95 protein-coding genes, 2 tRNA genes, 3 rRNA genes and 3 pseudogenes (2 of these 103 only partly in view) are annotated in these 115,343 nt (G+C 72.4%); 80 read left to right on the forward strand and 23 right to left on the reverse strand.

What is annotated here, in order from left to right:
* The 11 genes from AXF14_RS09305 to rplT all read left to right on the forward strand — a co-directional run.
* On the forward strand, window positions 1–833 hold the 3' end of the coding sequence (locus AXF14_RS09305) for a cation:proton antiporter (RefSeq protein ID WP_067942753.1). It extends 1,156 nt beyond the left edge of the window; the window shows 833 of its 1,989 coding nt (coding positions 1,157–1,989); its start codon lies beyond the left edge, outside the window; it ends in the stop codon at window positions 831–833.
* 42 nt (window positions 834–875) lie between these two features.
* A complete protein-coding gene (locus AXF14_RS09310) occupies window positions 876–2,867 on the forward strand; it encodes a cation:proton antiporter (RefSeq protein ID WP_067942755.1) in 1,992 nt (663 codons plus the stop codon).
* A 134-nt stretch (window positions 2,868–3,001) separates the two neighbouring features.
* On the forward strand, window positions 3,002–4,147 hold the full coding sequence (locus tag AXF14_RS09315) for a histidinol-phosphate transaminase (RefSeq protein WP_067942757.1): 1,146 nt from the start codon (window positions 3,002–3,004) through the stop codon (window positions 4,145–4,147).
* Window positions 4,144–4,743 (forward strand): imidazoleglycerol-phosphate dehydratase HisB, encoded by a 600-nt coding sequence (gene hisB / locus AXF14_RS09320; RefSeq protein ID WP_067942759.1) that lies wholly within the window; start codon window positions 4,144–4,146, stop codon window positions 4,741–4,743. The genes AXF14_RS09315 and hisB overlap by 4 nt, the downstream gene beginning before the upstream one ends.
* Complete coding sequence (locus tag AXF14_RS09325; protein WP_067944277.1) at window positions 4,743–5,717, forward strand: hypothetical protein; 975 nt, start codon at window positions 4,743–4,745, stop codon at window positions 5,715–5,717. Before hisB ends, AXF14_RS09325 begins: the two co-directional genes overlap by 1 nt.
* Window positions 5,718–5,896: 179 nt before the next feature.
* Complete coding sequence (hisH, locus tag AXF14_RS09330) at window positions 5,897–6,565, forward strand: imidazole glycerol phosphate synthase subunit HisH (protein ID WP_067942761.1); 669 nt, start codon at window positions 5,897–5,899, stop codon at window positions 6,563–6,565.
* 66 nt (window positions 6,566–6,631) lie between these two features.
* Entirely contained in the window at window positions 6,632–7,384 is a 753-nt protein-coding gene (gene priA, locus AXF14_RS09335; RefSeq protein WP_067942763.1) for a bifunctional 1-(5-phosphoribosyl)-5-((5-phosphoribosylamino)methylideneamino)imidazole-4-carboxamide isomerase/phosphoribosylanthranilate isomerase PriA, read from the forward strand.
* Window positions 7,385–7,500: 116 nt separating this feature from the next.
* Entirely contained in the window at window positions 7,501–8,259 is a 759-nt protein-coding gene (locus AXF14_RS09340; protein WP_067944280.1) for an SseB family protein, read from the forward strand.
* 347 nt (window positions 8,260–8,606) lie between these two features.
* Window positions 8,607–9,233: a translation initiation factor IF-3 gene (gene infC / locus AXF14_RS09345; RefSeq protein ID WP_257721794.1), complete on the forward strand. Its 627-nt coding sequence runs from the start codon at window positions 8,607–8,609 to the stop codon at window positions 9,231–9,233.
* 87 nt (window positions 9,234–9,320) lie between these two features.
* Window positions 9,321–9,515, forward strand: coding sequence for a 50S ribosomal protein L35 (rpmI, locus tag AXF14_RS09350; RefSeq protein ID WP_067942767.1), 195 nt, complete (start codon window positions 9,321–9,323; stop codon window positions 9,513–9,515).
* A 28-nt stretch (window positions 9,516–9,543) separates the two neighbouring features.
* The gene (rplT, locus tag AXF14_RS09355; protein ID WP_067942770.1) at window positions 9,544–9,924 is read left to right on the forward strand and encodes a 50S ribosomal protein L20; all 381 of its coding nucleotides are present in this window, start codon (window positions 9,544–9,546) and stop codon (window positions 9,922–9,924) included.
* 114 nt (window positions 9,925–10,038) lie between these two features.
* Here the strand turns inward: rplT and AXF14_RS09360 are convergent, their stop codons facing one another.
* Window positions 10,039–11,166 (reverse strand): PD-(D/E)XK nuclease family protein, encoded by a 1,128-nt coding sequence (locus AXF14_RS09360; protein ID WP_150118465.1) that lies wholly within the window; start codon window positions 11,164–11,166, stop codon window positions 10,039–10,041.
* Between the two features lie 236 nt (window positions 11,167–11,402).
* On the opposite strand from AXF14_RS09360, the gene AXF14_RS09365 reads away from it, so the two are divergent.
* From AXF14_RS09365 to AXF14_RS09385, 5 genes are all read left to right on the forward strand, one after another.
* Entirely contained in the window at window positions 11,403–12,236 is an 834-nt protein-coding gene (locus AXF14_RS09365; protein ID WP_067944282.1) for a TrmH family RNA methyltransferase, read from the forward strand.
* A 304-nt stretch (window positions 12,237–12,540) separates the two neighbouring features.
* Window positions 12,541–13,473, forward strand: coding sequence for a carbohydrate ABC transporter permease (locus AXF14_RS09370; protein ID WP_236755475.1), 933 nt, complete (start codon window positions 12,541–12,543; stop codon window positions 13,471–13,473).
* On the forward strand, window positions 13,460–14,350 hold the full coding sequence (locus AXF14_RS09375) for a carbohydrate ABC transporter permease (protein ID WP_067942776.1): 891 nt from the start codon (window positions 13,460–13,462) through the stop codon (window positions 14,348–14,350). The genes AXF14_RS09370 and AXF14_RS09375 overlap by 14 nt, the downstream gene beginning before the upstream one ends.
* A gap of 47 nt (window positions 14,351–14,397) precedes the next feature.
* Entirely contained in the window at window positions 14,398–15,768 is a 1,371-nt protein-coding gene (locus AXF14_RS09380) for an ABC transporter substrate-binding protein (protein WP_084355489.1), read from the forward strand.
* 100 nt (window positions 15,769–15,868) lie between these two features.
* Window positions 15,869–16,657, forward strand: a complete 789-nt coding sequence (locus AXF14_RS09385) for a PIG-L deacetylase family protein (protein WP_067942778.1) — start codon at window positions 15,869–15,871, stop codon at window positions 16,655–16,657.
* A 67-nt stretch (window positions 16,658–16,724) separates the two neighbouring features.
* Here AXF14_RS09385 and AXF14_RS09390 read toward each other — a convergent pair whose 3' ends face one another.
* The gene (locus AXF14_RS09390; RefSeq protein ID WP_067942780.1) at window positions 16,725–17,705 is read right to left on the reverse strand and encodes a carbohydrate kinase family protein; all 981 of its coding nucleotides are present in this window, start codon (window positions 17,703–17,705) and stop codon (window positions 16,725–16,727) included.
* A 116-nt stretch (window positions 17,706–17,821) separates the two neighbouring features.
* Between AXF14_RS09390 and AXF14_RS09395 the strand changes: the two genes are divergently transcribed.
* From AXF14_RS09395 to pheT, 7 genes are all read left to right on the forward strand, one after another.
* Window positions 17,822–19,246, forward strand: a complete 1,425-nt coding sequence (locus tag AXF14_RS09395) for a family 4 glycosyl hydrolase (RefSeq protein ID WP_067942782.1) — start codon at window positions 17,822–17,824, stop codon at window positions 19,244–19,246.
* Window positions 19,247–19,501: 255 nt separating this feature from the next.
* Window positions 19,502–20,281 carry an amino acid ABC transporter ATP-binding protein gene (locus tag AXF14_RS09400; RefSeq protein ID WP_067942784.1) on the forward strand — a complete coding sequence of 260 codons (780 nt, stop codon included), beginning with the start codon at window positions 19,502–19,504 and terminating at the stop codon, window positions 20,279–20,281.
* An 82-nt stretch (window positions 20,282–20,363) separates the two neighbouring features.
* Complete coding sequence (locus AXF14_RS09405) at window positions 20,364–21,362, forward strand: glutamate ABC transporter substrate-binding protein (protein ID WP_067942786.1); 999 nt, start codon at window positions 20,364–20,366, stop codon at window positions 21,360–21,362.
* A 99-nt stretch (window positions 21,363–21,461) separates the two neighbouring features.
* Window positions 21,462–22,118 carry an amino acid ABC transporter permease gene (locus AXF14_RS09410; protein WP_067942788.1) on the forward strand — a complete coding sequence of 219 codons (657 nt, stop codon included), beginning with the start codon at window positions 21,462–21,464 and terminating at the stop codon, window positions 22,116–22,118.
* Window positions 22,115–23,008 (forward strand): amino acid ABC transporter permease, encoded by an 894-nt coding sequence (locus AXF14_RS09415; protein WP_067942789.1) that lies wholly within the window; start codon window positions 22,115–22,117, stop codon window positions 23,006–23,008. The genes AXF14_RS09410 and AXF14_RS09415 overlap by 4 nt, the downstream gene beginning before the upstream one ends.
* Before the next feature lie 92 nt (window positions 23,009–23,100).
* Complete coding sequence (gene pheS / locus AXF14_RS09420; RefSeq protein WP_067942791.1) at window positions 23,101–24,186, forward strand: phenylalanine--tRNA ligase subunit alpha; 1,086 nt, start codon at window positions 23,101–23,103, stop codon at window positions 24,184–24,186.
* A 1-nt stretch (window position 24,187) separates the two neighbouring features.
* Window positions 24,188–26,851 carry a phenylalanine--tRNA ligase subunit beta gene (pheT, locus tag AXF14_RS09425; RefSeq protein WP_067942793.1) on the forward strand — a complete coding sequence of 888 codons (2,664 nt, stop codon included), beginning with the start codon at window positions 24,188–24,190 and terminating at the stop codon, window positions 26,849–26,851.
* Between the two features lie 174 nt (window positions 26,852–27,025).
* On the opposite strand, the gene AXF14_RS09430 is transcribed toward pheT, so the two are convergent.
* Window positions 27,026–27,913, reverse strand: coding sequence for an aldo/keto reductase (locus AXF14_RS09430; RefSeq protein ID WP_211260077.1), 888 nt, complete (start codon window positions 27,911–27,913; stop codon window positions 27,026–27,028).
* A 200-nt stretch (window positions 27,914–28,113) separates the two neighbouring features.
* Between AXF14_RS09430 and AXF14_RS09435 the strand changes: the two genes are divergently transcribed.
* From AXF14_RS09435 to AXF14_RS09635, 43 genes and pseudogenes are all read left to right on the forward strand, one after another.
* Window positions 28,114–28,608, forward strand: a complete 495-nt coding sequence (locus AXF14_RS09435) for a flavodoxin domain-containing protein (protein WP_067942795.1) — start codon at window positions 28,114–28,116, stop codon at window positions 28,606–28,608.
* A 191-nt stretch (window positions 28,609–28,799) separates the two neighbouring features.
* On the forward strand, window positions 28,800–29,918 hold the full coding sequence (argC, locus tag AXF14_RS09440; protein WP_067942796.1) for an N-acetyl-gamma-glutamyl-phosphate reductase: 1,119 nt from the start codon (window positions 28,800–28,802) through the stop codon (window positions 29,916–29,918).
* Window positions 29,915–31,114: a bifunctional glutamate N-acetyltransferase/amino-acid acetyltransferase ArgJ gene (argJ, locus tag AXF14_RS09445; protein WP_067942797.1), complete on the forward strand. Its 1,200-nt coding sequence runs from the start codon at window positions 29,915–29,917 to the stop codon at window positions 31,112–31,114. Before argC ends, argJ begins: the two co-directional genes overlap by 4 nt.
* On the forward strand, window positions 31,111–32,058 hold the full coding sequence (argB, locus tag AXF14_RS09450; RefSeq protein ID WP_067942798.1) for an acetylglutamate kinase: 948 nt from the start codon (window positions 31,111–31,113) through the stop codon (window positions 32,056–32,058). Before argJ ends, argB begins: the two co-directional genes overlap by 4 nt.
* Window positions 32,055–33,323, forward strand: a complete 1,269-nt coding sequence (locus tag AXF14_RS09455; RefSeq protein WP_067942799.1) for an acetylornithine transaminase — start codon at window positions 32,055–32,057, stop codon at window positions 33,321–33,323. The genes argB and AXF14_RS09455 overlap by 4 nt, the downstream gene beginning before the upstream one ends.
* Complete coding sequence (locus tag AXF14_RS09460; protein WP_067942800.1) at window positions 33,320–33,895, forward strand: arginine repressor; 576 nt, start codon at window positions 33,320–33,322, stop codon at window positions 33,893–33,895. Before AXF14_RS09455 ends, AXF14_RS09460 begins: the two co-directional genes overlap by 4 nt.
* A 162-nt stretch (window positions 33,896–34,057) precedes the next feature.
* The gene (locus AXF14_RS09465) at window positions 34,058–35,281 is read left to right on the forward strand and encodes an argininosuccinate synthase (protein ID WP_067942801.1); all 1,224 of its coding nucleotides are present in this window, start codon (window positions 34,058–34,060) and stop codon (window positions 35,279–35,281) included.
* A gap of 173 nt (window positions 35,282–35,454) precedes the next feature.
* Window positions 35,455–36,945: pseudogene (argH, locus tag AXF14_RS09470) on the forward strand (argininosuccinate lyase); the annotation flags it as partial.
* Window positions 36,946–36,975: 30 nt separating this feature from the next.
* Window positions 36,976–37,704: a DNA-3-methyladenine glycosylase gene (locus AXF14_RS13995; protein WP_169798285.1), complete on the forward strand. Its 729-nt coding sequence runs from the start codon at window positions 36,976–36,978 to the stop codon at window positions 37,702–37,704.
* Window positions 37,701–38,321: a class I SAM-dependent methyltransferase gene (locus AXF14_RS09475; protein ID WP_335338913.1), complete on the forward strand. Its 621-nt coding sequence runs from the start codon at window positions 37,701–37,703 to the stop codon at window positions 38,319–38,321. The genes AXF14_RS13995 and AXF14_RS09475 overlap by 4 nt, the downstream gene beginning before the upstream one ends.
* A gap of 2 nt (window positions 38,322–38,323) precedes the next feature.
* Window positions 38,324–38,983: an endonuclease III domain-containing protein gene (locus AXF14_RS09480; protein ID WP_236755477.1), complete on the forward strand. Its 660-nt coding sequence runs from the start codon at window positions 38,324–38,326 to the stop codon at window positions 38,981–38,983.
* Between the two features lie 222 nt (window positions 38,984–39,205).
* Window positions 39,206–40,468, forward strand: coding sequence for a tyrosine--tRNA ligase (gene tyrS, locus AXF14_RS09485; RefSeq protein WP_067942802.1), 1,263 nt, complete (start codon window positions 39,206–39,208; stop codon window positions 40,466–40,468).
* A gap of 565 nt (window positions 40,469–41,033) precedes the next feature.
* A 16S ribosomal RNA gene (locus AXF14_RS09490) occupies window positions 41,034–42,570 on the forward strand.
* Window positions 42,571–42,976: 406 nt separating this feature from the next.
* A 23S ribosomal RNA gene (locus AXF14_RS09495) occupies window positions 42,977–46,120 on the forward strand.
* A gap of 202 nt (window positions 46,121–46,322) precedes the next feature.
* Window positions 46,323–46,440: ribosomal RNA gene (gene rrf / locus AXF14_RS09500) — 5S ribosomal RNA — on the forward strand.
* Together the 16S, 23S and 5S rRNA genes form the textbook arrangement of a ribosomal RNA operon.
* A gap of 310 nt (window positions 46,441–46,750) precedes the next feature.
* Window positions 46,751–48,265: a tetratricopeptide repeat protein gene (locus AXF14_RS14785; protein ID WP_335338914.1), complete on the forward strand. Its 1,515-nt coding sequence runs from the start codon at window positions 46,751–46,753 to the stop codon at window positions 48,263–48,265.
* 1 nt (window position 48,266) lies between these two features.
* Complete coding sequence (locus AXF14_RS09510) at window positions 48,267–49,361, forward strand: HAD-IIA family hydrolase (RefSeq protein WP_067942803.1); 1,095 nt, start codon at window positions 48,267–48,269, stop codon at window positions 49,359–49,361.
* Window positions 49,362–49,368: 7 nt separating this feature from the next.
* The gene (locus AXF14_RS13730; RefSeq protein ID WP_067942804.1) at window positions 49,369–49,611 is read left to right on the forward strand and encodes a hypothetical protein; all 243 of its coding nucleotides are present in this window, start codon (window positions 49,369–49,371) and stop codon (window positions 49,609–49,611) included.
* A 104-nt stretch (window positions 49,612–49,715) separates the two neighbouring features.
* Window positions 49,716–50,579, forward strand: a complete 864-nt coding sequence (locus tag AXF14_RS09520; RefSeq protein WP_067942805.1) for a TlyA family RNA methyltransferase — start codon at window positions 49,716–49,718, stop codon at window positions 50,577–50,579.
* Window positions 50,576–51,577 (forward strand): NAD kinase, encoded by a 1,002-nt coding sequence (locus tag AXF14_RS09525; protein ID WP_417861914.1) that lies wholly within the window; start codon window positions 50,576–50,578, stop codon window positions 51,575–51,577. Before AXF14_RS09520 ends, AXF14_RS09525 begins: the two co-directional genes overlap by 4 nt.
* Window positions 51,574–53,391: a DNA repair protein RecN gene (recN, locus tag AXF14_RS09530; protein ID WP_067942806.1), complete on the forward strand. Its 1,818-nt coding sequence runs from the start codon at window positions 51,574–51,576 to the stop codon at window positions 53,389–53,391. Before AXF14_RS09525 ends, recN begins: the two co-directional genes overlap by 4 nt.
* A complete protein-coding gene (gene steA, locus AXF14_RS09535) occupies window positions 53,388–54,614 on the forward strand; it encodes a putative cytokinetic ring protein SteA (protein ID WP_067942807.1) in 1,227 nt (408 codons plus the stop codon). The genes recN and steA overlap by 4 nt, the downstream gene beginning before the upstream one ends.
* Window positions 54,615–54,701: 87 nt before the next feature.
* A complete protein-coding gene (locus AXF14_RS09540; protein WP_067942808.1) occupies window positions 54,702–55,640 on the forward strand; it encodes a copper transporter in 939 nt (312 codons plus the stop codon).
* A gap of 5 nt (window positions 55,641–55,645) precedes the next feature.
* Window positions 55,646–56,554: a hypothetical protein gene (locus AXF14_RS09545; protein ID WP_150118539.1), complete on the forward strand. Its 909-nt coding sequence runs from the start codon at window positions 55,646–55,648 to the stop codon at window positions 56,552–56,554.
* On the forward strand, window positions 56,555–58,207 hold the full coding sequence (gene murJ / locus AXF14_RS09550; protein WP_067942810.1) for a murein biosynthesis integral membrane protein MurJ: 1,653 nt from the start codon (window positions 56,555–56,557) through the stop codon (window positions 58,205–58,207). It abuts the gene before it with no gap.
* Entirely contained in the window at window positions 58,204–59,322 is a 1,119-nt protein-coding gene (locus AXF14_RS09555; protein ID WP_067942811.1) for a glycosyltransferase family 4 protein, read from the forward strand. The genes murJ and AXF14_RS09555 overlap by 4 nt, the downstream gene beginning before the upstream one ends.
* Window positions 59,323–59,447: 125 nt before the next feature.
* Complete coding sequence (locus tag AXF14_RS09560; RefSeq protein ID WP_084355491.1) at window positions 59,448–61,193, forward strand: CTP synthase; 1,746 nt, start codon at window positions 59,448–59,450, stop codon at window positions 61,191–61,193.
* A 92-nt stretch (window positions 61,194–61,285) separates the two neighbouring features.
* A pseudogene (locus AXF14_RS09565) lies at window positions 61,286–61,890 on the forward strand (NUDIX domain-containing protein).
* Between the two features lie 261 nt (window positions 61,891–62,151).
* On the forward strand, window positions 62,152–63,156 hold the full coding sequence (locus AXF14_RS09570) for a LacI family DNA-binding transcriptional regulator (RefSeq protein ID WP_067942813.1): 1,005 nt from the start codon (window positions 62,152–62,154) through the stop codon (window positions 63,154–63,156).
* Window positions 63,157–63,242: 86 nt separating this feature from the next.
* On the forward strand, window positions 63,243–64,547 hold the full coding sequence (locus AXF14_RS09575) for an ABC transporter substrate-binding protein (protein ID WP_067942814.1): 1,305 nt from the start codon (window positions 63,243–63,245) through the stop codon (window positions 64,545–64,547).
* Window positions 64,548–64,693: 146 nt separating this feature from the next.
* A complete protein-coding gene (locus AXF14_RS09580) occupies window positions 64,694–65,611 on the forward strand; it encodes a carbohydrate ABC transporter permease (RefSeq protein WP_067942815.1) in 918 nt (305 codons plus the stop codon).
* 1 nt (window position 65,612) lies between these two features.
* Window positions 65,613–66,572, forward strand: coding sequence for a carbohydrate ABC transporter permease (locus tag AXF14_RS09585; RefSeq protein WP_067942816.1), 960 nt, complete (start codon window positions 65,613–65,615; stop codon window positions 66,570–66,572).
* 10 nt (window positions 66,573–66,582) lie between these two features.
* Complete coding sequence (locus AXF14_RS09590) at window positions 66,583–67,500, forward strand: glycoside hydrolase family protein (RefSeq protein WP_067942817.1); 918 nt, start codon at window positions 66,583–66,585, stop codon at window positions 67,498–67,500.
* A 161-nt stretch (window positions 67,501–67,661) separates the two neighbouring features.
* On the forward strand, window positions 67,662–68,657 hold the full coding sequence (locus tag AXF14_RS09595) for a LacI family DNA-binding transcriptional regulator (RefSeq protein ID WP_067942818.1): 996 nt from the start codon (window positions 67,662–67,664) through the stop codon (window positions 68,655–68,657).
* Between the two features lie 284 nt (window positions 68,658–68,941).
* On the forward strand, window positions 68,942–69,676 hold the full coding sequence (locus AXF14_RS09600; protein ID WP_067942819.1) for a helix-turn-helix transcriptional regulator: 735 nt from the start codon (window positions 68,942–68,944) through the stop codon (window positions 69,674–69,676).
* 20 nt (window positions 69,677–69,696) lie between these two features.
* Window positions 69,697–71,124 (forward strand): Fe-S cluster assembly protein SufB, encoded by a 1,428-nt coding sequence (gene sufB / locus AXF14_RS09605; protein ID WP_462675706.1) that lies wholly within the window; start codon window positions 69,697–69,699, stop codon window positions 71,122–71,124.
* Between the two features lie 112 nt (window positions 71,125–71,236).
* Window positions 71,237–72,484, forward strand: coding sequence for a SufB/SufD family protein (locus AXF14_RS09610; RefSeq protein WP_067942821.1), 1,248 nt, complete (start codon window positions 71,237–71,239; stop codon window positions 72,482–72,484).
* Between the two features lie 50 nt (window positions 72,485–72,534).
* Window positions 72,535–73,287 carry a Fe-S cluster assembly ATPase SufC gene (sufC, locus tag AXF14_RS09615; RefSeq protein WP_067942822.1) on the forward strand — a complete coding sequence of 251 codons (753 nt, stop codon included), beginning with the start codon at window positions 72,535–72,537 and terminating at the stop codon, window positions 73,285–73,287.
* A gap of 128 nt (window positions 73,288–73,415) precedes the next feature.
* A complete protein-coding gene (locus tag AXF14_RS09620; RefSeq protein WP_067942823.1) occupies window positions 73,416–74,744 on the forward strand; it encodes an aminotransferase class V-fold PLP-dependent enzyme in 1,329 nt (442 codons plus the stop codon).
* A 2-nt stretch (window positions 74,745–74,746) separates the two neighbouring features.
* On the forward strand, window positions 74,747–75,229 hold the full coding sequence (gene sufU / locus AXF14_RS09625; protein WP_067942824.1) for a Fe-S cluster assembly sulfur transfer protein SufU: 483 nt from the start codon (window positions 74,747–74,749) through the stop codon (window positions 75,227–75,229).
* A 41-nt stretch (window positions 75,230–75,270) separates the two neighbouring features.
* Complete coding sequence (locus AXF14_RS09630; RefSeq protein ID WP_067942825.1) at window positions 75,271–75,666, forward strand: metal-sulfur cluster assembly factor; 396 nt, start codon at window positions 75,271–75,273, stop codon at window positions 75,664–75,666.
* 190 nt (window positions 75,667–75,856) lie between these two features.
* Window positions 75,857–75,973 carry a MerR family DNA-binding transcriptional regulator gene (locus tag AXF14_RS14790; RefSeq protein WP_335338915.1) on the forward strand — a complete coding sequence of 39 codons (117 nt, stop codon included), beginning with the start codon at window positions 75,857–75,859 and terminating at the stop codon, window positions 75,971–75,973.
* Between the two features lie 78 nt (window positions 75,974–76,051).
* On the forward strand, window positions 76,052–76,741 hold the full coding sequence (locus AXF14_RS09635) for a GyrI-like domain-containing protein (protein WP_211260078.1): 690 nt from the start codon (window positions 76,052–76,054) through the stop codon (window positions 76,739–76,741).
* 108 nt (window positions 76,742–76,849) lie between these two features.
* On the opposite strand, the gene AXF14_RS14175 is transcribed toward AXF14_RS09635, so the two are convergent.
* The 3 genes from AXF14_RS14175 to ypfJ all read right to left on the reverse strand — a co-directional run bounded on the left by AXF14_RS14175 (window position 76,850) and on the right by ypfJ (window position 79,242).
* Window positions 76,850–77,851, reverse strand: coding sequence for a GNAT family N-acetyltransferase (locus AXF14_RS14175; protein ID WP_084355492.1), 1,002 nt, complete (start codon window positions 77,849–77,851; stop codon window positions 76,850–76,852).
* A complete protein-coding gene (locus AXF14_RS09650; protein ID WP_067942826.1) occupies window positions 77,852–78,232 on the reverse strand; it encodes a DUF488 domain-containing protein in 381 nt (126 codons plus the stop codon).
* 74 nt (window positions 78,233–78,306) lie between these two features.
* Window positions 78,307–79,242 (reverse strand): KPN_02809 family neutral zinc metallopeptidase, encoded by a 936-nt coding sequence (gene ypfJ / locus AXF14_RS09655; protein ID WP_067942827.1) that lies wholly within the window; start codon window positions 79,240–79,242, stop codon window positions 78,307–78,309.
* Between the two features lie 122 nt (window positions 79,243–79,364).
* Here ypfJ and AXF14_RS09660 point away from each other — a divergent pair, with 122 nt between their 5' ends.
* The 3 genes from AXF14_RS09660 to AXF14_RS09670 all read left to right on the forward strand — a co-directional run bounded on the left by AXF14_RS09660 (window position 79,365) and on the right by AXF14_RS09670 (window position 83,181).
* A complete protein-coding gene (locus AXF14_RS09660) occupies window positions 79,365–80,411 on the forward strand; it encodes a quinone-dependent dihydroorotate dehydrogenase (RefSeq protein ID WP_067942828.1) in 1,047 nt (348 codons plus the stop codon).
* Between the two features lie 101 nt (window positions 80,412–80,512).
* Window positions 80,513–81,805 carry an MFS transporter gene (locus AXF14_RS09665; protein ID WP_335338926.1) on the forward strand — a complete coding sequence of 431 codons (1,293 nt, stop codon included), beginning with the start codon at window positions 80,513–80,515 and terminating at the stop codon, window positions 81,803–81,805.
* Window positions 81,806–81,924: 119 nt separating this feature from the next.
* The gene (locus tag AXF14_RS09670) at window positions 81,925–83,181 is read left to right on the forward strand and encodes an MFS transporter (RefSeq protein ID WP_236755478.1); all 1,257 of its coding nucleotides are present in this window, start codon (window positions 81,925–81,927) and stop codon (window positions 83,179–83,181) included.
* 104 nt (window positions 83,182–83,285) lie between these two features.
* On the opposite strand, the gene AXF14_RS09675 is transcribed toward AXF14_RS09670, so the two are convergent.
* On the reverse strand, window positions 83,286–84,293 hold the full coding sequence (locus AXF14_RS09675) for an aldo/keto reductase family protein (RefSeq protein WP_067942832.1): 1,008 nt from the start codon (window positions 84,291–84,293) through the stop codon (window positions 83,286–83,288).
* 142 nt (window positions 84,294–84,435) lie between these two features.
* Entirely contained in the window at window positions 84,436–85,056 is a 621-nt protein-coding gene (locus tag AXF14_RS09680) for a DUF3043 domain-containing protein (protein ID WP_067942833.1), read from the reverse strand.
* 40 nt (window positions 85,057–85,096) lie between these two features.
* Between AXF14_RS09680 and AXF14_RS09685 the strand changes: the two genes are divergently transcribed.
* Both AXF14_RS09685 and AXF14_RS09690 read left to right on the forward strand, forming a co-directional pair.
* Window positions 85,097–86,485: a dipeptidase gene (locus AXF14_RS09685; RefSeq protein ID WP_067942837.1), complete on the forward strand. Its 1,389-nt coding sequence runs from the start codon at window positions 85,097–85,099 to the stop codon at window positions 86,483–86,485.
* Between the two features lie 16 nt (window positions 86,486–86,501).
* A complete protein-coding gene (locus tag AXF14_RS09690) occupies window positions 86,502–87,701 on the forward strand; it encodes a glycerate kinase (RefSeq protein ID WP_067942839.1) in 1,200 nt (399 codons plus the stop codon).
* Between the two features lie 117 nt (window positions 87,702–87,818).
* On the opposite strand, the gene AXF14_RS09695 is transcribed toward AXF14_RS09690, so the two are convergent.
* The 6 genes from AXF14_RS09695 to AXF14_RS09720 all read right to left on the reverse strand — a co-directional run bounded on the left by AXF14_RS09695 (window position 87,819) and on the right by AXF14_RS09720 (window position 96,483).
* A complete protein-coding gene (locus AXF14_RS09695) occupies window positions 87,819–88,853 on the reverse strand; it encodes a LacI family DNA-binding transcriptional regulator (RefSeq protein WP_067942845.1) in 1,035 nt (344 codons plus the stop codon).
* Window positions 88,854–88,910: 57 nt separating this feature from the next.
* Window positions 88,911–90,899 (reverse strand): alpha-amylase family glycosyl hydrolase, encoded by a 1,989-nt coding sequence (locus tag AXF14_RS09700; RefSeq protein WP_211260079.1) that lies wholly within the window; start codon window positions 90,897–90,899, stop codon window positions 88,911–88,913.
* Window positions 90,900–91,064: 165 nt separating this feature from the next.
* A complete protein-coding gene (locus AXF14_RS09705; protein WP_084355495.1) occupies window positions 91,065–92,021 on the reverse strand; it encodes a sugar ABC transporter permease in 957 nt (318 codons plus the stop codon).
* 21 nt (window positions 92,022–92,042) lie between these two features.
* Window positions 92,043–93,626 carry an ABC transporter permease subunit gene (locus AXF14_RS09710; RefSeq protein WP_067942846.1) on the reverse strand — a complete coding sequence of 528 codons (1,584 nt, stop codon included), beginning with the start codon at window positions 93,624–93,626 and terminating at the stop codon, window positions 92,043–92,045.
* A gap of 160 nt (window positions 93,627–93,786) precedes the next feature.
* Window positions 93,787–95,076 carry a sugar ABC transporter substrate-binding protein gene (locus AXF14_RS09715; protein WP_067942848.1) on the reverse strand — a complete coding sequence of 430 codons (1,290 nt, stop codon included), beginning with the start codon at window positions 95,074–95,076 and terminating at the stop codon, window positions 93,787–93,789.
* Window positions 95,077–95,256: 180 nt separating this feature from the next.
* Window positions 95,257–96,483 (reverse strand): alpha-amylase family protein, encoded by a 1,227-nt coding sequence (locus tag AXF14_RS09720; RefSeq protein WP_067942850.1) that lies wholly within the window; start codon window positions 96,481–96,483, stop codon window positions 95,257–95,259.
* A 128-nt stretch (window positions 96,484–96,611) separates the two neighbouring features.
* On the opposite strand from AXF14_RS09720, the gene AXF14_RS09725 reads away from it, so the two are divergent.
* Entirely contained in the window at window positions 96,612–97,979 is a 1,368-nt protein-coding gene (locus AXF14_RS09725) for a deoxyguanosinetriphosphate triphosphohydrolase (protein WP_084355496.1), read from the forward strand.
* 87 nt (window positions 97,980–98,066) lie between these two features.
* Entirely contained in the window at window positions 98,067–100,097 is a 2,031-nt protein-coding gene (dnaG, locus tag AXF14_RS09730) for a DNA primase (RefSeq protein WP_067942852.1), read from the forward strand.
* Window positions 100,098–100,298: 201 nt separating this feature from the next.
* Here the strand turns inward: dnaG and AXF14_RS09735 are convergent.
* Together AXF14_RS09735 and AXF14_RS09740 are read right to left on the reverse strand one after the other, a co-directional pair.
* Window positions 100,299–100,373, reverse strand: a tRNA-Asn gene (locus tag AXF14_RS09735).
* A 92-nt stretch (window positions 100,374–100,465) separates the two neighbouring features.
* Window positions 100,466–101,098, reverse strand: coding sequence for a hypothetical protein (locus tag AXF14_RS09740; protein ID WP_067942854.1), 633 nt, complete (start codon window positions 101,096–101,098; stop codon window positions 100,466–100,468).
* Between the two features lie 60 nt (window positions 101,099–101,158).
* On the opposite strand from AXF14_RS09740, the gene AXF14_RS09745 reads away from it, so the two are divergent.
* From AXF14_RS09745 to AXF14_RS09755, 3 genes are all read left to right on the forward strand, one after another.
* A complete protein-coding gene (locus AXF14_RS09745) occupies window positions 101,159–101,650 on the forward strand; it encodes a peptide deformylase (RefSeq protein ID WP_067942856.1) in 492 nt (163 codons plus the stop codon).
* Window positions 101,651–101,898: 248 nt separating this feature from the next.
* Complete coding sequence (locus AXF14_RS09750) at window positions 101,899–102,399, forward strand: DUF3145 domain-containing protein (RefSeq protein ID WP_067942857.1); 501 nt, start codon at window positions 101,899–101,901, stop codon at window positions 102,397–102,399.
* Between the two features lie 161 nt (window positions 102,400–102,560).
* Window positions 102,561–103,109, forward strand: a complete 549-nt coding sequence (locus AXF14_RS09755; RefSeq protein WP_067942859.1) for a type 1 glutamine amidotransferase domain-containing protein — start codon at window positions 102,561–102,563, stop codon at window positions 103,107–103,109.
* Window positions 103,110–103,232: 123 nt separating this feature from the next.
* On the opposite strand, the gene AXF14_RS09760 is transcribed toward AXF14_RS09755, so the two are convergent.
* From AXF14_RS09760 to AXF14_RS09775, 4 genes are all read right to left on the reverse strand, one after another.
* Complete coding sequence (locus tag AXF14_RS09760; protein ID WP_067942861.1) at window positions 103,233–104,492, reverse strand: beta-ketoacyl-[acyl-carrier-protein] synthase family protein; 1,260 nt, start codon at window positions 104,490–104,492, stop codon at window positions 103,233–103,235.
* Window position 104,493: 1 nt separating this feature from the next.
* Window positions 104,494–104,745, reverse strand: a complete 252-nt coding sequence (locus AXF14_RS09765) for an acyl carrier protein (protein WP_067942863.1) — start codon at window positions 104,743–104,745, stop codon at window positions 104,494–104,496.
* 126 nt (window positions 104,746–104,871) lie between these two features.
* The gene (locus tag AXF14_RS09770; protein WP_067942867.1) at window positions 104,872–105,804 is read right to left on the reverse strand and encodes an ACP S-malonyltransferase; all 933 of its coding nucleotides are present in this window, start codon (window positions 105,802–105,804) and stop codon (window positions 104,872–104,874) included.
* A gap of 1 nt (window position 105,805) precedes the next feature.
* Complete coding sequence (locus AXF14_RS09775) at window positions 105,806–106,978, reverse strand: PucR family transcriptional regulator (RefSeq protein ID WP_067942869.1); 1,173 nt, start codon at window positions 106,976–106,978, stop codon at window positions 105,806–105,808.
* A gap of 239 nt (window positions 106,979–107,217) precedes the next feature.
* On the opposite strand from AXF14_RS09775, the gene aspA reads away from it, so the two are divergent.
* A complete protein-coding gene (gene aspA / locus AXF14_RS09780; protein WP_084355497.1) occupies window positions 107,218–108,726 on the forward strand; it encodes an aspartate ammonia-lyase in 1,509 nt (502 codons plus the stop codon).
* Window positions 108,727–108,808: 82 nt separating this feature from the next.
* Here the strand turns inward: aspA and AXF14_RS14795 are convergent.
* Both AXF14_RS14795 and aceE read right to left on the reverse strand, forming a co-directional pair.
* Window positions 108,809–110,056: pseudogene (locus AXF14_RS14795) on the reverse strand (MFS transporter).
* A gap of 411 nt (window positions 110,057–110,467) precedes the next feature.
* On the reverse strand, window positions 110,468–113,218 hold the full coding sequence (gene aceE / locus AXF14_RS09790) for a pyruvate dehydrogenase (acetyl-transferring), homodimeric type (protein ID WP_067942871.1): 2,751 nt from the start codon (window positions 113,216–113,218) through the stop codon (window positions 110,468–110,470).
* Between the two features lie 369 nt (window positions 113,219–113,587).
* Between aceE and AXF14_RS09795 the strand changes: the two genes are divergently transcribed.
* Both AXF14_RS09795 and AXF14_RS09800 read left to right on the forward strand, forming a co-directional pair.
* On the forward strand, window positions 113,588–113,992 hold the full coding sequence (locus tag AXF14_RS09795; RefSeq protein WP_067942873.1) for a DUF3052 domain-containing protein: 405 nt from the start codon (window positions 113,588–113,590) through the stop codon (window positions 113,990–113,992).
* Window positions 113,993–114,031: 39 nt separating this feature from the next.
* Window positions 114,032–114,107 (forward strand) — tRNA-Val (locus tag AXF14_RS09800).
* 57 nt (window positions 114,108–114,164) lie between these two features.
* Here the strand turns inward: AXF14_RS09800 and AXF14_RS09805 are convergent.
* Complete coding sequence (locus AXF14_RS09805) at window positions 114,165–115,079, reverse strand: PhzF family phenazine biosynthesis protein (RefSeq protein ID WP_067942874.1); 915 nt, start codon at window positions 115,077–115,079, stop codon at window positions 114,165–114,167.
* Between the two features lie 240 nt (window positions 115,080–115,319).
* On the opposite strand from AXF14_RS09805, the gene AXF14_RS09810 reads away from it, so the two are divergent.
* A protein-coding gene (locus AXF14_RS09810; protein ID WP_236755480.1) for a vitamin K epoxide reductase family protein crosses the window boundary here: on the forward strand, window positions 115,320–115,343 show its 5' end (the start). 621 nt of this gene lie beyond the right edge of the window; only the first 24 of its 645 coding nucleotides appear in the window; it begins with the start codon at window positions 115,320–115,322; its stop codon lies beyond the right edge, outside the window.

The following is a 115,343-nucleotide window of genomic DNA, read 5'->3' on the forward strand; positions in this document are numbered from 1 at the left end:
ACCGCCTCGACCGCAGCCACCGCAAGCACGCCCGCGTCTCCAACGACCTCGCCTACTGGACCCAGACCCCGCTCGGCCCCCGCGAGGGCGCGGTCATCGTCTGGGCCGGGATGCGCGGAGCCGTGACCCTCGCCGCCGCCCAGACCCTCCCGCTCACGGCGCCGATGCGGCCCCTCCTCCTGCTCGTCGCCCTGCTCGTGGCCGGCGGCTCCCTCGTCATCCAGGGCCTCACGCTCATCCCGCTCATCGCCCGGGTGAAGCCGCAGACCGCCGACCCGGCCGAGGAGGTCGCGGAGCAGAAGCGCCTCCTCAAGCTCCTCGGCCACGCCGTCAAGGACACCGCGCTGGCCCGCGCGATGCAGGAGCAGTACGAGGCCGGCAACACCGCCACGCGCGACGCCGGCCGCTCCCTCTCGCTCATCGGCCGCACCGGCATGGCGCAGCAGCGGGCGCGGCGCAGCGGGGCCGACGACGCCGCCGTCCAGGAGCCGCTCGCCCTGACGGCCGGTCCCATCAGAACGGCCCCGGTCGACGACCGTCCTGCCGTCGCCGCCGGGGACGCCTCAGGCGCCGATGCCGCCCCTGCCCCGGTCCTCTCCGCCGACCCGTCGGTCGAGGACGACCGCGTCATCGGCGCCGACGAGCTCGAGCAGGCCGAGCAGTCCATCGAGCCCCTGACCCGTGAGCAGGTCCGCGACCTCGCCATCGAGGCGATCCACACGCAGCGCGACGCCCTCGTCGAGGCCCGCGACGAGGGACTCTTCCACTCCTCGACCCTCGAGCTCGCCCTCGAGCGCCTCGACGCCGAGGAGATCATGCTGTCGGGGCACTGAGCCCACCTCGCGCCCCGGCACCGGCGCGCCTAGGGTGAGCGGGTGCAGACCCTCGTCTTCGCGGTCGCCGGGATCCTGGCCGTCGTCGCCTCGAACCAGCTCGCGCCGTGCGTCGGCGTCGCCTCGCCGCTCCTCCTCCTGGCCCTCGGGATCGCCGCCGGCCTCACCCCGTGGGGGAGCGGTCTCACGGTCGACCCCGAGGTCATCCTCGAGGTCGTCCTTCCGGCGCTCCTCTTCTCCACCGCAGCCTCGCTGCCCGTCATGGACTTCCGGCGGGAGGTCGTCGCCGTATCAGGGCTCGCGATCGGCCTCGTCCTGGCCACCGCCGTCCTCCTCGGCCTCGTCCTCGACGCCCTCGTCCCCGCCCTCACCCTGCCGTGGGCGATCGCGCTCGCGGCCGTCATCAGCCCCACCGACGCCGTCGCGGTCTCGATCGCGCGGGGCTCGGGCGTCGGCCGCCGCGTCATCACGGTCCTCGAGGGCGAGGGCCTGTTCAACGACGCCACCGCGCTCGTGCTCCTCTCCAGCGCGACGACGGCGGGCCTCGCCCACGACGCCGGCGAGCTCAGCCCCGCGAGCCTCCTGCCCGACTTCCTCCTCGCGCTGCTCGTCGCCGTCGTCATCGGCTGGGCCGTCGGGGAGCTCGCCGTCCGCGCCCGCTCCCGCGTCCTGCGCGCCCCGATGGACACGGCCCTGACCTTCACCGTCCCCTTCCTCGCCTCCGTGCCCGCCGAGCACCTCGGCGGATCGGGGCTCGTGGCCGCGGTCGTCGCAGGCCTCGTCATGTCCTACCGGGGGCCGCGGCTCCTCCCGCCCTCCTACCGGCAGGCCGGGGACCGCAACTGGCAGACGATCGAGCTCCTGCTGGAGGGCCTCGTCTTCCTCACCATGGGCGTCCAGGCCCACGGGATCCTCATCGAGGTCGAGCACGAAGGGCTCGGGGCGGGCACGGCCGCGCTCGTCGCCGTGGTCGCCGCCGTCGTCACCATCGCCGTGCGGGCGGTCTTCGTCGCGGGCCTCATCCCCGGGCTCCGCCTCGTCGGCCGCGGACGCCGGCGCCGTCACGCGGTCCACGCCGACTCCGTCGCCCGGATGGAGGAGCGGCTGGCGGCGCTCTCCTCCGACGCCCCGGAGGACGCCGAGGGCGCTGAGGGCGCCGACGGCGGCGAGGCTCCCGAGGAACCCGCCGCCCCGACAGACGGGGAGGAGCCCGCGCCCGCGCACGCCGCCACGGAGCCGGCCGGTGCGACCGGCACGGATCCGCTGGGACGGGACCTGCGCCGCGAGCGGCGCCGCAAGCGCAGGCTGGGCGCCGACCTGGAGTACTTCCGCAACGAGCCGCTGCGGTGGCGCGAGGGCACCGTCATCGTCTGGGCGGGCATGAGGGGCGCCATCACCCTGGCCGCCGCGCAGACCCTCCCGACCGCGACGCCGGAGCGCCCCTTCCTCATGCTGGTCGCCCTCGTCGTCGCCGCGGGCTCGCTCACCCTCCAGGGGCTCACGCTCCCGTGGGTCATCGCCCGCGTGCGCCCCGCCATGGCGTCGTCGGAGACGGACCGCGAGGAGCGCGACCGGCTCGTGCGCCTGCTCGCCTCCGCCGCCAAGTCGACGGCGCTGTCCGACGCCATCGCCGAGCACGCCTCCGACGAGGACGGCCCGCAGCGCGTCACGGGCGTCATGACCGGCTGGTCCACCGTCGGGCGCGTCCTGCACCACCACCACGGGGTCGGGGACCCCGCCGAGGCGGCTGAGGCGACCCTCGCGGAACCGGGATCCTCGGGCCACGACGCCGCCGCCGAGCAGACGGTCGACGAGGAGCTGGAGGCCGATCGCGAGGCCGCGCGCTCCGGGTCCGGGAAGGCGGCCGGAGCCCTCGACGCCGCACACGTGCGCGAGCTCGCGATCGACGCGATCCGGGAGCAGCGCGACGCGATCCTCGACGCCCGCGACGAGGGCGTGTTCTCCTCGGACACGCTCGCCTACGCCCTGGCGCGCCTCGACGCCGAGCAGATCATGCTCGAGACGCACCGCTGAGCGGGGCGGCCGCCGGCACCCGGAACGGCGCCCCTGGCCGGCGTGGCGTCCCGGCGGCTCGACGGGCCACGGACGGGCCGCCAGCACCCGGACCGGCGCCCGCCGCGTGCACCGCCGCCCGTAGACTCCCGGCCGTGAGCACCCTTCCTCTGCGACCCGGGCTCGAGGGCGAGACGCCCTACGGCGCCCCCGAGCTCGACGTCCCCGTCCGCCTCAACGTCAACGAGAACCCCTACGCGCCCTCCGAGGCCGTCGTCGCCTCGATCCGCGACGCCGTCGCCCAGGCCGCCACCGGCCTCAACCGCTACCCGGACCGCGACTTCCCGGCCCTGCGGGCCGCGCTCGCGGACTACCTCGACGTCGAGTCCGGCGTGCGCGTCGCCCCCGAGCAGGTCTGGGCCGCCAACGGCTCCAACGAGGTCATGCTCCACGTGCTCCAGGCCTTCGGCGGCCCCGGGCGCACCTGCCTCACCTTCACGCCCACGTACTCGATGTATTCCGAGTACGCGCGCGACACCCTCACCGAGTACGTCACCGAGCGGCGCGCCGTCGACTTCACCCTCGACCTCGACGTCGTCCGCGAGGCCATCGCCCGCACCCGCCCCGCCGTCATCATCCTCGCCAGCCCCAACAACCCCACGGGCACGGCGCTCCCGCTCGACGACGTCCGCGCCGTCCTCGACGCCGCCCGCGGCACCGGCCCGCTCGCGGCCGACGGCGCCCGCACCGACGCCGTCGTCGTGATAGACGAGGCCTACGGGGAGTTCCGCCGCCCCGGCGTCCCCAGCGCCCTCGAGCTCCTCTCCGACAACCCCCACCTGGCCGTCTCGCGCACGATGAGCAAGGCCTTCGGCATGGCCGGCCTGCGGCTGGGCTACCTGGCGGCGTCGCGCGAGCTCGTCGACTGCCTGCGCGTCGTCCGCCTGCCCTACCACCTCTCCGCCGTCACCCAGGCCGCGGCCCTGGCGGCTCTCTCGCATCGCGAGGAGCTCATGAGCCAGGTCGCCTCCCTGCGCGGCGAGCGCGACGACCTCGTCACCTGGCTGCGCGAGCAGGGCTGGAACGCCCACGAGTCCGACTCCAACTTCGTCCTCTTCGGACCCTTCGAGGACCGCGACGCCGTCTTCAAGGCACTCCTCGAGCGCGGCGTCCTCATCCGCGTCGTGGGCCCGGACGGGTACCTTCGGGTCTGCATCGGCACGCCCGAGGAGATGGGGGCCTTCCGCACCGCCCTCACGGCCGTCGCCGGCGCCCCCAGCAGCGAGGAGAGGAACGCATGAGCCGCACCGCCCGCATCGAGCGGACCACGAGCGAGTCCAGCGTCGTCGTCGAGATCGACCTCGACGGCACCGGCAGGACGGACATCGAGACGACCGTCCCCTTCTACAACCACATGCTCACGGCCCTGGGCAAGCACTCGCTCATCGACCTCACCGTGCGTGCCAGCGGTGACACGGACATCGACGTCCACCACACCGTGGAGGACACCGCCATCTGCATCGGCGAGGCCCTCAAGGAGGCCCTGGGGGACAAGCGCGGCATCCGCCGCTTCGGCGACGCCACCGTCCCGCTCGACGAGGCCCTCGCGCAGGCGGTCGTCGACGTCTCCGGCCGCCCGTACCTGGTCCACGACGGCGAGTCCGAGGCCTTCGTCCACCACCTCATCGGCGGGCACTTCACCGGCTCGATGGTGCGCCACGTCCTCGAGGCCATCGCCTACCACGCCGGCATCTGCCTCCACGTCCGCGTCATCTCCGGCCGGGACCCGCACCACGTTGCCGAGGCCGAGTTCAAGGCCCTCGCCCGCGCCCTGCGCGCCGCCGTCGAGCCCGACCCGCGCGTCGACGGCATCCCGTCCACGAAGGGATCCCTGTGATGCACGACGGGAACGGAGCGGGACCCACGGGCGCCGACGGCGCGGAGGAGCCCGAGGAGAACCAGGGCGGCCACGACATCGACGCCGAGTTCGCCGCCATGATGGAGGGCCTCGAGCTCCCCGCTGAGATGCAGGCCGACCTCGCCGCGCTCGACGAGGCGCAGCCCTCCGACGGCGCCGACCGCGACCGCGCGGACGAGGGCGCCGAGGACACGGACGCCGCGGACGACCCCGAGCCCAAGGAGACCGGCGGCGCCGTCCACACGGTCTCCGCCGACGACGTCCCGCACAACACCTACCGCGCGCCGGGGGAGGAGCGCGGCTCCGGCCTGAGCGCCGAGCAGGAGGCCGAGATCGCGGCCCTCGCGGCCGCCCTCGACGCCGCGCCCACCGCGAGCGAGGACGCCGACGGCGAGTCCGGCACGGCGACCGACCCGACGGCCGGCGCCAAGGCCGTCAAGGTCGCCGTCGTCCTCACCCCGCTCGCCTCCGCCGACGCCCTGGCGGCCCTGTGCGCGATGAGCGAGCTCGAGTGCGTCGTCGTCCCCGCCCGTTCGGGCGCCTTCGCCGTCAAGGAGTTCGTCTCCGCCCACGCCGAGTGGGACGTCACCGAGCTCCTCGGCGGCGAGGACTCCGAGCCGGCCGAGGCCGCCGAGCTCGCGAGCTCCCTGTCCCGCCTCTCACGGGCCGGCGTCGTGCTCCTCACCGCGGACCTCGCCACCGACGTCGGCATCGAGTCCGGCCTGTCCGGCACGATCACGGCCCGCCGCTACCAGAACACCGAGGCGGGGGAGGAGGCCTCCGCCGGCCTCATCCTCGCCGCGGTCGACCAGGTCGTCGAGGACGTCCTCCTCGGCGTCACCCGTGCCGAGGAGGCCCCCGGCGCCATCCGCACGCAGGACGTCAAGCCCGGTCGCGCCATGCGCCTGTTCGGGCGCGGCCTGCGCCGCCCCAAGGGCGGTTCCGAGGACTGACGCCCGAGCGCCGCCCTGTCCTCCGCCGCCGAACGCGTCCCTTCCGACTCCAGGTCCGTGGTGCGGGCGCCGCGCTCGACGCGAAAGGCACGCGCTCGGCGCGCACGTGCGCCGCAGGGGCGCGCCCGGGTCGCGGACCGTCACGGTTCCGTGTCGCACCCCGGCGGTAGGCTGCCCGCATGAGTCAGCCACGCGTCGTCGTCCTGGGCTACGGATCCGGCAACGTCCGCTCGGCGGTGCGCGCCCTCGAGCGCGTCGGCGCCGAGGTCGAGCTCACGGCAGACGCCGCCGCCGTCGAGGCCGCCGACGGCCTCGTCGTCCCCGGCGTCGGCGCCTTCGGAGCCGTCATGGACCAGCTCCGCGCCGTCGACGCCCCCCGCCTCATCGAGCGCCGCCTCGCCGGTGGCCGACCGGTCCTCGGCATCTGCGTCGGCATGCAGGTCATGTTCGAGGACTCCACCGAGTACGCCGAGGACTCGGGCGCCGAGGCGGCCGAGGGCTCCCGCGTCCCGGGCCTCGGCGAGTGGGCCGGCACCGTCTCCCGCCTCGAGGCCGACGTCGTCCCGCACATGGGCTGGTCCGAGGTCCGTCCGCCGGCCGGCTCCGCCCTGTTCGACGGCGTCGAGTCCGAGCGCTTCTACTTCGTCCACTCCTACGCCGCCAAGACGGACCCGGCCGCGGGCCTGGCCCAGTCCGCCACCCGCCTGCCCCAGGCCACGTGGGCCACGCACGGCGAGGACTTCGTCGCCGCCGTCGAGAACGGCCCGCTCTCGGCCACGCAGTTCCACCCGGAGAAGTCCGGCGACGCCGGCGCGCAGCTCCTTCGCAACTGGCTCGCCACCCTCTGAGCCAGCGCCGTCCCCCCCCAGCCCATCGCGCCCGGCGCCCGCCGGGAACCGACCGAAGGACACCCCATGCTCACGCTTTTGCCCGCCGTCGACGTCGCCGACGGCAAGGCCGTCCGCCTCCTCCAGGGCGAGGCCGGCTCCGAGACGGACTACGGCAGCCCCGTCGACGCCGCCCGCGACTGGGTGGAGGCGGGCGCCGAGTGGATCCACCTCGTCGACCTCGACGCCGCCTTCGGCCGCGGCTCCAACGCCGCCCTGCTGTCACGGATCGTCGGCGAGGTCGGCATCAAGGTCGAGCTCTCCGGCGGCATCCGCGACGACGCCTCCCTCGAGCGGGCCCTCGCCGCCGGCGCGGCGCGCGTCAACATCGGCACCGCCGCCCTGGAGGACCCCGACTGGACCGAGCGCGTCATCCGCGAGCACGGGGACAGGGTCGCCGTCGGCCTCGACGTGCGCGGCACGACGCTCGCCGCCCGCGGCTGGACCAAGGAGGGCGGCGACCTCTGGGAGACCCTCGACCGCCTCAACGCGGCCGGCTGCTCCCGTTACGTCGTCACCGACGTCACCAAGGACGGCACCCTCGCCGGCCCCAACACCGAGCTGCTCCGCCAGGTCGCCTCACGCACCGACGCCCCGGTCGTCGCCTCCGGCGGCATCGCCCACCTCGCGGACATCGCGGCTCTCGCCGCGCTCGTGGACGAGGGCGTCGACTCCGCGATCGTCGGCAAGGCGCTCTACAACGGCAACTTCACGCTCCAGGACGCGCTGCGCGTCGCCCGCGGTGAGGAGCACCTGGCCGCCGACGGGCTGGCGCGCTGATGGTCGGGCAGGACGCACCCGTCCCCGGCGGGCTCGGGGCTGTGGCGGCCGACGCCGGCGCTGCGAACGCCGACGCCGACCCGCAGGTCCAGGCGGTCCTCGCCGCGCGCGCCAAGATGGCGCGGCTCCTCGCCGCCCCGACGCCCTTCGCCTCCGACGACGGCTCCGCCGACCCCGCCGTCACCGCCGCCCTCGAGGCCACCGGCCTCCCGCGCCACGAGTACCTCGACAGTCTGTGGTCGGCGCTCGCCTTCTCCCGCGTCATCGTGCCGGTGGCCGCCCACGCCGTCCACGGCGCCGGCGCCCCGGGCCAGGGTCCCGCCGTCGCCGAGCACGAGGTCGGCGGCGCCACCGTCCCCGCGCACGAGGTGCACACGGCCGACGCCGCCCAGGACGCCGCCACCCTCGCCGTCGACCTGCCCGACGGGCACGTCGCCCTGCCCGTCTTCACCTCCGCTGCCGCCATGAGCGCGTGGCGCGGCGACGTCCGCCCGGTCCCCGTCGAGCCCGCGCGCGCCGCCCGGGTCGCCGTCGAGCACACCGACCAGCTCTGGGTCCTCGACCCCGGCACCCGCGACCTGCGCCTGCCGCGCCCCGCCGTCGTCGCCCTCGCCGGGGGAGAGGACTGGGTTCCCTCATGGCGCAGCGAGGCCATCCAGGACGAGGTCACCGCCCAGCTCCTCGCCGTCGACCGCGTCACCGGCGTCGCCTTCGAGCCGGGGGAGAGCGCCGAGCTGCGCGTCTTCATCCGCATCGACGCCTCGGGCGGCATGCCCGCCGTCGCCGCGAGCCTCGAGACCTGCCAGCACGTCATGGTCAATCCGGCCTGGGGCGACCTCATCGACACCGTCGAGCTCTGCCCCGTCCCCGCCTGACCGGTGCGGGCGGTCGCGCTTCACGCCGCTCCCGACGACGTCGGCGTGGTCAGCCTCACGGGCCACGGCACCGTACGGGCCTGGGAGGATCCTGGACGACCTGGTAGCCTTCACAGCGACCGGCCGGAGTCCGTCTCCGGCACGCAAGCGGAGCAATCCCACCTGGGTTCCCCACGGGAACCGGGTCAGACGAGGAGAGATCCTCGTGGTCCCCGCGCCTCGGCGCTGCGGGACCGCGTCCCCATCGGACGCGTGACAGGGCCTTCGCGCGCGGTAAGCGGCGAGGGCCTTTCTCGTTGCTCGGTCATCGTCACCAGGAGTGAGGAACAGCCATCAGCGAGCCCCGTATCAACGAACGGATCCGCGTCCCCGAGGTGCGCCTCGTCGGCCCCAGCGGTGAGCAGGTCGGCGTCGTCCGCGTCGAGGACGCCCTGCGCCTGGCCGAGGAGGCCAACCTCGACCTCGTCGAGGTCGCGCCCGACGCACGCCCCCCGGTGTGCAAGCTCATGGACTACGGCAAGTTCAAGTACGAGTCGGCCATGAAGGCGCGCGACGCCCGGCGCAACCAGGCGAACACGCAGCTCAAGGAGATCCAGTTCCGGCCCAAGATCGACGAGCACGACTACGCGACCAAGATGGGTCACGTGAAGCGCTTCCTCGAGGGCGGGGACAAGGTCAAGTGCATCTGCCGCTTCCGCGGCCGTGAGCAGTCCCGACCGGAGCTCGGCGTCCGCCTGCTCCAGAAGGTCTCCGAGGAGGTCGCCGACCTCGCGACCATCGAGTCGCACCCCCGTCAGGACGGCCGCCAGATGGTCATGGTGCTCGCCCCCACGCGCAAGAAGGCGGAGGTCAAGTCCGACCAGCGCCGTCGTCGCGAGGAGGCCCGCGCCAACCGCCGCGCCGAGAAGCACGCCGCCAAGAACGCCAAGGCCGCCGCGCAGGCGGACCAGGCCCCGGCCCCCGAGCAGGCCTGACACAGACCACAGACCCACCCCAGCGGCAGACCGCCTGGGGTACGCAGCCGGCGGGCCACCGCCCACCGGCCGAGAAGAGGAAACACAATGCCGAAGAACAAGACGCACTCCGGTGCCAAGAAGCGCTTCCGGGTCACCGGCAGCGGCAAGATCATGCGCGAGCAGGCCAACAAGCGCCACCTCCTCGAGGTCAAGTCCTCGCGTCGCAAGCGTCGCCTGTCCCAGGACCAGGTCCTGGACCCGTCGAACGTCCGCGAGGTCAAGAAGCTGCTCGGCCGCTGACCGGCCCCACCACTGAAGGAGTCATCACATGGCACGTGTGAAGCGGGCTGTCAACGCCCAGAAGAAGCGTCGTACCGTTCTCGAGAAGGCCTCGGGCTACCGCGGCCAGCGCTCGCGTCTCTACCGCAAGGCCAAGGAGCAGGTCACCCACTCCGGCGTCTACGCGTTCCGCGACCGCCGCGCGAAGAAGGGCGACTTCCGTCGCCTGTGGATCCAGCGCATCAACGCCGCGGCGCGCGCTGAGGGCCTCACCTACAACCGGTTCATCCAGGGCCTCGGCCTCGCCGGTGTCGAGATCGACCGCAAGATGCTGGCCGAGCTGGCCGTCAACGAGCCGGCCGCCTTCAAGGCCCTCGTTGAGACCGCCAAGGCCGCCCTCCCCGAGGACGTCAACGCCCCCAAGGCCTGAGCCTCCGGTCCTCACCGGCCCCGCGCGAGCGGAGGCCGGCTGACCACCACCGACGGCGCCGCCTCCCACCCGGGAGGCGGCGCCGTCGTCGTGGCGGTGTCCGTCAGGACCGGCTCAGGCGCCCGGCTCGAGCGCGGCCACGACCTCGTCGGCCAGTGCCGAGAGCTCGCGGAGGAAGACGGTGATCTCGTCGAGCGTGGCCGACATCGGCAGCGCCTTAGTCCTCACGCCGTACTCGACGAACTGACCGTCGATGCGGTAGCCCTGGCCCGCGTGGCGCGGCAGGGTGCTCGATGCCCACAGGCGGTGGAGCTCCTCCATCTCGGACGGCGGACGCTTGTCGCCGGGCTTCGGCTTGCTCCCCGACCAGGCCATGGAAGAGGCCTCGAGCACCGGCCAGGCGCGCACGAGCGGCTCCCAGTCGAAGGGCTGCCGTGGATCGTCCGCTGTCAGGTCCTGCCGGATGGAGATGAGGGCCCGGAGCCCCTTGCCCCCGGTGATCTCGCCCTGCTCTGAGACCTGAGGCCGCATCGACCTACCCTTGGCGTCCTCCACCTCGACGTGGAGGAAGCTGCCCGGCCAGCTCGGCAGCGCCGTCGTGAGGCAGATGAGGGGCTTCGCGCTGGCGCTCGAGTCTCCGAGGTAGAAGTCGTGCCCGGGCTGCTGAAGGAGGTAGTCCGTCTTGACCTGGAGGTCGTGGAGCCCGTTCCGCGAGGGGACCACGAGCGAGTTCCACCGCGTGGAGCCGCTCAGCTGCTGCACCGCGGCGAGGTGTTCCGTCCAGGCGCGGGCCGTCATCCTGGCCCAGGCGTTGGTGCTTCTGGTGAAGGGGCCGATGATGGTGGGCCAGGTCATCTGCTCCCATCCCTTGGGAAGGTCCTTGTCGAGGTGCACGTGGGGCAGAGTCAGAACGATCTTGGCCGGCGCGCCGTGAGTGTCCGTGTACCGGAGCAGCTGCCGAGGTCCGAGACCCGAGAGCACCTTGCACTCGATGGCGAGCAGTGGGGCGCCGTCGTCGGCCGCCACGACCTTGAGGTCGATCCGGTCAAGACCGCCGCCCTCGCGGTTCGCGCTCACCTCCCGCACCACGCGGATCCCGGTCGCGCAGGCCTCCCTCGTGAGGAGACCGAGCTCGACCAAGGGGGAGGGATCCGCGGTGATCATCGTCGCGAGCACATCCGACCACCGATTCTCGTTCGAGTAGGGGATGAGAAGCGAGATGTCGACGCCGCTGTCTGTCATGTCCGCAGCGTACGCTCCGACCATAGGCGTCTCGGGGCCGAACGCGTTGCGACTCGGCCGCACCGCGTCGTGGTGGAACCGCAGCGGACGATCCTCGCCGACGCATCCTCCCGGCGGCCCTGCTCGGCCCCGCCCACCCCTGCCGTAGGCTGCCCCGCGTGAGCAAGCGCAAGGACCACTGGCACCCCGGCACCCCGATCGAGACCGAGGACGGAGCCCCCGTCGTCGGCACCTCCATGGGCTTCCTCGACAACCCGGGGGCCCAGCGCGTCAGCCGCGTCGCCGCCCTCGCCTCCCGCCGCGCCCGCACCAAGCACGGCCGCTTCCTCGTCGAGGGTCCCCAGGGCGTGCGCGAGGCCGTCGTCCACCAGCCCGCCCGTGTCCAGGACCTCTACCTCACCCAGGCCGCCCTCGAGCGCCACTCCGACGTGCTCGCCGCCGCCCAGGACGCTGGCGTCTACGTCCACCTCGTCACCGAGCAGGTGATGTCCGCGATGAGCACCGACGCCCAGGGCGTCCTCGCCGTCGTCGCCACCGCCGCGGGCGCCGACGCTGCCACGGGTGTCGAGGCCCTCACCGCGGTCCTCGAGCGGGGCGCCCGCCTCGTCGCCGTCCTCACCGAGACCCAGGACCCCGGCAACGCCGGCACCATCATCCGCGCCGCCGACGCCGCGGGCGCCGACGCCGTCGTCCTCGCCCGCGGCTCCGTCGACCCCACGAACCCCAAGGTCGTGCGCTCCACCGCTGGCAGCCTCTTCCACCTGCCCGTCGTCTCCGACCTCACCCTCGACGAGGCCGTCACCGCTCTCAAGGCCGCGGGGCTGTCCGTCCTGGCCGCCGACGGCGCGGGGGAGACCGGCCTGTACTCGCCGGCCGCCGACGAGCTCCTCGCCGCGCCGAGCGCCTGGCTGCTCGGCAACGAGGCCCGCGGCTTCGCCCCGGCCACCCTCGCCGCCGCCGACGCCGTCGTCTCCATCCCCGTCTACGGCGAGGCCGAGTCCCTCAACGTCGCCACCGCCGCCGCGATCTGCCTCTACGCCTCCGCCCGCGCCCATCACGCGGGGGAGTGACCCGAGAGACTGGCCCGTCCCGCAGCGCCTAGCGGGTCCGGGAGGTCGGGCGCCCGGACCCGAGGCGACCCGCCTACGGACGTGTGTCGGGCAGATCACGCGACGGTGCTAGCCTGCGGGAGCCGTCCGAGGCCGGACGGCGGTGAGCGGGCCCCGTGGCACCGCCGCCGCAATCAGGGGCTGACCGCCCGGGAAGAGGGACATCGTGCCGATGGGGATGCACTGTCGCTGCTGTCGCTGAGACGCAGCCACTGCTCCCCCGTCCCTCTGAGGCCCAGCCTCCCGAACCCGCACGAGGTTCTCATTGCCCGCACACCACACCGCCAGAACCGCCCCGCCGGCAGCCGTGCCGCGCCGTGGAGGACAGCGCGCAGCCCGCGTCCGCGAGGCGGTCACCGGCTACGCCTTCCTGGCCCCGAGCGTCCTCGGTGTCCTGCTCTTCATGGTCGTGCCCGTCGGCGTCATCGTCTGGCTGGCCTTCCACAAGTGGGACCTCATCTCCTCCCCGGAGTTCGTCGGCCTCAGTCAGATCACCGACACACTCGGTGACCCCGAGTTCAGGTCCTCCATCGGCATCACGCTCGGGCTCGTCGTCCTCGTCGTGCCGGTGCAGATCGTCCTCGGCCTGGCACTGGCCAACATGCTGACGAAGGGCGTGCGCGGCACCAACGTGCTGCGAGCGCTCATCGTCATCCCGTGGATCTCCTCGCCGCTCGCCCTCGGGGTCGTGTGGTCCTGGCTCCTGGCGCCCACGGGAGGCGTGCTCTCGACGATCGCCGGGCACCGGCTCGAGATCCTGGTGTCGGACACCTGGGCGCTTCCGGCCGTCGCCTTCGTCGTCATCTGGAACCAGGTGGGCTACACCTCCCTCTTCTTCATCGCGGGACTCCTGTCCATCCCGTCCGAGCTCATCGAGGCGGCCTGGGTCGACGGCGCCAGCCCCTCCCAGATCTTCTGGCGCATCAAGGTGCCGCTGCTGCGCCCGACCTTCTTCTTCGTCTCCGTCACCTCGGTCATCGCGGCGTTCAACGTCTTCGACCAGGTCTACGCCCTCACCGGCGGCGGGCCCGACGGGAAGACCTCCGTGCTGGCTTACCAGATCTACTCGACGGCCTTCGTCGACTGGAACATCGGCAAGGCCTCCGTCATGGCCCTGGTCATGTTCCTCATCCTGCTGGCCATCACGCTCGCCCAGAACCTCTACTTCCGCAGGAGGACGACCTATGAGCTCGTCTGAGACCGTCCTGCCGAACCCCGTCTCCGCCCGCCGTCCGCGCGCCCGCGCCGTCGACCGGCGCGGTCCGCTGGCCACGGTCGGGATCTACCTGGGCCTGGGCCTGGCCGCCGCGATCATGGTGCTGCCCTTCGCGTTCTCCTTCGTGACGGCCTTCAAGTCCCCCCAGGACTTCGCCTCCCACTCCCCGCTGTCCCTGCCGACGACGTGGACCCTGGAGTCCTTCGAGGAGGTGCTGAACGGGCGGATCGCCATGATCGCCTCCATCGGCACGACCCTAGCGATGGTCGTGGTCATGGTCCTCGTCCAGGTCTCCTCATCGGTCCTGGCGGCCTACGCCTTCGCGCGTCTGCGGTTCCCGGGCCGCGACGCGATCTTCTGGTTGTTCCTCTCGACGATGATGATCCCGTCGACCGTCCTCGTTATCCCGCTCTACCTCATGATGTCGAAGGCCGGTCTCGCGAACACCTTCTGGGGCCTCGTCATTCCCTTCATGCTGGCCTCGCCGTACGCCGTCTTCCTCCTGCGGGAGAACTTCAAGGCGATCCCGCAGGAGCTCATCGACGCCGCCCGCGTCGACGGCGCCGGCAGCCTGCGCACCCTCCTGCAGATCGTCCTGCCGATCTCCCGACCGATCCTCGCGACGCTCACGCTCATCACCGTGGTGAGCCAGTGGAACTCCTTCATGTGGCCCCGGATCATCGCCAACCAGGACCCGAAGGTCATCACCGTGGCGACCGCCGCCATGCAGTCCCAGTACACGTCCAACTGGACCTACGTCATGGCCGCCACGACCCTCGCCCTGGTCCCCCTCATCATCCTGTTCGTCCTGTTCCAGAAGCAGATCGTCGCCTCGATCGTGCTCACCGGACTCAAGTAGGCCGCCCCGCCGGGCGCGCCGAGCCCCACCAAGGAAAGAGAGAACCCATGTCCCTCAGCGCATCCTCAGTCTCCCGCCGTTCCCTCCTGCGCGCGGGCGGCATGACCGTCTCCGCCGGCGCCATCGCCTCCGTCCTCGCCGCGTGCACCTCCACGCGCACCGACGACTCCTCCTCGTCGTCGTCCTCCGGCGGCTCCCTCACCTTCCGCCTGTGGGACGAGGGCGCGGCCTCCGCCTACGAGGAGGCGCTCACGTCCTTCACCGAGGACACCGGCATCGAGGTCAAGATCGAGCAGGTCGCCTGGTCCGACTACTTCACGACCCTGCGCAACGACATCGCCGCCGGCAGCGCCCCCGACGTCTTCTGGGTGAACGCCTCCAACTACGTCGACTACGCCGCCGCGGGCAAGCTCCTCGACATCGAGAAGACCTTCCCCGAGTCGGAGCGCACGGGCTGGCTCGAGGCCGCCATGGACCAGTACACGGTGGACGGCAACCTCTGGGGCGTTCCCGCGATGACGGACCCGAACATCGCGGTCTACTACAACAAGGAGCTCCTCGACGCCGCCGGCGTGTCCGTCGAGGACCTCGCCGACCTCGCCTGGGATCCCACTGCTGAGTCGGACACCCTCCGAGAGATCGCCACGAAGCTCACCCTGGACAAGGCCGGGAAGACGCCTGCCGACGACGGTTTCGACTCCGGTAATATCGTCCAGTTCGGCTACAACGCCGCTTCCGACCTCCAGGCGATCTACCTTCCGTGGCTCGGTGCCAACGGAGCCACCTACCAGGACGACGACGGTCAGATGTCCTTCGCCTCCGACGCGGGCATCGAGACCTTCCAGTACATCGTCGACCTCATCAACGAGGACCACGTCTCCCCGTCCGCAGCGGACACGAACACCAACGGCGACTTCAGCCGGGACCAGTTCATCCAGGGGAAGATGGGCCTCTTCCAGTCGGGTGCCTACAACCTCGCCAACATCAAGGACGGCGCCGACTTCGAGTGGGGCATCGTCGAGCTCCCGCAGGGCCCGAAGGGTCGCGGAGGCGTGGTCTCCGCCGTCGCCGCCGTCGGCTCCGCCGCCTCCACGAGCACTGACGCCCAGAAGAAGCTCCTCGCCTGGATCGGCTCCGCCGACGGGTCGAAGGTCCTCGGGGAGAAGGGCGTGGGTCTGCCGGGCAACACCGACGCCCAGGACTCCTGGAAGACGTACTGGACGGACCAGGACGTCGACGTCACGCCGATGATGACGATCGACCCGGACACGTCCCTGCCCGGTCCCTGGGGCGCCAAGATCCAGGCGGCCATGGACGCGACGAACAAGGTGCTGCCCTCGGTCTTCCTCGGCAAGAAGGACGTCGCCGAGGGCCTCAAGGAGGCCCAGGACGCCGGCAACGCCGCCATCGACGGCTGACCTCGGCTCCGTCCCGGACCCGCCCAGGACCACGACCAGCCGGGGCGGGGCGCGCACCCGCGCCCCGCCCCCGGCGCACCCACCGCTCGAGAGGAGCACCATGCCCGCCCTCGTCCCCGCGCAGGCCCTCGACCCGGCTGAGGACCCCGCTCCTGGTCTCCCGAGCGTCCTCGCCGTCTACGCGCATCCCGACGACGCCGACGTGGGCGCCGGCGGAACGCTCGCGCGCCTGGCCCGGACCGGTCACGACGTGGCGCTCGTGCTGGTCACCTCGGGGGACGTAGGCGGGTTCGAGAACGCGGGGCAGGACCGCATGAGCGAGCGACGTCGGGGCGAGCAGCGCGAGGCCGCAGCCGCGCTGGGCATCACCGACGTCACCTTCCTCACCGGGTATCGGGACGGGCACGTGCGCGAGGGCATGGGCACGGAGCAGGCGGGGCTCGTGCGCGACGTCGTCGCCGCGGTCCGCCTCCACCGCGCCGACCTCATCCTCACCACCTCGCCCGAGTACAACTTCGGCTCCACGGCCGCCAACCACCCCGATCACCGCGCCGTCGGCCGCGCGGTGGTCGAGGCCGCCTACCCGGCCGCCGGCAACCCCTTCGACTACTGCGAGCTCGGGGCCCAGGGGCTCGAGGCCCACGACCCCCTCGAGGTCTGGTTCCAGGGGCACAGGGAGGTCAACCACGTCGTCGCCCTCGCCCCGGAGGACCTCGACGCCAAGGTCTCGGCGGTGCGCTCGCACCCGAGCCAGTTCCAGGACCTCGACGGCATCGAGACCTTCGTACGCTCCCGCGCTGCGGAGGAGGTGGCGGGCACCGGGGACGCGGAGGCGGGGGAGCGCTTCTACCGCTGGGTCATCCGCGGCCTCGACGGTTCACTCGGCTGAGTCCTGGGACGGTGCGCTCGCGCACCGGGACCGCGGATTGTACGCGGCTCAGGCCCGGCCCCGGCTCTCAGCCGGGAAGGTCGGTGAAGGACAGGTCGAAGCCGCTCGGCCCCGTCGGCAGGCCCGCTGCGAGGGCCCACCCGGCGGCCTCCGCGAGGCTCGGGGCACCGAGCGAGCCGCCTGGGCGCCCAACCGCCAGGCCGCCGGTCACCGAGGCGAGGCTGAGCGACGCCCGCAGACCCAGTCCGGCTGCGAGGCCCGCGACGAGCCCCGCCGTGAAGTCGTCGCCCGCTCCGGTCGTGTCGATCGCATCCACGGGAGCCGCCGGCAGCACGACCTCCTCGTCGCCGGAGCAGGCGACGACGCCGTCGGCGCCGCAGGTGACGACGGCGAGCGGGACCCGTCGTGCGAGTGCCCGCGCCGCGTCCCGCGGTGAGTCGGTCCGCGTGTACCGCTGCGCCTCCGCGTCGCTGGGAGTGAAGACGTCGATGAGCTCCAGCGGCTCCAGGTCCGCCGCGCTCCACCGGCCGCTCGCGTCCCAGCCGACGTCGCCGACGACGGCGGTCGGGGCCGCGCCCGAGCGCCATCCGCGCACGGGTTCCTCGTTGCGGGCCACGTGCCGCAGGTCGGTGACGAGGACGGACGGTGAGATCTCCCAGCCCGCGAGGCGGACGGCGGTGTCCGAGCCGGCCGTCGTCATGGCGCGGTCGCCGTCGTAGGCGAGGGAGACGGTCACGTTCTGCGCGGGTGCGCTCACGCACCCGGACAGGTCGAGTCCTGCATCAGCGAGCGCTGCGCGGACGAGTCCGCCGGTCTCGTCCTGGCCGAGCTCGGTTCTCAGCGCCACGGGCAGTCCCAGACGGGCGAGCGAGACGGCCTGGTTCGCCCACCCGCCGGGCGTCATCGTGCACGACGCCCCCCACTGCTCCTCGCCGAGGCGCGGGGCGTGCTCGAGGCCTGTCATGATGACGTCGAGGAAGACGGGGCCGGCCACCGCGATCGGGTGGTCGTGGGACGGCCGGACGGGCACGAGCGAGCGGGTGGGCACAGGACCTCCGTGGGCGGGGTTGGGAAGAGCGAACGGAACATCGCCCCGACTCTAGGGCCCCGTGCGATAGCCTGCCCGCGGCGCGCAACTGGTGCGTCGCACGGAGGTTACCGTTCATGAAGCTGCTCATCGTCGGAGGCGGAGGCTTCCGCGTCCCCCAGGTCGTCGAGGTCCTCGCGGCCGCCCGCGCCGGCTCCGGGCTGTACCCGGGCCTCGAGGTGGACGAGGTCTGCCTGTACGACACCTCGGCCGCGCGCCTGGACGTCATGCGCGCCGTCCTGCGGGACCTAAACTACCCGCAGGCTCCGATCATCACCTCGACCACCGACGTGCGCGAGGCCGTGGCCGGCTCGGACTTCATCTTCTCCGCGCTGCGCGAGGGCGGTACCCACGGGCGCGTCATCGACGAGCTCGTGGCCCTCAGAGAGGGCGTCCTCGGCCAGGAGACGGTGGGAGTCGGCGGATACGCCTACGCCTTCCGCACGGTCCCGGCCGCGATGGAGCTGGCCCGGGCGGTGCGGGACCTGGCGCCGGAGGCCTGGGTCATCAACTTCACCAACCCGGCGGGCATCATCACGCAGGCGATGCGCTCCGTGCTCGGCGACCGCGTCGTGGGCATCTGCGACACCCCGATCGGCCTGGTGCGCCGTGCGACGGCGGCCGTCGGCGGGGACGCGGCGCGCGTCTCGCAGGTGGCGCAGGGCTCGGACGTGGACTTCGACTACGTGGGTCTCAACCACCTGGGTTGGCTGCGGAGCCTGACCGTGGCCGGCGAGGACCGCCTCCCGGCTCTGCTCGCGGACGACGAGGCGCTGGACCACATGGAGGAGGCCCGCACGATCGGCGCCGACTGGCTGCGCACGATCGGGATGCTGCCCAACGAGTACCTCTTCTACTACTACCTGAACAGAGAGTCGGTGGCCCGCATCCGCGAGGAGGCGGAGACCCGCGGTCAGTTCCTCGAGCGCCAGCAGGGCGCCTTCTACGACGCCGTCGCGGCCGAGCCGGGTCGTGCGGGCGAGCTGTGGACCCGCACGCACGACGAGCGCGAGGCGACCTACATGGCGGAGTCGCGCGAGGAGTCGGAGCGCGCCGGCCGCCGTGCGGAGGACATCGCGGGCGGCGGCTACCAGCAGGTGGCGCTCGACCTCATGACGGCGCTGCGCACGGGCGCGCCGGCCCGCATGGTGCTCGACGTCGGCAACGCCGACGCCCACGCCGGGGACGGCCAGGGGCTCGTGGTGCCGCAGCTGCGCGAGGACGCGGTCATCGAGGTGCCCTGCGTCGTGGACGCGGACGGCGTGCACCCGCAGCGCGTGGGCGCCCTGGGCGGCCCGGAGCTGGGCCTGGTCGCGAGCGTCAAGGGCTGCGAGGAGCTCGTCATCGAGGCGGCTCTGTCCGGCGACGAGCGCCTCGCGTGGCGAGCACTGGCCTCGCACCCGCTGGTCGACTCGGTCAACGTGGCGCGTCGCGTGCTGGACGGCTACCTGGAGAGGAACCCCGGCGTGGCGCGCACCTTCGGGCACCGCGTCAGGCACTGAGACGCGTGGGCGGCGGTGGTCGCCGTCGGTGCTATCGTCACGAGCACGCCCGTCCCGGCCCTCGGGACGCAGGCGTCCGTTTCCGGACAGGAGGGAGCGTCATGAGCGCGCTGACCCGTCGCTGTCGTGGCTGTCGACTCCACCACTGAGCGCCCCCGAGCAACCAGGGGCCGCCGTCGGAGGCCCTCCTCGGGCTCCGCACCAGCCACCACCCGTCCGCGAGGCCACGGCCTCCTGAACCCAGCGAGGTTCACCGTGACAGACACCCCCCCAGCCACCACCGGCACGGCCGGAGGGGACGAGCCGCTCGTCCGCATCAGCCACGTCTCCAAGTGGTACGGCGACTTCCAGGCCCTCGACGACGTCTCCCTCGACGTCCGCCGCGGCGAGGTCGTCGCCGTCATCGGCGCATCCGGCTCCGGCAAGTCGACCCTGTGCCGCACCGTCAACCGCCTCGAGACCTTCCAACAGGGGACCATCACCATCGACGGCGTCCCCCTGCCCGAGGAGGGCAAGGAGCTGGCCCGCCTGCGCGCCGACGTCGGCATGGTCTTCCAGTCCTTCAACCTCTTCCCGCACCGGACCGTCCTCGACAACGTCACGATGGCGCCGGTCCACGTCCGCAAGGTCCCGAAGGCGCAGGCCGAGGCCCGCGCCCACGAGCTCCTCGAGCGTGTCGGGCTGGCCGACCAGGCCGGCAAGCGCCCGCCGCAGCTCTCCGGCGGTCAGCAGCAGCGCGTCGCCATCGCCCGGGCCCTCGCCATGGACCCCAAGGTCATGCTCTTCGACGAGCCGACCAGCGCCCTCGACCCGGAGATGATCACGGAGGTCCTCGACGTCATCAAGGACCTCGCGACCAGCGGCATGACGATGCTCGTCGTCACCCACGAGATGGGCTTCGCCCGGCAGGTCGCCGACCGCGTCGTCTTCATGGACCACGGGCAGGTCGTCGAGGACGCCGAGCCCGAGGCCTTCTTCGCACGCCCCTCCTCCGAGCGCGCCCGCGACTTCCTCTCCAAGATCCTCAACCACTGACACCGTCCCACCGCCGCGCCCGGCGGCGCCGCCCGTCCTCACGGGCGACGGCCCGGGCGCACCCCACGAAAGGTTCACTCCCATGACCACGTTCTCGCGTCGCACCCTCCTCTCCGTCACCGGCGCCGCCGGCGTCGCCGCGGTCCTCGCCGCCTGCTCCGACACGGGCGCCGACGGCAAGTCCGTCTCAGAGTCCTCCGCCTCCTCGAGCGCCTCGGGCGGCGCGGAGTCCTACGACACGATCATCAACTCCGGCCCGGTCGCCTCCGACGACGAGGTCTCGGCCTCCACGTGGGCCAGCGCCGTCAAGAAGGCCGGCACCTTCAAGATCGGCGGCACGAAGACGAACCAGGTCTTCAGCCTCGAGGACCCGACGACCGGCAAGGTCACCGGCTTCGACGCCGCCATCTCCCAGCTCCTCGCCCGCTACATCCTCGGCGGCGACGACGCCTCCTCCCTCGTCGAGATCACGCAGGCCACCTCCGACACCCGCGAGACCCTCCTCGAGAACGGCTCCGTCGAGGCGGTCTTCGCGACCTACACCATCACGCCGGAGCGCGCGGAGAAGATCACCTTCGCGGGCCCCTACTACGAGTCCGGCCAGACCGTCCTCGTCAAGGCCGACAACGACAAGATCACCGGCGTCACGTCGCTCACGAGCGGCGTCAAGGTGGCCGTCCAGGCCAACTCGACCTCCGTCCAGGCCGTCACGGAGCACGCCCCCGACGCCGAGCAGGTCCAGTTCGAGACGGACTCCGACTGCGTCGCCGCGGTCGAGGCGGGGCAGGTCGACGCCTACGTCCTCGACGAGGCCGTCCTGCTCGCCACGGTCGCCTCCAACGACAACGTCAAGCTCGTCGGCGAGCCCTTCACCACCGAGCCCTACGGCATCGGCCTGCCCAAGGACTCCGACGGTCAGGCCTTCGTCAACGCCTTCCTCGCCAAGATCGACGAGGACGGCACCTGGACCAAGGTCTGGGAGAACACGATCGGCTCCATCACCCACGGCACCGCCCCCGAGCCGCCCGTCATCGGCTCCGTCGAGGGCGCGGCCACCGCCTCCGCCACCCCCACCGCCTGACGGGCGCAGCCGGACGACGCCGGGTGCGGTGACGCCGGCCGTGGGAGCCCCCACCGGCCGGCGTCACCGCCGGGCAGCCGCCCACGAGGAAGGGAATCCGTGAACGTCATCACCGAGAACCTGGGCCTGCTCGGCTCGGGACTGCTCACGACGCTCCTGCTGGCCGTGACGGGCTACGTCGGCGCGCTCGTCGTCGGGACCCTCGTCGCCGTCTGCCGTGTCAGCCCGGTGCCGCCGCTGCGCTGGTTCGCCTCGGCCTGGGTCGCCGTCGCCTGCAACGTCCCGCTCCTGTGCCTCATGATCCTGCTCGCCTTCGGCGTGCCGAGGATCGGTCTGCCGGTCACCCTCATGCGGGCCGCCGTCATCGGGATCGTGTTCTCGGCGTCCGGCTTCGTGTGCGAGACCGTGCGCTCGGGCATCAACTCCGTCTCGAAGGGGCAGATCGAGGCCGCCCGCGCGCTGGGCATGCCCTTCGGCCTCATCATCGGCAAGGTCGTCCTCCCTCAGGCCCTCGTCCGCACCATCCAGCCACTGGTCAACATCTTCATCTCCTGCCTCATCGGCTCCTCCCTCGCCGCCGCCATCGGCGTGCCCGAGCTCACCAACGTCACCCAGCAGCTCAACCTCCGCTACGCCGAGGCCGTCATCACCTTCCTCGTCTCGGGCCTGACCTACCTCGTCATCGCCTTCCTCGCCACTCGGGTCGGCGGGGGCCTCGAGAGACGCGCCGCCGCCAGGACGGAGGCCCGCGCATGAGCGCCCCCACCCAGGCGGCCGTCACCGCCACCCTCGGGACCCGGCTCGGACGCCGCCCCCTGAGGACGCGCCGACCGCGGGCCACCGACGCCGACCTCCTCTTCGACGCGCCCGGCCCCCGCGGGCGACGCCGGATCCTCGTCGCCTCCGTGATCGCGACGCTCGTCATCGTCGGGATCGTCGCGCTCGTCCTGCACCAGGCCGCGGCCGCGGGCCAGCTCGCCTACCCCAAGTGGCGGTACTTCGCCGGCGCCTCCATCGTCCGGTTCTTCGGCCGCGCCTTGGGCGACACCCTCGTCGCCACCGGCGTCAGCGCCCTCATCGCCTTCCCGCTCGGCGTCCTGCTCGGCTGGGTGAGGCTCGGGGCGAGCCGCGCGGTGCGCGGCGTCGTGGGCCTGTGGATCGACGCGATGCGCGCCGTGCCGATGCTGCTCCTCGTGTACTTCTTCCTCCTGGCCGTGCCACGGATGGGGCTGACGCTCCCGTACTTCTGGATGCTCGTCATCCCGATCGTCATGTGCTCCTCGGCGACGACCGCGGAGGTCTTCCGCTCCGGCGTGCTCGCCCTGGACCGCGGTCAGACGGAGGCGGCCCAGGCCCTCGGCATGCGCCACGGGCTCACGATGCGACTCGTCCTCGCCCCGCAGGCGCTGCGCCTCATGCTGCCGACGCTCATCACCCAGCTGGTGACGATCCTCAAGGACACGTCGCTCGGCTACGTCGTGGCGTACACCGAGCTCATGTACGCCGGGCGCCTCATCGTGCAGGCCGCGCGCGTCCAGCAGCTCGACGTCTACCTGCCGGCCTACGTCATCATCGCGGTCATCTACGTCGTCCTGAACTGGCTGCTGGGCGCTCTCGCGCGCCTCGTGGAGGCCCGCACGCGCTGAGCCCCCCGGTCTCGCCTTCGCGCCCACGATTTCAGCGGCCCGACCGCTCGGACTACCCTGGGCCCGATCCACGAAGACCGGAAGGCACCCAGATGACTGACGCACCCGGCGCGCTGTCGCCGCTGGACGAGGAGGGCGTCGGCGCCCTCGTCGAGGAGGGGCTCGCCGCCATCGCAGCGGCAGACTCCCTGCCCGCCCTCAAGGAGGTGCGCCTGGCCTACACGGGTGACGCCTCCGTCCTCGCCCTCACCAACCGCGGCATCGGCAAGCTCGACAAGGCCGACAAGCCCGCCGCCGGCAAGCTCCTCGGCGGCGCCCGCGGCCGCCTCAACAAGGCCCTCGCCGAGCGGCAGGCCGTCCTCGAGGCCGAGGCCGAGGCCACCATGCTCGCCACCGAGGCCGTCGACGTCACCGTCCCCACGGACCGCGTCCCCGCCGGGGCCCGCCACCCCCTCGACGTCCTCGTCGACGAGGTCTCCGACTTCTTCACCTCCATGGGCTGGTCCATCGCCGAGGGGCCCGAGGTCGAGCACGAGTGGTTCGACTTCGACGCCCTCAACTTCGACGCCGACCACCCCGCCCGTCAGATGCAGGACACCTTCTACGTCGACGGCGCCTCCGTCGGCGCCGCGGAGGGGCAGCCGGCGAACCTCGTCATGCGCACCCACACCTCCCCGGTGCAGGCGCACGTCATGCTCGACAGCGAGCCCCCGATCTACATCGCCTGCCCCGGCAAGGTCTTCCGCTCCGACGAGCTCGACGCCACCCACACGCCCGTCTTCCACCAGGTCGAGGGCCTCGCCGTCGACAAGGGTCTCACGATGGGCCACCTCAAGGGCGTCCTCGACCACTTCGCGAAGTCGATGTTCGGCCCCGAGGCCCGCACCCGCCTGCGCCCGTCCTTCTTCCCCTTCACCGAGCCCAGCGCCGAGATGGACCTGTGGTTCCCGCAGAAGAAGGGCGGCCCCGGCTGGATCGAGTGGGGTGGCTGCGGCATGGTCAACCCCAACGTGCTCACCGCCTGCGGCATCGACCCCGAGGTCTCCACGGGCTTCGCCTTCGGCATGGGCCTGGAGCGCACCCTCATGCTCCGCCACGGCATCGCCGACATGCACGACATCGTCGAGGGCGACATCCGCTTCTCCCAGCAGTTCGGCACCACCGGAAAGGGGAACTGACATGCCTTACGTCCCGATCGAGTGGCTCCGCGAGCACGTCGACGTCCCCTCCGGCACCACGGCCGAGCAGCTGGCCGCCGACCTCGTCAAGGTCGGCCTCGAGGAGGAGCAGATCGTTCCCCCGGCCGTCACCGGCCCCCTCGTCGTCGGCCGGGTCCTGACCCGCGACGCCAAGGAGCAGTCCAACGGCAAGGTCATCAACTACTGCCGCGTCGACGTCGGCGCCGAGCACAACGACGCCCCGGGCACGGGCAAGGAGCCGAGCGAGCTGCCCAGCCGCGGCATCGTCTGCGGCGCCCACAACTTCGAGGTCGGGGACTCCGTCGTCGTCTCCCTGCCCGGGGCCGTCCTGCCCGGTGACTTCGCCATCGCCGCCCGCAAGACCTACGGGCACACCTCCGACGGCATGATCTGCTCCGCGAAGGAACTAGGGGTCGGCGAGGGCCCCGATGCAGCAACCGGCATCATCGTGCTCGACCAGTGGCTCCCCGAGCACGGCCACGACGGCGAGGAGCTCCCCGCCCCCGGCACGAACGCCATCCCGCTCCTCGGTCTGGGCGACGAGGTCCTCGAGATCAACATCACCCCGGACCGCGGCTACGCGTTCTCCATGCGCGGCGTCGCCCGCGAGTACTCCCACTCCACCGGCGCCCGCTTCACCGACCCCGCCGACGGCGCCAACACGGGGCTCTTCCCGAACGGCGTCGCCGAGGGGCGCGAGGACGGCTTCCCCATCCGCTTCGCCGAGGACGCGAGCCCCATCCACGGCCGGCCCGGCGTCGACCGCTACGTCGCCCGCGTCGTGCGCGGCGTCGACCCGGCCGCCCCGAGCCCGCAGTGGATGCACGACCGCCTCACCGCGGCCGGCATGCGCCCCATCTCGCTCGCCGTCGACGTCACCAACTACGTCATGCTCGACCTCGGCCAGCCGCTGCACGCCTTCGACCTCGGCAAGCTGAGCGCCCCGATCGTCGTGCGCCGCGCCCAGCCGGGTGAGACGCTCGCCTTCCTTGACGAGGTCACCCGCGCCCTCGATCCCGAGGACCTCGTCATCGCCGACTCCCCGGCCGGCGAGGGCTCCCGCGCCCTCGTCCTGGCCGGCGTCTTCGGCGGCGCCGAGACCGAGATCGACGAGTCGACCACGGACGTCCTCATCGAGGCCGCCCACTTCGACGCCGTCTCCATCGCCCGCTCCGCCCGCCGCCACAAGCTCCCCACGGAGTCCTCCAAGCGCAACGAGCGCGGCGTGGACACCCGCCTCCAGGCCGTCGCCGCCCAGCGCGCCGTCGACCTCCTCGTCGAGTACGGCGGCGGCACCGCGGACGACGCCGTCACCGACGTCGACCGCACCGTCGCCCCGGAGCCGATCGTCATCCGCGCCGACGCCGCCGAGCGCCTCACCGGCGTCGCCTACGGGACGCCCCGCGTCACCGAGCTCCTCACCGCCGTCGGCTGCACCGTCGAGCCCGCTGGGACGGACTCCGAGGGCCACGAGCTCCTCTCCGTCACCGCCCCGACCTGGAGGCCCGACCTCGTGGGCGCCGCCCACTTCGCCGAGGAGGTCGCCCGTCTCGACGGCTACGACGCCATCCCCGTCGTCGTCCCGCAGGCCCCCGCCGGCACGGGGCTGACCGTGCGCCAGAAGGCCCGCCGCGACGTCGTGCGCGCCCTCGCCGACGCCGGCCTCACGCAGGTCCTGTCCTACCCCTTCGTCGGCGACGTCCACGACCGCCTCGGCCTGCCCGAGGACGACCCGCGTCGCAAGGCCCTGCGGCTGGCGAACCCGCTCGCCGAGGACGCCCCGCTCCTGCGCACGAGCGTCCTCGACTCCCTCGTCGAGATCGCGCGCCGCAACGTCTCGCGCGGCCTGCCGGACGTCGCCGTCTACGAGCTCGGCGCCGTCACCCTCCCCGAGGGCACCGTCCCCGCCTGCATCGTGGGCGTCGACCACCGACCGAGCGCCGAGGAGGTCGCCGCCCTCGAGGCCGGCATCCCGAACCAGCCCACGCACGTCGGAGCCGTCCTCGCCGGCGAGCGGGTCCGCTCCGGCGTCCTCGGCGCCGGGCGCCCCTGGGACTGGGCCGACGCCGTCCAGGTCGTCCGCACCGTCGCCTCCGCCCTCGGCGTCGCCGTCGAGGTGAGCGCTCCCGAGGAGCCCGTCGCCCCGTGGCACCCGGGCCGCACCGCCGAGGTGCGCCTCGCCTCGGTGCGCGAGGGCAAGGACCTCGTGCCGGGAGCCCTCGTGGCCCACGCGGGTGAGCTTCACCCGCGCGTCGCCAAGGAGCTCGGCCTTCCCGCCCGGGCCTGCGCCGTCGAGATCGACCTCGAGCTGCTGCTCGACGCCGTCGAGGCCGCGGGCGTCCTCCAGGTCAGAGCGATCCCGACCTTCCCGGCCGCCAAGGAGGACGTCGCCCTCGTCGTCGACGAGTCCGTCACCGCGGCCGCCGTCGAGGCCGTCGTCCGCGAGGCCGCCGGGGAGCTCGGCGAGGAGGTTCGCCTCTTCGACGTCTTCCGCGGCGAGCAGCTCGGCGAGGGCAGGAAGTCGCTCGCCTTCTCCCTGCGCCTGCGCGGCGACCACACGCTCACCGCGGAGGAGACCGCGGGGGTGCGCAAGCGCATCGTCAAGCGAGCCGCCAAGCGTCTCGGCGCCGAGCTGCGCGGCTGAGCCTCCGGCCCCCTGCGCCGAGTCCGGTCGCGGGAGACCTCGCGGCCGAGCCTCGCGTTCTGCGATCACACGACGGTCCGCCCGGCCCCGCTGCAAGCGGGGCCGGGCGGACCGTCGTGTGATCGCTGGGGCCGCACCGAGCGGCGCCCGGGCGTCGGCGACCCCGCCCGCCGCTCAGCGCCCCGCGGAGGGACTCACTTGCCGGAGAACACCGGGAAGCGGCTGTCCTCGCCGTAGTCGGCGAAGCGCAGGGCCGACAGCGCCGCCATGTCCTCCTCGGAGATCTCGAAGTCGACGGCCGCGTTGTCCCGCATGTGCTCCGGGGCCGGCGGTCTTCGGCAGCGGCACGAGTCCGCGTTGGAGGAGGTAGCGGACGCACAGCGCCGGGACGCTCGCCCCGTAGCGGGCCGCGACCTCCGCGACCGTGCGCTCGCCCAGGATCGCGCCGTGGGCGACGGGGGAGTAGCCCTCGACGAGGATCCCATGGGACTCGCAGTAGGCGATGAGCCCGTCGGGGGTGTTGCCGACGTGCGCGAGGAGCTGGTTGACCTGCGGGACGACCGCGCCGTGCTCGATGAGGTTGTCGAGGTCGTGCTCGCGGAAGTTGGACACGCCGATGGCGCGGATCTTCCCCGCCGCCTGCGCCTCCTCGAGCGCCGTCCACGCGGCGAGGTTCCCCTCGTCGTAGGAGCCGCCGCGGAAGTCCGCCCAGGGCTCGGGGGAGTGGATGAGCATGAGGTCGAGGTGGTCCAGTCCCATCCGCTCGAGGGACTCGTCGATGGCCGCGGCCGCGGCGTCGTGGTCCTTGACCTCGGCGGCGAGCTTCGTGGTGACGAAGATCTGCTCGCGGGGCACGGCGGCGCTGCGGACGCCCTCGCCGACGCCGCGCTCGTTGCCGTAGGCCTGGGCGGTGTCGACGTGGCGGTAGCCGATCTCGACGGCGTCGCGGACCGCCTGGGCGGCGTCGGCGTCGTCGATGAACCAGGTGCCGAGCCCCAGGACGGGGATCTCGACGCCGTTCGCCAGCATGCGCGTCTGAGTGAGGGCGGTGGTCTCGGTCATTCCTCGGTTCCTTCCGGCCGGGTGAGGGGCCGCTCGCCGTCGGTGCCCGACGGCGCGGGGCGCGACCCGAGCCTACGGCTGGGCGTCGCAGGGGGACACGGGCGCCGCTCGCCTCAGCGGGGTCCCAGCAGGACCCCCGTCCGCCGCACCTGGGACCTCGGACTCGCTCGCGATGTGGTCCAGACCGCAATACTTGGGGCATGAACATCCTTCTCGTCTCCTCATCACGTCACGGCTCCACCGACGAGGTCGCGGACGTCATCGCGGAGCGCCTCCGGGAGGCCGGGCTCACCGTCGAGCAGGCCCACCCCGAGGACGTCACCGACGTCTCCGGCTACGACGCCTTCGTCATCGGCAGCGCCATCTACATGACCCACTGGACCGACGAGGCCGTCGAGTTCACGTGGCGCTTCCACGACGAGCTCCGCGAGAAGCCCGTGTGGGCCTTCTCCGTGGGCCTGTCCGGTCTGCCCAAGGGGCAGATCTCAGACCCGCACCGCATCGGCCCCGTCCTGCTCAACCTCGACCCCGAGGACCACATCACCTTCCCCGGGCGCCTCGACCCGAGCAGCCTCACCCTGCGCGAGCGCACCATCGCCCGGATGGGCGGCGCGAGCGAGGGCGACTTCCGCGACATGGACGCGGTGCGCGACTGGGCCGGCGCCATCGCCACCACCCTCACTTCGCTGTCCTGACCGGCACGGTCGGCCCTCCGGCCCGACCGACGAGTCCGCACGCTGACGGCCGTCCGCCGCGCCCGCCGGGGCGCAGCTGACGGCCGTTGAGCGGGGCGGGCGCGCTCGCGCGCTACCCTGTGAGCAAGGCGACGACGAGCAAGGCTCCTCACGGTTTCGTATTTGTATGCATGCGGACGTATGGTTTCTGCATGACCTGGACAGCAGCAGTCGCCGGAGCCACCGGCTACGCCGGAGGGGAGGCGCTCCGCCTCCTCGCCGCCCACCCGAGCATCGAGGTCGGCGCCGTCACCGGCTCCTCCAGCGTCGGGAGCCTCCTCGGCACCCACCACCCCCACCTCCTCTCCCTGGCCGGCCGCGTGGTCGAGCCCACCGACGTCGAGCACCTCCGCGGTCACGACGTCGTCCTCCTCGCACTCCCGCACGGCGCCTCCGGCGCGGTGACCGCCGCCATCGAGGCCGACGTCGCCGCCGGCACCTGGGGCGGGCCGGACCCCGTCATCCTCGACTGCGGTGCCGACCACCGCCTCACCGACCCCGCCGCCTGGGCCGCCTTCTACGGCACCGAGCACGCCGGCGCCTGGACCTACGGCATGCCCGAGCTCCTCCACGCCGGGGAGACCGCCGCCGCCGCCCAGCGCGCCGAGCTCGCCGCCACCCACCGCGTCGCCGTCCCCGGATGCAACGTCACCGCCGTGACGCTCGCCGCCCAGCCCGGCGTCGCCGCCGGCCTCATCGACCCGAGCTCCGTCACCGCCGTGCTCGCCGTCGGCTACTCCGGCGCCGGCAAGTCCCTCAAGCCGCACCTCACCGCCGCCGAGGCCCTCGGCTCCGCCCAGCCCTACGGCGTCGGCGGCACCCACCGGCACATCCCCGAGATCATCCAGAACCTCGAGGTCGCCGGCGCCGCGGCCGGCAGCGTGCACCTGTCCTTCACGCCCGTCCTCGTGCCCATGAGCCGCGGCGTCCTCGCCACGGTCACCGCCCCCGTCACCGACGCCGTCGCCTCCGCCGCCGACCCGCAGGCCGCCCTGCGCGAGGCGTGGGAGGCCGCCTACGGCGCGCCCGGCAGCGGCGAGGGCGTCGTCTCCATCCTGCCCGAGGGCGTCTGGCCCACCACCGGCGCCGTCGCCGGATCCGGCCTGGCCACCGTCCAGGTCGCCTACGACGCCGCCGCCGGCGTCGCCACGATGCTCTGCGCCATCGACAACCTCGGCAAGGGCACCGCCTCCGCGGCCGTCCAGTCCCTCAACCTCGCCCTCGGCCTGCCCGAGACCACCGGCGTCGTCACGGAAGGAGTCGCGCCGTGAGCGTCACCGCCGCCAAGGGCTTCCGCGCCGCCGGCGTCGTCGCCGGCCTCAAGGAGTCCGGCAAGCCCGACCTGGCCCTCGTCGTCAACGACGGTCCCCTCGACGTCGCCGCCGGCGTCTTCACCACCAACCGCGTCGTCGCCGCCCCCGTCGTCTGGTCCCGGAACGCCGTCGCCGACGGCACCGCCCGCGCCGTCATCCTCAACTCCGGCTCCGCCAACGCCTGCACCGGGGAGCGAGGTGCCACCGACGCCCGCGCCACCGCCGAGTACCTCGCCGGCGTCCTCTCCTCCCAGCCGGGCGCCGCGCCCGTCGACGGCACCGACGTCCTCGTGTGCTCCACCGGCGTCATCGGCGCGCCGATCGACATGCCGGTCCTCCTGGCCGGGGCCTCGGCCGCCGTCGCAGCGCTCGACGCCTCGGCCGAGGCCGCCCACAGAGCCGCCACCGCCATCATGACGACCGACACCGTCTCCAAGGAGGACGCCCTCAGCCTCGAGGGGCCCGCCGGCACCTGGAGCCTCGGCGGCATGATCAAGGGCGTCGGCATGCTCGCCCCCGGCATGGCCACCATGCTCTGCGTCCTCACCACCGACGCCGTCGTCACCGCCGACGACGCGCGCGCCGCCCTCGTCGCGGCCGCCGCCCGCACCGTCAACCGCATCAACTCCGACGGCTGCATGTCCACCAACGACACCGTCCTCCTCCTCGCCTCCGGCGGCTCCGGCGTCGCTCCCGAGCAGGAGGAGCTCGACGACGCCGTCGCCGAGGTCCTCGGACGGCTCGGCCGCCGCCTCGTCGCCGACGCCGAGGGTGCCACCCACGACATCGCCATCACCGTCTCCGGCGCCGTCTCTGAGGAGGCCGCCGAGGCCGCCGCCCGCACGGTCTCCGCCTCCAACCTCCTCAAGTGCGCCGTGGCCGGCAACGACCCCAACTGGGGTCGCGTCCTGTCCCAGCTCGGTACCGTCCCCGAGGAGGTCTGCCCCTTCGACGCCGAGGAGGTCGACGTCGCCGTCAACGGGGTGACGATCTTCCGCCACGGCGGCCTCGGCGAGGACCGGGGCCTCGTCGACATGACCCCGCGCGAGACCCGCATCGACATCGCCCTCCACCACGGCGCGGCCGAGGCCACCGTCTGGACCAACGACCTCACCCACGGCTACGTCACCATCAACGCGGACTACACGACATGAGCACGAGCACCGACACCGCCCCGGGCCCCCGGATCACCCCGGCGCAGAAGGCCTCCGTCCTCCTGGAGGCCATGCCCTGGCTGCGCGCCTACAGGGGCGCCACGATCGTCATCAAGTACGGCGGCAACGCCATGGTCGACGAGTCCCTCAAGCGCGCCTTCGCCGAGGACGTCCTCTTCCTCCACCAGGTCGGCCTGCGGCCCGTCGTCGTCCACGGCGGCGGCCCCCAGATCAACGCCATGCTGGGGCGCCTCGGCATCGAGTCCGAGTTCCGCGGCGGCCTGCGCGTCACCACCCCCGAGGTCATGGACGTCGTCCGGATGGTCCTCACCGGCTCCGTCCAGCGCGAGCTCGTCAGCCTCCTCAACGTCCACGGCTCCCCGGCCGTCGGCATCTCCGGCGAGGACGGCGGCCTCCTGTCCGCCCGCCAGCGCCTGGCCACCGTCGACGGCGAGAGCGTCGACGTCGGCCTGGTCGGCGACGTCGTCCGCGTCGACCCCCGCACCGTCACCGAGCTGCTCGACCAGGGGCGCATCCCCGTCATCTCCTCGGTCGCGCCGCTCATGGCCGACCCGACGACCGTCCTCAACATCAACGCGGACACGGCCGCGGCGGCGATCGCCATCGCCCTCAAGGCCCAGAAGCTCATCATGCTCACCGACGTCGAGGGCCTCTACTCCAACTGGCCGGACCGCACGTCCCTCGTCTCCCGCATCGGTGTGGACGCCCTCGAGGCGCTCCTGCCGGAGCTCGAGTCCGGGATGATCCCCAAGATGGAGGCCTGCCTGCGGGCCGTGCAGGGGGGAGTGGGGCAGGCCCACGTCGTCGACGGTCGCGAGCCCCACTCCATGCTCCTCGAGATCGTCACGGACGACGGCGTCGGCACCGTCGTCTACCCCGAGCACACCAGCCAGTCGCGTACGAAGGGAGGACCGACGCTGTGAGCGGCACCCAGAGCACCACCGGATCGAACGAGGCCTGGGGGCAGCGCTACGCCGCCGCCGTCATGAACACCTTCGGGGCGCCGCAGCGCGTCCTCGTGCGCGGCGAGGGCGCCCACGTCACGGACGCCGACGGCACGGAGTACACCGACCTCCTCGCCGGCATCGCGGTCAACATCCTCGGCCACGCCCACCCGGCCGTCGTCGCCGCCGTCACCGAGCAGATCAGCACCCTCGGCCACGTCTCCAACTTCTTCGCGACCCCCGCCCAGATCAGCCTCGCCGAGGAGCTCGACGCCCTCGTCTTCCCGGGCACGCCCGCCGGCTCCTCGAAGGTCTTCCTCGCCAACTCCGGCACCGAGGCCAACGAGGCCGCCTTCAAGATCGCCCGCCGCCACGGCGGCGCCGACCGCCCGCGGATCCTCGCCCTCGAGAACGCCTTCCACGGCCGCACCATGGGCGCCCTCGCCCTCACCCACAAGGCCGCCTACCGCGAGCCCTTCGCGCCCCTGCCCGGCGGCGTCGAGTTCCTCCCCGCCGGTGATGTCGGGGCTCTCCGCGCCGCGATGGGACCGGACGTCGCCGCCGTCGTCCTCGAGCCGATCCAGGGCGAGGCGGGCGTCAAGCCCCTTCCCGCCGGCTACGTCGAGGCCGCCCGTGAGGCGACCAGCGCGGCCGGCGCCCTCCTCATCATCGACGAGGTCCAGACCGGCATGGGGCGCACGGGCGCCTGGATGGCCCACCACCTCCTCGCCCCCGGCGTCATCCCCGACGTCGTCACCCTGGCCAAGGGGCTGGGCGGCGGCATGCCCATCGGCGCCGCCGTCGCCACCGGCGAGGCGGCGGCGCTCCTCGGCCCCGGCCAGCACGGCACGACCTTCGGCGGCAACCCCGTCGCCTGCGCCGCCGCCCTCGCCGTCATCAGCACGGTCCGCGAGGAGGACCTCCTTCAGCGCACTGCCGACCTCGGCGAGCGCTGGGCGGCCGCCCTCGCCGCCGTCCCCGGCGTCACCGAGGTGCGCGGGGCCGGTCTCCTGCGGGGCGTCGCCCTCGCCGACGGCCTCCCGCCCGCCGCGCGGATCGCCGCCGAGCTCATGGAGCGCGGCTTCATCGTCAACGCGCCCCGGCCGGACACGCTGCGCCTCGCGCCGCCCCTCATCCTGTCCGACGCCGACGCCGACGCCTTCACCGCCACCCTCACGGACGTCCTGACCGAGGCCCTTCAGACCCGTGCGGACGCCCCCACCACCCAGGAAGGAGCAGCATGACCGAGCAGCAGGCCGCCCCCCGGTCCGCCGCCAGCCCCGCCAGCGCGGGCGCCCCTCAGACGAAGACCGCCCGCCACGCCCTCATCGCCCAGGTCCTCGGCCGCGAGCGGATCCGCTCCCAGGCCGAGCTGCGCGACGCCCTCGCCGAGCGCGGCGTCACCACCACCCAGGCCACGCTCTCGCGCGACCTCGTCGAGCTTCGGGCCACGAAGGTCCGCTCCGCCGACGGCGTCCAGGTCTACGCGATCCCCGAGGCCGGCGCCCCCGGCCAGCAGCCCGCGCCCGTCCCCGGCGGTGAGGGCGCCATGAGCGAGCACGTGAGCGCCCGGCTGGCCCGCTGGTGCGCCGACCTCCTCGTCACCGCCGAGTGGGCCGGCCAGCAGCTCGTCCTGCGGACGCCCGCCGGCGCCGCCCAGCTCCTGGCCAGCGCCGTCGACGACGCCATGCTCCCTGGCGTGCTCGGCTGCATCGCCGGGGACGACACCGTCCTCGTCATCACCCGCGGCGAGCAGGTCTGCGCCGACGTCGCGGCCCACCTGCTGTCCCTCGCGGACCCCGGCTCGCGACGATGACCGCCCGGTGGGCGAGCCGCCACGACGCCGCGTCCCCCGGGCGCACCACGATGGGCGCAGCACCCTGCGCCCGCCCCCCAGCAACCCCCTGAGAACACCCGAACCCGCTCACGTCCCCGACGGGCACCGCCCGCGGGGTGAGGAACCAGAAGAGAGAGAAGCATGAGCGACCACAAGGACCGCGTCGTCCTCGCCTACTCCGGAGGCCTCGACACCTCCGTCGCCATCGGCTGGATCGGCGAGCAGACCGGCCGCGAGGTCATCACCGTCGCCGTCGACGTCGGCCAGGGCGGTGAGGACCTCGAGGTCATCCGCCAGCGCGCCCTCGACTGCGGCGCCGTCGAGGCCTACGTCGCGGACGCCCGTGACGAGTTCGCCAACGAGTACTGCATGCCGGCCCTCAAGGCCAACGCCCTCTACGAGGGCAAGTACCCGCTCGTCTCCGCGCTGTCGCGCCCCGTCATCGCCAAGCACCTGGTCAAGGCCGCCCGCCAGTTCGGCGCCTCGACCGTCGCCCACGGCTGCACCGGCAAGGGCAACGACCAGGTCCGCTTCGAGGTCGCCATCACCTCGATGGCGCCCGACATGGACTGCATCTCGCCCGTCCGCGACCTCGCCCTCACCCGCGACGTCGCCATCGAGTACGCCGAGAAGCACAACCTCCCGATCGAGACGACGAAGCACAACCCCTTCTCCATCGACCAGAACGTGTGGGGCCGCGCCATCGAGACCGGATTCCTCGAGGACCTGTGGAACGCCCCCACCAAGGACGTCTACGTCTACACCGACGACCCGACCTACCCGCCGCTGCCCGACGAGGTCGTCATCCACTTCGAGCAGGGCGTCCCCACCGCGATCGACGGCAAGCCCGTCACGCCGCTCGAGGCCATCCAGGAGCTCAACCGCCGCGCCGGCGCCCAGGGCATCGGCCGCATCGACATGGTCGAGGACCGCCTCGTGGGCATCAAGTCCCGCGAGATCTACGAGGCCCCCGGCGCCGTCGCGCTCATCGAGGCCCACCAGGCCCTCGAGTCCGTCACCCTTGAGCGCCTCCAGCGCCGCTACAAGAAGCAGATGGAGCAGACCTGGGGCGAGCTCGTCTACGAGGCCCAGTGGTACTCGCCGCTGAAGAAGTCGATGGACGCCTTCATCGAGGATACCCAGAAGTACGTCACCGGCGACATCCGGATGGTCCTCCACGGCGGCCGCGCGGTCGCCAACGGCCGCAAGACCGACACCGGCCTGTACGACTTCAACCTCGCGACCTACGAGACCGGCGACACCTTCGACCAGTCCTCCTCGCGCGGCTTCATCGAAATCTACGGCATGCAGTCCAAGCTCTCGGCCGCCCGCGACGTGCGCCTGGGCAACGGCGTCGGCTTCTGACCGCTCACGATCGCACCCGGGCGGGCCGCCGGCCCGTCCGATCACGACGACGGCGCGGGGCCGCTCCCACTCCAGCACGGGTGGGGCGGGCCCGCGCCGTGCTCGCACCGCGCTCCGCTCCCACGGGGCGGGCGGACGGCCGACCGCCGTCGCACTTGGGTAACAATGGCCCCATGACGAGTGCCACGACGCCCGAGTCCGACCAGACCGCTCAGCCCGCCGCCGGCGCCCCCGCCGGCATCAGCCTGTGGGGCGGCCGCTTCTCCGGCGGCCCCGCCGACGCACTCGCGGCGCTGAGCGTCTCCACCCACTTCGACTGGCGTCTCGCGCGCTACGACATCGCCGGCTCCCGTGCCCACGCCCGCGCCCTCGCCGTCGCCGGTCTTCTCGACGACGCCCAGCTCGCCGGCATGGTCGACGCCCTCGACCGCCTCGAGGACGACGTCGTCTCCGGCGCCTTCGCGCCCGCCCCCGGCGACGAGGACGTCCACACCGCTCTCGAGCGCGGGCTCATGGAGCGCGCCGGTGCCGACCTCGGCGGCCGCCTGCGCGCCGGCCGTTCCCGCAACGACCAGATCGCCACCCTCATCCGCATGTACCTGCGCGACCAGGCGCGCCACGTCGCCGGTCTCGTCCTCGACGTCGCCGACGCGCTCGTCAACCAGGCCGCCCGCGCCGGCGAGTCGATCATGCCGGGTCGCACCCACATGCAGCACGCCCAGCCCGTGCTCGTCGCCCACCAGCTCCTCGCTCACGCCTGGCCCCTCATGCGCGACGTCGAGCGCCTCGAGGACTGGGACGCCCGCGCCGCCGTCAGCCCCTACGGCTCCGGGGCCCTCGCCGGCAACACGCTCGGCATGGATCCCGACGCCGTCGCCGCGGACCTGGGCTTCGACGCCTCCGTCGAGAACTCCATCGACGGCACCTCCGCCCGCGACGTCGTCGCCGAGCTCTCCTTCATCCTCGCCATGACCGCCGTGGACGTCTCCCGGCTCAGCGAGGAGATCATCATCTGGAACACGAAGGAGTTCGGCTTCGTCACCCTCGACGACTCCTTCTCCACCGGCTCCTCGATCATGCCGCAGAAGAAGAACCCCGACGTCGCCGAGCTCGCCCGTGGTAAGGCCGGCCGCCTCGTCGGCGACCTCACGGGCCTCCTCACCACCCTCAAGGGCCTCCCGCTCGCCTACGACCGCGACCTCCAGGAGGACAAGGAGCCGGTCTTCGACGCGATCGACACCCTCGCCATCCTCCTGCCGGCCGTCTCCGGCATGGTCGACACGATGGCCCTCCACTACGATCGCATGGCCGAGCTCGCCCCGCAGGGCTTCTCCCTGGCCACCGACGTCGCCGAGTGGCTCGTCAAGCAGGGCGTCCCCTTCCGCGAGGCCCACGAGATCTCCGGCGCCTGCGTGCGCGAGTGCGAGGGCCGCGGCATCGAGCTGTGGGACCTGTCCGACGGCGACTTCGCCCGCATCGACGCCCGCCTCACGCCAGGCGTGCGCGAGGTCCTCTCCGCCGAGGGCTCCGTCGCCGCCCGCAAGGGCCACGGCGGCACCGCGCCCGTGCGCGTCCTCGAGCAGCTGGCCCGCGCCATCGAGCACTCCGCCGAGCTGCGCGTCTTCTCCTGGGAGGGCTCCCTCCTCGACGGCCCGACCGGCCCGTCGTCCTCGACGACGAGACCGAGCCCGCGGATGGCGAGGACGCCTGAGCCGGTGACGGGGGAGCATGGCACCACCGGCCAGTTGTCCGCGCGCACGGGGGAGTCCGGCACGCCCGCCGACGTCGCCGAGCTCCTCGCAGGCGACCCGGCCGAGGTGGCGCCCCGGCTCCTGGGCGCGCGCCTCACGGCCACTGGCCCGGACGGCGTCGTCACGGTGCGGATCACGGAGGTCGAGGCCTACCGCGGCGAGGAGGACCCCGGCTCGCACGCCTTCAAGGGGCGCACCGCGCGCAACGCCGCTATGTTCGAGGCGGCCGGCGCCGTGTACGTCTACTCGATCTACGGCATGCACCGCTGCATGAACCTCGTGTGCGGCCCGGCCGGGCTCTCGCGCGCCGTCCTCCTGCGTGCCGGCGAGGTCATCGAAGGTCAGGACCTGGCCCGCATCCGTCGCCCGGCGGTCAAGCGGGCCCGTGACCTCGCGCGGGGGCCCGCGTGCCTGACCCGCGCGCTCGGCGTCGACCGCGACGACGACGGCGGACGGCTCGGTGCCGCGGGCTCGCGCCTCAGCCTGGCCCTGCCCGCGCCGGGGGAGGGACCCGACCTCGCACTCGTCCGCCAGGGCCCGCGCACCGGCCTGTCGGGGCCCGGCGGCGACGGCACCGTCTACCCGTGGCGCTTCTGGCTCGACGGCGACCCCACCGTCTCCCCGTACAATCCGGCGACGCCGCGCCGTCGGCGGCGGGAGCCGGGCCGGTGAGCATCCCGGCGACGTACTGGAACCACAACGCCGCCTTCCATCGAGAGCTCGTGCGCGACGCATCCACGCGGGGCGGCCGGGCACTCGACGTGGGCTGCGGCGACGGCCTCCTCATGGTGCGCCTCGCCGAGGTCTGCGAGGAGGTCATCGGCGTGGACACCGATCCTGCCGCGCTGGAGAGGGCCCGCGTACGGGCTGCGGGCCTCCCCGCCGTAAGCGTCGTGAACGGCTCCGTCGTCGACGCCAGGATGATGGCGGAGCTCGGCGTCTTCGAGACGGTCACCTGTGTCGCGACGCTCCACCATCTCCCGATGCGCGCAGGACTGCGAGCACTGGGCCGGCTGGTCGCGCCCGGCGGCCGGCTCATCGTCATCGGCCTCGCGCGCAACGAGAGCCTCCTCGACTGGACGCTCGCGATCCTCGGTGTCATCCCCAACCGGCTCGTCGGCGTCTGGCGGCACGAGGCTCTCGACGTCGGCGTGCCGGTCGCGGAACCGTCCGAGTCCCTGCGCCGGATCAGCGACGCCGCACGGGAGCTCCTGCCAGGAGTGCGTCTGCGGCGACGCTTCCACTACCGCTACCGACTGACCTGGGACCGCCCGGAGAAGGACCGTTGAACGTGAGCACCCGCCCCATGACCCTGCGTGAGCTCCAGGCCGCGCTCCGCGCCGTCGTTGGCGAGGTCGGGCCCTGGCCCGCTGAGTCGGACACCGAGTACGTCTGCGGCGCGATCCTCGTCCAGAACACCGCGTGGACGAACGTCGAGCGCTCGCTGGCCGCCCTGAGGGAGGCGACCGCCTTCGATCCGGAGCGCCTCCTCGAGCTCGCGGACGAGGAGCTCACCGCCCTCATCCGCCCCTCGGGATTCATGACCGCCAAGGCTCGCGGCATCCGGGCCTGGTGCCGGTGGCGCCTCTCGGAGCCCGGCGTCGGCGCCGAGGGTCTCGACGACGAGGCCCTGCGCGCGGCGCTCCTCTCCCTGCCCGGGATCGGTCCTGAGACCGCGGACGTCATCGCCCTCATGGTCTTCGGCCGGCGTCGCTTCATCTTCGACGCCTACGGCCGTCGCGCCCTGCGCCAGGCCGGTTACGAGCCCGACCGCCAGTACGAGCGCACCCGCCGCGAGCTCGAGGCGCGTCTCGACGCCGCGGGACTTAGCCACGCCGAGCTCGTCGAGCTCCACGGCCTCCTCCTCGAGGCCGGCAAGCGCGCCCGCGCCGCTGGCGGTTGGGAGGTCTTCGGCCCAGCCGTCGGCATCGTGCCCGTCGTCGCCCACTGACGCCGGGCGGAGGCGGCCGTCCGCGTCCGGCTCACGGGGCCGGCGCGCGGTCCCGGCACCCGGTCGAGGGCACGGCCCCGGACCGATCCGGGCCCCGGCAACCCGGCATGGCAGACTAGCGGCGCCGGGGCGCTGCCCCGGACCCGAGGCTCAGCGGGAGACTGAGACGACCCGGCGGCCCGCGAGGCGCCGTCGGAGAACCCCATGGAAGGCAACAGGACAGTGACCGACATCCTGGACGAGCTGCAGTGGCGGGGCCTCATCGCCCAGCACACCGACATCGACGCGCTGCGCAGCGCGCTGAGCGATGGCGAGCTCACCTTCTATTGCGGCTTCGACCCGACCGCCCCGAGCCTCCACCACGGCCACCTCGTCGCCGTCAAGGTCATGCGGCACCTCCAGATGGCGGGTCACCACCCGCTCGCCCTCGTCGGCGGCGCCACCGGCCTCATCGGGGACCCGCGCGCCAAGGGCGAGCGCAGCCTCAACACGAAGGACGTCGTCGCCGGCTGGGCCAAGGGCCTGCAGGCCCAGCTCGAGAACCTCCTCGACTTCGAGGGAGAGAACCCCGCCCGGATCGTCAACAACCTCGACTGGACCGGCGAGATGAGCGCCGTCGACTTCCTGCGGGACCTCGGCAAGCACTTCCGTATGGGCACCATGCTCTCCAAGGACATCGTGGCCCGCCGCCTGGCCAGCGAGGAGGGCATCTCCTTCACGGAGTTCAGCTACCAGATCCTCCAGGCCAACGACTACCTCGAGCTCTACCGCCGCTACGGCTGCACGCTCGAGGTCGGCGGCAACGACCAGTGGGGCAACCTCGTGGGCGGCATGGACCTCATCCACAAGGTCGAGGGCGAGTCCGTGCACGTCATGACGAACCCCCTCATCACGAAGGCCGACGGCACGAAGTTCGGCAAGACCGAGGGCGGGGCGATCTGGCTCAACCCCGAGATGCTCAGCGCCTACGCCTTCTACCAGTTCTGGCTGCAGGTCGATGACGTCGACGTCGTCCGCTTCCTCAAGGTCTTCACCTTCCTGCCCCGTGAGGAGATCGAGCGCCTCGAGGCGGCGACGGCGGAGAACCCCCGTGCGCGGGAGGCGCAGCGCGTCCTCGCCCACGAGGTCACGACCTGGGTCCACGGCGCGGAGGCCACCGCCCAGGCGGAGGCCGCGACCGGTGCCCTCTGGGGTCGCGGCGAGCTCACGGGCCTGGACGAGGCGACGGTCCTCGCGGCGACGGCGGACCTCCCGACGGCGGAGCTGACGGTGGGGGAGTCGACGATCGTCGACCTCCTCGTGGCCACCGGGTTGGAGAAGGGGCGTAACGCGGCCCGCAAGACGGTGGCCGCCGGCGGCGCCTACCTCAACAACGTCAAGGTGACCGACGAGGACGCCCCGATCACCGCGGACGACCTCCTCGCCGGCGGCACCGTCCTCGTGCGCAAGGGGCGTCGCAACCTCGCGGCGGCCCGACGGGCCTGAGCTTCAGCCTGACCAGCACATGTCGGCGCCATGACGCCGACATCGGCGGTGGCCCTGCGCTTGTGCGCAGGGTCACCGCCATTTCATTTGACCGTCACCGGGGCTCTGCATAATGTTCTCTGCGGCCCGAAACGGGGCGGAGAGATCCGCAAGCCGTTCGGGAGCCGAGAACTGAAGAGAGTCGCTCAGCGAGATCGGGATCACGGATCCTCGATTTGACCTCCTGAAAACGACTCGCTAAAGTTGATCGGGCGCTTCCGGAAAGAAGCGGTTCGCAGGAAGTGCGAGCAACAGAATTCCGGTGGGTGTGTTGTTTGAGAACTCGATAGTGTGTCATGTTTTTTATGCCATAGTGAGCATTCTGGATGGCTGGTGCTGCCCTGTTGTGGGGTGGTTTGGTTGTTTGGTTTGTTTGTTTTGTTTTGGTTTGCTCACCCCGGCTTCCTCGTCGGTTGCGGGGTGGGTTGAGCCTGGAGATGTTTTTTCTCTGAATTGTTTATTGTTTGGCTTCCTGCATGATCGCTCCTTGTGGGCCTTGGTCATTGTGGGTTGTTCTTGACAAGTTTTTTTGGAGAGTTTGATCCTGGCTCAGGACGAACGCTGGCGGCGTGCTTAACACATGCAAGTCGAACGGTGAAGCCCCAGCTTGCTGGGGTGGATGAGTGGCGAACGGGTGAGTAACACGTGAGTAACCTGCCCCCTTCTTCTGGATAACTGCCGGAAACGGTAGCTAATACGGGATACTCATTCCCTGCCGCATGGTGGGGTTTGGAAAGGTTTTTCTGGTGGGGGATGGGCTCGCGGCCTATCAGCTTGTTGGTGGGGTGATGGCCTACCAAGGCTTTGACGGGTAGCCGGCCTGAGAGGGTGGACGGTCACACTGGGACTGAGACACGGCCCAGACTCCTACGGGAGGCAGCAGTGGGGAATATTGCACAATGGGCGCAAGCCTGATGCAGCGACGCCGCGTGAGGGATGAAGGCCTTCGGGTTGTAAACCTCTTTCGCCAGTGAAGCAGGCCAGGCCTTATTGGCTTGGTTGACGGTAGCTGGATAAGAAGCGCCGGCTAACTACGTGCCAGCAGCCGCGGTAATACGTAGGGCGCAAGCGTTGTCCGGAATTATTGGGCGTAAAGAGCTCGTAGGCGGCTGGTCGCGTCTGTCGTGAAATCCCCTGGCTTAACTGGGGGCTTGCGGTGGGTACGGGCCGGCTTGAGTGCGGTAGGGGAGACTGGAACTCCTGGTGTAGCGGTGGAATGCGCAGATATCAGGAAGAACACCGGTGGCGAAGGCGGGTCTCTGGGCCGTTACTGACGCTGAGGAGCGAAAGCGTGGGGAGCGAACAGGATTAGATACCCTGGTAGTCCACGCCGTAAACGTTGGGCACTAGGTGTGGGGGCTCTTTCCGGGGTTTCCGCGCCGTAGCTAACGCATTAAGTGCCCCGCCTGGGGAGTACGGCCGCAAGGCTAAAACTCAAAGGAATTGACGGGGGCCCGCACAAGCGGCGGAGCATGCGGATTAATTCGATGCAACGCGAAGAACCTTACCAAGGCTTGACATGTGAGTGACCGCCGCAGAGATGTGGTCTCCCCCTTGTGGGGCGCTTTCACAGGTGGTGCATGGTTGTCGTCAGCTCGTGTCGTGAGATGTTGGGTTAAGTCCCGCAACGAGCGCAACCCTCGTCCCGTGTTGCCAGCACGTCGTGGTGGGGACTCGCGGGGGACTGCCGGGGTCAACTCGGAGGAAGGTGGGGATGACGTCAAATCATCATGCCCCTTATGTCTTGGGCTTCACGCATGCTACAATGGCCGGTACAGTGGGTTGCGATACCGTGAGGTGGAGCGAATCCCTTAAAGCCGGTCTCAGTTCGGATCGGTGTCTGCAACTCGACACCGTGAAGTTGGAGTCGCTAGTAATCGCAGATCAGCAACGCTGCGGTGAATACGTTCTCGGGCCTTGTACACACCGCCCGTCACGTCATGAAAGTCGGCAACACCCGAAGCCCGTGGCCCTACGGGGAGCGGTCGAAGGTGGGGCTGGTGATTGGGACGAAGTCGTAACAAGGTAGCCGTACCGGAAGGTGCGGCTGGATCACCTCCTTTCTAAGGAGCCCTTCTATGAGTCACCACCGGTGACGGGCCAGCCGGACAGTGGTTGGTCGGTTGGTGGTGCGGGGTTGGAACGCTATCGGCATGAATGAGCACATCACCGTGCAGGTGGTCCTCTCCTTTGGTGGGGGCTGCTTGTTGGTGGTGCCCCCGTCCCTCCCCGGGTTCGCCTGGGGGTGGTTGCGGGGGTGGCGCACTGTCGGGGTTCTGGGGCAACACAGTGCCGGCCCTCTGTTTGGGGGTTGGTGGCCCTGGCGCCTCACCGCACGAAGCTCGCAGCCCGTGATGGTTGTTGGTGGGTGGTGGTGTGGGTGGGTTGGTTGTGAACTGCATAGTGGACGCGAGCATCTTTGATCTTTGTCAATCATGAGGCCTGTTGGTCTTGTGGTTGTTGCATGTTTTGTTTGTTTTTTTGAGCGTTCGGTGGATGCCTTGGCATCAGGAGCCGATGAAGGACGTGGTGGCCTGCGATATGCCTCGGGGAGCCGGCTAACGGGCTGTGATCCGAGGGTTTCCGAATGGGGGGACCCGGCACCAGTTATGTGGTGTCACCTGCATCTGAATTCATAGGGTGTAGGGGGTGACGCGGGGAAGTGAAACATCTCAGTACCCGCAGGAGAAGATATTCCGTGAGTAGTGGCGAGCGAAAGCGGATGATGGTTAAACCGTTTCCGTGTGATGACCCGGCAGGGGTTGCGGTTGCGGTGTTGTGGGGCGCATCTTTCTCACGTCTGCCGGCGTGGGGCGCAGTGAGAAACTCGCATGGTAGCTGAATCCTCTGGGAAGGGGAGGCGTAGTGGGTGAGACCCCCGTAGGCGAAACTGTGTGGGCTGTGTGGGTGCGTTGCCCGAGTAGCACGGGGCTCGTGGAATCCTGTGTGAATCTGCCAAGACCACTTGGTTGCCTGAATACTTCCTGATGACCGATAGCGGATAGTACCGTGAGGGAATGGTGAAAAGTACCCCGGGAGGGGAGTGAAATAGTACCTGAAACCGGGCGCTTACAAGCCGTCAGAGGCCTGCTGGGCTGATGGCGTGCCTATTGAAGAATGAGCCTGCGAGTTAGTGCTGTGTCGCGAGGTTAACCCGTTGGGGGGAGTCGTAGCGAAAGCGAGTCCTAAAGGGCGTTTTAGTGGCACGGTCTAGACCCGAAGCGGGGTGATCTACCCATGGCCAGGTTGAAGCACGTGTAAGAGCGTGTGGAGGACCGAACCCACTTCAGTTGAAAATGGAGGGGATGAGCTGTGGGTAGGGGTGAAAGGCCAATCAAACTCCGTGATAGCTGGTTCTCCCCGAAATGCATTTAGGTGCAGCGTCCCGTGGTCCCCGGCGGAGGTAGAGCTACTGGGTGGCTGATCGGCCCCACAGGGTTAGTGACGTCAACCAAACTCCGAATGCCGTTCGGGTTACAGCGGGGCAGTGAGACTGCGGGGGATAAGCTCCGTGGTCGAAAGGGAAACAGCCCAGATCGCCGGCTAAGGCCCCTAAGCGTGTGCTAAGTGGGAAAGGATGTGCGGTCGCGCAGACAACCAGGAGGTTGGCTTAGAAGCAGCCACCCTTGAAAGAGTGCGTAATAGCTCACTGGTCAAGTGATCGTGCGCCGACAATGTAGCGGGGCTCAAGCACACCGCCGAAGCCGCGGATCCGCAGCGTGTACTCTCCTGTCCCTTGATGGACGTGGCAGGGGTTGCGGGTGGTAGGGGAGCGTCCTGCACCGGGTGAAGCCTCGGAGTGATCCAGGGGTGGATGGTGCGGGAGTGAGAATGCAGGCATGAGTAGCGACACTAGGGTGAGAAACCCTAGCGCCGAATGACCAAGGGTTCCAGGGCCAGGCTAGTCCGCCCTGGGTGAGTCGGGACCTAAGGCGAGGCCGACAGGCGTAGTCGATGGACGACGGGTTGATATTCCCGTACCGGCGAAGCACCGCCCATGCTGACGCGCGGGTGCTAACCCACGCCGATGGCCACGAACGCGTCATGTGATCACTTCGGTGGTCCGTGTCGTGGTGGTTGTTGGTCTGGGGACCCTCCGTGCAGGTAGGCAAGCGTATTAACAGGGGTGACGCACAGTGGTAGCCTCCGCGGGCCTAATGGCTTGGCCCGTTCAAGCGAGCAGCCCGCTGCCTAGGCAAATCCGGGCAGCATGAGGGTCAGACGTGATGGTGACCCGCCCATTTGGGTGGGGAAGTAGGGTGATCCTGGGGTGCCGAGAAAAGCCTCGACGCGATGGTGCCAGCCGCCCGTACCCTAAACCGACACAGGTGGTCGGGCAGAGTATGCCTAGGCGCACGAGATAATCATGGTGAAGGAACTCGGCAAAATGCCCCCGTAACTTCGGGAGAAGGGGGGCCCAAGCCTTGAAGCTCCTTGCGGGCTAGGGGTGAGGGTCGCAGAGACCAGGGAGAAGCGACTGTTTACTAAAAACACAGGTCCGTGCGAAGCCGCAAGGCGATGTATACGGACTGACGCCTGCCCGGTGCTGGAAGGTTAAGAGGAACCGTCAACCCCTTTCGGGTGAAGCGGTGAATTTAAGCCCCAGTAAACGGCGGTGGTAACTATAACCATCCTAAGGTAGCGAAATTCCTTGTCGGGTAAGTTCCGACCTGCACGAATGGCGTAACGACTTCTCCGCTGTCTCCACCATGAACTCGGCGAAATTGCATTACGAGTAAAGATGCTCGTTACGCGCAGAAGGACGGAAAGACCCCGGGACCTTTACTATAGCTTGGTATTGGCGCCCGCCATGACTTGTGCAGGATAGGTGGGAGACTGTGAAGCGGCCACGCCAGTGGTTGTGGAGTCGTCGTTGAAATACCACTCTGGTTATGGCGTGCGCCTGAACCTCGGCCCGTGATCCGGGTCAGGGACAGTGCCTGGTGGGTAGTTTAACTGGGGCGGTTGCCTCCTAAAGTGTAACGGAGGCGCTCAAAGGTTCCCTCAGCCTGGTCGGCAACCAGGTGTTGAGTGCAAGTGCACAAGGGAGCTTGACTGCGAGACCGACAGGTCGAGCAGGTACGAAAGTAGGAACTAGTGATCCGGCGATCCCGAGTGGGTGGGTCGTCGCTCAACGGATAAAAGGTACCCCGGGGATAACAGGCTGATCCTGCCCAAGAGTCCATATCGACGGCATGGTTTGGCACCTCGATGTCGGCTCGTCGCATCCTGGGGCTGGAGCAGGTCCCAAGGGTTGGGCTGTTCGCCCATTAAAGCGGTACGCGAGCTGGGTTTAGAACGTCGTGAGACAGTTCGGTCCCTATCCTCTGCGCGCGCAGGAGACTTGAGAAGGCCTGTCCCTAGTACGAGAGGACCGGGACGGACGAACCTCTGGTGTGCCAGTTGTCCCGCCCGGGGCATGGCTGGTTGGCTACGTTCGGAATGGGTAACCGCTGAAAGCATCTAAGCGGGAAACCATCTTCAAGATGAGGTCTCCACACGACCCTTCGGGGTTGTGGTAGGCCCCCAGTAGACTACTGGGTTGATAGGCCGGGTGTGGAAGACCTGCAAGGGTTGGAGCTGACCGGTACTAATTGGCCGACACAAACAACACGCGCCCCCCGGCCACGTTCGTGGCAGGGGGATGAAATGATCTTTTGCGCTTGCGTCCACTGTGCGGTTCACGACCAACCCACCAACCCCGAACAACAACAGGGGGGGGCCGGCCGGTCACGGCTCGAGCCTCACCTGGCGGGGTTGTGTGACATGTTGGATAGTGGTTTTTCCGACGACCGTGTGTTGCCTGCTTGGTCGTCTCGGTGGTCATAGCGGGAGGGTTCACGCCCGGTCCCATTCCGAACCCGGAAGCTAAGACTCCCAGCGCCGATGGTACTGCACTCGCTAGGGTGTGGGAGAGTAGGACACCGCCGAGCACACACGTGAATGGTGAAGGCCGTTCCACGCCGACGCGGACCCGGTTTCCGGGTGACCGCGAGGGCGTCGGGGCGGCCTTCATCGTGTTCTCCTCGCTCGGTCGGTCGGCCCCGGGCGGACGGACGACCGCCCTGCGCAGAGGGCGTTGGACGTCCGTCTGCCCGCCGGCGCTGATCGGGCGGTGCGCGCCGTCGGCGGACCGGCACGACAGACGCGGCTCCAACCTCTATGAGCGGGACCCTCGCAGGTAGGGTTGCCCTCGGATCCACGGCGTCACGAGGCGCCGTTCGGCTTAGAAAGGCATGCTGCATGGCTCAGGATAGGCGCGGGGACTCCCGCCGCAACGGTGACGCCCGCGGACGCGGGGGAGACCGCCACGGTTTCGGAGGCCGCTCCTCGGGTGGGCGGGGCGGCGACGCCCGGAGCGGCGGTGGTCGCGACCATCAGGAACGATCGGGATACGGACGCGGCGACCGCGACGGCGGTGGCCGCTCCGGGTACGGCCGGTCGGAGGAGCGCTCCGGCTACCGACGCCACGACCGCGACGGGGAGCGCCGCTCCGGATTCGGACGCGGCGACGGGAAGCAGCGCTCCGAGGAGCGCCGCAACGACGGTCCGCGCCGTCACCACGACGGCGAGTCCCGTCGTGGCGGGTCCTACGGCGGCCGTGGGCGCGACGAGCGCCGCGGCGGTCAGCGTGGACGCCAGCAGGGCGGTCGCGGGCGCTTCGGGCGGGACGACCGTCGCGACTCACGTCCCCCGCAGCGCACCCGCGTCCCCGAGCCCGCCGTGCCCGAGAACGTGACGCCGCAGGACCTCGAGGCCGGCGCGCGCCGTGCGCTGCGCGCCCTCGGGCGCTCCAACGCGGAGAACGTCGCCCGGCACCTCGTCATGGTGCAGCGGCTCCTGGACGACGACGCCGAGCTCGCCTACCAGCACGCGCGCTACGCCGCCTCCCACGCCGGCCGTATCGCCGTCGTCCGCGAGTCCGCCGGCATCGCCGCCTACCTCTCCGGCCACTACAACGAGGCCCTCCGGGACATCCGCGCCGCCCGGCGCCTGTCCGGCCTCGACCTGCACCGCGCCATCGAGGCCGACTGCGAGCGCGCCCTCGGGCACCTCGACCGCGCCCTCAAGGCCGCGCAGGACGCCGACCCCCGCCAGCTCGACGACGCGGAGGAGGCCGAGATCGCCATGGTCGTCTCCGGCGTCCGCCACGAGATGGGGCAGACCGAGCTCGGCCTCGTCGTCGTCGAGGAGGCCATCATGATGTTCCGCGGGGACCGCGAGACCCTGCGCCGCCTCCACTCCGTGCGCGCCGACCGGCTCGAGGAGCTCGGCCGCACCGACGAGGCTGCCAAGATCCGCGAACGGATCGGCGAGGGCCCCGAGGCCGAGCAGGAGGACGACGAGGTCGAGGTCTACGACATCGAGGAGGAGTACGACGACGAGACCGCCGAGGCGGCCGGCGGCTCCGACGAGGACGCGGAGTTCCCCGCCGACGCTGAGGCAGTGGCGCCCGTTGTCGCCGAGCAGTCCGAGACCCCCATCGACGAGGACGCCCGCGTCGCCGAGGTCGTCGAGGAGGGCCTCACCAGCGTCGAGGGCGAGGGCGTCGCCGACGACGAGGACGCCGAGTGGTCCGGCTCCTTCGCCCAGCGCGTCGAGGCTGAGATGGCCGAGCTCCTCGGCGCGGACGACCCCGACGCGCCCCTCGCCGTCGGCTCCGACGACGCCGAGCCCGACGCCGACGACGCGACCGGGGCCCTCGCCGCGGCCGACGCCGAGGCGACCGCCCGGCCCGAGAGCGACGAGGAGGCCTGAGATGACTCAGCCCGCCGACGTCTCGCCGCTCACCACCCCGCTCCTCGGCTCACGCAAGCCGCTTGCCGAGACCTACGACGTCGCCCTCCTCGACCTGGACGGCGTCTGCTTCGCGGGCGACGCCCGCATCGAGCACGCCGCTGAGGGCGTCAACGGCGCCCGCGCCCGCGGTATGCGCCTCTCCTTCGTCACGAACAACGCCTCGCGCGCCCCGCAGGCCGTCGTCGACAAGCTCGCCCGCAACGACATCGAGGGCCACCCCTCCGAGGTCTTCTCCGCCGCCATGGACGGCGCCACCATCCTCGCTGAGCGCGTCCCCGCCGGCTCGCCCGTCTACGTCATCGGTGGAGCGGGCCTGCGCGAGGCCGTCATCGACGCCGGACTGAGCGTCGTCGACTCCGCGGAGGACCACCCGGTCGCCGTCATCCAGGGCTGGGACCCCTCCGTCGACTGGGCGATGATGTCCGAGGGCGTCTACGCCATCAACGACGGCGCCCTCTTCGTCGCCACCAACACCGACGCGACCCTGCCCACCGAGCGCGGCTTCGCGCTGGGCAACGGCAGCCTCGTCGTCGCCGTCGCCCACGCCTCCGGCGTCGAGCCGATCGCCGGCGGAAAGCCCTTCCCCGGCATCTACGAGCGAGCCCTCGCCCGCTCCGGCGGCAGCCACCCGCTCGCCGTCGGCGACCGCCTCAACACCGACCAGGTCGGCGCCCGAGCCGCCGGCATCCCGGGCCTCCACGTCCTCACCGGCGTGTCCACCGCCCGCGACGTCCTCACCGCCCCGGTCGAGGAGCGTCCCAGCTACCTCCACACCGACCTGCGCGGCCTCATCGAGGCCCACCCCGAGCCCGAGCGTGTCCTGTGTGACCAGGCCATCTGGTGGCGCGTCGGCCGCACCCGCGTCCGCGTCGACGCCGGGCTGCTCGACTGGCACGGCCACGGCGTCCTCGCGCAGGTCCCCACCGAGGAGCCCGTCGAGGTCAGCCTCGACGCCTACCGCGGCTTCGCCTGCGCTGCGTGGGAGTACGCGGACGACCACGACGGCGACACCTCGCGCCTCACCATCCCGCCGCTGCGCGTCGTCGCCGACTGAGCAGGCCATGAGCGAGCAGCAGGCACCCGCGCCCGCCCCGTCCCGGCCCGTTCCCGGGCCGGCGGCGGGCGGGGCACGGCCCGTGCCCGCCCCGCCCCGCGCCCAGGCCGCCGCCGAGCGCGCCGCCCACCTGCCCGACCACACCGCCCGGCTCGACGGCCTCGACGAGCTCCCGATCGAGGAACGCGCCGCCGTCCTTGTCGGCGTCCACGACGACCTCGCCTCGCTCCTGCGCGACGCCGAGGACTGACCGGGCGACCGTCCCACGGCCGCCCGGCGACCGCTCGCCCCCCCCCCCCGGGCGGAGTCCGGCACCCCACACCACCGACCCAAAGGCACCCCGAAGCACCCGACATGGCACGCCTCATCCGCATCGACTCCGAGCTCGTCCGCCGGGGGCTCGCGCGCTCGCGCACCCACGCGGCACAGCTCGTCACCGACGGCCACGTCACCCTCGACGGGGCCGTCGTCACCAAGCCGGCGCGCCAGGTCGACCCCGCCCAGGCCATCGAGGTCATCACACCGTCGGGCGACGACTACGTCTCCCGCGGCGCCCACAAGCTCGCCGGCGCCCTCGACGCCCTCACCGAGCGCGGTCTCGCGCCCCGCGTCGAGGGACGCCGCTGCCTCGACGCCGGCGCCTCCACCGGCGGCTTCACCGACGTCCTCCTGCGCCGCGGCGCCGATCACGTCGTCTCCGTCGACGTCGGCTACGGCCAGCTCGCCTGGTCCCTCCAGTCCGACGCGCGCGTCACCGTCCTCGACCGCACCAACGTGCGCACCCTCGACCCCGCCGCCGTCGCCCCCGCGCCCGGCCTCGTCGTCGGGGACCTCTCCTTCATCTCGCTCACCCTCGTCCTGCCGGCCCTCGTCGCCGCGGCCGCCGACGACGCCGACCTCCTCCTCATGGTCAAGCCGCAGTTCGAGGTCGGCAAGGAGCGCCTCGGGCACGGGGGAGTCGTCCGGGACCCCGCGCTCCACGTCGAGACCGTGCTCGACGTGGCCGCGGCCGCTCACGGGCTCGGCCTCGGTGTCGACGCCGTCACGGCCTCGCCCCTGCCCGGGCCGGCCGGCAACGTCGAGTACTTCCTCAACATGCACGCGGGCCTCGCCGGGGCCGCCACCGACCTCGCCGGGGAGGACCTCGCCGCCGAGGCGCGCCGCGCCGTCGACGAGGGGCCGGCGGGAGCCGACGCCGGAAGGAGACGCCGCCGATGAGCGAGACCCCCATCGCCCCGGAGAAGAACGATCCCGAGCCGACGGCGACGGGCGCCGCCGTTCGCGACGGGGCCCGCTGCGGCCGCCCCGTGCGGCGCGTCATGGTGCTCCAGCGCGACCTCAACGACAAGCCGGTTCCGCCCCACCGCAAGGCCGCCCCGACCGCGCAGACGGTCGCCCGGGCCGAGGCCGCCCTGCGCGCCCAGGGCGTCGAGGTCGTCGGTCAGGGCAGCGACGAGGACGTCGACTTCGTCCTCGTCATCGGCGGCGACGGCACGATCCTGCGCGCCTGCGAGATCGCGCGCGAGCGCGACGTCCCCCTCGTCGGCGTCAACACGGGCCACGTCGGCTTCCTCGCCGAGGCCGCCCCCGACGCCATCGAGGCCGTCGTCGCCGGCGTCATCGAGGGCCGCTACACCGTCGAGACCCGCATGACCATCGACGTCGAGGTCGAGACCCCCGACGGCGCCGTCGAGCGCGGATGGGCCCTCAACGAGGCCGCCCTCGAGAAGCGCGACCGCGCCCGCATGCTCGAGATCGCCCTCGGCGTCGACGGCCAGGCCGTCTCCTCCTTCGGCTGCGACGGCCTCGTCATGTCCACCCCGACAGGCTCCACCGCCTACGCCTTCTCCGGCGGCGGCCCCGTCGTCTGGCCCGAGGTCGAGGCGCTCCTCGTCGTGCCCCTGGCCGCCCACGCCCTCTTCACCCGGCCCCTCGTCCTGGGACCGGACTCCTGCCTCGAGGTCGTCATCCAGCACACCGGCTTCGGCGGAGCCGAGATCTGGTGCGACGGCCGCCGCTCGCTGTCCGTCGCTGCCGGGGGCCGCATCCGCGTCACCCGCGCCGCACGCCCCGTGCGCCTCGCCCGCCTCAACGACGCCCCCTTCTCCACCCGCCTCGTACGCAAGTTCAACCTGCCCGTCGAGGGCTGGCGGGCAGGCGCCGAGCACGACGGCCGCGACGGCGGGACCACCGCCGAGGGGGAGGGGCTCGCGTGATCGACTCCCTCCACATCGAGGACCTCGGCGTCATCGAGGAGACCGACCTCGTCCTCAGCCCCGGCCTCAACGCCCTCACCGGCGAGACCGGTGCCGGCAAGACGATGGTCCTCACGTCGCTGGGCCTGCTCCTGGGCGAGCGCGCCGAGACGACCGCCGTGCGCACCGGGGCCGACAGGGCCCTCGTCGAGGGCGCCTTCGCCCTCGACCCGGCCTCCCGCGCAGCCGACCGCGCCCGCGAGGCCGGTGCCGAGCTCGACGAGGACCTCCTCCTCGCCTCCCGAACCGTCCCCGCCTCCGGCCGCTCCCGCGCCCACCTCGGCGGACGCTCCGTCCCCTCCTCCGTGCTCGCCGACGTCGGCAACCACCTCGTCTCCGTCCACGGCCAGGCGGACCAGCTCCGCCTGCGCTCCGCCGCCGCCCAGCGCGCCGCCCTCGACTCCCTCGGCGGACCCGAGCACGCCGCCCTGTGCCGCGAGTACGCGCGCGCCTACCGCGCCCGCCGCGCCGCAGCCGAGGCCCTCGAGACCTGGCGCTCCGGCGCCGCCGAGCGCGCCGCCGAGGTCGCACGCCTGCGCACCTGGCTCGAGGCCGTCGAGGAGCTCGATCCCGAGCCCGGCGAGGACACGGCGCTGACTGCCGAGGCCGAGCGCCTCGACCACGCCGAGGACCTCCGCCGCGCCGCCACGACCGCGCGCACCGCGCTCACCGGCGACGAGGACGCCGTCGGCGACGACCCCGACGTCACCGGCCTCATCGCCGCCGCCGACCGCGCGCTCGCGCCCGTCACCGGCGTCGACCCCGCCCTCACCGAGCTCGCCGGACGCGTCCACCAGCTCGGCATCCTCGCCGCCGACGTCTCCGCCGAGCTCACCGAGTACCTCGCCGGCCTCGACGCCGACCCCGCCCGCCTCGCCTGGGTCCAGAACCGCCGCGGCGCCCTGTCCCGAGCCCTTCGAGAGCTCGGCGGCCCCGCGCAGGAGATCGACGACGTCGACGCCCTCCTCGCGCTCTCGCGCGCCTGGGCCGAGCGCCTGACCGAGATCGATGGCCCCCAGGACGGGCAGACGCGGCTCACCGAGGCGCTCGCCGCCTCCGACGCCGAGCTCGCCGGTCTCGCCCAGCGACTCACCGCGGCCCGCGAGGGCCTCGCCGCCCGCCTCGAGGAGGCCGTCACCGCCGAGCTCGAGGGCCTCCAGATGAAGGGCTCGCGCCTCGTCGTCGCCCTCGACGCCCTCGACGAGCCTGGCCCCACCGGCGCCGAGACCGTCGCCCTCCAGCTCGTCTCCCACCCCGGAGCCCCCGCGCTGGCCCTGGGCAAGGGCGCCTCCGGCGGTGAGCTGTCCCGGATCATGCTCGCCCTCGAGGTCGTCCTCGCCGACGCGTCGCAGACCCTCGGGGACCAGGACCAGTCCGCGCAGGAGCCCGAGAACCTCTACCCTCGCACCTTCGTCTTCGACGAGATCGACGCCGGCGTCGGCGGCCGCGCCGCCCGCGAGATCGGCCGCCGCCTCGCCCGCCTCGCGCGCCGCAACCAGGTGGTGGTCGTCACCCACCTCGCGCAGGTCGCCGCCTGGGCCGACACCCAGCTCGTCGTCCGCAAGCGGATCGACCCGGCGCCGGACGCCTCGGCCGACGGCGCCGCGACCGGCGCCACCGCGCCGCGCACGCGCACCTCAGTCGTCCGCGTCGAGGGCGAGGAGCGGGTCACCGAGCTCGCCCGCATGCTCTCCGGGCACGACGACTCCGAGGCTGCCCTCCGCCACGCCGCTGAGCTCCTCGACGAGGCGCGCGTGGCAGAATCCCAAGAGTGAGGAACCCCTTCCGCAAGCAGTCGCAGTCCGACCCGGAGCGCCCCAGCGGCGTCGTCCGGGTCGACGCACGCACGAAGACGCTCACCAAGCGACTGCAGCCGGGCGACGTCGCCGTCATCGACCACGCGGACCTCGACCGCGTCGCCGCCGAGGCCCTCGTCGAGCGGAGGCCCGCCGCGGTCCTCAACGCCGCCCGCTCCGTCTCGGGGCGCTACCCGAACCTCGGCCCCGGCATCCTCCTCGACGCCGGCGTCCCCCTCGTCGACGACCTCGGCCCCGACGTCATGCGCCTCGCCGAGGGGTCCGTCGTCGCCGTCGACCTCACCGGTGAGGCCGGACCCGCTGGCGCCGTCTACGCCGAGGGCACCGCCGGCCCCGTCGCCGAGGGCACCGTCCAGACCCGTGAGACCGTCGAGGCCTCCATGGAGGACGCGAAGGAGGGCCTGTCCGTCCAGCTCGAGGCCTTCGCCGCGAACACCATGGAGTACATGCGCTCCGAGCGCGACCTCCTCCTCAACGGCGTCGGCGTCCCCGAGATCCGCACCAGGATGCAGGGGAAGCACGTCCTCGTCGTCGTGCGCGGCTACTCCTACAAGGAGGACCTCACCGCGCTCAAGCCCTACATCCGCGAGTACAAGCCCGTCATCATCGGCGTCGACGGCGGCGCCGACGCCGTCATGGAGGCCGGCTTCAAACCGGACATGATCGTCGGCGACATGGACTCCGTCTCGGACAAGGCCCTGCGCTCCGGCGCCGAGGTCGTCGTCCACGCCTACCGCGACGGCCGCGCCCCCGGGCTCAAACGCGTCGAGGACCTCGGCGTCGAGCACGTCGTCTTCGCCGCCACGGGCACCAGCGAGGACATCGCCATGCTCATGGCCGACGAGTCCGGCGCCGAGCTCATCGTCGCCCTGGGCACCCACGCCACCCTCCTGGAGTTCCTCGACAAGGGCCGCGCCGGGATGTCCTCGACCTTCCTCACGCGCCTGCGCCTGGGCGGCCGCCTCATCGACGCCAAGGGCGTCTCGCGCCTCTACCGCACCCGGATCTCCGGCTGGCAGCTCTTCCTGCTCGCCGTCGCGGGCCTCATCGCGCTCTTCGTGGCGCTCGCCGCCACCCCCGGCGGTCAGACCCTCCTCGGACTCTCGGGCGCCATGTGGGATGACATCGTCACCTTCTTCCGCTCGCTCCTGCACCTGTCACCGAGCTCGCCGTCGGTGTAGCGCCCGGCGACCACACCGCCGACGCGCACCCCCGGACCTCCACGGACCCCGACCGACCAGAAGACCGAAAAGGACCACGGACCACTCATGATCGACTTCCGATACCACCTGGTCTCGCTCATCAGCGTCTTCCTCGCGCTCGCCGTCGGCGTGGTCCTCGGCGCCGGCCCCCTGCAGAACTCGCTCGGCACCGCCCTCAACGACCAGGTCACCTCCCTGCGCGCCGACCGCAACGCCCTCCAGTCCCAGCTCGAGCAGACCGAGGGCGCCGTCAACGACCGCGACTCCTACATCACCGTGCTCGCCTCCTCCGTCCTGCCCGGCACCCTCGACGGCAAGAAGGTCGCCATCGTCACCCTCCCCGACGCCGAGAACGACGACGTCGACGCCGCCACGACCGAGCTCCAGGCCGCCGGCGCCACCGTCGACGGGCGCCTCCGCCTCACCGACGCCTGGACCGACGAGGGCCGCGCCACCTTCCGCTCCACCTACTCCGGGCAGTTCGCCGGCTATCTCGACAGCCCCTCCTCCGAGGGCGGCAACGCCGTCCTCGGCCAGGGCCTCGTCTCCGCCCTCACGACCGACGGCGAGAAGGCCACCGCCCTCATGGACCTCCTCACCGCGACCGACCAGCCCCTCGCCACCGTCGACTCCAAGCCGAGCGGCAAGGTCGACATGGTCCTCGTCATCGGGCCGCGCGACGCCGCCACGGACTCCAGCGCCGACGCCGCTGCCAAGGCCACCGCCGCCGCGACCGCCGCCGACGAGAACGACGCCTGGAGCCAGGCGCTCTCCGGCGCCGCCTCCGAGGGAACCGTCGTCGTCGAGGGCGCCGCCCAGTCCTCCACCGGCCTCGTCGCGGCGCTGCGCTCCGGCGACGTCAAGGTCACCACCATCGACTCCGTCGGCCAGGTGACCGCGGCCGTCTCCGCGCCCCTCGCCCTGGCCTCGACCGCCTCCGGCACCGTCGCCTCCTACGGCTTCGACGACGGCGCCTCCGCCGTCCTCCCGCCCACCGGGAAGTGAGCCCCGTGCCCCGGCGCGCCCACCCGGTTCGGTCGGCCGCGGCCGCACTGGCGGCAGGCGGGACCACGGCCCTCGTCGGCCGCGCCCTGCTGCGTCCCGGCGGCCCGCTGCGCCCGGCACCGGACGGGCTCCTCGAGCGCGTCAACTTCCACGGCCGCACCGTGAGCCTGCGTGGCGGAGCCGCCCTCGCCGTCGGAGCGCTCACCGGGGCGCTCGCCGCGGGCAGCGCCCCCGCCGCCGTCGCCACCGGCTGCGCAGGGGCCGCCGGCGCCGTCGACGACCTCGACGCGGGCGCGCACGACGGCGACGCCCCTGCCAAGGGGCTGCGCGGGCACCTCACCGCCCTCGCTCACGGGCGGGTCACCACCGGCGTGCTCAAGATCGGCGCCATCGGCGCCGGAGCGGTCGTCGCCGGCGGGACGCTCGCCGCCGAGCGCGCCGGACGGCGCACGACGCCCGGGGCGGCCCGCCCGCGGGCCGCCGCGGCGACGCTCGCCGACGCCGCCGTGAGCGCCGTCGCCATCGCCTCGTGGGCGAACGTCCACAACCTCCTCGACCTGCGCCCCGGACGCGCCCTCAAGGCCTCCGTGCTCCTCGCCGGCCCCCTCGCGCTCGCGCCCGGCGAGGACGCCGCCACTACGCGCCGCCTCGCAGTGGCCGCGCTCGGCGCCGCCGCGACCGCCGCCCCGGACGACCTCGCCGAGCGCACGATGCTGGGAGACACCGGCGCCAACGCGCTGGGCGCTCTGGTCGGTACCGCGATCGCCGCCCACCCCAGCCGCGCCCTCCGCGCCGTTGCCGCCGTCACCGGCACCGGGCTCGTCCTGGCGAGCGAGCGCGTCTCCTTCTCCCGCGTCATCGCCGCCACCCCGGCGCTGGCCGCCCTCGACGCCCTCGGCCGGCGGGAGGCCTGAGTGCCCCGGGCGCACCGCGGGGGAGCCGCCGCCGCGGTCGGCGGCGTCGCCGGCCTCACCCTCGTCTCCCGTGCCCTCGGCTTCCTGCGCTGGGTCGTCCAGGCGACCACCGTCGGCGCCGGGACCGTCGCCGGCGCCTACGCCACCGCCAACCAGGTCCCCAACGTCCTCTACGAGGTCGTCGTCGGCGGGGCGCTGTCCGCCACCGTCGTGCCGCTGCTCGCCTCGGCCGTCGCCTCGGGGCGCCGCGACGAGGTCGAGCGCACCGCCGGCGGGCTGCTCGGCCTCGTCCTGGCGGTCCTCGTGCCCGCGGGCGCCGTCCTCGCCCTGGCCGCCGGGCCGATCGCGGCCCTGTTCCCCACCTCGCAGGGCGTCGACCCGGCCCTGCAGCGCGAGCTCGTCACGAGCTTCCTGCGGATGTTCGCCCTCCAGGTGCCCCTCTACGGCGTCGGCGTCGTCCTCACCGGCGTCCTCCAGGCCCACCACCGCTTCACCTGGCCGGCCCTCACCCCCGTCCTGTCCTCGCTCGTCGTCATGGCGACCTACGGCGTCTACGGGGCGACGACGGGCGGAGCCGACGACGGCACCGCCTCGCGGGCCGCGCTGCTCGTCCTCGGATGGGGCACGACGGCGGGCGTCGCCGCCCTCTCGCTGCCGCTGCTCGTGCCCGCCCGACGGCTCGGGCTCTCCGTCCGCCCCACCCTCCGCCTCGATCGCGCCACGGCCGCCCGCGTGCTGCGCCTGGGCGGTGCCGGCGTCCTCACCCTCATCGCCCAGCAGGCCAGCGTCCTCGTCGTCCTCGCCCTGGCCCGCTCCGGCGGACGCACCGGCACCGTCGCCGTCTACCAGTACACGCAGGCGGTCTACGTCCTGCCCTACGCCGTCCTCGCGGTCCCCGTCGCCACCGTCCTCTACCCGTGGCTCGCCGCCGCCTTCGAGCGCCCGGGCCCGCTCGGCGAGCGGCCGAGCCCCCAGGCCGCGCGGCTGACGGCCACCGCCACGGCCCTCGTCACCGCCGTCGCCACCGCGGGGGCGGGCATGCTCGTGGCCGCCTCCGCGGGCGCCGAGCGCTTCTTCGCGCTCCTCGCCGACGTCGACGGCATGGGCGCCGCGCTCGTCGCCATGGCGCCCGGGATCATCGGCTACGCCCTCATCTACCAGGGCACCCGCGTCCTCTTCGCCGCCGACTCCGCCCGCTCGGCCGCCGGGGCCGCCGCCGCCGGATGGCTCACCGTCGCGGCAGCCTCCGCCCTCGCCGTCCACCTCGCCGCCCCCGACGGCGGTGACGGCGCCGCCACGCTCACCGCGCTCGGCGTCGGGCAGAGCGCCGGCATGGTCGTCGCCGCCGTCGGTCTCCTCGTCGTCCTCGCCCGTCGCACGGGCTCGGCCTCACTGGGCCCCAGCCTGAGGGCCCTCGTCGTCGGCGCCCCCGTCGCCGCCGTCGCCGGGCTGGTCTCGCGCCGCCTCTCGGAGGTGCCCGCAGGAACGGTCGGCGGCGTGGGCGTGGCTGTCGTCGGCGCCCTCGCCACCGCGGCCCTCGTCCTGCTCGCCGTCCACCTCGCCGACCGCAGCCTCCTGTCCGCCCTGCGCCGCCGCGGCGCCGCACCCCGCGAGGCGCAGGCCGCTCACCCCGACCCTGAGGAGCTCCCGTGACCCCGACGAGCAACCAGCCCGATCCGACCGGGGCCCGCCGACGCGTTCTCGAGGTCTCCGGCTCCGCCGCCGGCGGCGTGCGCGCCCACCTAGGCGAGTGCGCCCGCCTCCTGTCCGCCGCCGGTCACGACGTCCTCGTCGAGGCGCCCGCCGGCGTCCTGACCGGCCTCGACCTCGGCGGGGCACGCTCCGAGGCCCTCGAGATCGGCCCCGCACCGCGCCCCTCCGACGCCCTCGTCACCGCCCGGATGCGCCGCCTGGGACGGCGCGCCGACGTCGTCCACGCCCACGGCCTGCGGGCCGGGGCGCTCGCCGCCCTCGCCCTGGGCCGACGGCGCCCGGGCCGGACCCGCCTCGTCGTCACCCTCCACAACCGCACCGTCGGCGGACGCGCCACGCGAGCCGTCGGCGAGCGCCTCGAGGCACTCGTCGCCTCCCGCGCCGACGCCGTCCTCGCCGTCAGCCCCGACATCGCCGACTCCGTCCGGGCGCGCGGCGCCGAGCACGTCGACCTCGCGGTCATCCCCGCGCCCGCCGCCCGCACCACCGGGCTCGCGCCCTCCGCCTCCTCGATCGAGTCCGCCTGGCCCGGCCAGGGGCGGCGCCTCCTGACGGTCGCCCGCCTCGCGCCTCAGAAGGGGCTCGACCTCCTCCTCGACGCCGCCGCCCTCCTGGCCGAGCGCGGCACGGGCCCGCTGACGTGGGCCGTCGCGGGGGAGGGGCCCCTGCGAGACAAGCTGCAGGCCCGGGTCGCCGCGGAGCACCTGCCCGTCCGGCTCCTCGGCCGCCGCGAGGACGTCGCCGTCCTCATGGGCGCCGCCGACGTCGTCGTCCAGACGAGCCTGTGGGAGGGGCAGCCCCTCACCGTCCAGGAGGCCCTGCGCGCCGCGGCCGCCGTCGTCGCCACCGACGTCGGCGGGACCGCCGTCACCGCCCGCGGCGGAGCCGTGCTCGTCGATCCCGACGCCGCCGCCCTCGCCGACGCCGTGGGCGGCCTCCTCGCCGACGACGCCTCGCTCGCCGTCGCGCGCGCCCGCTCGGCCGGCGCGGCTGCGGGCCTGCCAGGGGCCGAGGAGCTCGCCGCCCAGCTCCGGTCCGTCCTGCTGCCCGTCTGAGCCGTCCGGGCCCCGGCCGGGCCCCGGCCGGGACCCGACCGACCGGAGCCGGATCCCGGTGTGACGGGCGCGTGACGAGCCGGGCCGTCACCGCCCGGCGGCATGCCTTATGCTGGGATTCCGTGATGAGCACCAGCCCCCGCTCGAGCGGGAACCAGACCAGCACCCCTGCGCACATCTTCGTCACCGGCGGCGTCGTCTCCTCCCTCGGCAAGGGCCTCACGGCCTCCAGCCTGGGGCGTCTGCTCCGGGCCCGCGGCATCAGCGTCGTCATGCAGAAGCTCGACCCGTACATCAACGTCGACCCGGGCACGATGAACCCCTTCCAGCACGGCGAGGTCTTCGTCACCGAGGACGGCGCCGAGACGGACCTCGACATCGGCCACTACGAGCGCTTCCTCGACGTCAACCTCTCCGGCAAGGCCAACGCGACGACCGGCCAGGTCTACCAGACCGTCATCGCCAAGGAGCGCCGTGGCGAGTACCTCGGCGACACCGTCCAGGTCATCCCGCACATCACGGACCAGATCAAGGCCGTCATGCGCTCCCAGGCCGAGCCCGACGCCGACGGCAACGTCCCCGACGTCATCATCACCGAGATCGGCGGCACCGTCGGCGACATCGAGTCCCAGCCCTTCCTCGAGGCCGCCCGCCAGGTACGCGCGGACCTGGGGCGCGACAACGTCGCCTTCGTCCACGTCTCCCTCATCCCCTTCCTCCCGGCCGCCGGCGAGCTCAAGACCAAGCCCACGCAGCACTCGGTCGCGACCCTGCGCTCCATCGGCATCCAGCCCGACGCGCTCGTCCTGCGCACCGACCGCCCCCTGCCCGAGGGCGTCAAGGGCAAGGTCGCGCTCATGTGCGACGTCGACCGCGACGCCGTCATCGAGTGCAAGGACGCCTCCTCCATCTACGAGGTGCCTCCGACCCTCCACCGTGAGGGCCTCGACGCCTTCCTGGTCCAGCGCCTCGGCCTCACCTTCCGCGACGTCGACTGGACCGAGTGGGACGCCCTCCTCCAGCGCGTCCACGAGCCCAAGAGCCGCCTCGAGGTCGCCCTCGTCGGCAAGTACATCGACCTCCACGACGCCTACCTGTCCGTCGCCGAGGCCATCAAGCACGGCGGCTTCGCCAACAACGCCAAGGTCGACCTGCGCTGGATCGCCTCCGACTCCTGCGAGACCCCCGAGGGCGCCCAGCGCGCGCTCGGCGGCGCCGACGCCGTCGTCATCCCCGGCGGTTTCGGCGTGCGCGGCATCGAGGGCAAGCTCGGAGCCCTGCGCTGGGCCCGCGAGCACAGGATCCCGACGCTCGGCCTGTGCCTCGGCCTGCAGTGCATGGTCATCGAGGTCGCCCGTGACCTCCTCAGCCTCGAGGGGGCCTCCTCCACCGAGTTCGAGCCCGAGACCCAGTACCCCGTCATCACGACGATGGACGCCCAGCGCCAGTTCGTCACCGGCGGCGGCGACCTGGGCGGCACCATGCGCCTGGGCGCCTACCCGGCCGTCCTCACCGAGGGCTCGGTCGTCGCCGAGGCATACGGCTCCACCGAGGTCTCAGAGCGCCACCGCCACCGCTTCGAGGTCAACAACGAGTACCGCGAGCAGCTCGAGTCCGTCGGCCTGCACGTCGCCGGCACCTCGCCGGACGGCCACCTCACCGAGTTCGTCGAGCTCGACCGCGAGCAGCACCCCTACTTCGTCGCCACCCAGGCGCACCCGGAGTTCAAGTCCCGCCCGACCCGCGCCCACCCGCTCTTCGCGGGCCTCATCAAGGCCGGCCTCGAGCGGCAGCGCGAGCTCTACTCCGCCCGCTACCAGGGCGACGAGTCCGCCGAGGCCGCCCCGGAGGCCGAGAAGGTCAAGGAGTGAGCACCGCCGACGGCGCTGCGGAGGCCCGGGCCGCCGGGACGGGGCGTCCCGTCGACGAGCGCGACACCCGCGAGGTCCTCTCCGCCGAGCACGTGTGGGCCGGCCCGATCCTCTCGGTCGAGGACGAGCGCGTCCGGCTCTCCGAGGGGACCGAGCCGCTGCGCCGCCAGGTGGTCCGCCACCACGACGCCGTCAACGTCGTCGCCCTGCGCGAGGGGAGGACTCCTCCCAGCCCGACGGCGCCGCCGAGATCCTCATGGTCCGCCAGTACCGCCACCCGGTGCGCGCGAGCCTGTGGGAGATCCCGGCCGGGCTCCTCGACGTCCCCGGCGAGGACCCGCTCGTCGCCGCGCAGCGCGAGCTCGCCGAGGAGACGGACCGCCGCGCCTCGGCGTGGCACGCGTTGGTCGACTACTACGCCTCCCCGGGCTTCACCACCGAGGGCGCCCGCTCCTTCCTGGCCCGGGGGATCTCCGTGCTCCCGGAGTCCGAGCGCATCGAGCGCGAGGCCGAGGAGGCGGAGTTCGTGCCCACGTGGTTCCGCTTCGACGACGTCGTGGCGGGCGTCCTCGCGGGCGAGCTCCACAACCCCTCGACCGTCATGGGCGTCCTCGCCGCCGACCGGGCGCGCGCTCGTGGCTGGGAGGGACTGCGCCCCGCTGACTCGCCGTGGCTGAGGAGCCCGGCGAGCCTCTGACGGCGGTCTGAGCGAGCCCCGAGGGGCTCCACGCGTCATCCCGGACGGGGCGGCGGCACCGAGCGTGCCGCCGCCCCGTCCGTCGTACCTCCCCGACCCGGGAACTGCCTCGCGACAATGCCTGACGGTGAAAGACGTGAATCGGTTAATCGGCTGAGGCAGAGGTGGTTAACCGGTTGACGATTGGGTGTGGTGTGAGTCATGATCCTCCCGTGCCCGGCACGGACGCCGGGCCTCCGCACCGAAAGGGGGAGGGGGACGATGACGACCCTCGCCGACGTCGCCGCAGCAGCCGGCGTCTCCAAGGCGGCAGCCTCGCTCGTGCTCTCGGGCAAGTCCGAGGGACGCGTCTCCGAGGGCAAGGCCGCCCTCGTCCGCACCGCCGCCGACGACCTCGGCTACGTCCGCGACGCCATTGCCGGCGGGATGCGCAACGGGCGCACCCGGACCATCGGCGTCATCGGCGAGCGCGTCCTGTCCACCCCCTACGCCGTCGCCATGATCGACGCCGTCCTCTCCACCAGCCAGGACCTCGGCTGGTCCGTCCTCCTCACCGACTCGGGCCGCGACGGCGTCGCCGCGGAGGACGCCGTCCGCGAGATGGTCTCCCGCCGCGTCGGGCAGGTCGTCATCGCCCCCATGTACCACCGCGTCGTCGCCGTCCCCGAGCAGCTCGACGACGTCGTCGTCCTCAACGGCGAGGCGGACCGACCCGGTGTCCCCGGCGTCGTCCCGGACGAGCGCCAGGGCGCCCACGACGCCGTCGCCCACCTGCTCTCCCTCGGTCACACCCGCATCGGGTACCTCGGGCACGACAACGCCGAGACCATCGCCGTCCGCGAGCGCGGCGACGCCTATCGCGCCACCCTGCGCGACGCCGGCGTCACCGTGGACGAGAGCCTCATGGCCACCGGCGGGCTCGACCCCGACAGCGTCGACGCCGCGGCGGCGGGGCTCCTCGACCGCACCGACCGGCCCACCGCCGTCTTCTGCTACAACGACGCCTTCGCCGCCGGTGTCTACCGCCAGGCCGCCCGGCTCGGGATCTCCGTCCCCCGAGACCTCTCCGTCGTCGGCTTCGACGACCTCGCCCTCATCTCCACGAACGTCGACCCGCGCCTCACGACGATGCGTCTGCCCCACTGGGAGATGGGGGAGTGGCTCACTCGCGAGCTCGCCGCCGGACGAGCCGGGGAGCTCCCCGACCTCACCCGCTTCACCTGCCCCCTCATCGAGCGCGCCTCCACCGCGCCGCCCGCCGTCTGAGCCGCCGGCCCGGACCCACCAGCTCTCCGCCCGCCGGACGGAGTGAGATCCCCACCAGTCACGCTGACACACAAAGGAGTGCCATCATGATGACCACCCGCCGCTCGTTCCTCGGCGTCAGTGCCGCGGCCGCCGTCGCCGCCACGCTCGCTGCCTGCTCCTCCCAGTCCGGCAGCAGCTCCGGCTCCGCCTCCGGCGGCTCCGGCGGCATCACCCTGTGGACCCACAACGGCGGCAACAAGGAGGAGCTCGCCGTCGTCGACTCCGCGGTCAAGGCATTCAACAAGGCGAACCCGGACACCCCCGTGACGCTGAGGTCCTTCCCGCAGGAGTCCTACAACGACGCCATCGCCTCGGCCGCCGTCTCCGGCGACCTGCCCGACATCCTCGACCTCGACGGCCCGATCATGCCGAACTGGGCGTGGGCCGGATACCTCTCGCCCCTGACGATCTCCCAGGATCTTCAGGACAAGATCATCGACTCCGCGAAGGGCGTCTGGAACGAGAAGCTCTACTCCGTCGGTCCCTACGACACCTCGCTGTGCTTCCTCGGCCGCAAGTCCGCCTTCGACGAGGCCGGCGTCACCGTCCCCACCGTCGACGAGCCGTGGACCAAGGACGAGTTCATGGACGCCCTCGACAAGCTCTCCAAGCTCGACGGCTTCGAGTACGCCATCGACATGTCCGTCTGGGACACCGCCGAGTGGTGGCCTTACGCCTACGCCCCGATGCTCCAGTCCTTCGGCGGTGACCTCATCGACCGCGACACCTACGAGACGGCCGACGGCTTCATCAACGGCGACAAGGCCGTCGAGTGGGGCACCTGGTTCCGCTCGCTGTTCACCAGCAAGTACGCCTCCGAGACCCCGGCGAAGGACGGCCAGGACTTCCTCCAGGGCAAGGTCCCGCTCGTCTACGCCGGCGGCTGGAAGGTTCTCAAGGCCCAGGAGACCTTCGGCGAGGACGACGTCCTCATCCTCCCGCCCGTCGACTTCGGTGAGGGAGCCCACGTCGGCGGCGGCTCCTGGCAGTGGGGCGTGTCCTCGTCGACCAAGAACGCCGAGGCCGCCAACAAGTTCATCGAGTTCCTCATGCAGGACGAGTACCTCGTGCAGTACTCCGACGCCATCGGCAACTTCCCGTCGATCGAGTCCGCCACCCCGAAGACGAAGTACTACGGCGAGGGCAAGCCGCTCGAGCCCGTCTACGAGATCGGTAAGAAGTACGCCCTCCTGCGTCCGGCCACGCCGGGCTACAAGGTCATCTCCTCCGTCTTCGACAAGGCCGCCCGAGACATCGTCTCCGGCTCCGACGTCAAGTCGACCCTCGACCAGGCCGCCAAGGACATCGACGCCGACATCACGTCCAACGACGGCTACAAGGCCAAGTGACACCCGCCCGTGGCGGGCGGCGCGCCCGCCCGCCACGGGGCTCCGGGACCGCGGTCCCGCACGGCCGCCCCGACCCGGCCGACCACCATCCCCACACTCCGACCGATCCGGCGGGACGAGTCCGTCCCGCCGGGAAGGGAACCGACATGGCAGCGTCCACCACCACCAGGCGCCGCGGCAGGTCCGCGGCCCTGCGCCGGGAGGCGAGGACGGCCTGGCTCATGAGCTCGCCGGCCCTCCTGCTCCTCCTGCTCTTCATGGGCATCCCGATCCTGCTCACCTTCATCCTGTCCTTCACCAACACGAGGCTCATCTCCCCGAACCCGCCCGCCTTCATCGGGCTGGACAACTTCGTCCGCGCCTTCACCGACGACCCCACCTTCATCCGGTCGCTCACCAACACGGCCTTCTTCGCGCTCGTCGTCGTGCCCTGCCAGTCCGGGCTCGCGCTCGCGCTCGCGATCCTCGTCAACCAGAAGGTCAAGGGCGTCACCGCCTTCCGCACGATGATCTTCATGCCCGTGGTGACCTCGATGGTCGTCGTCTCCATCCTGTGGAGCTTCTTCTACCAGGACAACGGCCTGTTCAACTCGATGCTCAACACGATCACCGGCGGCGGCTGGACCGCGGTGGCCTGGCTCAACAACCCCGGCACCGCGATGCCCGCCATCATCGTGCTGTCGATCTGGCAGGCGGTCGGTCTCCACATGATCATCTGGCTCTCGGGCCTGCAGATGATCGACCCGGTGCTCTACGAGGCAGCCGACCTCGACGGCGTCAACGGATGGCAGCGCTTCCGCTACATCACCTGGCCGGGCCTGCACTCGACGATGGTCTTCATCCTCGTCACCATCACCATCGCCGCCCTGGGGCTCTTCGTCCAGGTCGACGTCATGACCTCCGGCGGCCCGCAGGACGCCACCTCGACGATCGTCTACCACGCCGTGCGCAAGGGCTACCGCGAGCAGGACATGGGCTACGGATCCGCGATCTCGCTCATCTTCTTCGTCGCCGTCCTGCTCATCAGCCTCGTCCAGCGCTGGCTCACCAGGGAGAAGGACTGACATGGCCGCCGAGAACACCGCCGCCACCGCCACCGCCTTCGTCGACACCCTCAAGGCGGCCGACGACTCACCGCGCCGCGGCCGGGTCGCGACCAAGAGGCGCAGCAGGGTCCTCGCCTACGTCGGCCTCGTCATCGCCTCCTGCGTCGCCATCTTCCCGCTCCTGTTCATGGTCTTCTCCTCCTTCAAGGACGACCAGCAGATCTTCGCCGACCTCGGGTCCCTCAAGGCCTTCCTGCCGACGGGGCACCTGTCGATGGACAACTACGCCGGCGTCTTCGACCGGGTGCCGGCCGCGCGGTTCATCACGAACTCCGTCATCGTCACCGTCGCCATCGTCGTCCTCGGCCTCGTCGTCAACTCGATGATCGGCTTCGCCATCTCCCGCATGCGGTGGAAGGGCAAGAGCATCGTCCTCTCGCTCGTGCTCGCCACTCTCATGGTCCCCTTCGAGACCATCGCGGTCCCGCTCGTCTACTGGGTCGCCAAGCTCCCGTCGCTCCAGTGGGTGGTCGACGGCTTCCTCGTCAAGCAGGGCATGCTCAACACCTACCAGGTGCAGATCCTGCCCTTCGTCGCCAACGCGCTCGCGATCTTCCTGTTCGCCCAGCACTTCGGCGACATCCCCAAGGAGATCGACGAGGCCGCCAGGGTGGACGGCGCCTCCTGGTGGACGATCTACTCGCGGATCATCGTGCCGCTCTCGGGCCCGACCTTCGCCACGGTCGCCATCATCACGATGCTGCCGGCCTGGAACTCCTACCTGTGGCCCCTCATGGTCATCCAGGAGGAGTCGATGCGGCCCGCCAGCGTCGGCATGCAGTACTTCTTCCAGCTCAACCCCGTGTGGGGCCAGATCATGGCCTACGGGACGCTCATCACGCTGCCGGTCCTCATCATCTTCGTCCTCTTCCAGCGGTCCTTCGTGGCCTCGCTGGCGGGCACGGCGGTCAAGGGCTGAGGGGGCGACCATGGCACTCGAGCTGGCCGACCACTGGCTGTGGGACCACTGGATCGCCGACGACGGCGAGCGGTACCACCTGTTCTTCCTGCGGGCCTCCCGCGCCCTGCACGACCCGCAGCGCAGGCACTTCAACGCCTCGATGGGGCACGCGGTCTCGACCGACGCCCGGACGTGGACGCTCATGCCCGACGCGCTCGTCCACTCCGACGGCCCGGCCTTCGACGACAAGGCGATCTGGACGGGCTCGACGGTCGTCAAGCCGGACGGGACCCTGCGCGTCTTCTACACCGGGATCTCCCACGTGGAGGCCGGGATGGTCCAGCGCGTCGGCTGGGCGGACTCGACCGACGGCGTCACCTTCGAGCGCGCCTGCGCCGAGCCCGTGACGGCCGACAACCGCTGGTACCAGACGTGGAACCCCGCGTACTCCCACGACGAGGCCTGGCGCGACCCCTTCGTCTTCGAGCACGAGGGCCGGTGGCACATGCTGGTCACCGCCCGCGCCAAGGACGTCGACGTCAAGCACTCTGGCGTCATCGGGCACGCCGTCTCCGACGACCTCGACCACTGGGAGGTGCTCCCCCCGCTGACCGAGCCGGGCGCCCCGTTCGGGCAGCTCGAGGTCTCCCAGTCCCGCGAGGTCGACGGCCGCCACCTCCTCGTCTTCTGCTGCGGCCAGGACATGCAGGCCGAGCCCGGCCCGGGCGGCGTCTGGGTGGCCGAGGGGGAGGGCCCGCTGGGCCCCTGGGACGTCGCGGGCGCCCGCTACGTGCAGCCCGAGCACCTCTACGCGGGGCAGCTCCTGCCGCTGCGCGACGGCCGCTGGGTCTACACGGGGTTCAACGACGTCGTGGACGGCGCGTTCGTGGGGAGCGCGCCGGACCCGATCCCGTGGGAGGAGATCGAGCTCGTCGCCCGCAACTGACCTGCGACGAGGGCCTTCCACGGCGGAGCGGGCGCCCACCACGCGGTGGGGGCCCGCTCCGGCGTTAAACGTTTGACGAGCGTCCTGCGCGCGTCGCACAATCTCCTCCGGACGCGCGCAGGAGCCCGTCCGAGAGCACGTGCGAGAAACGGAGGCCGAGGGTGGCCACACTGGCAGACGTCGCCTCCGCGGCGGGCGTGTCGACCGCGACGGTCTCCCTGGTCCTGTCCGGCAAGGCCGAGGGCCGCGTCGCCAAGGCGACCGCCCAGCGCGTCCAGGCCGCCGCCGACGAGGCCGGCTACGTCCGCAACGCCGTCGCCGGCTCCCTGCGCTCCCGGTCCACCCGCACCCTCGGGCTCGTCTCCGAGCGCTCCACCTCCTCCGGCGCCGTCCTCGCCGACGTCCTCGCCGTCTGCCGCGAGGCCGGCTGGTCGATGCTCGTCACCGACCTCGGGCACACGCCCAAGGAGACGCGCGAGGCCGTCCGCGAGCTGCGCCAGCGGCGCGTCGACGCCGTCATCTACGCCCCCACCACCCGCCAGAAGGTCCACGTCGACCGCGCCCTCGACCACGTCGCGGTCCTTAACGGCTACGCCGACCGGCCCGGCGTCCCCGGAGCCGTCGCCGACGAGGAGACCGGCGCCGTCGAGGCCGTCGGCCACCTCCTCGCCCTCGGGCACCGCCGCATCGCCCACCTCACCCTCGACCGCGACGACGACGTCACCGTCCGCCTGCGCCAGTCCGGCTACTCCGGGGCGCTGGCGGCCGCCGGGCTCACGGTCGATCCCTCCCTCGTCGTCGCCTGCGACGGCACGCCCTCCGGGGCCGACCGCGCCGCGCGCGCCCTGCTCGACCGCGCGGACCGCCCCACGGCCGTGTTCTGCTACGACGACGCCCTCGCCCTGGGCGTCTACCGCCAGGCGCGGGCCCTCGGGCTGCGCCTGCCCGAGGACCTCTCCGTCATCGGCTTCGACGAGCTGACCGTGCTCGCGGAGAACGTCGCCCCGCAGCTGACGGCGCTGCGCCTGCCGCGACGAGACATGGCCGAGTGGGTGACCAGCGGCCTCATCGGGGGAGCGGGGGAGCTGCCCCGCATCCCGACGGTCTTCACCTGCGAACTCATCGAGCGCGGCTCGACGGCGGCTCCCGCGGCCTGACGGGGCGCGCGGAGCGGTCCGCGCGGCCACGGGCGGCCCCGTCGGAGCGGCGTCGTCACCGCCTCTCAGCCCTCGGCCGCCCTATAGGCGTCACTCATGGACGGTAAGCGTGCCGGACGCCACTCGTCGTCAGTCCCGCCGCACTTGCCAGCGTTGAATATGGGAACAAAGATCTTGGGTAAAGTTGGTCAACGCCCCGAGCCCGCCCCGCGCGGCGCTCCCGGCCGACCCGCCCAGCCGGCCACCGCCGACCGGGCTCACCGATGAGACCGAGAGGAGATGCCATGAACCAGGCCGATGACGACTCCACCCGGGCGCGCGTCCTCGATCTCATCGTCGAGAAGGGGCCCGTCTCCGCGGCGCAGCTCGCCCGGGTCCTCGACCTCACCCCCGCCGCCGTGCGCCGTCACATCACGGCGCTCGAGGAGACCGGCGAGATCCAGGTCCACACGCCTGCCGCCGGAGGCAAGCGCGGACGCGGGCGGCCGGCCCGGCACTACGTCGGCACCCCGGACGCCCGCACCACCTTCGCCGAGGGGTACTCCGACCTCGCCAACCGCGCCCTCACCTACCTCCAGCAGGTGGCGGGGGACAAGGCCGTCGACTCCTTCGCGGCCGCCCGCGGGCGCGACCTCGAGCGCCGCTACATGCCCGTCGTCGAGGCCGCCGGCAAGGACCCGGCGGACCGGGCCTCCGCGCTCGCGGACGCCCTCACCCTCGACGGCTACGCGGCCACCGTGCGCGACGTCGGCGACGGCACCTACGCCGTCCAGCTGTGCCAGGGCCACTGCCCCGTGCGCGACGTCGCCGGCCAGTTCAACGAGCTCTGCGAGGCCGAGACCCAGGCCTTCGCCCGGCTCCTCGGCGTGCCCGTCCAGCGCCTCGCCACCCTCGCCGGCGGCGACCACGTCTGCACGACCCACGTCCCCATCGCCATGCCGGCGCTGCGCAAGCGCGCCGTCCGAGCAGCAACAGACCCGCGGGGCCACCGGCCCCAGCGAACGGAAGGAACCCGATGACACAGCCCGTGACGGAGACCATGAACGAGGCGCCGCGCAACAGCGACGACGAGATCATCGACTCCATCTCCACCCAGTACGACTTCGGGTGGCACGACTCCGACACCGCCGGCGCCACCGCGAAGCGCGGCCTGTCGGAGGAGGTCGTCCGGGAGATCTCCGCGATCAAGGGCGAGCCGGAGTGGATGCTCGCCAAGCGCCTCAAGGCCTACGAGACCTTCCTCCGCAAGCCCATGCCCACCTGGGGCGTCGACATGTCCGACCTCGACATGGACCAGGTCAAGTACTACGTCCGCTCCACGGACCGCCCCACCAACTCGTGGGACGACCTGCCCGAGGACATCAAGAACACCTACGACCGCATCGGCATCCCCGAGGCCGAGCACGAGCGCCTCGTCGCCGGCGTCGCCGCCCAGTACGAGTCCGAGGTCGTCTACAACCAGATCCGCTCCGACCTCGAGGAGCAGGGCGTCATCTTCGTCGACACCGACACCGCGGTGCGCGACTACCCCGAGCTCGTCCAGGAGTACTTCGGCTCCGTCGTGCCCGCGGGCGACAACAAGTTCGCCGCCCTCAACACGGCCGTGTGGTCCGGCGGCTCCTTCATCTACGTCCCCAAGGGCGTCAAGGTCGAGATCCCGCTCCAGGCCTACTTCCGCATCAACACGGAGAACATGGGCCAGTTCGAGCGAACGCTGATCATCGCCGACGAGGACTCCTACGTCCACTACGTCGAGGGCTGCACCGCCCCGATCTACTCCACGGACTCCCTGCACTCCGCGATCGTCGAGATCGTCGTCAAGAAGAACGCCCGCGTGCGCTACACGACGATCCAGAACTGGTCGAACAACGTGTGGAACCTCGTCACCCAGCGCGCCACCTGCGAGGAGGGCGCCACCATGGAGTGGGTCGACGGCAACATCGGCTCCAAGAAGAACATGAAGTACCCGGCCGTCTACCTCATGGGCCCCCACGCCCGCGGCGAGGCCCTCTCCATCGCCTTCGCCGGCGAGGGCCAGCACCAGGACACCGGCGCCAAGATGGTCCACATGGCCCCGTACACCTCGAGCCACATCGTCTCGAAGTCGATCTCCCGCCACGGCGGTCGCTCCGGCTACCGCGGCCTCGTCCAGATCATGAAGAACGCGCGCCACTCGAAGTCCAACGTCCTGTGCGACGCGCTCCTCGTCGACGAGATCTCCCGCTCGGACACCTACCCCTACGTCGACGTGCGCACCGACGACGTCGAGATGGGCCACGAGGCCACCGTGTCCAAGGTGAGCGCGGACCAGCTCTTCTACCTCATGCAGCGCGGCCTGTCCGAGACCGAGGCCATGGCGACCATCGTCCGCGGCTTCGTCGAGCCCATCGCCCGCGAGCTGCCCATGGAGTACGCCCTCGAGCTCAACCGCCTCATCGAGCTGCAGATGGAGAACTCGGTCGGCTGACGCCGCTGCCGCCGCTCGCGTGCCGCGCCCGCCCGGGCTCGCACCCACCGAGTCCCCCTCCGCACAGACCTCACCCATGACCAGCCGGAGCACTCCGGCACAGGAGAACCTCATGCCCGACCTCTCGACCGACCACTCGAAGGCGACGCTCGAGGGCGCCCACTCCCACGGGCCCGCCCGTCGCTACGTCTCCTCCCGAGCCGACCGCCCCACGTCCTTCGACGCCGCCGACGTCCCCGTCCCCGGCGGCCGCGAGGAGGAGTGGCGCTTCACCCCCATGAAGCGCTTCAAGCCCCTCTTCGACCTCGACGCCGTCACCGCGGGCACCGCGACCGACGCCGTCTCCCTCACCGTCGACGCCCCCGAGGGCGTCGCCGTCGAGAGCCTGGAGAGCGGCGACGCCCGCCTCGGCACCGTCGGCGCGCCCTCGGACCGCACCGCCGTCGTCGCCTGGAACGCCGCGTCCCAGGCCACCGCCGTCACTCTCACCGCCGGCACCGAGCTCGCCTCGGCCGTCCGCGTGAACGTCAAGGGCTCCGACACTCCGACTGACGGGGGCCTGGCCAACCCGACGGCCCTCGGCCTCCTCGTCACCGCAGAGGCCGGCGCCAAGGGCACCGTCGTCATCGACCACACCGGGACCGCGGCCCTGACCGAGACCGTCGAGGTCGTCGTCGCCGAGGGCGCCGAGCTCACCCTCGTCACCGTCCAGGGCTGGGAGGACGAGGCCGTCCACGCCTCCAACCACCGCGTGCGCGTCGAGGGCCGCGGCACTCTCAAGCACGTCGTCGTCAGCCTCGGCGGGGACGTGCGCGTCTCCCCGGACCTCGGCTTCTCCGGCGAGGGTGGCCACATCGACGCCTACGGCGTCTACTTCACCGACGCCGGCCAGCACCAGGAGCACCGCCCCTACGTCGCCCACACCGAGGCGAGCTGCTACTCCCGCGTCACCTACAAGGGCGCCCTCCAGGGCAAGAACGCCCACGCCGTGTGGGTCGGCGACTGCTACATCGGCGAGAGGGCCCGCGGCACCGACACCTACGAGCTCAACCGCAACCTCGTCCTCACCGAGGGCGCCAAGGCCGACTCCATCCCGAACCTGGAGATCAAGAACGGCAACATCGCCGGCGCCGGCCACGCCTCCGCCACCGGCCGCTTCGACGACGAGCAGCTGTTCTACCTCGAGGCCCGCGGCATCCCGGAGACAGAGGCCCGTCGCCTCGTCGTCCTCGGCTTCTTCAACGAGATCGTCGCCGAGATCGGCGTCCCCGAGGTCGAGGAGACCCTCATGGGCGCCATCGAGAAGGAGCTGGCCCTCACCGGCCTCCTCGACGCCCCCGACGCCGACGCGCAGGCCTGAGCGGCCACCCACGACGAACTTACCGAACTGACTTCCAGAGAAGAGCACTCATGAGCACCCTCGAGATCAAGAACCTCCACGTCCAGGTCGCCACCAATGACGGCCCCAAGCAGATCCTCCGCGGCGTCGACCTCACCGTCGACTCCAACGAGGTCCACGCCATCATGGGCCCCAACGGCTCCGGCAAGTCCACGCTCGCCTACTCCATCGCCGGCCACCCCGACTACGAGGTCACCGACGGCGAGGTCCTCCTCGACGGCGAGAACCTCCTCGACATGACCGTCGACGAGCGGGCCCGCGCCGGCCTCTTCCTCGCCATGCAGTACCCGGTCGAGGTCCCTGGCGTCTCCGTCTCCAACTTCCTGCGCACCGCCAAGACCGCCGTCGACGGCCAGGCCCCCAAGGTCCGCCAGTGGGTCGCCGAGGTCAACGCCGCCATGGAGAGGCTCCGCATGGACCCGGCCTTCGCCCAGCGCGACGTCAACGCGGGCTTCTCCGGCGGTGAGAAGAAGCGCTTCGAGATCCTCCAGATGGAGCTCCTCAAGCCGCGCTTCGCGATCCTCGACGAGACCGACTCCGGTCTCGACGTCGACGCCCTGCGCATCGTCTCTGAGGGCGTCAACCGGCTCCACGACTCCTCCGACGCCGGCTTCCTCCTCATCACGCACTACACGCGCATCCTGCGCTACATCGAGCCCAGCCACGTCCACGTCCTCGTCAAGGGCCGCGTGGCCGAGGAGGGCGGCCCCGACCTGGCCGACCGCCTCGAGAACGAGGGCTACGACCGCTTCCTGCAGGCCTGAGGCCCGCAGCCCCCCCCGGGGCGGACGGTGCACGCCGTCGCCCGCCCCGGGAGCGCACCGCGCCGCCCGTCGGCACGACGCGCGCCGTCCCTGAACGACCAGCAACCCCCTTCGGAGGCACCCCGCCCATGACCGCCACCCCGGCCCTCCCGCTCACCGCGGAGGAGGTCGACGCCGTCCGCGCCGACTTCCCGTACCTGGCCCGCCCCGCCCGCAACGGCGGCGAGCTGGCCTACCTCGACTGGGGTGCGACCAGCCAGAAGCCCGCCGCCGTCATCGAGGCGGAGGCGGAGTTCCTCCGGCTGCACAACGGCGCCGCCGGCCGCTCCACCTACCAGATCGCCGACGAGGCCACCGCCGTCTGGGAGGACGCCCGCGACGCCGTCGCCGCCCTCGTCGGCGCCCGCGCTGAGAACCTCGTCTTCACCAAGAACGCCACGGAGGCCCTCAACCTCGTCCCCATGGCCATCGGCCACGCCAGCCTCGGCCGCCCCGCCGAGCGCGGGGGAGCGCCCGCCGACGCCTCCGACCCCTCGCGCCGCCTCGTCATCGGGGAGGGCGACGAGGTCGTCGTCACCCGCGCCGAGCACCACGCCAACCTCGTGCCCTGGCAGGAGCTGTGCGCCCGCACCGGCGCCACGCTGCGCTGGCTCGACCTCACCCCCGAGGGCCGCATCGACCTCGACACCCTCGGCGTCATCACCGAGCGCACCAAGGTCCTCGCCCTCACGCACGCCTCCAACGTCACCGGCGCCATCAGCCCGCTCGACGCGAGCCTCCCGGCCGCGCAGGCCGTCGGCGCGCTCGTCGTCCTCGACACCTGCCAGTCCAGCGCCCACCTGCCGATCGACTTCAAGGACCTGACGCGCCGCGGCGTCGACGCCATCGTCCTGTCGAGCCACAAGATGCTCGGCCCGACCGGCATCGGCGCCCTCGTCGCCACCGAGGAGCTCCTGGCCTCCATGCCCGCCGTCCTCACCGGCGGCTCCATGATCGAGGTCGTCACCATGGAGTCCTCCACCTACATGGAGGGCCCCGCCCGCTTCGAGGCCGGCAGCCAGCCGCTCGCCCAGGCCGCCGGCTGGCAGGTCGCCGTCGAGTACCTCGCGGGCCTCGGCCTCGACCGCCTCCACGCGGGGGAGAAGGATCTCACCGAGCGGGCGCTGGCCGGGCTCGAGACCCTGCCGGGCGTGCGCATCATCGGCCCCCGCGACGCCGAGGACCGCACCGGCGTCGTCGCCTTCGTCATCGAGGGCGTCCACCCGCACGACGTCGGCCAGGTGCTCGACGCCGCCGGCGTCGCCGTGCGCACCGGGCACCACTGCGCCCAGCCGATCCACGCGCACTTCGGGGTCCCCTCGTCCTCGCGCGCGACCTTCGGCCCCACGACCACCCCGGAGGAGGTCGACCGCCTCCTCGAGGCCGTCGCCTCCGTCCGCACCTACTTCCAGAGGTGACCATGAACGACCTCGACCAGCTCTACCAGCAGGTCATCCTCGACCACTCCAAGGAGCGCCACGGAGAGGGCGCCCTCGAGACCGCCGACGCCGAGTCGCACCAGGTGAACCCCACCTGCGGCGACGAGGTGACCCTCACCGTCCGGCTCCAGGACGGCAAGGTCCGGGCCGTGGGCTGGGAGGGGGACGGCTGCTCCATCTCCCAGGCCTCCATCTCCGTCATGCACGACCTCGTCGACGGCGCCGACCTCGCCACCGTTGCGCGGCTCGAGCGCGAGTTCGACGAGATGATGCACTCCCGCGGCAAGGGCGTCCCCGACGAGCTCCTTGACGACCTCGAGGACGGCGCCGCCTTCGAGGGCACCTCGAAGTACCCCAACCGCGTCAAGTGCGCCCTCCTGGGCTGGAAGGCCCTCAAGGACGCCGTCGTCCAGACCGGCACCGCCTGGCCGGCGCCCGCCGACGACGAGACCACCGGCGCCTGAGCGCCGAGACCGACCCCACGACCTCAACACAAGGAGAACCCATGAGCGAGCCCACCACCTCCTCGCCGGGAGCCCCCGGAGACGCCGCCAACCCGATGGCCGCGCAGCACGACCCGACCGCCCTGGCCGACGTCGACGTGGCCGCCATCGAGGAGGCCCTCCGCGACGTCATCGACCCCGAGCTCGGCATCAACGTGGTCGACCTCGGCCTCCTCTACGGGCTGTCCATCGAGCCGGACGGCACCGTCGTCCTCGACATGACGCTCACGACCGCCGCCTGCCCGCTCACCGACGTCATCGAGGAGCAGGCCCAGCAGGCCCTCGGGCTCATCGCCGACAAGGTCCGCATCCAGTGGGTGTGGCTGCCGCCGTGGGGCCCGGACAAGATCACCCCTGAGGGCCGCGAGCAGCTCCGCGCCCTCGGCTTCAACGTCTGAGGCTCCGTCCGTCGCGAGATCGGGACATCCTGACTTCGAGATCGGGACATCCTGACGCTGAGACCGGTCCGTCCTCCCCACCCAGGGGAGGGCGGACTGTCTTGTGCTCGGTGCGTGAGCTGACGCCGCGAGGGCACTGCTCTGCCAGTGGTCTTGACCCTGCCACGGTGTCAGGGGCCAGGCTGTGCCCATGGAAGAGACCTCCCGCCTCCTGACGATCGGCCGCTTCATCGCCCTCACGCGGTTGTCCGTCCGGATGCTGCGGCACTACGACGCGTACGGCGTACTCGTGCCCGCGCACGTCTAGCCCGTCACCGGATACCGCCTCTACTCGCCCGAGCAGGTCGCAGACGCCGACGTCGTCCGTGGGCTGCGCGACGTCGGAGTGGGCGTCTCCTCCATCCCGGCACTCCTCGCCGCCCGCGGGACTCCGCGCTGGCGCCAGACGCTGGAGCTCCAGCGCGAGGCGCTGCGCGAGGAGCTCGCCGCTGCCCAGGGACGCCTCACCCTCATCGACCGCATGATCAGCGAAGGAGACAGTCCCATGACGTCCCACGACAACCGCCCCACCAACCTCTCCATCACGATCGCCCGACAGCGTGTGGAGGCGATGACCGCCGTCATCCTGCGCGGCACCGTTCCCACATACTCCGACGAGGGTCTGCTCTGGGCCCGCGCAACACCGCTTCTGGAGGCCGCCGGCATCCGCCCCGCCGGCCCCTGCGGCGTCATCGAGCTCCTCCACGCCTACGTCGAGCGCGACGTCGACCTCGCCCTCCTCATCCCGGTCGTCCCCGGCACGACGGTGCCCGCGCCGCTCGAGGTCGTCGACCTGCCCGCCCGGGACTGCCTCGTCGCGACCGTGACTGGCCCGTACGACCTCATCACGGAGGCCAACCGCGAGCTCGGGCGACACGTCGCAGCCGAGGGGCTCCAGATGGCGCCCGAGGCCACGGACGGCCTCGCGGACAAGGGCTTCAACCTCTACGACGTCGACCCCCACGAGCCCGGCGCCCCGGCCGACGTCGTCCCCGTGACGAGGGTGTGCTGGCCGCTCTCCGACGGCGCCGCCTGAGACGCCGTGCGATGGCGGTCCCGGGGTACGAGGCTCCCGGGACCGCCTCGTCCAGGTTCCTTGCCGGCAGGGCCACCGCCGCTCACGGCAGCGCAGCGCGAAAGCGCGTCAGAGCGTGCGGTGCCAGCGCACCTCTCCGTCGACGACGACGTCGGTCCGCGTCATCCCAAGACCGCGCGCCACGCCCTCCGAGGCCGCGTGACCCGGGGCGATGAGCGCGCTGACCTGGATGACGCCCCGGCGGCGGAGCCCGTCGACGAGCAGCCGGGCGGCCTGGGTCGCGACACCCCGCCCCTGCCAGGGAGCGCCGACGACCCAGGCCAGCTCGGCCCTCCTGACCGCCTCGTCTCCGGTCACCGTCGCCTGGACGTAGCCGACCGACGCGCCATCGAGGAGCACGACGTCGTTGACCCACTCCTCGGTGCCGTCGTCGGACCGTCCCACGACGAGCCGCGCGTAACGATCCTCCAGAGCCTCCCTGCTCGGCGGCTCGCCGCCGATGGCGCCGTACAGGACCGGGTCGCTCAGCACCCGGCTCATCGCCGACGCGTCCGAGACCGCGAGCGGCCGCAGACTCAGGAGCGGCGGGACGGAGTCCGCCTGCGGTGCCGGGTCCGAGCGCAGCCGCCCGTAGGCGAGGACGTCGACCCGCTTGCCGTCGACGAGGAACTTCTCCCGCTCCCTCCCCTCGAGGACGAATCCGGCCGCCGTGGCGACACCGCCCGAGGCCGGATTGTTGACGCGGTGCCCGAGCTCGAGCCGCTCGAGGGCCATCCCGTCGGGGCTGAGCGCGTGGCCCGCGACCGCCCTCGCCGCCCGACGCGTGACGCCGCCGCCTCGCGCATCCCGGTGGCACCAGTAGAAGAACCAGCCCAGGCGGTTCTCCGCGTCCACTGACACCCCCACGAGGGCCCGGGCCGGACCCGAGCCCTCGACGGCGACCCAGGCGTGGCGGCCGTCGGTGGTGTCGGTCAGCCGCTCGAGGTAGCGACGGGCCGAGACGACGTCGGTGACCGGGCCCTGCCTAGCCATCTCCGGGTCGTCCGCGAAGGCCTCCGCGACCGCCTCGGCGTCGTCGAGGACCGCGGGGCGCAGGAGCCAGCCGTCCACTCAGCGCCCCAGCATGACGGCGCGCAGCACGGGAGCCTGCGAGCGCTCGTCGCCGCCCTTCGTGCCGTAGACCAGGGTGACGCGCCCCGAGCGCGCCCGCTCGCGCAGCGCCAGCATCGCCTCGTGGCGCTCGCCCTCCTTGAGCTCGGCGCGGTAGCGCTCCTCGAAGTCCTCCCAGGAGAGCCCGTCGTGGTGGAAGGCCTTGCGCAGCCCGTCCGAGGGCGCGACCGCCTTGCACCACTCGTCGACCGCCGCCTTCGCCTTGGAGACGCCGCGCGGCCAGAGACGGTCGATGAGGACGCGGTAGCCGTCGTCGTCGCCCGCGCCGTCGCGGACGTAGGCGAGGGCGATGCTGTCAGCGGTGGGGAGGTCAGTGCTCATACCGACACGCTAGACGCGACGGGGCCCGCCGGTCACCCGGCGGGCCCCGTCCTCAGTCCGAGGGGCTCAGTCGCTCACAGCTCCGAGCCGGAGACCGAGAAGGTGTCGCACTGGCCGATCTCCCCGCCCTCGAGGCCGGTCGTGAACCACTTCTGTCGCTGCGCCGAGGAGCCGTGCGTCCACGAGTCGGAGTCCACGGTCCCCGAGGAGCGCTGCTGGATGTGGTCGTCGCCGACGGCGGCCGCGGCGTCGAGCGCCGTCTGGATCTCGTCCTGCGTCGGCTTGGTGAGGAAGGCCTCGCCGGTCTCGGGGTCCTTCGTCGTCGCCGCGTAGTGGACCCACACGCCGGCGTAGCAGTCGGCCTGCAGCTCGGTGCGCACCGAGTCGGAGGTCGCACCGGTGCCGGAGCGGTCGGTGCTGTTCATGAGGCCCAGCTCGTTCTGGATGTGGTGCCCGAACTCGTGGGCGACGATGTACTCCTCCGCGAGCGGGGTGTCCGCGGCGCCGATGACGCCGCCCTCCATCTCCTGGAAGAAGGACATGTCGAGGTACACGGTGGAGTCGCCCGGGCAGTAGAAGGGGCCGACGGCGGAGGTGGCGGAGCCGCAGGCCGTCGACACGGAGCTCCCGTCCCACAGGAGGAACTCCGGCTTGACGTAGTCGACCTTCGCCTGGGCGGCCAGCTGCTCGCCCCACACGGCGTCGAGGGACTCGGCCGTGGCGGCCATGCGGCACTGCGTGTACGTGTTCGCGGCGTCGCCGTTGGCGTCCGAGCCGGTCCCGCACACGGACATGTCGATGGTCGAGGACGTGGACGAGGACCCCGCCTGGCTCGAGGAGTCCCCGGCGAGCATGCCGGTGAGGTCGACGCCCGTGAGCTGGGACAGGATGACCAGCGCGATGACCGTGAAGACCGAGCCGCCGCCGATGGCCACGCCGCGGCCGCCGCCGCCCGTCGAGCGCGTCGAGACGCGGTTGGGGTCGACCTGGATTCCCTTGTTGAAGGACATGACGGGCACCTCGTGGGCTCGGGAAGCGGGGAGCGTGCCCCAGCGTAACCGGCGTCACGGCCCCCGTCCCGCGGGCCGCACCGGGAAGGGCCCGGACCGTGACCGCCGGGTAACCTGGGGACGTGCTCTACGACCTCCTGTACAAGTCCGTCCTGTCCCGCATCGACCCCGAGGTCATCCACGACGTCTGCGTCCAGGCCATCGAGGTCACGAGCCGCGTCCCGCTGGTCCGCGACGCCGTCCGCGAGGCCTGGGGCCGCCGCCCCGCCGCCCCCGTCCCCGCCGCCGGACAGGGCGGCCCCTTCGCCCGCCCCGTCCCCGGCGTCCTCGGCCTCGCCGCCGGCATGGACAAGGAGGGGCAGGCCATCGAGGGCCTGGACATGCTCGGCTTCGGCTTCATCGAGGTCGGCACCTTCACCGCCTGGCCCCAGCCCGGCAACCCCAAGCCCCGCGTGTGGCGCTACCCGTCCACGCGCTCCCTGCGCAACGCCATGGGCTTCCCCAACGACGGCGCCGACGAGGCTGCCCGTCGCCTGCGCGCCCTGCGCTCCACGAAGCGCGGTCGCAGCATCGTCGTCGGCGCCAACATCGGCAAGACGAAGGCCGTCCCCAACGACGAGGCCGTCGAGGACTACCGCTACTCCGCCTCGAAGGTCGCCCGCTGGGCCGACTACCTCGTCGTCAACGTCTCCAGCCCCAACACCCCGGGCCTGCGCGACCTCCAGTCCGTCGAGTCGCTGCGCCCCATCCTCGAGGCCGTCCGCGAGGCGGGCGACGCCGCCGCCGGGCGCCACGTCCCGCTCCTGGTCAAGATCGCCCCCGACCTCGCCGACGAGGACGTCGACGCCGTCGCCGACCTCGTCCTCGACATGGGCCTCGACGGCGTCGTCGCCACCAACACCACCATCGACCACGAGCTCGGCGCGGGCGGCGTCTCCGGCGCCCCGGTCCTGCCGCGGGCGCTCGCGGTCGTGCGCCGCCTGCGTGACCGCCTCGGCGACGAGCCCACCATCATCGGCGTCGGCGGCATCTCCTCCATCTGGGACGCCGAGCTCATGCTCGACGCCGGTGCCGACCTCCTCCAGGCCTACTCGGCCTTCATCTACAACGGCCCCGCCTGGCCGGGCCGCATCAACCGCGCCCTGGCCGCGACCCGCCGCGCCCGCTGACGGCGGGGGAGAGCACCGCACCCGCCGGGCGATCCGACGCGGCACCGGCCCGGCGGGCCGCGGAGGCCGCCCTGCCCGCCGCCTGGGCGGTCGGCACGGGCATCGTCCTCGTCTCGCTCGTCCTGCGCCCCGGCGCCACGAGCACCGGTCCCGTCCTGGAGGAGATCCGCGCCGGCATCGGGATGGGGACGACGAGCGCCGCACTCCTGTCCGCCCTCCCCGGACTGTCCTTCGCCGCCTCGGGCGCCGTCGCCGCCCGCCTCGGTCACCGGCTCGGAGCCGTCGGCGGGCTCGCCCTGGCGGCCCTCCTCGCCGCAATCGGCCTGCTGGCCCGCGCGGCCTCCGGCACCACCGCCGTCTTCCTCCTCATGTCCCTCGTCGCGCTCTTCGGCGCGGGCCTGGGCAACGTCCTCCTGCCGATGGCGATCAAGCAGCGCTTCCCGCTGCACTCGGGGGGCTGGACGGCCGTGTACGTCACCGTCCTGCCGATCGGCTCGCTCCTGCCGCAGCTCGTCGCCCCGGCCGTCGTCGAGTCCTCCGCGGGATGGCGCGGGAGCCTCGGCGTGTGGGGCTGGGTCTCAGCCCTGGCCGTCGTGCCGTGGCTCGGCATCCTCCTCGCGCGGCTGCTCAGCGGGCGCAGGGCGGTGCACGAGGCGTCGCGCAAGGAGCGGAGCGCGCCGGGTCGTGCGGACGGCGAGCTCGGCGCGTCAAGCCTCCTCGAGGACGAGGTCCCCGAGGCGGCCGCGTCCGCGTCCGGGATCGCGGCGGCCCGTCCCGTGGGCCTCGCCGACGTCGCCCGCAGCCCTCGCGCCCGCGCCATGGCTCTCTTCTTCGGCATGCAGTCGATGCAGGCCTACGTCGCCTTCGGCTGGCTGCCCCAGATCTTCCGCGACGCCGGAGCACCGCTCGACCGCGCCTCGCTGCTCCTGGCGGCCTTCTCCGTGTGGGGCCTGCCGGGCGGCTTCATCATCCCGCCGCTCGTCACCCGCTCGAGGCACCTCCAGGCCTGGGTCATGTTCTTCGTCGCCATGCTCGTCGTGGGCTACGCCGGCCTCCTCGCCGCCCCGCCGACCGGCGCCTGGCTGTGGCCCTGCGCGCCCGGGATCTCCGGCTTCTGCTTCCAGGTGGCCCTCGTCCTCGTCACCCACCGCACCCGGGACTACCGAGTCACGGCCGCCCTGTCCGGTTTCACCCAGTCCGTCGGCTACGCGCTGGCCTCCGCGGGACCCTTCGTCGTCGGCTGGGTCCACGGCCTCACCGGCGGCTGGACCGTCCCGCTCTGCCTCCTCATCGTCTCGACCGTGCCCATGGCCCGGGCGGGGTGGCGGGCCTGCGCCGACGGCGTCATCGACGACGAGCTGGACGGCGCCGCCGGAGCGCCCGAGCGCCCCTGACGCGCGCCCGGGCCGGCTGCGGGGAGACGGCGTCGCTCTGCTACGGTGCGCGCAGAGGGAAGTCGTGGGTGCCCTGTGAGGTCGGGCGGGCACCGCCGTGAACCGACCCCAGGAACGCCATGACCGCCCCCGACCCCGCACCCACCGCCTCTCCGGCGCGCACCGTCATCGACGCCGCCGGCCCCGCCTTCCTCGCCTCCGCATACGCCGGGCGCCTCCCCGCGGCGATGAACCAGCTCGGACTGCTCCTCGTCGTCTCCGCCGCCGGCCGCGGCCTGGCCCTCGCGGGATCGAGCGTCGCCGCTGTCGGGCTGGGCACCGCGGCCCTCGCCGCCGTCATCGGGCGGCTCGTGGACCGGCACGGCCCCCTGTCGGTCCTCGCCGTCGCCGTCCTCGCGCAGACCGCCGGCCTCGGCACCGTCCTCCTCGCGCTCGCGCGCGACCTGCCCGACGCCGTCGTGCTGGCGGGCGCCGCCCTCACCGGGGCCGCCAACCCGCAGGTCCCCTCCGTCGCCCGCGCCACCTGGTCGCGCATCGGCCGGAGCTCCGACCCCGCGCGTGGCGCCCGCGCCGTCCGCCTCGGTCTCGGCTACGAGACCGCCGCTGACGAGACGAGCTTCGTCATCGGGCCCGTGGCCGCGGGCGGCCTCGTCAGCCTCCTCGGCGCCGAGGGGGCCGCCCTAGCCCTCATCGTGCTCACGGCGGTCGGCGAGGGCCTCTTCGCCCTGTGGCTGCTGGGCAACCCGGCCCTGGCGCGCCCGGAGCACCGTGGCGGGGCGCGGACCGCGGAGACCGCCCCGGCGGGTGCGACGGCGCTCCGAGCGGTGTCGAGCGCCCGCCCAGGCGCACCGGTTGCCGCGCTCCTGACGACGATCCTCGCGATCGGACTCGTCTTCGGCGTCACGCAGACGGCTCTCACGGCCGTCAACGCCTCGCGCGGCACGCCGGGGCTGACGGGACCGGTCTACGGCTGCATGGGGCTGACCTCCGGGATCCTGGGCCTGGTCTCCGCCGGGATCCGTCTGTCCGTCCCGGGCCGGCTCGCCCTGGGAGGCGCCGCCGTCGCCCTGGGGTCCCTCGTCCTCATGAGCGTCCCCGGAACGGGGCCGACCGTCGTCGTCATGCTCGTCATGGGCGCCGGCGTCGGCCTGACGCTGGCTACCTGCTACACGGCGCTGGAGGTCCTCGCGCCCACGGGCCGCGTCACGGCCCTCATGACGTTGGGGGCCACCGCCAACGTCCTCGGCGTCTCCGCCGGCAGCGTCCTCACCGGTCTCATCGGCACCGACCTCCACCGCGGGAACGCGCCCGGCGTCGTCGCCGGGGCCGCTGTCCTGGTCGCCTCACTGGCCCTGCGCCGGGCGCGCCGTCCCTGAGACGCGCGCCGTCCCTGAGACGCGGGCCGGCCCGCCCGCACCGGGGCGGAGCGAGCGGACCAGGGGAGGCGCGGCACGGTCGACCGGGCGTCGTCGGAGCGGGCTCAGTCCCGGCGGCGGCTGGGGGAGCGCGTGAGCGAGGGGTCCCGCTCGACGACGTCGCCGAGCGCCGCGTCGATCGCGTCGAGGACGTCCTGCCCGAGGCGCACTCCCGAGGCCTTGACGTTCTCGACGAGCTGCTCGGGCCGCGAGGCGCCCACGAGGGCCGCGGAAACGTTGTCGTTCTGCAGGACCCAGGCCACCGCCAGCTGGGCCATCGACAGGCCGGCCTCCTCGGCGATCGGGCGCAGGCGCTGGACCGCGGTGAGTACGGGCTCCTCCATCCAGCGGGCGATCATCTCCTTGCCGCCCTCCTCGTCCGTGGCGCGCGAGCCGGCGGGGGGCTGGGCGCCCGGCAGGTACTTGCCGGACAGGACGCCCTCGGCCATGGGGGACCAGACCACCTGCCCCATGCCGAGCTCCTTCGAGGTGGGGACGACCTCCTCCTCGATGACCCGCCACAGCATCGAGTACTGCGGCTGGTTGGACACGAGGCGGAAGCCCATCTGGGTGGCGATCTCCTGGCCGGCGCGGATCTGCTCGGCGTTCCACTCGGAGACCCCGATGTACAGCGCCTTGCCGGAGCGGACGACGTCGGCGAAGGCCTGCATCGTCTCCTCCAGCGGGGTGGCGTCGTCGAAGCGGTGCGCCTGGAGCAGGTCGACGTAGTCGGTGCCGAGGCGCCGCAGCGAGCCCTCGATCCCGCGCAGGATGTGCTTGCGGGACAGGCCCGAGTCGTTGGCGCCCTTGGCGTCGATGGGGAAGTAGACCTTCGTGAAGATCTCGAGGCCGTCGCGGCGCTCGCCCTTGAGCGCGCGGCCGAGCACCTCCTCGGCCTTCGTGTTGGCGTAGGTGTCCGCGGTGTCGAAGCTCGTGATGCCGAGGTCCAGGGCGGTGCGGACGCACTCGATGGCGGTGTCCGCCTCCACCTGGGAGCCGTGGGTGAGCCAGTTGCCGTAGGTGATCTCCGTGACCTTGAGTCCGGAGCTGCCGAGGTGACGGTAAGCGACCATGCGCACAGCCTACGGGCGGTATGTCGACGGCGTGCGTGCCGACGACGGTGGGGCGGGCGGATCGTCGGATCCGTCCGCCCCACCGGGGACGTCGATGGTGGCGCTGCCGGGAGCCGTCACGCCCCGGCCGGGCGCCGCCCCCTCAGGCCGGGTACTCGCCGCGGCGGTTCTGCGGCGAGGGCTGGCGCCAGCGGCGCAGGTTGAAGCAGCGGCTGAAGATGTACCAGAAGATCATGCCGCCCTTCTTGACCTCCTCCTCGCCGAACTTCTTGTAGAGGCGACGGCGCAGGATGAGCCAGCAGACGATCGTGTCGATGAGCGCCAGGAACAGCACGGCGTACAGGCCGAAGAGCAGGTAGATGTTCCACAGGCTCTGGCTGCGCGACAGCACGAGGACCAGCACGAGCATGACGATGCTCAGCGGCAGGAAGAGCTCGCCGATCGACCAGCGGGCGTCGACGTAGTCGCGGATGTAGCGCTTGATGGGGCCCTTGTCCCGCGCGGGCAGGTAGCGGTCGTCGCCGGTCACCATGGCGCGGCGCTGGCGCTCCCAGGCGGCGTCCTGCTTGGCGCGGGCCTCGCGCTTGGCGGCCTTGCGGTCCGCGGGGACGACGGGGTGCAGGCCGCGGGCCTGGGCGTCGCGGCGCTTCGGGGTCGCGCGACCCTTGCCGCCCTGCTTGCCGGGCGCGCCGGTCCGCGCTGTCGCCTCGGCGGCCTTCGCGGCGTCGTCGCCGGCCTTGTCCGACTTGTTGAAGAGCTTCACGGTGACAGGTTAGCCGCTGAGCCGCGATACCCTGAAAACCATGATCACCGTCGACTCCGTGCGCTCCGCGGTCCACGACTCCTTCGAGGGAATCGTGTCCGACCTCGTCGAGCTCGTCGCCATCCCGTCCGTCTCCGCCGCCAGCCACGACCAGGCGCAGGTGGCCCGTTCCGCCGAGCACGTCGCCGCCCTCCTGCGCGACTCCGGCCTCGAGGCCGAGGTCCTCACCGCGCCCGGCCCCGACGGCGCCCCCGGCCGCCCGGCCGTCCTCGCCCACAAGGAGGGACCCGCCGGCTCGCCGCGCGTCCTCCTCTACTCCCACCACGACGTCCAGCCCGTCGGCGACCCCGGCAAGTGGCAGCAGGCCGACCCCTTCACCGCCGAGCGCCGAGGCGACCGCCTCTTCGGCCGCGGGGCCGCCGACGACGGCGCCGGCGTCATCAGCCACGTCCACTCCCTGCGCACCCTCGCCTCGCTCAACGACGGGCAGCTGCCCTGCTCCGTCACCGTCTACATCGAGGGCGAGGAGGAGGTCGGGTCCCCCTCCTTCGAGAGCTTCCTGACGACCTACCAGGACCGCCTCGCCTCCGACGTCATCGTCGTCGCCGACTCCTCCAACTGGAAGGTCGGCACCCCGGCGCTCACCACCTCGTTGCGCGGCGTCGTCCAGGTCGACGTCCGTCTCGACGTCCTCGACCACGCCCTCCACTCCGGCCAGTACGGCGGCCCCGTCCTCGACGCCGTCACCTCCATGGCGCGCCTCATCGCCACCCTCCACGACGAGAACGGCGACGTCGCCGTCCCCGGCCTCGTCTCCGAGCCCACCGCGGCCCCCGACTTCCCCGAGTACCCCGAGGAGGCCTTCCGCGCCGACGCCGGCGTGCTCGACGGCGTCCGTCTCGCCGGCACCGGCGACCTCACCGCCCGCCTCTGGACCAAGCCGACCCTCACCGTCATCGGCATGGACGTCACCCCGCTCGACCTCGCCGGCAACGTGCTCGCCCCCTCGTGCACCGCCCGCCTCTCGATGCGCATCGCCCCCGGGCAGGACCCCGCCACCGCGGCCGCCGCCCTCAAGCAGCACCTCGTCGACAACGCCCCCTTCGGCGCCCGCGTCACCGTCTCCCAGGGCGAGGAGGGCCCCGCCTTCGACGGCTCCTCCGAGACCCCAGCCGGCCAGGCCGCCCGCTGGGCCCTCACCGAGGCCTTCGGCGAGGACTGCGTCGACATCGGCCAGGGCGGCTCCATCCCCTTCATCGCCACCCTGCAGAAGACCTTCCCCGAGGCGCAGGTCCTCGTCACCGGCATCGAGGACCCCGACACCCGCGCCCACAGCGAGGACGAGTCCATGCACCTGGGCGACCTCGAGCACATCGTCACCGCCGAGGCGCTCCTCCTGGCCCGCCTGGGCGGCGCCGTCGCCGAGTGACCCGGGTCCGCACCGCATGAGGATCCTGCTGGCCACAGGCGCCATGCGCCCCGAGCCCGGTGGCGTGCCCCTCGTCGGGCCCGCCACCGGGCTCGGCGCCCGCGCCGTCGCCGAGGCGCTCGCCGCCGGATGGGCCACCGTCCGCCCGGACGACGTCCTCACGGCCCTGCCCGTGCCCGACGGCGGTCCCGGCACCGCCCAGGCGGTCCCCGCCGACGCCGTCGTCGCCCGCTCCGCCCTTCACGCCCGCGGCCCGCTCCGCGAGGTCCGCGAGGTCGACCTCCTGCGCCTCGCCGCCCCCGGCGCGCCCCGCCCCGGCGCGTCCCCCGAGGGCGCCCGCAGCTGGTACCTCGACGCCGCCCGCCTCCTCGCCCTGCCGACCGACCGCGAGCGGGCCGCCCGCGAGGCCGCCGAGGGCACCTCGACCGGCCTCGGCGAGGTCATCGCCGAGGCCCTCGGCGCCATCGACACCGGCGACACCCTCGTCGTCGGCCTGTCCCGATCGGCCGTCCACGACGGCGGCGCCGGCGCCCTCGAGGGCCTCGGCGGCGCCGTGCGGGCCCGCGAGCTCCTCGACGGCCGTGACCTCCTCCTCGCCCTCGCCGACGACGCCCCGCTCGGCGGCATGACCGGCGCCGGGCAGGCGCTGCCCGCCCTCACCGGGATCGCCCCGGAGACCGCGCAGGAGCTCGACCGCGAGGCCTGCGCCCGCGCCTCGCGCGCCCTCACCGACCTCGCCACTCCGCGCGCCGGCTCCCTGCCGGTCCTCGGCGGGCAGCCGAGCCTCGCTGAGCGGCTCTCAGTGTCCTCCTGGGGCACCGGGGCCGCCGGCGGCAGCGCCCTCATCCTGCGGGCGCTGGGCGCCGGGGCCTTCCCGGGCGCCCGCGTCATGGCGCACCTGCTCGGTCTCGACGCAGCCGTCGCCGAGGCCGACGTCGTCGTCACCTCCTCCGGGGAGATGTACGACGTCCTCGCCGACTGCGTCCCCGCCGTCGTCGGCGGATCCGCCTCCGCCCTCGCCCTGCCCACCGTCCTCGTGGCCGGACGCAGCGTCGTCCCGCGCGGCGAGCTCGCCGAGGCCGGCATCGTCTCCGCGTACGCGCTGGAGGAGATGGGCGCCGGGCTGGGCTCCTCCTGGGACGAGGGCGGCCCCGAGGCCGTCCGGGAGCGACTCGTCGAGATGGGCGGGCGCCTCGCGCGGACCTGGTCACGCTGAGCGACGGGGCCGGACCCGGCTCCACCGGTCGGCCGGCTCCCGGTAGGACGCACAACGCCCCGACGTCCAGGAGGACGTCGGGGCGCGAACGCGTCGAGAGAAACGGACCCAGCCGACTCAGGCCCCCGGCAGCGGGGACGCCGCGCTCGGCGCGGGCGCGGTCGAGCCGCGCACGATGAGGTCCGAGGTGAAGAACATCTCCGCGTCCGGCTGCTCCTCGCCGCCGATCGCCGCGAGCAGCGTCTGGACGGCCGCGCGACTGATCGCGGCGACCGGCTGGCGCACCGTCGTCAGCGGAGGGTTCGTCATCGGGATCATGGGGGAGTCGTCGTAGCCGATGACGCTCACGTCCTGCGGCACCGAGCGGCCCATGGAGCGCGCGCCCTGGATGACGCCGAGCGCCATGATGTCCGAGCCGCACACGATGCCGGTGCACTCCTGGGCGATGAGGCTGCGGGCCGCGGCGGCGCCGCCCTCGTAGGTGTAGAGCGTCTCGACGACGCGCAGCGGCTCGCCGGGCAGCGCGGAGCGCATCCCGTCCTCGTAGCCGGCGCGCTTGCGCTCGGCGGGCACGTAGCGGGTCGGGCCGATCGCCAGGCCGATGCGCCGGTGGCCGAGGCTGACGAGGTGGTCGACCGCCATGTGGGCCGCCGTGCGGTCGTCCGTCGTGAAGCCGGGCGCCTTGATGGTCGGGGCGTTGCCGTTGATGGTGACGAGGGGGACCCCCCGCTCGCGGAGCCGCTGGTAGCGGGTGACGTCGCCGCCCGTGTCCGAGTGGCGCCCGGAGACGAAGATGATGCCGGCGACGCCGCGGTCGACGAGCATCTCGATGTACTCGTCCTCGCTCGTGCCGCCCGGCGTCTGGGTGCACAGCAGCGGGGTGTGGCCGCTCGGGGCGAGGAGCTGCTCGATCTCCTGGGCGTACAGCGGGAAGATCGGGTTGCTCAGCTCGGGGACGATGAGGCCGACGAGCCCGCGCGAGGCCTGGTGGAGGGTCTCGGGGCGCTCGTAGCCCAGGAGGTCGAGGGCGACGAGCACCTGGCGGCGGGTCGCCTCGGCGACATTCGTCTTGCCGTTGAGCACGCGGGAGACGGTGGCCGTGGAGACACTCGCTTGATCGGCGATGTCGGCCAGTGTGATGCGTTGCTGCACGTGATCTCCTTGGGTCTGCGCTGAGCCGTTGCTGATGATAGGACGCCGTCGGCGGCGTCAGTGACTCGGTGGAGCCGTTCGGGGTAGGTCGACGATGACGGATCCGGGCCCGTCGGCCGCCAGGACGAGGACGGCGTCGGGTCTCTCTCCCTCGACGGTGGCGCTCAGCGCGCCGACCGTCTCGATCCGGCCGGCGGTCTCGGCGGGCAGCGCCTTCAGCGGGATCCGCACCGGTGCGGCGGCGTCGCGGGCGACGGCGACGAGCACGTCGCCGTCGGGGTGCGTGCGCTGCCAGACGAGCAGGTCGGCGCCGGCGTGCAGCCAGCGCAGGCCCCCACGGCGCAGGGCGGGCGTCTCGCGGCGCCGTCGCGCGAGCGCGCGGTAGTGGCCGAGGACCACGCGGTCGACCCCGCCCCAGGACCCGTACTCGGCGACCTCGGGGCCCTGGACGCCGTCGGCGCCCGTCACCCAGGGGATCGTCGTGCGCGAGTGCTCTCCGGTCGTGCCCGTCGCGCCGAGCTCGTCCCCGGAGAAGACGGCGGGGACCCCGGGCACGGTGAACAGCACCGTGGCGGCGACCATCTGGAGCTCGCGGGTGCCGACGACGCTGCGCACGCGCGGCGTGTCGTGGGAGCCGAGCAGGTTCATGGAGCGTTCGAGGGCGGCGGGCGGGATCGTGCCCGCGTAGCGGCGCGCTCCGGCGACGACCTCGTCGCCGGGCAGGTGGGGGACCGGGGTGGGCCAGGAGTCGAAGAGGTGCGCGGCCTCGCCCTGCGTGGCGGACAGCCACGCCCACAGCGGGCGCGTGAGCCCCATGTAGTTCATGGCTCCGTGCCAGCCGGGGCCGGTGAGGTCGGCGGAGGCGTCGTAGAAGTGCTCGGCGACGAGCCAGGTCTCCCTGCCGGTGCGCTCCTCGACCTGAGCCATGGTGGCGCGCATGTCGGCGGCCGCCTGGTGGGCGAGGTCCGTCATGCCGTGGCGTCCGGTCATGTTGGCGACGTCGGTGCGCCAGCCGTCGGCCTCGTAGGGGGGAAGCAGCCAACGGGCGGTGACGGAGTCCTCACCGCGCACGAGGCGGTCGCGCAGCTCCGGTGCGGAGTGGTCGAGCTTGGGCAGGGAGGGCACATCGAGCCAGCAGGCGTAGACGTCGGGGTGCTTCTCGAAGGAGTAGAAGCGCGCCTCGGTCGAGCCGGCGTCGGCGACGGCGGACCGGAACCAGTCGTGGGTGGCGCCCGTGTGGTTGGTGGTGAGGTCGAGGATGAGGCGCATGCCCCGCTCGTGGAGGGCGGCGGCGAGGCGGGCGAGGGCCTCGTTCCCGCCGAGGAGCTCGTCGACGCGCTCGAAGCTGCGGGCGTCGTAGCGGTGGGTCGATCCGGCCGGGAAGACGGGCGTGAGGTAGACGGTGTCGGCGCCGAGGTCCTGGATCCACTCGAGGTGCTCGGCGACGCCGTCGAGGTCCCCGCCGTACCAGACGCGTCCGGTGACGTGCCCGCGCGCAGGGGGCTCGGAGAGCCAGGGGCGGGGCTCGGCCCAGGCCGGGGGCGTGCGCGTGCTGGCGACGGCGCCCTCCCCGGAGGGGCTGGGCTGGGCGGCGCTCGCGGCCCCGACGCCGTAGCGGTCCGGGAAGATCTGGTAGACGACGGCGTCGGGGACCCACTGAGGGAGGCCCTCCTCCGGGGAGACCTGGAAGTCGGTGGCGTCGGGGACGTCGTGGGCGGACAGCCCGTCGCGCTGGTACCAGAGCCAGGGCTGCTCGGCGTCGGGCTCGAGGAGGAGGAAGCGGTAGCGGTTGACCGGGTTGACGAGGCGGACGGGACCCTCCCACCAGGCGCCGCCGGGCTCGGCCGCGACGCGCTCCATCTCGGTGACGGCGGGCTCGCCGTCGACGACCTGCCGCAGGACGACGCGCTCGGGCGACCGCGGGGCCGGGACCCACAGGCGGGCGGTGAGCACGGCTCCGGCGCGGCGCACGCCGAGAAGGTGGGCGGGGCCGGAGTCGTGGTGCGGCTCGGTGAGGAGGTTCGCCGTCATCGGGCGGAGGGGCACGGGTGCGGGGTCCTTCGTCGTCATCGTCGTCGGAACGGGGAGGGGGGCAGCGTGGGGGCGGCGGAGCCGGCGCTACGGGCCGGGCCGGTGAACCGGCGACGGGCGGGGCTCCGGGTCGGGGCCCCGCCCGTCGGCACGGGTGGTCGCTGGCGCGTGCGCGCCCGGTCAGCCCTTGACCGCGCCGGCGGTGGCGCCGCCGACGATGTACTTCTGCAGGTACTGGAACAGGGCGATGACCGGCACCATGGTCATGACGGCGCCCGCGGCGAAGAGGCCGAGGTTGTTCGAACGGTCGCCCGAGAGCATGCCGTACAGGCCGACGGCGAGGGTCTTCTTCGAGTTGTCGGTGAGGAAGATCGAGCCGATGAGGAACTCGGAGATGATGCCGACGAAGGCGAGGAGGAAGGTCGTCGCGAGGATCGGCTTGAGGGAGGGCAGGAGGATCTTGTAGAAGACCTGCCAGTGCGAGCAGCCGTCGAGGATGGCGGCCTCGTCGAGCTCCTTCGGGATGGTGTCGAAGGTGCCCTTGATGAGCCACACCTGGCCGAGGGCGCCGCCCATGAGGGCGAGGCAGTAGCCGGTGAGGGTGTTGAGGCCGATGGCGGGGATGACCTGGCCGATGTCGGACATCATGTTGTAGATGGCGATCATCGACAGGGTCGTCGGGAACATCATGATGAGCAGCAGCGTCAGGAGACCGCCGCGGCGGCCCTTGAAGCGGAAGCGGCTGAAGGCGTACGCGGCGAGGACCGAGAAGAAGATCTGGAAGGCCGCGACGACGAGGCACACGATGATCGTGTTGAGGTACCAGCGCAGGAAGGGGCCGCGGGCGCCGGAGAGCAGCGTCTGGTAGTTCGCCAGCGAGACCTGCTTGGGGATGATCGACGTCGAGGCGACGGTGCCCAGGGGGTTGAGCGAGGCGCTGATGACGTAGAGCACCGGGAAAGCCGCGAAGATGAGCGCGAGCACGCCGACGAGGTGGCGCCATCCGATCTCCTGGAACCAGCGCCTGAAGGGCATCTTGTTGTTCTCGTGGGGCGCGTCCGGGTTGTCCGGGTTGACGATCTCGAGGTTGTCCGCGTCGAGGGCGGGCGTGGGGGCGACGGGCTGGGTCTGTGCCATGGTGGTGGGTCCTTTCCGCGCTCAGTTGACGTCTTCCAGGCGCGCGGTGGCCCGGAACTGGATGGCGGCGAGGACGCCGGTGATGACGAAGAGGATGACGGAGACCGCCGAGGCGAAGCCGTAGTCGGCGCCGTTCCCGCCGAAGGCGATGCGGTAGATCATCGAGATGAGGATGTCGGTGCCGCCTCGGGTGTACTCGCCGGCGCCGAAGGGACCGCCCTTGGTGAGCAGCTGGATCGCGTTGAAGTTGTTGAAGTTGAACGCGAAGGTGCTCACGAGCAGCGGGGCGACGGAGACGAGCAGCAGCGGGGTCGTGATGCGGGTCGTCGTCTGCCAGCCGGAGGCGCCGTCGATCTTCGAGGCCTCCTTGAGGTCGCCGGAGATGGACTGCAGGGCGCCGGTGCACACGATGAACATGTACGGGAAGCCCATCCAGGTGTTGGTGAGGAGGACCGCGACCTTGGCCCACGTGGGGTCGCCGAGCCAGTCGATGCTCAGGTGGAGGGTCTGGTTGATGAGGCCGAAGTCCTTGTTGTAGAAGTTCGACCAGATGAGCAGGGAGATGAATCCCGGGACGGCGTAGGGCAGGAGGAGGAAGGAGCGGTAGAGCTTCTTCCCGCGCACGCGGTCGTCGTTGAGGGTGAGGGCGAGGAAGTAGCCCAGGATGAAGGTCAGCAGCATCGAGCCGCCGGCGAAGATGAGGGTCCACCAGAAGGCGCCGGCGAGCTGCTTGACGAGCGAGGTGTTGGAGAACAGCTCCTGGAAGTTGGCCAGGCCGATGTTCTGCTTCCAGGACTGGGCGAGCTTGTTGCCGTTGGAGTCGACGAAGTACTCCGACTTGCCGATCTTCTGGACCGTGTAGGTCGTGTCGGTCGCGGTGTTCGTGATCGAGTCGGTCTTCTCGTCGTAGACCATCGTCTTGGTGCCCTCGAAGGCGTTGCGCACGCCCTGGACCTTGATGGCCGTCGTGTCGTCGACGGTGAGGGTGAGGGCGGAGATCGTCTTGTAGGAGGTGTTGATCTCCTTGGCGGTGAGGACCGTGTAGCCCTCGGCGGCGGTGACGAAGCCGTTCTCGACGGTGACGTCGGAGCTCTTGGCCGTCTGGACGGTCTCGCCGTCGGCGCCGTAGAGGACCGTGTCGTCCGAGGGGTCGACGAGGAAGACCGTGTAGGGGCCGTCGGCGGCGGTGCCGGTGGTCGCCACCGTCATGTTGTAGATCGGGGAGTCGGCCTTCTGCTGGACGGAGTTGTTCGTGATCGAGGTGATCGCGTCCTCCTTCGTCCCGCGGAAGCCGTCGCCGAAGTTCGTGAAGGCCGTCTGGATCGTGAGGATGATCGGGACGATGAGGAACACGGCGAGGAAGAAGGTGCCCGGGAACATGTACTTCGCGGGCACGAAGCGCTTCGTCGAGTACAGGACGAAGATCGCCAGCGCGCTGAGCACGACGACGGCGAGCCACATCCACATCTTGAACTGGATGAGCAGGGGGATGAGATAGATCGCCATCGCGAGGGTGGCGCCGAGGACGAGGACGCGACCGATGACCGAGCGGATGGTCGTGGTCCTCTCCTTCGGGCCGCTCGCGTTCGTGAGGGCGGACGACATGGTCGGATCCTTTCAGCACGCCGCGCTGCGCGGGCGTCGGGGCATGAGGAGCAGGGGCTGGGTGTCTTCTTCGGGGAGCGGTGGGCTGCGGTGCCCGAGTGCGCGACGGGGCCGGCGGGACGGCGGGGGAGCCGTCCCACCGGCCCCGTCGCGGCTGGCGTCAGGCGCCGATGGCCTGCTTGATGGCGTCGCCGGCCGAGGTCATCGTGGAGTCGGCCTCGGCCCCCTTGATGATGTTCGCCTCGGCCTTGCCGAGCGGCGTCCAGACCTCCGCCATCTCCGGGATGGAGGGCATCGGGTCGGCGTTGTCGGCGGCGAGCTCGGAGAAGGTCACCATGTTCGGGTAGTCGGCCTTGAGCTCGTCGGCGAGGTCCGTCTGGACCGGCGGGAGCTGGTTGATGTCGAACATGGCCTTGGTGATCGTCGTGTCCTTGATGACGTCGGCGACGAAGGTCTGGGCGAAGGCGGCGTTCTTGCCCTGGGAGGCGATGTAGAAGCCGTTGACGCCGGCGAAGGGGCGGGCGTCGTCCATGCCGTCGAAGCCGGGGATCTTGACGAGGGCGTAGTCGATGCCGGCCTTCTCGATGTCGGAGATGGCCCAGGGGCCCGAGATGAGGTAGGGGGCCTTGCCGTCGGTGAAGAGGGAGATCGCGTTGTCGCCGGTGATGGAGGTCTTGAGGACGCCCTCCGAGCCGAGCTCGGCCATCTTCTCAGCGGCCTTGAGGGAGCCCTCGGCGCCGACGCCGCAGTCCTTGGCGTTGAGCGAGCCGTCGGAGTCCTTGCCGAAGAGGTAGCCGCCCGCGGAGGTGTAGATGGGCTCCATGTGGTAGGCGTCGCCGGCCTCGCCGACGGGGAGGGAGAGGATGGCCTCGGTGCCTGCGGCCTTGCCGGCCTCGACGAGCTTCTCGATGGTGGCAGGCTCCGCGTCCTGGGTGAGCTTCTTGTTCACGAAGAGGCCGAGGGTCTCGACGGAGTAGGGGACGCCGTAGTACTGGCCGTCGTAGGTCATGGCGTTGAGGGCGACCTTGGAGAGGTTCGACTTGGTGTCGTCGGCGATGGTGACGGGCGAGATGGCACCGTTCTGGACGAGGTTGCCGAGCCAGTCGTGGGCGCCGACGACGACGTCCGGGCCGTTGCCGGCCTGGTTGGCGGTGACGAAGGTGGACTGGAGCTCGTTGGCGACGGTCTGGACCGCGACGGTGATGCCCTGGGAGTCGCCCCACTTCTGGGCGGCGTCCTTGAGGGAGTCGGACTTCTTCTCGTCGGCCCAGATGACGAGGTCGGCGTTGGCGTCGCGGGCAACGGCCGTCGACGAGGCGTCGCCGGAGGCGGCCGAGGCGCCGTCAGTGGCGGACGAGGTGCTGGAACCGTCCGAGCCGCAGGCCGCGGCGGCGGCGAGGGTGGTGGCGATGGCGGTCATGGACAGGAAAGACCGGCGGTTGAGAGTCACCGTGATTCTCCTTCGAATCGAGGGGGTCGTCATGGGGGTGGACCCGTTGCACGAACGAATGTAACCGCGGCATGAAAGGTTTGCAAGCACTTGGTGTACGTTGCAGTGAGGTGAGGCAGGCCACCGTCTCAGGAGGGTGAGAGAAGAGCGCTCGAGCGCGCCTTGGATGGGGGCGGCCGGTCAGCGCACGGGCTCGGCGACGAGCCACGTCGTCGTCGAGGGCGGAACGAGGAGACGGCCCTCGGACTGCTCGAGCGTGCGCGAGGCGAGGATGATCTCCGCGCCCTCGGGGAGCGCGATGGGCGCGTCGGTCGTGTTGACCAGGACGAGCACGTCGCGGGTCAGCAGCGTGAGCGCGCCTCGCGGGCACCACTCCATGCCCTCGACGAAGGCGAGCGGTGCCGTCGAGAGCGCGTGCTCCCGGCGCTGGAGGGTCGCGTGGCGGACGGTCGCCAGCGGCGAGCCGAACTCGGAGCCCTGGCTGTGCGCGAGCGTGTTGACCGCCTGCGCGAGCTCGGTGGGGGAGTCGGGCTTGTCCGTGTCCAGGAGCCCGACCTCGTCGCCCTGGCGCAGGTACACCGATCCGGGCAGCGCGAGGACGAGGGCCTGGAGCGCGAGCGCGCGGCGGAGCCGCTCGTCGGCGTCGGTCTCGAACCAGCGGCGGCCGTCGCCCGGGTCGTGCTCGTCGTCGAGGTGGTACTCGGGCAGGTAGCGCCAGACCGGCACCGCGCCGAAGCGGTCGTGCTCCTCCAGGGAGCGGCTGATGTGGCGGGTGAGCGACTCACGGTCCCAGCGCGAGAGCATGAGGGAGTCGTCGCGCAGGTGGTGGAGCCAGTCGTCCTGGAGGTGGTGGCGCAGCGCGTCCGGGTAGTCCGCGGACACGTCCGCGCCGATGATGCCGTCGTCGACGTACTCGGCGACGAGGCCATGGAGGATGGCGAAGTACTCGCTGAGGCGGTCGAGGTCCGTCTCGCGGGCGACCTCCGGCGGCACGATGAAGCCGAGGTCGACCCCGTCCGCGCCGGAGGCGAGGAAGGTCTCGGAGCGCTCGAGGATGCCCTCTCCCTCCGCCTCGTGGCCCGCGGTGATCGCGTGGTGCTCGAGCGTCCGGGCGCCGGTGACCGGGTCCAGGGCGCCGGAGACGCGCACGAGGACGCGCAGGCCCTTCGCGTGCGCCTCGTCGATGAAGGAGCGCAGGGCGTCGACGTCGTGGACGGCGTCGAGGAGCGCGGGGCGCAGGACCACCGAGCCGAGGCCGAGGGACAGGACGTGGTCGATGAGACCGTGGGAGGCGTCGAGCTCGACGCGGCCCATGCGCGTGGACCCGACCTCGTAGACGAGGCCCTCGCGCCACCACTCGAGGGGGCCGTTGTAGGGGCGGTGCACGAGAGTCGTCGCGGTGGTCACGGCATCGGCTCCCTTCCACCGGGCTGGGCCCGGGTCCTGCGGCCCTGCGAGCCACGGGCCGATCGCCCGCGCGCCCGCCTGGCGTCTTGCCGAGCCATCTTAACCCGGCGCTGCGATACCTTGGGCCCATGTCCACCAGCCACGAGAGCGCTACGGTCTCCGCCCCCGGAACGGCCCGCTCCGCCGCGGCCGGCGTCGACGGCGAGGAGGTCCTCGACCGCGAGGCCGCCGTCGACCTCCTCGGTTACTCGGCGCGCGACGTCGAGCGCTTCGTGCCCGAGGTCGGCAAGAGCTCGCGGCGCACCCCCTTCGAGCGCGACCGGGCGCGCGTCCTCTACTCCTCGGCGCTGCGGCGCCTCGGGGCCAAGACCCAGGTGCTGGGCCCCTCCTCGGACGACTTCGTGCGCACCCGCCTCACGCACTCCCTGGAGGTCGCCCAGGTGGGGCGCGCCCTCGGTCAGGCCCTGGGCTGCGATCCGGACGTCACCGACACCGCCTGCCTCTCCCACGACCTCGGCCACCCGCCCTACGGGCACAACGGCGAGAAGGCCCTCGACATCGTCGCCGCGGACATCGGCGGCTTCGAGGGCAACGCCCAGACCCTCCGTCTCGTCACCCGCCTCGAGCCCAAGGTGCTGGGCGCCGACGGGCGCAGCGTCGGCCTCAACCTCACTCGCGCCAGCCTCGACGCCGTCGCCAAGTACCCCTGGGCCAAGGGCGAGGGGCCCGGCGGACCGACGGGCAAGAGCGCCCGCAAGTACTGCTGCTACGACGACGACCGCGAGGTCTTTGAGTGGATGCGCGCCGGCGCCCCCGTCGGCCGCCGCTGCCTCGAGGCCCAGGTCATGGACTTCTCCGACGACGTCGGCTACTCCGTCCACGACGTCGAGGACGCCGTCGCCCTGCGCCGGATGGACCCAGTGCGCCTCGACTCCGACGGGGAGGTCGAGGCCATCCTCGACTCCACCCTCGGCTGGTACGGCGGCGACCTGAGCCGCGACGAGCTCGGCGCCGCCTGGGAGCGCCTGCGCCGCCAGCCCGCCTGGCTCACCTCCTACGACGGCGGTATGGCGGCCGCGGCCGGCCTCAAGGACCTCACGAGCGGGCTCATCGGCCGCTTCGTCTCCTCGGTGGCCACCGCCACCCGAGAGGTCTTCGGCGACGGGCCGCTCACCCGCTACGAGGCGGACCTCGTCATCCCCGAGGAGACGGCCAGCGAGATCCTCGTGCTCAAGGGCGCCGCCGTGCACTACGTCATGGCCCCGCGCGAGCACGAGCCGGTCTACCTGCGCCAGCGCACCCTCATCTTCGACCTGGCCGACGCGCTCCTCGAGTCCGGCGACGCCCACCTCGAGCCCGTCTTCGCGCAGGCCTGGCGCGACGCCGCCGACGACGCCGGCCGCAAGCGCGCCGTCGTCGACCAGATCGCCTCCCTCACGGACACCTCTGCCTCCGCCTGGCACGCGCGCCTGTGCGGCATGTTCTCCTCGCTCTGAGCCGCTGCACCGGTCCGGGGTCGTACCCGCAGCGCTCTGGGTGAAGGGGCGTCCGTTCTCGACGTGGGCCGCGCTTAGGATGCAGCCATGGCGGGACTGATCAAGCGCGAGGACATCGAGGCGGTGCGCGATCGCGCCAAGATCGAGGACGTCGTCGGCGAGCACGTCACGCTCAAGAGCGGCGGCGTCGGCTCCATGAAGGGTCTGTGCCCCTTCCACGACGAGAAGACCCCCTCCTTCCACGTGCGCCCCCAGCTGGGCCTGTGGCACTGCTTCGGCTGCGGCGAGGGCGGCGACGTCATCTCCTTCGTCCAGAAGATCAACTCCTTGTCCTTCACCGAGGCCGTCGAGTACCTCGCCGGGCGCGTCGGCGTCCAGCTCCACTACGAGGAGGGCTCGGGCACGGTCCGCCGCGGCCTCGAGCCCGGCACCCGCCAGCGCCTCCTCGACGCCAACCGCCTCGCCCAGGAGTGGTTCACCCAGCAGCTCGCGACCCCGGCCGCCCAGGCCGCCCGCGACTTCCTCACGGGGCGCGGCTTCGACCGCCGCGCCGCCGACCACTTCGGCTGCGGCTACGCGCCCGCCGGCTGGGACAACCTCGCGGGCCACCTGCGCTCCAACGGCTACACCGAGCGCGAGCTCGTCGAGTCCGGCCTGTGCTCCCAGGGCGGCCAGAACGGCTCCCGCGTCTACGACCGCTTCCGGGACCGCCTCATCTGGCCCATCCGCGACGTCACCGGCGCCACCGTCGGCTTCGGTGCCCGGCGCCTGTCCGAGGAGGACAAGGGGCCCAAGTACCTCAACACCCCCGAGACCGCGATCTACCACAAGGCACAGGTCCTCTACGGCCTCGACCTCGCCAAGAAGGACATCGCCCGGACGAGCTCGATCGTCGTCGTCGAGGGCTACACCGACGTCATGGCGGCCCACCTCTCCGGCGTCACCACCGCGGTGGCCACCTGCGGCACCGCCTTCGGCGAGGAGCACGTCAAGATCGTGCGCCGCCTCCTCGGCGACGCTGCCGACCCCTCCGCCGGCGTCATCGCCGGGAACCGCGCCCGCGGGGGAGAGGTCGTCTTCACCTTCGACGGCGACGCCGCCGGCCAGAAGGCGGCCCTGCGCGCCTACGGCGAGGACCAGCACTTCGCCGCCCAGACCTTCGTCGCCGTCGACCCCCACGGGATGGACCCCTGCGACCTGCGGATGGCCGAGGGCAACGACGCGATCCCGCGCCTGCTCTCGCGGCGCGTCCCGCTCTTCGAGTTCGTCATCCGCACCTCGCTCGCCCACCTCGACCTCGACACCGCCGAGGGGCGGGTGCGCGGGCTGCGCGCCGCCGCCCCCGTCGTCGCCGGCATTCGGGACCGGGCCCTGCGGCGCGAGTACACGCGGCGCCTGGCCGGCTGGATCGGCCTGCCGGAGACCGAGGCCGTCGGCGCCGTGCGCGCCGCCGAGCGCCGCGGCATCCGTCCGGGCCTTGCCGATGAGCCCTACGGCGACCCCTACGAGGATGAGGGCGCGCCGGACGCCCCCGGCGCCGCCGCCGGCCCGGGTCTGCCGCCCGTGACCGACCCCGTGGCGCGGCTCGAGCGCCAGGCCCTCGAGGTCCTCGTCCAGATGCCCGTCGTCGCCGCCTCGGAGGGCGCCGACGACCTCGACCCCGCCGCCTTCACCCAGCCGATCCACCGCGCCGTCTTCGAGGCCATCGAGGCCGCCGGGGGAGCCGCGGAGGTGCCGGGCCTCGTCGAGCGGGCGCAGGCCGCGGGCATCGCGCGCGCCGAGGCCACGCAGCGCGCCACCATCCACTGGATCGAGGAGGTGCGCGCCGGCGCCATCGGGCCCGTGAGCGCCGCCGTCACCGAGCTCGCCGTCGCCCCGCTGCCCCTGCCGACGCCGCGCGGCAAGGCCGCCGAGTCCGGTCAGCCGGACCCCGAGGCGGCGCGCCGCTACGCCTCCGGCGTCCTGCGAGCACTGGCGCGCACCGGCGTCAACCGCCGCCTCGCCGAGCTGCGCGCCCGGCACCGCCGCATGAGCCGGGACGACGAGGGCTACCGCGAGCTCTTCGAGGAGATTGTGGGTCTGGAGAACCGCCGCCAGCAGATGGCCCGCGAGGGCTGAGAGCGCGACGATCCGGCCGGGCGGCGCCGTGGCACCGGGACGCCCGCGATTGTCCACCGGTGCGCCGCCGGGCCCGCCGGCCGGCTGCCCCGGCGGACGGCGCTGCCTGAGCCGCCTGAGTCGCTCGCGGCGCCCGCCACGGGCCCGAGACGCGACACGAGCACGACGAAGCCCCCGGACCCTGAGGTCCGGGGGCTTCCGTGGCTCCCGCGACTGGACTCGAACCAGTAACCGTCCGATTAACAGTCGGATGCTCTGCCATTGAGCTACGCGGGAATCGCGCTCGGCGCGGGTAGAACCTTAGCAAGGTCCTCGCGCCGCCGTCGAATCGTCGCCCGCCGCGTCGCGACGGGGATGACGCCGAAAGGTCAGCGTGTGGGCAGCCCCACACCGTCGCTCACGCGGCGCACGAGCCCGGCGAGCACCGCCCGGTCCTCCTCGGTGCCGACCTCGGAGGCGTCCGGGTCCGTCACCGTGTACAGGGCGCCCTCCGGGTCGCGGCGGACGCTCGCCGTCGCCCGCCGGCCGGACGGGAGGATCCCGCAGACGTGGTGGACGATGGCCCCGTCGACCCCGTGACGCAGGGCGCGGGCGAAGGGCTCCTCGGCGACCTCGTGGGCGCGGTTCGAGCCGTCGGACTCGATGTAGCGGAGCGACCGCGGGATCGTGAGGAGCAGCTCCTCGTCTCCCGCGGGGCGCACCGCGGGGTCCCGGCGCAGGAGCCCGAGCGTGAAGACGCGCGCGTCCTGGTCCCAGGAGCCGCGGGAGACCTCGTCCCAGCCGAGGACGTCCTCGACGCCGTCGGCGCCCAGGAGGACGAGGCGGTGCGGTCCGGCGACCGCCCAGCGCGAGCCGTCCTCCTCCACCGGGACCGCGCCGAGCGGGCGCTCCCCGTCGGGCAGGAGGGCCGCCATCGGCGGCGGCAGCTCGGCGTCGGGGGTGCTCCGACGCCGTGAGGATCCGGGGACGAGACGCGCGAGGCGCCGTGAGAACGAGGGCATGGCCGCAGGGTAGCCGCCCTGGCGGCGAGCCTGTCAGTACGGACGTGCGAGGATGAGCCCATGGCAATCCGCGACATCCGCATCATCGGCGACCCGATCCTGCGCACCGAGTGCGAGTGGATCACCGACATCGACGACTCCGTCAAGGCTCTCGTCGAGGACCTCCTCGAGACGGTGGACGACGACGGTCGCGCCGGCCTCGCGGCCAACCAGATCGGCGTCGGCCTGCGCGCCTTCTCCTGGAACATCGACGGGGAGATCGGATACATCCTCAACCCGCGCCTCGAGGACCTCGACTGGGACGAGTACCAGGACGGCGACGAGGGCTGCCTGTCCGTCCCCGGCCTCTTCTTCCCGACGAAGCGCGCCTGGTACGCCCGCGCCCGCGGGATCGACCTGGACGGCAAGGAGGTCGTCGTCGAGGGCGAGGAGCTCATGGGCCGCTGCATCCAGCACGAGTGCGACCACCTCGAGGGTCACCTCTACCTGGATCGCCTCGAGCGCAAGGTTCGCGCCAAGGCCATGAAGGCACTGCGGGCCCAGGGGCTGTGAGTCCCGCGGTACCGCCCCGCTGAGGGGCGGTGTCCACGGGGCGGCACCCGGTTCCGGCCGCCGCCCGGGGACCGGACCCGAGTCCGTTCCCGCCGCTCCGGACGGTGCGCCCACCGGCGCGCCGTCTGGACCATCCCGGGGACGGGTGCGACCATGTCCCCGCACGCCGCGTGCGTCACGTGACAGCCCGGTACGAGTCGAGACCGTTGGGGAAGACGAATCTCGAACCGACCAGGAGGCGATTCATCGTGAACGGTGCCTACACCCGCGGTGTCCTTTTCGTGCACTCCGCGCCCCGCGCCCTGTGCCCGCACATCGAGTGGGCCGCCGCCGAGGTGCTGGGCAGCCGTGTCCACCTCGACTGGACCGAGCAGCCCGCCGCCCCGGGGATGATGCGCGCCGAGACCAGCTGGGTCGGTCCCGTCGGGACCGGCGCCATGCTCACCTCCGCCCTGCGCGGGTGGGCCAACCTGCGCTACGAGGTCACCGAGGAGGCCTCCGCCGGCTCCGACGGCGGGCGCTGGTCCCACACGCCCGACCTCGGGATCTTCCACGCCCAGACCGACGTCCACGGGAACGTCGTCGTCCCCGAGGACCGCATCCGCGCCGCCCTGCTCCACGCGAGTGAGCCGGTCGTCATGCGCCGCGAGCTCGACCTCGCACTAGGCCAGGCCTGGGACGACGAGCTCGAGCCCTTCCGCTACGCCGGCGCCGGCGCCCCCGTGCGCTGGCTCCACCGCGTGGGCTGAGTGCCCTCCCGCCGCACCGCCCCTCCGGTCCGATCGTCACGAGTGGGGCCGCACCCGCGGGTGCGGCCCCGCTCGTCGCGTCACCGGCGCCCGGGCCGGAATATCCGCCCGCCCCGAGCCGTTGCCCCCGTGACAGCACCACCTGAGGAAAGGCAGTACCCATGGCACGCAAGGCCCTCATCGCCGTCACCGACTTCGGGATCGAGGAGCCCGAGCTGGTCTCCCCGCGCGACTCCCTCCGGGCAGCGGGCTTCGACGTCACCGTCGCCTCCACCACCGGCGAGCCCGCCCAGACCGTCACCTCCGACAAGGACTGGGCCTCCGTCCAGGACGTCGACACCGCCCTGTCCGGGGTCTCCGCCGAGGGCTACGACGTCCTCGTGATCCCCGGCGGCACCGTCAACGCCGACACCCTCCGCATCGACGACACCGCGCGCGGCCTCGTCAAGGAGTTCACCGAGGCGGGGAAGACCGTCGCCACGATCTGCCACGGACCGTGGATCCTCATCGACTCCGGCGTCGTCGAGGGCAAGACCCTCACCTCGTACACGTCCATCCGCCCGGACCTCGAGAACGCCGGCGGCTCCTGGGTGGACCAGTCCGTCAAGGTCTGCCCCGCCAAGGGGTGGACCCTCATCACCTCGCGCAACCCCGGTGACCTCGAGGACTTCAACCAGGCGATCATCGACGAGGTGCCCGAGCGCGCCTGATCGCAGCTCCCCGGGCCGCTGGGCGCGACCGGCGGACGGGAGCACGGACACGGAGCGGGGCCGCACCCATCAGGGGTGCGGCCCCGCTCCGGCGTGCCGGAGGGCGCCCGCGGGCGCGGCCCCTCAGCGCGTGAGGACGAGGGCGACGTCGTGGCCGCCGAAGCCGAAGGAGGTCGAGGCGGCGGCTCGCAGCCCCGGAAGCTCGCGGCCCTCGGGGCCGACGACGTCGAGCCCCGTCCCCACGATCTCGGGGGCGATGCCGCCGGGCAGGAGCGTCGGCGGCAGCCAGCCCTCCACGAGCGCCATGACGGTGAGGACCGCCTCGAGGCCGCCCGCGCCGCCGAGGAGGTGCCCGGTCGCGGACTTCGTCGCGCTCACGGCCGCTCCTGGGACGGTGCGCGCGAGCACCCGCGCCTCGACGACGTCGCCGGCCGGGGTCGAGGTGGCGTGGGCGTTGACGTGCCCGAGGTCCTCGGGGGACAGACCCGCCCGCTCCAGGGCGAGACGCAGCGCGCGCTCCTGCTGGGCTCCGCTCGGCTCGGGCCGGGCGACGTCGTAGGCGTCGGCGGTCACGGCCGCGCCGGCGAGGACGGCGAGCACCTCGGCACCCCTGTCCGCCGCGTGGGCGGCGGACTCGAGGACGAGGACCCCGGCGCCCTCGCCGAGGACGAAGCCGTCCCGGTCGGGCGCGAAGGGGCGCGAGGCCGTCGTCGGGTCGTCGTCGCGGGTCGACAGGGCGCGCATGGCGCCGAAGGCGGCGACCGTCATGGGGTGCAGGGCCGCGTCCGTACCACCGGCCACCACGACGTCGGCGCGGTCCAGCGCGATGAGGTCCGCGCCGTAGGCGATGGCCTCGGCGCCCGAGGCGCAGGCCGACACGGGGGCGTGGATCCCGGCCATGGCGCCGAGCTCGATGCCGACGGTGGCCGCCGGCGCGTTCGGCATGAGCGCCGGCACCGCCGTGGGCAGGACCCGGCGCGGCCCCTTCTCGCGCAGCGCGTCCCAGGCCTCCATGACGGAGAGGACCGGTCCCATGCCCGGGGAGACGGAGACGGCAAGGCGCTCGCCGTCGACCTCGGGGGAGCCGGCCTGCGCCCAGGCCTCGCGGGCGGCGAGCAGGACCACCTGGCTGGCGCGGTCGAGGCGGCGCCGCTCCTTCGGCGTGAGCAGCTCGGCCGGCTCGACGGCGAGCGGCGCGGCCACCCGGACCGGCAGCGCGTGATCCTCGGCCCAGGGCTCCTCGAGCGCCCCGACGGCGCAGCGGCCCTGGTGCAGGGCCGCCCACGTGGACGGCGCGTCCCCGCCGAGGGGGTTGGTGGTGCCGAGGCCGGTGACGACGACGGTGCGGGGCGGCAGCGCGGCCGCCTCCGGCGCGGCCCCCACCTCAGGCCTGCTTCTGCTCGGTGACGAGGTCGGCGAGGGCGCCGACGGTGGGCAGGGTCGGGATGAGGGAGTCGTCGAGGGCGACGCCGAAGCGCTCCTCGACCTGGGTCGCGATGGTGAGCAGGCCGAGGGAGTCGATGTCGAGGTCGTCGGCGAAGCGGGTCTCGCGGGTGATGGAGGCGGCGTCCGTGCCGGCCTCCTCGGCGGTGAGGTCGGCGATGGCGGTGAGGACGTCGGTGGTCTCGTCGGCCATGGGGTGCTCCTTGGTTCCGGGGTGCGGGTGGCGGCGGTCGCCGCCGGCTGGCGCCCATTGTGACGCACGGACGGCGCCCGGGGTCGGTCGACGGCGCGCCCGTCCGCGGCGGGCGAGCAGACCGGCTCAGTCGGCCCGCTTCGCGGCCTCCTCCAGGGAGCGCAGTCGCGTCACACGGACCCCGGGCAGGTCCCGGCGCGCCATGCCCGCGAGGGCGCCCGCGGGGGCGAGCTCGACGGCGGCGTCGGTGCCCGAGCCGAGCAGGCGCTCCTGGACGAGGTCCCATCGCACGGGGCGGGTCACCTTCGCCGCGAGGTCGTCGAGGAGCCCGCCGGCGTCCTCGCCCTCGGGGTGCAGCACGCCGTCGGCGTCGTCGATGAGCGGCCGGACGAGGCTGCGGCGGGGGAGCGGCGCGACGGCCTCGGCGACCTCGGGCGCGGCCGCGGCCATGAGAGGGGAGTGGAAGGCGCCCGCGACGGCGAGGGGGAGGCGCCGCGCGCCGGCGGGCGCCTCGAGCGCGTCGATCGCGGCGCTGGGGCCGGAGGCGACGACCTGCGTCGAGCCGTTGACGTTGGCGGCGGTGAGCCCTGCCGCGCGGACGGCCTCGAGGACCGCCTCGCGGTCCCCGCCCACGAGGGCCACCATGCCACCGGAGGTCGCGGCGGAGCAGCGGGCCATCGCCCGGCCGCGGGCGGCTGCCAGGGCGACCGCCTCGAAGGGTGCCAGTGCGCCCGCGAGGGCCAGGGCGGTGAGCGAGCCGAGCGAGTGACCGGTGACGACGGCGTCGGGCGTCGCCGCGCTGTCCTGGTCCACCGGTCCCTCGTCGCGGAGCAGCCCGGCCGCGCGCGCCGAGATCAGGCTGGTGGCCACGACGAGCGGCTGGGTGACCTCGGTGGGGCGGATCGCCTCGGCGTCGGCCTCGGTCCCCAGTCGCAGCAGGTCGAGCCCGGCCGCCTCGGACATCGCTCCCAGGAGGTGGCGGGCGCCGTCGTCTACGAGCCAGGGCTCGAGCATCCTGGGCTTCTGGGCGCCCTGGCCGGGGCAGAGGATCGCGCGCACCTCAGACCTCCCGGCCCTCAGCGAGCCGACCCGCGATGATCGCGAGGTGGAGCATGAGGCCGTCGCGGGGGTCGGTCGCGTCCCATCCGACCTGCTCGCTCACGCGCCCGAGCCGGTACCGGACGGTGTTCGCGTGGACGAAGAGCGTGCGGGCCGTGGCCTCGAGGGAGCCGCCGAGCGCGAGATAGGTCGCCACCGTCTCCTCGAAGGGGTCGCCCATCTCGTGGAGCGGCTTGGTCACGAGGGCGAGGATACGCTCGGTGGCGAGCTCGTCGCCGGCGAGGAGCCGCTCGGGCAGGAGGTCGTCGGCGTGAACGGGGTTGGGCGCCTCGTGCCAGCCGGGCAGCGCCCGAAGTCCGGCGAGGGCGGCGCGCAGGGAGCGGCCCGCCTGGGCGACGGTGGGGACGACGGGCCCGATGACGGCGGCCCCCCCGAGCTCCTTGGCGATGGCGAGGGCGGCCTGGTCGACCTCGTGCTCGGCGGCGGTGCCGTCGGGTGCGGCCGCGCCGATGACGATGATGACGGAGTCCCCGCGCACGGAGACGAGGACGTCGGAGGTGTGCTGGCGGCACTCGTGGCGCAGCCGGGAGGTGCCGAGCGCGTCGAGCCCGGGCGTGCGCGCGGCGATCGTGGCGACGGGGCCGGTGCCGTGCCAGCCGGCCGTGCCGGCGCGGGTCACGGCGTCCTCGGGCGCGTCGTGGAGCATGGCGTCCACGGCGACCGACTCCAGGCGCGCGTCCCAGGCGCCGCGCGCCTCGGCGGCGCGGGCGTAGACCTCGGCGGCGGTGAAGCCGATGTCGCGGCCGAAGGAGAGCGCGGCGATGGCGACGCGGTCGTGGTCGCGCTCGGGGACGACCTCGGGCGCCTCCTCGACGACGACGTCGAGCACGGAGCGCACGAGGCCGAGGGTCTGGCCCAGGGTGATGGTTCCGGTGAGTCGCTCGGGGGCGACGGAGAAGATTCCGCCGGGGGAGACCTCGGCGCTCGGGTCGGCGACGGAGTCGACGAACATGGTGACGCCGAGGGAGGCGACGGCCTCGATCTGGTGGCGCGGCTCCGCGGGCAGCGTCCGGTACCAGGGGTGGCTGGCGCTGACGCGGTCCAGCGAGTGCTCGATGATCGAGGTCTGCGCGCGGCGCAGGGCCTCCACCGCGGGGGTGCTCAGCTCGTCCATGTCCGGCATCGTATCGGCAGGCCGGTCGGGTCGAGTGCCGGTGGGGGGGGCGGGCGCCGGGGCCCCAGCCACCTGGGTCCGACGACGCCCGGTGGTGACCACTCCCATCACGTGAAACATGCCTGTAACCTGAGGGGCGGGCACACGCCGACGCCGTCGCGTCAGGCCGCGCCCGGCCCGCCTCGACGAGGAGACGTGCCGCACCACGGTTCACGAGACCGATCCACGGAGGATCCACGATGACACAGGCCACCCGCACCGAGGAGGACCTCCTCGGCGCCCGACAGGTCCCGCTCGAGGCGTACTGGGGCGTCCACACCCTGCGCGCCGAGGAGAACTACCGCATCTCGCACGCCACCATCGGCGACGAGCCGGCCTTCGTACGAGGCATGGTCCAGGTCAAGAAGGCCGCCGCCCTGGCCAACAAGGAGCTCGGGACCCTCGAGCCGGACAAGGCCGACGCCATCGTGTGGGCCTGCGACCAGATCCTCGACGACGGCCGCTGCATGGACCAGTTCCCCATCGACGTCTTCCAGGGCGGCGCCGGCACGAGCGTCAACATGAACACCAACGAGGTCGTCGCCAACCTCGCTCTTGAGCACCTGGGCTACGCCAAGGGCCGCTACGACGTCATCAACCCCAACGACCACGTCAACAAGTCCCAGTCCACGAACGACGCCTACCCCACCGGCTTCCGCATCGGCCTGCACCAGCTCGTCGAGGCGCTCATCGAGGAGCTCGAGCGACTCATCGACTCCCTGTCCTCCAAGGGCGTCCAGTTCAAGGACGTCCTCAAGATGGGGCGCACCCAGCTCCAGGACGCCGTCCCGATGAGCCTGGGCCAGGAGTTCGAGGCCTTCGCCGTGCTCCTGGGCGAGGAGATCCCGCGCCTGCGCGCCAACTCCGGCCTCCTCCTCGAGGTCAACCTCGGCGCGACCGCCATCGGCACCGGGCTCAACACCCCGCCCGCCTACCAGCCCACCGTCGTGCGGTACCTCAGCGAGATCACGGGCCTGGAGGTCAAGGGCGCCACCAACCTCCTGGAGGCCACCAGCGACACGGGCGCCTACGTGTCGATGCACGCCGCCATCAAGCGGCTCGCGGTCAAGCTCTCCAAGATCTGCAACGACCTGCGCCTGCTGTCCTCCGGCCCCCGCGCGGGCCTGGGGGAGATCCGCCTTCCCGAGCGCGCCGCCGGGTCCTCGATCATGCCGGCCAAGGTCAACCCGGTCATCCCCGAGGTCGTCAACCAGGTCTGCTTCAAGGTCATCGGCAACGACGTCGCCCTCACCTTCGCGGCGGAGGCCGGCCAGCTCCAGCTCAACGTCATGGAGCCGGTCATCGCCCAGACCTCCTTCGAGTCGATCAGCCTGCTCATCAACGCCATGCGCACCCTTCGCGAGCTGTGCGTCATCGGCATCGAGGCCAACGAGGAGGTCTGCCGGAACAACGTCCTGTCCTCGATCGGGATCGTCACCTACCTCAACGAGGTCATCGGCCACCACAACGGCGACCTCGTCGGTCGCGAGTGCGCCCGGTCGGGGCGCAACGTCCGCGAGGTCGTCCTGGAGATGGGCCTGCTCGACGAGAGGACGCTCGACGAGCTCCTCAGCCCCGACAACCTCCTCCACCCGCACTACCGCGACATGTCCTACTACTCCGGCGCGGACCCCACCATCCGCACCGGGACGACGCCGGACGAGGCGTGCACGCCGCCGTCCGCCGCCTCGCCCGACGAGGGCGACTGAGCGTCGTTCGTTCGCGCTCAGGCGGCGTGCGCCGAGGCCGCCTCGAGGGCCTCGGCGCACGTGCGTCGGTACTCGTTGTCGGTCAGGGACCTCGCCCCGGGCTCACCGAGGGCGTCGGCGCGCAGTCGGCTCGTCTCCGGCGAGCGCCACGCCGCCACGGCGACGAGGCAGGTCGTGCCGAAGGTGAGCCCGCCGACGACGGCGATGATGAAGCCGAAGGAGGTTCCGGGCGGGCACAGCCACGCGAAGCCATCGCCATGAGGCTGGACAGGGCCGTCCCGAGGTTCTGGCCTATCGCCATGCCCATCACGCGGCTCGAGGTGGGGAACTGCTCCGGAAAGAAGGAGGGGAAGACGGCATCGTAACCCTGGTAGAGCGTGCCCCGCATGACGAGCGCCAGGACGATGATGAGGAGTATCGACTCCCGGCCGATCGCCCACAGGGAGGCGAAGGACAGGACGCCCGAGGTCAGTGTGCCGCCGATGAGGAGTGGGCGCCGCCCGACGCGGTCGGAGGCCGCCGCGGCCGCTGGGATGATGAGGACGGCGGCGAGGTTGCCGAGCACCGGGATCCAGAGGAAGACGTCGGCGTGCCAGCCGATCCCGTAGTCCTTCTGAGTGGCGAGCCAGGCACCGAAGACCGTCGTCGTCACGGGGATGACGTTGGCCAGGGACATGACCATGACCCGTATGACCGTGCCGGGCGTCTCGGTGAGCACCCGGCGGATCGGAGGGATCGCCTCATGGGACGTCGGCTTCGACTCCACCGTGGCGAGGCGGGCGCGGAAGCCGAGGAGGGTGACCGCCGCGGAGACGAGGAAGGGGATCCGCCAGCCCTAGGATTCGAAGGCGGTGCTTGGCAGGAGCGCGGCGAGCGGGATGAAGGTCATCGCCGACACGATCTGCCCCAGCTGAGCGCCCTGGAGCGTGACCGAGGTGCGTCGGCCGCGCAGCCCGACCTGCGTCTGCCCCATGATGAGCGTCGAGGACCCCGAGGTCCCACCAGCGACGGCGAAGCCCTGCACGAGGCGGCAGGCCACGAGGAGGATCGGTGCGAGCACGCCGGTCTGCGCGTTGCCCGGCAGGACGCCCAGGGCGACGGTCGAGGACCCCATGAGCGCCATCGTAAGGATGAGCGTGTGGCGGCGACCGCGTCGGTCGGCCATTGCCCCGAGGACGAAGATGACTACCGGGCGCGCGAGGTAGCCGACGCCGAAGGTGCCCAGGGAGGCGATGATTGCCAGGGCCGGGTTCTCCGACGGGAAGAAGACGGCTGGGAAGACGAGCGCCACGGCCTGCGTGTAGGTGAGGAAGTCGTAGAACTCGAGCATCGAGCCGACGGCGCTGGACCGGGCGGCCTGTCGGCCGACCGCGTGGGCGGACCGGGCTCCGGCGTCGGTCGGGGACGGCGCCGTCACTGCGGGCTCTCCTTCGGGAGCGGCTGGCGGCCCTGGGGAGCCGCCGCTGGGACGCACCGGGAACCACCGGTGGAAGACCGTGTCGCCCTGCGACGCTATCCAAGCCGGAGCGGGGCCTTCTGGGACGTCTCGTCCGCGGTCAGTGTGGCGTGTGACGCACGGGGCGGGCCCTCCTGATGGGCGGCTGAGGAACGGCGAACGAAGGTCACGGTCCCGGGCACGGTTCCGGGGGAGCCGGGCACGACGAGGGGCGGGGCCCCGGAGGATCTCTCCTCCGGGGCCCCGCCCCGTTCGTCGTGTCAGCCGGTGGTCCGGCTCAGGACGTCACTCGCCCTGGCCGCCGGAGGTGCCGGCGTTGACGTTCTCGAGGTCGTACCTCTCGAGGGCCTTGGCGAGGACCGAGCGGTCCAGCTTGCCCTGCTCGACGAGGGCCTGGAGCGCCTTGACCGTCACCGACTCGGCGTCGATGAGGTAGTGACGGCGCGCCGAGGCGCGGGTGTCGGAGAAGCCGAAGCCGTCGGCGCCGAGGACGTGGTAGTCGCCCGGGACCCACTGGCGGATGAGGTCGGGGACCGCGTGGTCGTAGTCGCTCGTGGCGACGAAGGGGCCCTCCGCGCCGGCGAGCTTGTCGGCGAGGTACGGCGTGCGGTTCTCTTCCGGGTGGAGGAAGTTGGCCTGCTCGACCTCGAGGGCCTCGCGGCGCAGCTCGGACCAGGAGGTCACGGACCACACGGAGGCTCGCACGCCCCACTCCTCGGACAGGAGGCGCTGAGCCTCGAGGACCCACGGGACACCGACGCCGGAAGCCATGAGCTGGACCTCGGGGCCGTCGCCGGCGGGGGCGTCGGCGATCTTGTGGATGCCCTTGAGGATGCCCTCGACGTCGACGCCCTCCGGCTCGGCCGGCTGGACCATCGGCTCGTTGTACACCGTGAGGTAGTACATCTTGTTGCGGTCGCGGCCCGAGTCGGGGCCGTACCAGCGCTCGAGGGCGTCGCGCACGATGTGCCGGATCTCGTAGGCGTAGCACGGGTCGTAGGACACGAAGGCGTCGTTCGTCCAGGCGATGAGCGGCGAGTGGCCGTCCATGTGCTGGGTGCCCTCACCGGTGAGCGTCGTGCGGCCGGCGGTGGCCCCGATGACGAAGCCGCGCGCCAGCTGGTCGCCCGCGGCCCAGAACTGGTCGCCGGTGCGCTGGAAGCCGAACATCGAGTAGAAGATGTAGACGGGGACCATCGGCACGCCGTGGGTCGCGTAGCTGGTGCCGACGACCTGGAACGCCGAGGCCGAGCCGGCCTCGTTGATGCCGGTGTGCATGACCTGGCCGGAGGTGGACTCGCGGTAGGAGAGCATCATCTCGGCGTCGACCGGCGTGTAGTTCTGGCCGAGCGTGTTGAAGATCTTCTTCGTCGGGAAGAGGGACTCCAGGCCGAAGGTGCGCGACTCGTCGGGGACGATCGGCACGAAGCGACGGCCGATCTTCTTGTCCTTGATGAGCTCCTTGAGGAGCTGGACGAAGGCCATCGTCGAGGCGACCTCGCGCTTGCCGGAGCCGCCCTTGAGGACGTCGTAGGTCTTGTCCCCGGGGAGCTCGAGCTCGTTGCCGACGTCGCGGCGCTCGGGCAGGAAGCCACCGAGCTGCTTGCGGCGCTCGAGCATGTAGAGCAGGGCCGGGTCGTCGTCCGCCGGCTTGTAGTACGGCGGGTTGTACGGGTCGGCCTCGAGCTGCTCGTCCGTGAAGGGGATGTGCAGGCGGTCGCGCAGGCCCTTGAGGTCGTCCAGCTTGAGCTTCTTCATCTGGTGCGTGCCGTTGCGGCCGGCGAAGTGCGAGCCGAGCAGGTAGCCCTTGACGGTCTGCGCGAGGATGACCGTCGGCTGGCCCTTGTGCTCCATGGCGGCCTTGTAGGCGGCGTACATCTTGCGGTAGTCGTTGCCGCCGCGCTGGAGGGCCCAGATCTCCTCGTCGGTCCAGTCCTTGACGAGGGCGGCCGTGCGCGGGTCCTTGTTGAAGAAGTGCTCGCGGACGTAGGCGCCGTCGTTGGCCTTCATGGTCTGGTAGTCGCCGTCGAGCGTCTCCATCATGAGGTGCTCGAGGGCGTGGTCCTTGTCGGCGGCGAGGAGCCGGTCCCAGCCGCGGCCCCACATCACCTTGATGACGTTCCAGCCGGCGCCCTTGAACGAGGCCTCGAGCTCCTGGACGATCTTGCCGTTGCCGCGGACCGGGCCGTCGAGGCGCTGCAGGTTGCAGTTGACGACGAAGGTCAGGTTGTCGAGCTGCTGGCTCGCGGCGAGCTGCAGCATGCCGCGGGACTCGGGCTCGTCCATCTCGCCGTCGCCGAGGAAGGCCCAGGTGTGCTGCTGGGAGGTGTCCTTGAGGCCGGCGCCCTGGAGGTAGCGGTCGAACCAGGCCTGGTAGATGGCCTCCGAGGGGCCGAGACCCATGGAGACGGTGGGGTACTCCCAGAAGTCCTCCATGCGGCGCGGGTGCGGGTAGGAGGGCAGGCCGCGGCCGCCGGTGGCGGCGGGGTGGGAGTACTCCTGGCGGAAGCCGTCGAGGTCGTCCTCGGTGAGGCGGCCCTCGATGAAGGCGCGGGCGTAGTTGCCGGGGGAGGAGTGGCCCTGGAAGAAGACGTGGTCGCCGCCGCCCGGGTGGTCCTTGCCGCGGAAGAAGTGGTTGAGGCCGACCTCGTACATGGTCGCGGTGGACGCGTAGGAGGAGATGTGGCCGCCGACGCCGATGCCGGGGCGCTGGGCGCGGGTGACCATGACGGCGGCGTTCCAGCGGAGCCACCGGCGGTAGGTGCGCTCGATGTCCTCGTCACCGGGGAAGTAGGGCTCGTCCTCGACGTTGATCGTGTTGACGTACGGGGTGGTCGTCTGGGCCGGGAGCGTGACGTTCTTCTTGCGGGCCTCGGCGAGCATCGACAGGAGGATGAAGCGGGCGCGGGGGCCGCCCTTCTCCTGGATGAGCGCGTCGAGGGAGTCGTGCCACTCCTTGGTCTCCTCGGGGTCGTTGTCGTCGACCTTGGTCAGGAGGCCGTCGATGAGCGGCGCGGAGTCGCTGGTGGGGCTCACGGATTCCTTCTTCCTCGCGTCTGTGCGGTGGTGGCCGGCGGTACCGTGACTCGTGGTCGGGCGCCGCGGCTGTGACGGGGCCGGGGCCACCGGGATCTGACCTCTCCAATCTACGGGCTCACGGGGGTCCGAGTCTCCCCCAGAGGGGCAGAAAGTCCCATTCGGCCTGTGAGGTGGGGCACCGGTCGAGGTCGGAGGTCGGCGCGCTCCGACGGCGCCCGAGGTGACGTTCGCGCGGCGGCGCGCGTGTTCGCTTGCGCTGGGAGCCCGCGGTGCGGTGGGCTAGGGTCAGCCGGTCCGCAGGGGACCGGCGCCCGCGCGGGCGCGCGGGCGGACCGGGGCGGTGCCCCCAGGGACGGAGTGGACACAGTGACGAGCACACCGGGCGCGGCCTTCGGCTTCGCCTCCGGCCTCATCATCCAGGAGTTCGGCTACGACGACGACGTCGACGAGGCGCTGCGCTCCGCCGTGACCGCGGAGACGGGTACCGAGCTCGTCGACGAGGACTACGAGGACGTCGCGGACTCCGCGATCGTGTGGTGGCGCGAGGACGACGGCGACGTCGACGCCCTGACCGATCTCCTCGTGGACGCCCAGGCCAACCTGGACGGCGACGGACTCATCTGGGTGCTCACCCCCAAGGCACGTACCGCCGGAGCCGTGGACGCCTTCGAGGTCGAGGAGGCGGCCCGGACCGCGGGCATGCACGCCACGTCGGCCGCCGCCATGGGCTCGTCCTGGGCGGGGACCCGCGTCGTCTCCAAGCGGCACTGACGCCACCGCGTCGCGCGCGGCGGCCGCGCGCGACGGACAGGACCTGTAGCTCAGCTGGTAGAGCAACGCGTTTACACCGCGTCGGTCGTCGGTTCGAACCCGGCCGGGTCCACCACCGCTCCGCGCCCCCGGGGCCACCGATCACCCGTCGCGGCGCGCCCGCGCCGGGCGCTCAGGCGAGGGCCGTGCCGCGCAGGAGCGTGGTCGTAGGTCCGCCGACCCACACGGCGGGCACGCCGTCGGCACCGGCCTCGATGCCGACGCGGACGTCCCCGGAGCGGCCGAGCGCCGTCCCCTGACGGACCCGGTAGCCGCCGTCGACGATGCCCTCGCGCAGCAGCCACTGGCCCACCGAGGCGTTCATCGACCCGCACACCGGGTCCTCCGCGACGCCGACGCCCGGGGCGAAGGTGCGCATCTCGAGATCCTGCTCTGAGCCCTCGGGGAGCGCGCCGATGACGCCGACCATGGCGTCGGGCACCGCGGTGAGGTCCGGCTCGACCGCGAGGACCTCCTCGGCGCTCGCCAGCCGCAGCACCGTCCAGCCGGGCCCGTTGTCGATCCACTGGTGGGCCAGGACCTGCTCGGGGCGCAGACCGAGCGCTGCCGTGAGGCGCTCGAGGAGCTCGGGCTCGAGCGGGCCGTCGTGGACGGTCGGCGGGGCCTGGAAGGACAGGACGCCGTCGTCGGAGCGGCGGATCGAGATGACGCCCGCCGTCACCTCCTGGCGGATGAGCGAGGGGTCCGCGGGCGAGCCGCCGGCCTCGATCCAGGCGTGCGCGGATCCGAGGGTGGGGTGCCCGGCGAAGGGGAGCTCGCCACCGGGCGTCCAGATCCGCAGCCTGTAGTCGGCCTCGGGCGCCGTCGGCGGGAGGACGAAGGTCGTCTCCGACAGGTTCGTCCAGCGGGCGATCGCCTGCATCCGCTCGTCGGACAGGCCCTCGGCGTCGAGGACGACGGCGACCGGGTTGCCCGCGTAGGGCGCTGAGCCGAAGACGTCGACCTGGGCGAAGGGGCGCTCTCGGGGAGAGGGCGCAGCCGCGGCGCCGGACGTGGAGGACGGTACGGTGCTCGGCGCGGTGATCATGGAGCGAGGGTAGAACGGCGAGCAGCGGGTGCTTGGGCCGCCGCGGGCGTCCCTGCGCGCGCCGGTCGGGGCGCGGCCCGGAGGTACTCCGGATGAGGGGATCGCGACGCCCGACGCGCCGCTGTGACCGGCCTCGCGCAGATGCACGGTGGCGGCATCACGCACGCGGATAGACTCAGCCCGCCCTCGAACCGTCGCAGACGGCGCGAGGACGCACTCTCCACCCACTGAGGAGTCTCCGTGACCACCCAGGACACCACCGCA

Origin of the sequence: Actinomyces radicidentis (genome assembly GCF_001553565.1) — a bacterium.
Classification (GTDB): domain Bacteria; phylum Actinomycetota; class Actinomycetes; order Actinomycetales; family Actinomycetaceae; genus Actinomyces; species Actinomyces radicidentis.

Bases quoted from the DNA above. Each gene is read 5' to 3' on its own strand.
- rplT (WP_067942770.1), top strand. From the start codon at position 9,544: ATGGCACGTGTGAAGCGGGCTGTCAACGCCCAGAAGAAGCGTCGTACC.
- priA (WP_067942763.1), top strand. From the start codon at position 6,632: ATGCTCACGCTTTTGCCCGCCGTCGACGTCGCCGACGGCAAGGCCGTC.
- AXF14_RS09580 (WP_067942815.1), top strand. From the start codon at position 64,694: ATGGCAGCGTCCACCACCACCAGGCGCCGCGGCAGGTCCGCGGCCCTG.
- argC (WP_067942796.1), top strand. From the start codon at position 28,800: ATGACCTGGACAGCAGCAGTCGCCGGAGCCACCGGCTACGCCGGAGGG.
- AXF14_RS09610 (WP_067942821.1), top strand. From the start codon at position 71,237: ATGCCCGACCTCTCGACCGACCACTCGAAGGCGACGCTCGAGGGCGCC.
- AXF14_RS09430 (WP_211260077.1), bottom strand. From the start codon at position 27,913: ATGACCGAGACCACCGCCCTCACTCAGACGCGCATGCTGGCGAACGGC.
- sufB (WP_462675706.1), top strand. From the start codon at position 69,697: ATGAACGAGGCGCCGCGCAACAGCGACGACGAGATCATCGACTCCATC.
- AXF14_RS09650 (WP_067942826.1), bottom strand. From the start codon at position 78,232: ATGAGCACTGACCTCCCCACCGCTGACAGCATCGCCCTCGCCTACGTC.
- rpmI (WP_067942767.1), top strand. From the start codon at position 9,321: ATGCCGAAGAACAAGACGCACTCCGGTGCCAAGAAGCGCTTCCGGGTC.
- hisB (WP_067942759.1), top strand. From the start codon at position 4,144: ATGAGCCGCACCGCCCGCATCGAGCGGACCACGAGCGAGTCCAGCGTC.
- AXF14_RS09670 (WP_236755478.1), top strand. From the start codon at position 81,925: ATGACCGCCCCCGACCCCGCACCCACCGCCTCTCCGGCGCGCACCGTC.
- AXF14_RS09360 (WP_150118465.1), bottom strand. From the start codon at position 11,166: ATGACAGACAGCGGCGTCGACATCTCGCTTCTCATCCCCTACTCGAAC.
- AXF14_RS09590 (WP_067942817.1), top strand. From the start codon at position 66,583: ATGGCACTCGAGCTGGCCGACCACTGGCTGTGGGACCACTGGATCGCC.
- AXF14_RS09510 (WP_067942803.1), top strand. From the start codon at position 48,267: ATGACTCAGCCCGCCGACGTCTCGCCGCTCACCACCCCGCTCCTCGGC.
- AXF14_RS09765 (WP_067942863.1), bottom strand. From the start codon at position 104,745: ATGGCCGACGAGACCACCGACGTCCTCACCGCCATCGCCGACCTCACC.
- AXF14_RS09585 (WP_067942816.1), top strand. From the start codon at position 65,613: ATGGCCGCCGAGAACACCGCCGCCACCGCCACCGCCTTCGTCGACACC.
- AXF14_RS09560 (WP_084355491.1), top strand. From the start codon at position 59,448: ATGAGCACCAGCCCCCGCTCGAGCGGGAACCAGACCAGCACCCCTGCG.
- AXF14_RS13730 (WP_067942804.1), top strand. From the start codon at position 49,369: ATGAGCGAGCAGCAGGCACCCGCGCCCGCCCCGTCCCGGCCCGTTCCC.
- AXF14_RS09740 (WP_067942854.1), bottom strand. From the start codon at position 101,098: ATGCCCTCGTTCTCACGGCGCCTCGCGCGTCTCGTCCCCGGATCCTCA.
- AXF14_RS09460 (WP_067942800.1), top strand. From the start codon at position 33,320: ATGACCGAGCAGCAGGCCGCCCCCCGGTCCGCCGCCAGCCCCGCCAGC.
- AXF14_RS09745 (WP_067942856.1), top strand. From the start codon at position 101,159: ATGGCAATCCGCGACATCCGCATCATCGGCGACCCGATCCTGCGCACC.
- AXF14_RS09375 (WP_067942776.1), top strand. From the start codon at position 13,460: ATGAGCTCGTCTGAGACCGTCCTGCCGAACCCCGTCTCCGCCCGCCGT.
- AXF14_RS09540 (WP_067942808.1), top strand. From the start codon at position 54,702: ATGATCGACTTCCGATACCACCTGGTCTCGCTCATCAGCGTCTTCCTC.
- AXF14_RS09675 (WP_067942832.1), bottom strand. From the start codon at position 84,293: ATGGTCGCTTACCGTCACCTCGGCAGCTCCGGACTCAAGGTCACGGAG.
- ypfJ (WP_067942827.1), bottom strand. From the start codon at position 79,242: ATGTCCTTCAACAAGGGAATCCAGGTCGACCCCAACCGCGTCTCGACG.
- AXF14_RS09690 (WP_067942839.1), top strand. From the start codon at position 86,502: ATGAGGATCCTGCTGGCCACAGGCGCCATGCGCCCCGAGCCCGGTGGC.
- AXF14_RS14785 (WP_335338914.1), top strand. From the start codon at position 46,751: ATGGCTCAGGATAGGCGCGGGGACTCCCGCCGCAACGGTGACGCCCGC.
- AXF14_RS09620 (WP_067942823.1), top strand. From the start codon at position 73,416: ATGACCGCCACCCCGGCCCTCCCGCTCACCGCGGAGGAGGTCGACGCC.
- AXF14_RS09805 (WP_067942874.1), bottom strand. From the start codon at position 115,079: ATGATCACCGCGCCGAGCACCGTACCGTCCTCCACGTCCGGCGCCGCG.
- AXF14_RS09725 (WP_084355496.1), top strand. From the start codon at position 96,612: ATGTCCACCAGCCACGAGAGCGCTACGGTCTCCGCCCCCGGAACGGCC.
- AXF14_RS09710 (WP_067942846.1), bottom strand. From the start codon at position 93,626: ATGTCGTCCGCCCTCACGAACGCGAGCGGCCCGAAGGAGAGGACCACG.
- AXF14_RS09385 (WP_067942778.1), top strand. From the start codon at position 15,869: ATGCCCGCCCTCGTCCCCGCGCAGGCCCTCGACCCGGCTGAGGACCCC.
- AXF14_RS09520 (WP_067942805.1), top strand. From the start codon at position 49,716: ATGGCACGCCTCATCCGCATCGACTCCGAGCTCGTCCGCCGGGGGCTC.
- AXF14_RS09755 (WP_067942859.1), top strand. From the start codon at position 102,561: ATGGCACGCAAGGCCCTCATCGCCGTCACCGACTTCGGGATCGAGGAG.
- AXF14_RS09575 (WP_067942814.1), top strand. From the start codon at position 63,243: ATGATGACCACCCGCCGCTCGTTCCTCGGCGTCAGTGCCGCGGCCGCC.
- AXF14_RS09395 (WP_067942782.1), top strand. From the start codon at position 17,822: ATGAAGCTGCTCATCGTCGGAGGCGGAGGCTTCCGCGTCCCCCAGGTC.
- AXF14_RS09325 (WP_067944277.1), top strand. From the start codon at position 4,743: ATGCACGACGGGAACGGAGCGGGACCCACGGGCGCCGACGGCGCGGAG.
- AXF14_RS09705 (WP_084355495.1), bottom strand. From the start codon at position 92,021: ATGGCACAGACCCAGCCCGTCGCCCCCACGCCCGCCCTCGACGCGGAC.
- AXF14_RS09340 (WP_067944280.1), top strand. From the start codon at position 7,501: ATGGCGCGGCTCCTCGCCGCCCCGACGCCCTTCGCCTCCGACGACGGC.
- AXF14_RS13995 (WP_169798285.1), top strand. From the start codon at position 36,976: ATGGCGAGGACGCCTGAGCCGGTGACGGGGGAGCATGGCACCACCGGC.
- AXF14_RS09630 (WP_067942825.1), top strand. From the start codon at position 75,271: ATGAGCGAGCCCACCACCTCCTCGCCGGGAGCCCCCGGAGACGCCGCC.
- dnaG (WP_067942852.1), top strand. From the start codon at position 98,067: ATGGCGGGACTGATCAAGCGCGAGGACATCGAGGCGGTGCGCGATCGC.
- AXF14_RS09435 (WP_067942795.1), top strand. From the start codon at position 28,114: ATGAACATCCTTCTCGTCTCCTCATCACGTCACGGCTCCACCGACGAG.
- aspA (WP_084355497.1), top strand. From the start codon at position 107,218: ATGACACAGGCCACCCGCACCGAGGAGGACCTCCTCGGCGCCCGACAG.
- AXF14_RS09365 (WP_067944282.1), top strand. From the start codon at position 11,403: ATGGGCTTCCTCGACAACCCGGGGGCCCAGCGCGTCAGCCGCGTCGCC.
- AXF14_RS09380 (WP_084355489.1), top strand. From the start codon at position 14,398: ATGTCCCTCAGCGCATCCTCAGTCTCCCGCCGTTCCCTCCTGCGCGCG.
- AXF14_RS09775 (WP_067942869.1), bottom strand. From the start codon at position 106,978: ATGGACGAGCTGAGCACCCCCGCGGTGGAGGCCCTGCGCCGCGCGCAG.
- AXF14_RS14790 (WP_335338915.1), top strand. From the start codon at position 75,857: ATGGAAGAGACCTCCCGCCTCCTGACGATCGGCCGCTTCATCGCCCTC.
- AXF14_RS09525 (WP_417861914.1), top strand. From the start codon at position 50,576: ATGAGCGAGACCCCCATCGCCCCGGAGAAGAACGATCCCGAGCCGACG.
- AXF14_RS09405 (WP_067942786.1), top strand. From the start codon at position 20,364: ATGACCACGTTCTCGCGTCGCACCCTCCTCTCCGTCACCGGCGCCGCC.
- argB (WP_067942798.1), top strand. From the start codon at position 31,111: ATGAGCACGAGCACCGACACCGCCCCGGGCCCCCGGATCACCCCGGCG.
- AXF14_RS09415 (WP_067942789.1), top strand. From the start codon at position 22,115: ATGAGCGCCCCCACCCAGGCGGCCGTCACCGCCACCCTCGGGACCCGG.
- AXF14_RS09570 (WP_067942813.1), top strand. From the start codon at position 62,152: ATGACGACCCTCGCCGACGTCGCCGCAGCAGCCGGCGTCTCCAAGGCG.
- sufU (WP_067942824.1), top strand. From the start codon at position 74,747: ATGAACGACCTCGACCAGCTCTACCAGCAGGTCATCCTCGACCACTCC.
- pheT (WP_067942793.1), top strand. From the start codon at position 24,188: ATGCCTTACGTCCCGATCGAGTGGCTCCGCGAGCACGTCGACGTCCCC.
- AXF14_RS09600 (WP_067942819.1), top strand. From the start codon at position 68,942: ATGAACCAGGCCGATGACGACTCCACCCGGGCGCGCGTCCTCGATCTC.
- AXF14_RS09685 (WP_067942837.1), top strand. From the start codon at position 85,097: ATGATCACCGTCGACTCCGTGCGCTCCGCGGTCCACGACTCCTTCGAG.
- AXF14_RS09465 (WP_067942801.1), top strand. From the start codon at position 34,058: ATGAGCGACCACAAGGACCGCGTCGTCCTCGCCTACTCCGGAGGCCTC.
- hisH (WP_067942761.1), top strand. From the start codon at position 5,897: ATGAGTCAGCCACGCGTCGTCGTCCTGGGCTACGGATCCGGCAACGTC.
- pheS (WP_067942791.1), top strand. From the start codon at position 23,101: ATGACTGACGCACCCGGCGCGCTGTCGCCGCTGGACGAGGAGGGCGTC.
- sufC (WP_067942822.1), top strand. From the start codon at position 72,535: ATGAGCACCCTCGAGATCAAGAACCTCCACGTCCAGGTCGCCACCAAT.